Annotated in this window: 94 protein-coding genes, 1 pseudogene and 1 riboswitch; of the genes and pseudogenes, 57 read left to right on the plus strand and 38 right to left on the minus strand. The window is 67.4% G+C overall.

Annotation, left to right across the window (positions count from 1 at the left end):
- On the plus strand, positions 1 to 398 hold a 398-nt coding region (locus AC6A67_RS12805), incomplete at its 5' end, for a hypothetical protein (RefSeq protein ID WP_498036939.1).
- Between the two features lie 143 nt (positions 399 to 541).
- Entirely contained in the window at positions 542 to 1090 is a 549-nt protein-coding gene (locus AC6A67_RS12810) for a L,D-transpeptidase (RefSeq protein WP_498036940.1), read from the plus strand.
- A 164-nt stretch (positions 1091 to 1254) separates the two neighbouring features.
- Here the strand turns inward: AC6A67_RS12810 and AC6A67_RS12815 are convergent, their stop codons facing one another.
- Positions 1255 to 2592, minus strand: coding sequence for a dihydroorotase (locus tag AC6A67_RS12815; protein ID WP_498036941.1), 1338 nt, complete (start codon positions 2590 to 2592; stop codon positions 1255 to 1257).
- A 461-nt stretch (positions 2593 to 3053) separates the two neighbouring features.
- On the opposite strand from AC6A67_RS12815, the gene ygfZ reads away from it, so the two are divergent.
- The 3 genes from ygfZ (at position 3054) to AC6A67_RS12830 (ending at position 5836) form a co-directional block, all read left to right on the plus strand.
- The gene (gene ygfZ, locus AC6A67_RS12820; protein ID WP_498036942.1) at positions 3054 to 3935 is read left to right on the plus strand and encodes a CAF17-like 4Fe-4S cluster assembly/insertion protein YgfZ; all 882 of its coding nucleotides are present in this window, start codon (positions 3054 to 3056) and stop codon (positions 3933 to 3935) included.
- 164 nt (positions 3936 to 4099) lie between these two features.
- Positions 4100 to 4876, plus strand: coding sequence for a DNA-3-methyladenine glycosylase I (locus AC6A67_RS12825; RefSeq protein WP_498036943.1), 777 nt, complete (start codon positions 4100 to 4102; stop codon positions 4874 to 4876).
- 393 nt (positions 4877 to 5269) lie between these two features.
- Positions 5270 to 5836, plus strand: coding sequence for an HD domain-containing protein (locus AC6A67_RS12830; protein WP_498037074.1), 567 nt, complete (start codon positions 5270 to 5272; stop codon positions 5834 to 5836).
- A gap of 75 nt (positions 5837 to 5911) precedes the next feature.
- On the opposite strand, the gene AC6A67_RS12835 is transcribed toward AC6A67_RS12830, so the two are convergent.
- On the minus strand, positions 5912 to 6334 hold the full coding sequence (locus AC6A67_RS12835; protein ID WP_498036944.1) for a hypothetical protein: 423 nt from the start codon (positions 6332 to 6334) through the stop codon (positions 5912 to 5914).
- Between the two features lie 67 nt (positions 6335 to 6401).
- Between AC6A67_RS12835 and AC6A67_RS12840 the strand changes: the two genes are divergently transcribed.
- The 10 genes from AC6A67_RS12840 (at position 6402) to AC6A67_RS12885 (ending at position 22205) form a co-directional block, all read left to right on the plus strand.
- Positions 6402 to 9338 (plus strand): DUF2339 domain-containing protein, encoded by a 2937-nt coding sequence (locus tag AC6A67_RS12840; RefSeq protein WP_498036945.1) that lies wholly within the window; start codon positions 6402 to 6404, stop codon positions 9336 to 9338.
- Positions 9339 to 9398: 60 nt separating this feature from the next.
- The gene (locus AC6A67_RS12845) at positions 9399 to 9659 is read left to right on the plus strand and encodes an exodeoxyribonuclease VII small subunit (protein ID WP_498036946.1); all 261 of its coding nucleotides are present in this window, start codon (positions 9399 to 9401) and stop codon (positions 9657 to 9659) included.
- A gap of 324 nt (positions 9660 to 9983) precedes the next feature.
- Positions 9984 to 11897, plus strand: coding sequence for a 1-deoxy-D-xylulose-5-phosphate synthase (dxs, locus tag AC6A67_RS12850; RefSeq protein ID WP_498036947.1), 1914 nt, complete (start codon positions 9984 to 9986; stop codon positions 11895 to 11897).
- A 4-nt stretch (positions 11898 to 11901) separates the two neighbouring features.
- Positions 11902 to 12633, plus strand: coding sequence for a TlyA family RNA methyltransferase (locus AC6A67_RS12855; protein ID WP_498036948.1), 732 nt, complete (start codon positions 11902 to 11904; stop codon positions 12631 to 12633).
- 196 nt (positions 12634 to 12829) lie between these two features.
- Positions 12830 to 14089, plus strand: a complete 1260-nt coding sequence (locus AC6A67_RS12860) for a class I SAM-dependent RNA methyltransferase (protein ID WP_498036949.1) — start codon at positions 12830 to 12832, stop codon at positions 14087 to 14089.
- On the plus strand, positions 14086 to 15528 hold the full coding sequence (locus tag AC6A67_RS12865) for an FAD-binding oxidoreductase (protein WP_498036950.1): 1443 nt from the start codon (positions 14086 to 14088) through the stop codon (positions 15526 to 15528). Before AC6A67_RS12860 ends, AC6A67_RS12865 begins: the two co-directional genes overlap by 4 nt.
- Positions 15529 to 16087: 559 nt before the next feature.
- The gene (locus tag AC6A67_RS12870) at positions 16088 to 16537 is read left to right on the plus strand and encodes an ElaB/YgaM/YqjD family protein (protein WP_498036951.1); all 450 of its coding nucleotides are present in this window, start codon (positions 16088 to 16090) and stop codon (positions 16535 to 16537) included.
- Positions 16537 to 17076 (plus strand): hypothetical protein, encoded by a 540-nt coding sequence (locus AC6A67_RS12875; RefSeq protein WP_498036952.1) that lies wholly within the window; start codon positions 16537 to 16539, stop codon positions 17074 to 17076. The genes AC6A67_RS12870 and AC6A67_RS12875 overlap by 1 nt, the downstream gene beginning before the upstream one ends.
- A gap of 429 nt (positions 17077 to 17505) precedes the next feature.
- A complete protein-coding gene (ppdK, locus tag AC6A67_RS12880; RefSeq protein WP_498036953.1) occupies positions 17506 to 20172 on the plus strand; it encodes a pyruvate, phosphate dikinase in 2667 nt (888 codons plus the stop codon).
- Positions 20173 to 20918: 746 nt separating this feature from the next.
- Positions 20919 to 22205, plus strand: a complete 1287-nt coding sequence (locus AC6A67_RS12885) for a cell wall hydrolase (protein WP_498036954.1) — start codon at positions 20919 to 20921, stop codon at positions 22203 to 22205.
- A gap of 455 nt (positions 22206 to 22660) precedes the next feature.
- Here AC6A67_RS12885 and AC6A67_RS12890 read toward each other — a convergent pair whose 3' ends face one another.
- The gene (locus AC6A67_RS12890) at positions 22661 to 23110 is read right to left on the minus strand and encodes a Ros/MucR family transcriptional regulator (protein WP_498036955.1); all 450 of its coding nucleotides are present in this window, start codon (positions 23108 to 23110) and stop codon (positions 22661 to 22663) included.
- 985 nt (positions 23111 to 24095) lie between these two features.
- Between AC6A67_RS12890 and acuI the strand changes: the two genes are divergently transcribed.
- Positions 24096 to 25100, plus strand: a complete 1005-nt coding sequence (gene acuI / locus AC6A67_RS12895; protein ID WP_498036956.1) for an acrylyl-CoA reductase (NADPH) — start codon at positions 24096 to 24098, stop codon at positions 25098 to 25100.
- 46 nt (positions 25101 to 25146) lie between these two features.
- Here acuI and AC6A67_RS12900 read toward each other — a convergent pair whose 3' ends face one another.
- On the minus strand, positions 25147 to 26145 hold the full coding sequence (locus AC6A67_RS12900) for a LysR family transcriptional regulator (protein ID WP_498036957.1): 999 nt from the start codon (positions 26143 to 26145) through the stop codon (positions 25147 to 25149).
- A gap of 229 nt (positions 26146 to 26374) precedes the next feature.
- Between AC6A67_RS12900 and wrbA the strand changes: the two genes are divergently transcribed.
- A complete protein-coding gene (gene wrbA / locus AC6A67_RS12905; RefSeq protein ID WP_498036958.1) occupies positions 26375 to 26974 on the plus strand; it encodes an NAD(P)H:quinone oxidoreductase in 600 nt (199 codons plus the stop codon).
- A gap of 550 nt (positions 26975 to 27524) precedes the next feature.
- On the opposite strand, the gene AC6A67_RS12910 is transcribed toward wrbA, so the two are convergent.
- Positions 27525 to 28541: a polyprenyl synthetase family protein gene (locus AC6A67_RS12910; RefSeq protein ID WP_498036959.1), complete on the minus strand. Its 1017-nt coding sequence runs from the start codon at positions 28539 to 28541 to the stop codon at positions 27525 to 27527.
- 390 nt (positions 28542 to 28931) lie between these two features.
- Here AC6A67_RS12910 and AC6A67_RS12915 point away from each other — a divergent pair, with 390 nt between their 5' ends.
- From AC6A67_RS12915 to glyS, 4 genes are all read left to right on the plus strand, one after another.
- Positions 28932 to 29162, plus strand: a complete 231-nt coding sequence (locus AC6A67_RS12915; RefSeq protein WP_498036960.1) for a putative signal transducing protein — start codon at positions 28932 to 28934, stop codon at positions 29160 to 29162.
- Positions 29159 to 30064: a tRNA1(Val) (adenine(37)-N6)-methyltransferase gene (locus tag AC6A67_RS12920; protein WP_498036961.1), complete on the plus strand. Its 906-nt coding sequence runs from the start codon at positions 29159 to 29161 to the stop codon at positions 30062 to 30064. Before AC6A67_RS12915 ends, AC6A67_RS12920 begins: the two co-directional genes overlap by 4 nt.
- A 192-nt stretch (positions 30065 to 30256) precedes the next feature.
- Positions 30257 to 31183: a glycine--tRNA ligase subunit alpha gene (locus tag AC6A67_RS12925; RefSeq protein ID WP_498036962.1), complete on the plus strand. Its 927-nt coding sequence runs from the start codon at positions 30257 to 30259 to the stop codon at positions 31181 to 31183.
- 94 nt (positions 31184 to 31277) lie between these two features.
- A complete protein-coding gene (gene glyS / locus AC6A67_RS12930; RefSeq protein WP_498036963.1) occupies positions 31278 to 33470 on the plus strand; it encodes a glycine--tRNA ligase subunit beta in 2193 nt (730 codons plus the stop codon).
- Positions 33471 to 33789: 319 nt separating this feature from the next.
- Here glyS and AC6A67_RS12935 read toward each other — a convergent pair whose 3' ends face one another.
- The 3 genes from AC6A67_RS12935 to AC6A67_RS12945 form a co-directional block, all read right to left on the minus strand.
- Positions 33790 to 34311 carry an AAA family ATPase gene (locus AC6A67_RS12935; RefSeq protein ID WP_498036964.1) on the minus strand — a complete coding sequence of 174 codons (522 nt, stop codon included), beginning with the start codon at positions 34309 to 34311 and terminating at the stop codon, positions 33790 to 33792.
- Positions 34312 to 34775: 464 nt separating this feature from the next.
- Positions 34776 to 35765: a magnesium/cobalt transporter CorA gene (gene corA / locus AC6A67_RS12940; protein ID WP_498036965.1), complete on the minus strand. Its 990-nt coding sequence runs from the start codon at positions 35763 to 35765 to the stop codon at positions 34776 to 34778.
- A gap of 487 nt (positions 35766 to 36252) precedes the next feature.
- Positions 36253 to 38049 carry an acyl-CoA dehydrogenase family protein gene (locus tag AC6A67_RS12945; RefSeq protein WP_498036966.1) on the minus strand — a complete coding sequence of 599 codons (1797 nt, stop codon included), beginning with the start codon at positions 38047 to 38049 and terminating at the stop codon, positions 36253 to 36255.
- Positions 38050 to 38659: 610 nt separating this feature from the next.
- Between AC6A67_RS12945 and AC6A67_RS12950 the strand changes: the two genes are divergently transcribed.
- The gene (locus AC6A67_RS12950) at positions 38660 to 39634 is read left to right on the plus strand and encodes an L-threonylcarbamoyladenylate synthase (RefSeq protein WP_498037075.1); all 975 of its coding nucleotides are present in this window, start codon (positions 38660 to 38662) and stop codon (positions 39632 to 39634) included.
- A 477-nt stretch (positions 39635 to 40111) separates the two neighbouring features.
- On the opposite strand, the gene AC6A67_RS12955 is transcribed toward AC6A67_RS12950, so the two are convergent.
- From AC6A67_RS12955 to AC6A67_RS12965, 3 genes are all read right to left on the minus strand, one after another.
- A complete protein-coding gene (locus tag AC6A67_RS12955; RefSeq protein WP_498036967.1) occupies positions 40112 to 40987 on the minus strand; it encodes a 4-(cytidine 5'-diphospho)-2-C-methyl-D-erythritol kinase in 876 nt (291 codons plus the stop codon).
- Positions 40988 to 41078: 91 nt separating this feature from the next.
- Positions 41079 to 43241 carry a tetratricopeptide repeat protein gene (locus AC6A67_RS12960; protein WP_498036968.1) on the minus strand — a complete coding sequence of 721 codons (2163 nt, stop codon included), beginning with the start codon at positions 43239 to 43241 and terminating at the stop codon, positions 41079 to 41081.
- 580 nt (positions 43242 to 43821) lie between these two features.
- On the minus strand, positions 43822 to 45498 hold the full coding sequence (locus tag AC6A67_RS12965; protein ID WP_498036969.1) for an electron transfer flavoprotein-ubiquinone oxidoreductase: 1677 nt from the start codon (positions 45496 to 45498) through the stop codon (positions 43822 to 43824).
- Positions 45499 to 46280: 782 nt separating this feature from the next.
- Between AC6A67_RS12965 and AC6A67_RS12970 the strand changes: the two genes are divergently transcribed.
- Positions 46281 to 47345 (plus strand): uracil-DNA glycosylase, encoded by a 1065-nt coding sequence (locus AC6A67_RS12970; protein ID WP_498036970.1) that lies wholly within the window; start codon positions 46281 to 46283, stop codon positions 47343 to 47345.
- A 155-nt stretch (positions 47346 to 47500) separates the two neighbouring features.
- Here the strand turns inward: AC6A67_RS12970 and ypfJ are convergent, their stop codons facing one another.
- Positions 47501 to 48391, minus strand: coding sequence for a KPN_02809 family neutral zinc metallopeptidase (gene ypfJ / locus AC6A67_RS12975; protein ID WP_498036971.1), 891 nt, complete (start codon positions 48389 to 48391; stop codon positions 47501 to 47503).
- A 424-nt stretch (positions 48392 to 48815) separates the two neighbouring features.
- On the opposite strand from ypfJ, the pseudogene AC6A67_RS12980 reads away from it, so the two are divergent.
- The 3 genes and pseudogenes from AC6A67_RS12980 to AC6A67_RS12990 all read left to right on the plus strand — a co-directional run.
- Positions 48816 to 49964, plus strand: a pseudogene (locus AC6A67_RS12980) (PA0069 family radical SAM protein); the annotation flags it as partial.
- A gap of 421 nt (positions 49965 to 50385) precedes the next feature.
- Positions 50386 to 51114, plus strand: coding sequence for a ribonuclease HII (rnhB, locus tag AC6A67_RS12985; RefSeq protein WP_498036972.1), 729 nt, complete (start codon positions 50386 to 50388; stop codon positions 51112 to 51114).
- Positions 51115 to 51314: 200 nt separating this feature from the next.
- Positions 51315 to 52541: a site-specific DNA-methyltransferase gene (locus AC6A67_RS12990; protein ID WP_498036973.1), complete on the plus strand. Its 1227-nt coding sequence runs from the start codon at positions 51315 to 51317 to the stop codon at positions 52539 to 52541.
- A gap of 151 nt (positions 52542 to 52692) precedes the next feature.
- Here the strand turns inward: AC6A67_RS12990 and mutY are convergent, their stop codons facing one another.
- A complete protein-coding gene (gene mutY / locus AC6A67_RS12995) occupies positions 52693 to 53793 on the minus strand; it encodes an A/G-specific adenine glycosylase (RefSeq protein WP_498037076.1) in 1101 nt (366 codons plus the stop codon).
- A 695-nt stretch (positions 53794 to 54488) separates the two neighbouring features.
- On the opposite strand from mutY, the gene AC6A67_RS13000 reads away from it, so the two are divergent.
- The 9 genes from AC6A67_RS13000 to AC6A67_RS13040 all read left to right on the plus strand — a co-directional run bounded on the left by AC6A67_RS13000 (position 54489) and on the right by AC6A67_RS13040 (position 62830).
- Entirely contained in the window at positions 54489 to 54995 is a 507-nt protein-coding gene (locus AC6A67_RS13000; protein ID WP_498036974.1) for a DUF721 domain-containing protein, read from the plus strand.
- A 366-nt stretch (positions 54996 to 55361) separates the two neighbouring features.
- The gene (locus AC6A67_RS13005; RefSeq protein WP_498036975.1) at positions 55362 to 56003 is read left to right on the plus strand and encodes a DsbA family protein; all 642 of its coding nucleotides are present in this window, start codon (positions 55362 to 55364) and stop codon (positions 56001 to 56003) included.
- 573 nt (positions 56004 to 56576) lie between these two features.
- Complete coding sequence (locus AC6A67_RS13010; RefSeq protein WP_498036976.1) at positions 56577 to 56888, plus strand: AtpZ/AtpI family protein; 312 nt, start codon at positions 56577 to 56579, stop codon at positions 56886 to 56888.
- 144 nt (positions 56889 to 57032) lie between these two features.
- Positions 57033 to 57782 carry a F0F1 ATP synthase subunit A gene (locus tag AC6A67_RS13015; RefSeq protein ID WP_498036977.1) on the plus strand — a complete coding sequence of 250 codons (750 nt, stop codon included), beginning with the start codon at positions 57033 to 57035 and terminating at the stop codon, positions 57780 to 57782.
- Positions 57783 to 57818: 36 nt separating this feature from the next.
- Positions 57819 to 58046 (plus strand): F0F1 ATP synthase subunit C, encoded by a 228-nt coding sequence (locus tag AC6A67_RS13020; RefSeq protein ID WP_132002207.1) that lies wholly within the window; start codon positions 57819 to 57821, stop codon positions 58044 to 58046.
- Between the two features lie 269 nt (positions 58047 to 58315).
- Positions 58316 to 58831, plus strand: a complete 516-nt coding sequence (locus AC6A67_RS13025) for a F0F1 ATP synthase subunit B family protein (protein WP_498036978.1) — start codon at positions 58316 to 58318, stop codon at positions 58829 to 58831.
- A 121-nt stretch (positions 58832 to 58952) separates the two neighbouring features.
- Positions 58953 to 59441 (plus strand): F0F1 ATP synthase subunit B family protein, encoded by a 489-nt coding sequence (locus tag AC6A67_RS13030; protein ID WP_498036979.1) that lies wholly within the window; start codon positions 58953 to 58955, stop codon positions 59439 to 59441.
- Positions 59442 to 59898: 457 nt separating this feature from the next.
- Entirely contained in the window at positions 59899 to 60615 is a 717-nt protein-coding gene (locus AC6A67_RS13035) for a hypothetical protein (RefSeq protein WP_498036980.1), read from the plus strand.
- Between the two features lie 1423 nt (positions 60616 to 62038).
- The gene (locus AC6A67_RS13040; RefSeq protein WP_498036981.1) at positions 62039 to 62830 is read left to right on the plus strand and encodes a hypothetical protein; all 792 of its coding nucleotides are present in this window, start codon (positions 62039 to 62041) and stop codon (positions 62828 to 62830) included.
- 69 nt (positions 62831 to 62899) lie between these two features.
- Here the strand turns inward: AC6A67_RS13040 and AC6A67_RS13045 are convergent, their stop codons facing one another.
- The 7 genes from AC6A67_RS13045 to AC6A67_RS13075 all read right to left on the minus strand — a co-directional run bounded on the left by AC6A67_RS13045 (position 62900) and on the right by AC6A67_RS13075 (position 71235).
- Positions 62900 to 64471, minus strand: a complete 1572-nt coding sequence (locus AC6A67_RS13045) for a class I adenylate-forming enzyme family protein (protein ID WP_498036982.1) — start codon at positions 64469 to 64471, stop codon at positions 62900 to 62902.
- A gap of 133 nt (positions 64472 to 64604) precedes the next feature.
- Positions 64605 to 66179: an aminomethyl-transferring glycine dehydrogenase subunit GcvPB gene (gene gcvPB, locus AC6A67_RS13050; protein ID WP_498036983.1), complete on the minus strand. Its 1575-nt coding sequence runs from the start codon at positions 66177 to 66179 to the stop codon at positions 64605 to 64607.
- Complete coding sequence (gene gcvPA, locus AC6A67_RS13055) at positions 66173 to 67522, minus strand: aminomethyl-transferring glycine dehydrogenase subunit GcvPA (protein WP_498037077.1); 1350 nt, start codon at positions 67520 to 67522, stop codon at positions 66173 to 66175. The genes gcvPB and gcvPA overlap by 7 nt, the downstream gene beginning before the upstream one ends.
- A 131-nt stretch (positions 67523 to 67653) precedes the next feature.
- Positions 67654 to 68031 (minus strand): glycine cleavage system protein GcvH, encoded by a 378-nt coding sequence (gcvH, locus tag AC6A67_RS13060; RefSeq protein ID WP_498036984.1) that lies wholly within the window; start codon positions 68029 to 68031, stop codon positions 67654 to 67656.
- A gap of 175 nt (positions 68032 to 68206) precedes the next feature.
- Positions 68207 to 69370 carry a glycine cleavage system aminomethyltransferase GcvT gene (gene gcvT, locus AC6A67_RS13065; protein WP_498036985.1) on the minus strand — a complete coding sequence of 388 codons (1164 nt, stop codon included), beginning with the start codon at positions 69368 to 69370 and terminating at the stop codon, positions 68207 to 68209.
- Positions 69371 to 69580: 210 nt separating this feature from the next.
- A riboswitch (glycine riboswitch) is annotated at positions 69581 to 69694 on the minus strand.
- A 279-nt stretch (positions 69695 to 69973) separates the two neighbouring features.
- Entirely contained in the window at positions 69974 to 70612 is a 639-nt protein-coding gene (locus AC6A67_RS13070; protein ID WP_498036986.1) for a hypothetical protein, read from the minus strand.
- 29 nt (positions 70613 to 70641) lie between these two features.
- Positions 70642 to 71235, minus strand: a complete 594-nt coding sequence (locus AC6A67_RS13075) for an invasion associated locus B family protein (RefSeq protein ID WP_498036987.1) — start codon at positions 71233 to 71235, stop codon at positions 70642 to 70644.
- A gap of 424 nt (positions 71236 to 71659) precedes the next feature.
- Between AC6A67_RS13075 and coxB the strand changes: the two genes are divergently transcribed.
- The 11 genes from coxB to AC6A67_RS13130 all read left to right on the plus strand — a co-directional run bounded on the left by coxB (position 71660) and on the right by AC6A67_RS13130 (position 84879).
- Positions 71660 to 72442 (plus strand): cytochrome c oxidase subunit II, encoded by a 783-nt coding sequence (coxB, locus tag AC6A67_RS13080; RefSeq protein ID WP_498036988.1) that lies wholly within the window; start codon positions 71660 to 71662, stop codon positions 72440 to 72442.
- A gap of 117 nt (positions 72443 to 72559) precedes the next feature.
- Positions 72560 to 74179 (plus strand): cytochrome c oxidase subunit I, encoded by a 1620-nt coding sequence (ctaD, locus tag AC6A67_RS13085; RefSeq protein WP_498036989.1) that lies wholly within the window; start codon positions 72560 to 72562, stop codon positions 74177 to 74179.
- Positions 74180 to 74826: 647 nt separating this feature from the next.
- Positions 74827 to 75816, plus strand: a complete 990-nt coding sequence (locus AC6A67_RS13090) for a heme o synthase (protein ID WP_498036990.1) — start codon at positions 74827 to 74829, stop codon at positions 75814 to 75816.
- 1 nt (position 75817) lies between these two features.
- Positions 75818 to 76018: a cytochrome c oxidase system small membrane protein gene (locus AC6A67_RS13095; RefSeq protein WP_498036991.1), complete on the plus strand. Its 201-nt coding sequence runs from the start codon at positions 75818 to 75820 to the stop codon at positions 76016 to 76018.
- Positions 76019 to 76030: 12 nt separating this feature from the next.
- Positions 76031 to 76687, plus strand: a complete 657-nt coding sequence (locus AC6A67_RS13100; RefSeq protein ID WP_498036992.1) for a cytochrome c oxidase assembly protein — start codon at positions 76031 to 76033, stop codon at positions 76685 to 76687.
- Positions 76688 to 76728: 41 nt separating this feature from the next.
- Positions 76729 to 77589, plus strand: a complete 861-nt coding sequence (locus tag AC6A67_RS13105) for a cytochrome c oxidase subunit 3 (protein ID WP_498036993.1) — start codon at positions 76729 to 76731, stop codon at positions 77587 to 77589.
- A gap of 181 nt (positions 77590 to 77770) precedes the next feature.
- Positions 77771 to 78193 carry a DUF983 domain-containing protein gene (locus AC6A67_RS13110; protein ID WP_498036994.1) on the plus strand — a complete coding sequence of 141 codons (423 nt, stop codon included), beginning with the start codon at positions 77771 to 77773 and terminating at the stop codon, positions 78191 to 78193.
- Positions 78190 to 79044 (plus strand): SURF1 family protein, encoded by an 855-nt coding sequence (locus AC6A67_RS13115; protein ID WP_498036995.1) that lies wholly within the window; start codon positions 78190 to 78192, stop codon positions 79042 to 79044. The genes AC6A67_RS13110 and AC6A67_RS13115 overlap by 4 nt, the downstream gene beginning before the upstream one ends.
- A gap of 157 nt (positions 79045 to 79201) precedes the next feature.
- On the plus strand, positions 79202 to 80602 hold the full coding sequence (thrC, locus tag AC6A67_RS13120; RefSeq protein ID WP_498036996.1) for a threonine synthase: 1401 nt from the start codon (positions 79202 to 79204) through the stop codon (positions 80600 to 80602).
- Positions 80603 to 80947: 345 nt separating this feature from the next.
- Positions 80948 to 81520, plus strand: a complete 573-nt coding sequence (locus AC6A67_RS13125) for a GNAT family N-acetyltransferase (RefSeq protein WP_498037078.1) — start codon at positions 80948 to 80950, stop codon at positions 81518 to 81520.
- Between the two features lie 464 nt (positions 81521 to 81984).
- Positions 81985 to 84879: an EAL domain-containing protein gene (locus tag AC6A67_RS13130; RefSeq protein WP_498036997.1), complete on the plus strand. Its 2895-nt coding sequence runs from the start codon at positions 81985 to 81987 to the stop codon at positions 84877 to 84879.
- Between the two features lie 338 nt (positions 84880 to 85217).
- On the opposite strand, the gene AC6A67_RS13135 is transcribed toward AC6A67_RS13130, so the two are convergent.
- Positions 85218 to 85826, minus strand: coding sequence for a YqgE/AlgH family protein (locus AC6A67_RS13135; RefSeq protein ID WP_498036998.1), 609 nt, complete (start codon positions 85824 to 85826; stop codon positions 85218 to 85220).
- A 217-nt stretch (positions 85827 to 86043) separates the two neighbouring features.
- On the opposite strand from AC6A67_RS13135, the gene AC6A67_RS13140 reads away from it, so the two are divergent.
- Positions 86044 to 86529 carry a peroxiredoxin gene (locus AC6A67_RS13140; RefSeq protein ID WP_498036999.1) on the plus strand — a complete coding sequence of 162 codons (486 nt, stop codon included), beginning with the start codon at positions 86044 to 86046 and terminating at the stop codon, positions 86527 to 86529.
- Between the two features lie 236 nt (positions 86530 to 86765).
- Here the strand turns inward: AC6A67_RS13140 and rnhA are convergent, their stop codons facing one another.
- The 3 genes from rnhA to ispH are packed head-to-tail and all read right to left on the minus strand — an operon-like array spanning position 86766 to position 89163.
- Complete coding sequence (gene rnhA / locus AC6A67_RS13145) at positions 86766 to 87212, minus strand: ribonuclease HI (protein ID WP_498037000.1); 447 nt, start codon at positions 87210 to 87212, stop codon at positions 86766 to 86768.
- Positions 87209 to 88174: a homoserine kinase gene (locus AC6A67_RS13150; protein ID WP_498037001.1), complete on the minus strand. Its 966-nt coding sequence runs from the start codon at positions 88172 to 88174 to the stop codon at positions 87209 to 87211. The genes rnhA and AC6A67_RS13150 overlap by 4 nt, the downstream gene beginning before the upstream one ends.
- Before the next feature lie 2 nt (positions 88175 to 88176).
- A complete protein-coding gene (ispH, locus tag AC6A67_RS13155) occupies positions 88177 to 89163 on the minus strand; it encodes a 4-hydroxy-3-methylbut-2-enyl diphosphate reductase (protein WP_498037002.1) in 987 nt (328 codons plus the stop codon).
- A 396-nt stretch (positions 89164 to 89559) separates the two neighbouring features.
- Here ispH and AC6A67_RS13160 point away from each other — a divergent pair, with 396 nt between their 5' ends.
- Positions 89560 to 91458, plus strand: coding sequence for a monovalent cation:proton antiporter-2 (CPA2) family protein (locus AC6A67_RS13160; protein ID WP_498037003.1), 1899 nt, complete (start codon positions 89560 to 89562; stop codon positions 91456 to 91458).
- Positions 91459 to 91705: 247 nt separating this feature from the next.
- On the opposite strand, the gene purD is transcribed toward AC6A67_RS13160, so the two are convergent.
- Together purD and AC6A67_RS13170 are read right to left on the minus strand one after the other, a co-directional pair.
- Positions 91706 to 93025: a phosphoribosylamine--glycine ligase gene (purD, locus tag AC6A67_RS13165; RefSeq protein WP_498037004.1), complete on the minus strand. Its 1320-nt coding sequence runs from the start codon at positions 93023 to 93025 to the stop codon at positions 91706 to 91708.
- 176 nt (positions 93026 to 93201) lie between these two features.
- On the minus strand, positions 93202 to 93948 hold the full coding sequence (locus AC6A67_RS13170) for a DsbA family protein (protein ID WP_498037006.1): 747 nt from the start codon (positions 93946 to 93948) through the stop codon (positions 93202 to 93204).
- Positions 93949 to 94240: 292 nt separating this feature from the next.
- Between AC6A67_RS13170 and AC6A67_RS13175 the strand changes: the two genes are divergently transcribed.
- Complete coding sequence (locus tag AC6A67_RS13175; RefSeq protein ID WP_498037007.1) at positions 94241 to 94576, plus strand: VOC family protein; 336 nt, start codon at positions 94241 to 94243, stop codon at positions 94574 to 94576.
- A 33-nt stretch (positions 94577 to 94609) separates the two neighbouring features.
- On the opposite strand, the gene AC6A67_RS13180 is transcribed toward AC6A67_RS13175, so the two are convergent.
- Positions 94610 to 95740, minus strand: coding sequence for a M20/M25/M40 family metallo-hydrolase (locus tag AC6A67_RS13180; protein WP_498037008.1), 1131 nt, complete (start codon positions 95738 to 95740; stop codon positions 94610 to 94612).
- Positions 95741 to 95983: 243 nt separating this feature from the next.
- On the opposite strand from AC6A67_RS13180, the gene AC6A67_RS13185 reads away from it, so the two are divergent.
- Together AC6A67_RS13185 and AC6A67_RS13190 are read left to right on the plus strand one after the other, a co-directional pair.
- Positions 95984 to 96523 carry a TRAP transporter small permease subunit gene (locus tag AC6A67_RS13185; protein ID WP_498037009.1) on the plus strand — a complete coding sequence of 180 codons (540 nt, stop codon included), beginning with the start codon at positions 95984 to 95986 and terminating at the stop codon, positions 96521 to 96523.
- A 110-nt stretch (positions 96524 to 96633) separates the two neighbouring features.
- Complete coding sequence (locus AC6A67_RS13190) at positions 96634 to 98100, plus strand: TRAP transporter large permease (protein ID WP_498037010.1); 1467 nt, start codon at positions 96634 to 96636, stop codon at positions 98098 to 98100.
- A gap of 51 nt (positions 98101 to 98151) precedes the next feature.
- Here AC6A67_RS13190 and AC6A67_RS13195 read toward each other — a convergent pair whose 3' ends face one another.
- Positions 98152 to 98355, minus strand: coding sequence for a SlyX family protein (locus tag AC6A67_RS13195; RefSeq protein ID WP_498037011.1), 204 nt, complete (start codon positions 98353 to 98355; stop codon positions 98152 to 98154).
- A 218-nt stretch (positions 98356 to 98573) separates the two neighbouring features.
- On the opposite strand from AC6A67_RS13195, the gene AC6A67_RS13200 reads away from it, so the two are divergent.
- Positions 98574 to 99185 (plus strand): methylated-DNA--[protein]-cysteine S-methyltransferase, encoded by a 612-nt coding sequence (locus AC6A67_RS13200; protein ID WP_498037012.1) that lies wholly within the window; start codon positions 98574 to 98576, stop codon positions 99183 to 99185.
- 137 nt (positions 99186 to 99322) lie between these two features.
- Here the strand turns inward: AC6A67_RS13200 and serA are convergent, their stop codons facing one another.
- Complete coding sequence (serA, locus tag AC6A67_RS13205) at positions 99323 to 100561, minus strand: phosphoglycerate dehydrogenase (protein ID WP_498037013.1); 1239 nt, start codon at positions 100559 to 100561, stop codon at positions 99323 to 99325.
- Between the two features lie 380 nt (positions 100562 to 100941).
- On the opposite strand from serA, the gene xseA reads away from it, so the two are divergent.
- Positions 100942 to 102495 carry an exodeoxyribonuclease VII large subunit gene (xseA, locus tag AC6A67_RS13210; protein WP_498037014.1) on the plus strand — a complete coding sequence of 518 codons (1554 nt, stop codon included), beginning with the start codon at positions 100942 to 100944 and terminating at the stop codon, positions 102493 to 102495.
- A gap of 48 nt (positions 102496 to 102543) precedes the next feature.
- Entirely contained in the window at positions 102544 to 102759 is a 216-nt protein-coding gene (locus tag AC6A67_RS13215) for a DUF2093 domain-containing protein (protein ID WP_498037015.1), read from the plus strand.
- Positions 102760 to 103334: 575 nt separating this feature from the next.
- On the opposite strand, the gene lpxK is transcribed toward AC6A67_RS13215, so the two are convergent.
- The 7 genes from lpxK to AC6A67_RS13250 form a co-directional block, all read right to left on the minus strand.
- The gene (lpxK, locus tag AC6A67_RS13220) at positions 103335 to 104357 is read right to left on the minus strand and encodes a tetraacyldisaccharide 4'-kinase (RefSeq protein ID WP_498037016.1); all 1023 of its coding nucleotides are present in this window, start codon (positions 104355 to 104357) and stop codon (positions 103335 to 103337) included.
- A gap of 22 nt (positions 104358 to 104379) precedes the next feature.
- The gene (locus AC6A67_RS13225) at positions 104380 to 105669 is read right to left on the minus strand and encodes a 3-deoxy-D-manno-octulosonic acid transferase (RefSeq protein ID WP_498037017.1); all 1290 of its coding nucleotides are present in this window, start codon (positions 105667 to 105669) and stop codon (positions 104380 to 104382) included.
- Positions 105666 to 106439 (minus strand): lysophospholipid acyltransferase family protein, encoded by a 774-nt coding sequence (locus AC6A67_RS13230; protein WP_498037079.1) that lies wholly within the window; start codon positions 106437 to 106439, stop codon positions 105666 to 105668. Before AC6A67_RS13230 ends, AC6A67_RS13225 begins: the two co-directional genes overlap by 4 nt.
- Before the next feature lie 347 nt (positions 106440 to 106786).
- Positions 106787 to 107029: a DUF4170 domain-containing protein gene (locus AC6A67_RS13235; RefSeq protein WP_498037018.1), complete on the minus strand. Its 243-nt coding sequence runs from the start codon at positions 107027 to 107029 to the stop codon at positions 106787 to 106789.
- Positions 107030 to 107230: 201 nt separating this feature from the next.
- Positions 107231 to 108025 carry an inositol monophosphatase family protein gene (locus AC6A67_RS13240; protein WP_498037019.1) on the minus strand — a complete coding sequence of 265 codons (795 nt, stop codon included), beginning with the start codon at positions 108023 to 108025 and terminating at the stop codon, positions 107231 to 107233.
- Between the two features lie 312 nt (positions 108026 to 108337).
- On the minus strand, positions 108338 to 109279 hold the full coding sequence (gene ubiA, locus AC6A67_RS13245; RefSeq protein ID WP_498037020.1) for a 4-hydroxybenzoate octaprenyltransferase: 942 nt from the start codon (positions 109277 to 109279) through the stop codon (positions 108338 to 108340).
- A 256-nt stretch (positions 109280 to 109535) separates the two neighbouring features.
- The gene (locus AC6A67_RS13250; protein ID WP_498037021.1) at positions 109536 to 110027 is read right to left on the minus strand and encodes a hypothetical protein; all 492 of its coding nucleotides are present in this window, start codon (positions 110025 to 110027) and stop codon (positions 109536 to 109538) included.
- Positions 110028 to 110503: 476 nt separating this feature from the next.
- Between AC6A67_RS13250 and AC6A67_RS13255 the strand changes: the two genes are divergently transcribed.
- From AC6A67_RS13255 to AC6A67_RS13265, 3 genes are all read left to right on the plus strand, one after another.
- Positions 110504 to 111289 (plus strand): 16S rRNA (uracil(1498)-N(3))-methyltransferase, encoded by a 786-nt coding sequence (locus AC6A67_RS13255; protein ID WP_498037022.1) that lies wholly within the window; start codon positions 110504 to 110506, stop codon positions 111287 to 111289.
- A gap of 407 nt (positions 111290 to 111696) precedes the next feature.
- The gene (locus AC6A67_RS13260; protein ID WP_498037023.1) at positions 111697 to 113061 is read left to right on the plus strand and encodes a glutamate--cysteine ligase; all 1365 of its coding nucleotides are present in this window, start codon (positions 111697 to 111699) and stop codon (positions 113059 to 113061) included.
- Positions 113062 to 113402: 341 nt separating this feature from the next.
- A complete protein-coding gene (locus tag AC6A67_RS13265) occupies positions 113403 to 113624 on the plus strand; it encodes a hypothetical protein (RefSeq protein WP_498037024.1) in 222 nt (73 codons plus the stop codon).
- A 125-nt stretch (positions 113625 to 113749) separates the two neighbouring features.
- Here AC6A67_RS13265 and AC6A67_RS13270 read toward each other — a convergent pair whose 3' ends face one another.
- Both AC6A67_RS13270 and AC6A67_RS13275 read right to left on the minus strand, forming a co-directional pair.
- The gene (locus AC6A67_RS13270) at positions 113750 to 114202 is read right to left on the minus strand and encodes a hypothetical protein (RefSeq protein ID WP_498037025.1); all 453 of its coding nucleotides are present in this window, start codon (positions 114200 to 114202) and stop codon (positions 113750 to 113752) included.
- 306 nt (positions 114203 to 114508) lie between these two features.
- Positions 114509 to 115309, minus strand: a complete 801-nt coding sequence (locus AC6A67_RS13275) for a tyrosine-protein phosphatase (protein WP_498037026.1) — start codon at positions 115307 to 115309, stop codon at positions 114509 to 114511.
- Positions 115310 to 115343: the final 34 nt, after the last annotated feature.

Genomic DNA, 115343 nt, shown 5'->3' on the forward strand with positions numbered 1-115343 from the left:
GGCGCCGACGAAAACGCGTGGATGCCCGCGACGAGCGCGGGCATGACGGCTTGGTGGCGGGAGTGGCGACGCCTTGGCCATGCTGTCGTCTTGACCGCGCGATCCAACTTGGCGCCGCTGCGTCCTGGCCCACGCCCGCCGCCACCCTCCAGCCGTCATGGTCGGGCTTGACCCGACCATCCACGACTTGCGGCGCGCAACCATGGCGCCGACGAAAACGCGTGGATGCCCGCGACGAGCGCGGGGATGACGATTTGGACGAGCGCGGGCACGACGGCTGGGACGCGCGAGCATGTAACGGCGTCAACAATCGCGAGCGTAACCGCAGCGGCCCATTTGCATGGTGGAACACCGGCCACACCTGCCCAAAAAACACCCAGACGCTCGCGTTTGCGTGATCCGGCCCTGATTGTGCCGACGCGGCGGCTTCGTTAACGCTGCGCCAGCAACAATTCACAGGGATTCGCGGCGCATTCGCCCGCGACAGCGCGAGGCGGCGATGCGGTTTCTCCCGATGGCGGCGGTTGCCGCAGCGTCAATCATGCTCCTTTCGGGCTGCTACACCACAACGCCTGACCCGCAGGTGTCGGAGCGGGACGCTGAATGGCTCGCCCAGGTCCCCAAGGCCGAGGAAGACCCGATCTTCGCCCGCTATCTGATGTCGAAAAATGACACGGGCGAAGAGCCAGGCACGATCGTCGTCGACACCAAAGCGCGGCAACTCTACTTCGTGCTGCCCGATAACAGGGTGATGCGCTACGGCGTGGCCGTCGGCAATGAAGCCTTTGGCTGGACCGGGACCGCAGTGGTGCAGCGCAAGGCCGAGTGGCCGGACTGGAACCCGCCCGCCGACATGAAGGCCCGCTGGCCGCATGTGAAATTCACCAAGGGCGGCCCCGGCAATCCGCTCGGAGCCCGCGCCCTGTATCTGTATCAGGACGGCAAGGATACGCTGTATCGCATCCATGGCACCAATGAGCCTGAGAAGATCGGCCGCGCCGAATCCTCAGGCTGCATCCGCATGCGCAACATCGATGCCATCGACCTGTACAACCGGGTGCAAAATGGCGCCAAGGTGATCGTCAAGTAACAGGCGAGCCCGGCTGGCGGCGTGATCCGACACGCTCGCCCGCCTTATCGCGAGCCACACGCCCCCGCGCCCTGTCCCCTCGCGCGTCATGCCCGTGCTTGTCACGGGCATCCACGTCGTCAACACTCGGTCATCACCTGCGCGCCCACAGGCGCGCCGCAGCCTCAGCCGCGCTGCAACGCCTGCGAGAAGCGCACCGCCTCGCCCTGGGATGGGGCGGTGAGTTCGCCGTCCCACATCACCACATGGCCGCGCACCACCGTGCCGACAGGCCAGCCGGTGACCGAGACGCCGTCATAGGGCGTCCAGCCGCAGCGCGAGGCGATCCATTCATTGCGGATGGTTTCGCTGCGCTTCATGTCGACGATGGTGAAATCGGCGTCATAGCCCACGGCGATGCGGCCCTTGCTGGCGATGCCGAACAGCCGGGCCGGGCCTGCGCTGGTCATGTCGACAAAGCGCGCGAGGCTGAGGCGGCCGGCGTTGACGTGGTTGAGCATGGTCGGCACCAGCGTCTGCACGCCAGTCATGCCAGAAGGCGAATTCGGATAGGGCTTGGCCTTCTCTTCCAGCGTGTGCGGCGCGTGGTCGGAGCCGAGCACATCGGCGACGCCCTGGGTCACGCCCTCCCAGATGCCGTCGCGGTGGGCGGCGTCGCGCACCGGCGGGTTCATCTGCACCAGCGTGCCAAGCTTCTCATATGCCTCGGGGCCAGCCAGGGTGAGGTGATGTGGCGTCACCTCGCAGGAGGCGACATCCTTGTGCTGCGCGAGGAAGCGCATTTCATCGGCGGTGGAGATGTGCAGCACGTGGATGGCGGCGCCCTCCTTGCGGGCGATGCGCACCAGCCGCTCGGTGCAGCGCATGGCCACCTCCGCCGAACGCCACACCGGATGGCTCGACGGATCGCCCTCAACCCGCAGATCCTTGCGCTCGCGCAGCATCATCTCGTCTTCCGAGTGGAAAGCGGCCCTGCGGCGGGTCTGGCGCAGGATCTGGGCGACGCCCTCATCATCCTCAACCAGCAGATCGCCGGTGGATGAGCCCATAAACACCTTGATGCCAGCCGCGCCTGGCAGGCGCTCCAGCTCGGGAATGTCTTTGGCGTTGCCATGGGTGCCGCCGACCCAGAAGGCGAAATCGCAATGCATGCGATGGTGGCCGCGCTTCACCTTGTCGGCGAGGGTCTCAGCCGTGGTGGTCAGCGGATTGGTGTTCGGCATTTCGAACACGCCAGTGACGCCGCCCATCACCGCAGCGCGCGAGCCGCTCTCCAGATCTTCCTTGTGATCGAGGCCTGGCTCGCGGAAGTGCACCTGGGTGTCGATGACGCCAGGCAGAATGGTCAGGCCGCGACAATCGATGACCCGGCCCGCCCTGGCATGATCCACCGCGCCGATATGCACGATGACGCCATCGCGCACCGCCACATCGCGAATGCCCTCGCCATCCTGATTGACGACATTGCCGCCAGCGAGAACGAGATCATAAGTGTCGGCCATCAGCGTGCTTTCCTGTTGCGGCCCGTCGCATGCGATCCGGCGACGGTTGGGAAACTGGCCCTCTTTTGCGCCGGTCACGCCGCCGGATCAAGCGGCGCCGACGGAGCCACATGGGCGCCGAACAGCGCTGGGCGAGGGCTGCGCAGGTCAAGGGCGGCGTACCCCCCATATGGGGCGCGGCGCGCCGGGAGCGAAACCGCGCGTGTTGCTTTGCCCCAGATATGTCAGCCGCTGATGCCCCTTGCCCGCAAGTACCCCGGCGCGCCGCCATCTGGCGCCGGGCCTGCCGCCCTTTCGGCGCCGCCTGCGACAACTTGGAAGCCAGGGCAAGGCGGACTATGTCTTGGGCCGCGCTGGCGCACCGCCTGGCGTGATCCGGCCAGCGCCCCTGGTCGCCCATGGGTTGCCCCCAAAACCTGTGGCGATTGGCCTGAGCCAGACAAAACACTGCAGGAGCCCCCATGCCTACAGCCCATCTCGTCGATCGCGGCGTCATCTCGGTGAGCGGCGCCGATGCGCAATCTCTGCTGCAAGGCCTGATCACCTGTGACGTGGAGGCGCTTGCGCCAGGCGCCGCTTCTGCCGGCGCACTGCTGACGCCGCAGGGCAAGATCCTGTTCGATTTCCAGATTGTGCGCGCCCCGGACGCGGAAGACGCTGGCTTTCTGCTCGATGTCGCCGCCGCCAGCGCCGCAGACTTCGCGAGGCGGCTGAATTTCTACAAGCTGCGCGCCAAGGTCAGCATCAGCAATCGCAGCGATGAGCTCGCGGTATTGGCCAGCTGGGGCGCCGACGCCGCCCCGCTCCCAGGCGTGGTCTGGACCGATCCTCGCCTCGCCGCGCTGGGCCAGCGCGCCGTCGCGCCTGTGGCCGATCTGGCGCGAATTGGGGACAGCGGCGCGCCAGCGGCCACGGCCGAGGACTACCGCGCCCACCGCATCAGCCTGGGCGTGCCGGAAGGCTCGGCGGACTTCGCCTATGGCGAGGTGTTTCCGCACGAGGCGGATCTAGACCAGATCGGCGGCGTCGCCTTCGCCAAGGGCTGCTATGTCGGCCAGGAGGTGGTGTCGCGCATGCACCATCGCGGCACGGCCCGCACCCGCATGGTGATGGCGCGCCTCGCCGACGGCGCCAGCGCCGCCCAGAACGACGACATTATGGCCGGCGACCGGCGCATTGGCGATCTGCGCGCTGTCAGCGGCAGTGAAGCCATCGCCATGGTGCGCATCGATAAGCTCGCCGACGCATGGGCGGCAGGCGCGCCGCTGACCGTCAATGGCGCCGCCGTCACCCTGGACAAACAGCCCTGGGCCAGCTTCGCCATCGGCGCAACCGAGGCGTGAAGCCGACGTCTGACGCTGCCATCGCGCAGGAGTGGCAGCGTCACATGATAACCTGGCGACGGCAGCGGGGCGCCAGGCGGCAATTCGCGCTTGCATTCGTTCGCTATATGTTCTTCACTTCAAGCCAGAGGGGCGCGAGCCGGACACACGGGGGGAGCTGATCCATGGCCAATGCAACGCAGGGCGCCAGAGCCAAAGCGACGGCCAAACCCCGCAACGCCAGATCGACCGCGCCCGATCCTGCGTCCAAAGCGGCGCAGACTGCCCCGGCGCCGCCGGACGCGGCGGCTCAGCCTGCGCCCGCGCCGCTGCCTGCGGCGAGCCTCATCGATCATGCCGACGGCCGGACACGATGCTGGTGGCCGGGCGTTGATCCGGTCTATGTCGCCTATCACGATGACGAATGGGGCGTGCCGGAGTTCGACGATCGGGCGCTGTTCGAAAAGCTGATCCTCGATGGCTTTCAGGCCGGCCTGTCGTGGATCACCATTTTGCGCAAACGCGACAATTTCCGCCGCGCCTTCGCCGATTTCGAGCCCGAACGCATCGCCGCTTTCGGTGAGGATGATGTGGCGCGGCTGATGGCCGACGCGGGCATCGTGCGCAATCGCGCCAAGATCGAGGGCACGATCGCCGGGGCCCGCGCCTATCTCGACATCCAGCAGCGCCAGGGCTTCGCCCGCTATCTGTGGGATTTCGTCGACGGCGCCCCGGTGCAAAACACCCTGCGTAGTCGCGCCGAGGCGCCGGTGGACAGCGACGCCTCAAAGCGCATGTCGAAGGATCTGAAGGGGCGCGGCTTCAAGTTCTGCGGTCCGACCATCACCTATGCCTTCATGCAGGCGGTCGGCATGGTCAATGACCATCTGGTCGACTGTTTTCGCCACGCCGAATGCGCCGCCTGCGCCCGCCCGGCGGGCTTTTCCTGCACGTCGCCGTGAGGCCGGCGCGCAGCAACAGCGTTTTCTGGGCGTCCTGTGGGCGTCGCCTATGGCGTAACAGGACATGGGCCAGCCAGCGCCACATGAGACAGTGAACCGCGACCCGTGACAGCCAGACCCACATCCGCAATCAACGCCGGCGCCGCGCACGAGGCGGAGATCGTTAGCCCGCAGGACGCGCCCAATCCCGTTTTGCGGCGCAAGGTGGGCGCGAGCGCGCGCGGCGACACAACAGGCGGCGATCTGGCGCCCGCTGGCGTGGGAGCAGATGGCGGGGCGCACCGCGATGATGCGCCTGCGCCTAACCCTGCGCCGAACCCTGCGCCTCTTGCGGCGCGCCCCAGAACGCCCCGTCGCAAGGGCGCTGCGCCTGGGCCGCGCGCCTGGCAGCGCATGTTGTCGGGGCGGCGGCTTGATCTGCTCGACCCTTCGCCGCTCGACATCGAGATCGCTGACATCGCTCACGGCCTCGCCCGGGTGGCGCGCTGGAATGGCCAGACGAGGGGCGCGGCGATTTTCTCGGTGGCCCAGCACAGCGTGCTGGTTGAGGCCATCGCCGCCGATCTGCACCCGCATCTGTCCCGCAAGGGGCGGCTCGCGGTGCTGCTGCACGATGCTCCCGAATATGTGATCGGCGACATGATCTCGCCGTTCAAGGCGGTGCTCGGCGGTGACTACAGCCGCGTCGAGGCGCGCTTGCAGGAGGCGGTCCATCTGCGTTTTGGCCTCAGCGCCCGCACCGCGCCGCTGATCCATCGCATCACCAAACAGGCCGACCGGCAATCGGCGTGGCTGGAGGCGGTGGCGCTCGCCGGCTTCAGCCCTGAGGAAGCCACGGAGATTTTTGGCAAGCCGGCCACGCTGGGCTTTCGCACTGATGACTGGCTGACGCCATGGTCGGCGGATGAGGCGAGCCGTCGCTTCCTCGCGCGCTTCGACGCACTTTTTGGCCCAGGCTGAGGCCGCCAACGCGCCTGCGCCACACCGATATTACCCAAGGTAATCAGCACATTGCGCCACCGGCCAGATTCTGATTCAGAGGATGAACAAACGGCGCCAAGCGCCCGGCGGTTTGGCGCCGCGCGTGCCCTGGCGGCCTTGTGCAAACACCGCAGTATCATAGCGGATCGGCGAACGATCGACGCCGGGACAGTCGTCAAAGATCAACCGGAGTATGGCCACGCTCTGGTTAACGCCTGGTGAATCCGTCGGGGTGGGGCCGTCCAGCCCGCTGGCCTGCGGCCTGCCCCAAAGCGGCGCACGCCAGCCTGCCTTGAGCTTCCCGGATGCCAATTGGCTCCCCATATAAGCAAGCTGCATCGGCGCGCGTCGTCTCGCCTCCCTCAAGGCTTCACCATTGCCGTGTCTGGCGCCATCAGCGACCAGGCGGAACGACGGCGCGCTTTGCGAGCCGAAAAATATCACCGATAACCAGCCGGCGAAGCAGCTGGCATGCATGAGGCCGGCTTGGGGCCGACATGATGCCGACGTGGGGCGGCGCTGGCCGCATCGGGAGGGGGCGCAGGTGGACAGCGAACTGACGGCTTTCATTCTGCTGGCGCTCTCTTTCCCTTTGATGGCCTTGCTGGCGCTGATCCTCGTCATCAGGCAGCGCAGTCGCATTCACCTGCTCGAAGGCCGCGTGGCCCGCCTCGACGCCAGCCATCGCGCCGTGCTTGAGCGCCTCAACGCCCTCGCAGACCGCCCGACAACGCCAGCGCCGGCGCCAGCCGCCGCGGCGACCGGGCTTGCAGTTGACGCCGTCAAGGCGACGGCAGGCCCAACGCCCGCCGCCGCGCCATTCGAAAACGTCGCTTCTGGCGATGCTGCGCCTGCTGTTGCAAGCTCCCCTGCTATGTCTCCCGCAAGCGCCGGCGACCTGGCCCAGCCGCCGCTGGTCGCAGGCGCGCCGACAGGGCCGGAACAACCGACCACCCCGCCCGCAAAAGCCACCGACGCCCAGCCTGGCCGCGACAGCGCGGCGAAAGCCGCTGCGAAGCAGAAAAAATCGGGTGGCGGCGATGGGCGCAGCTTCGAGGAGAAGCTCGGCGCACGTTGGAGCGTCTGGGTCGGCGCGCTGGCGCTGGCGATCGGCGGGCTGATGCTGGTGCGCTTCAGCATCGAGCAGGGCTATTTCGGCCCGGCGGCGCGGGTCAGCATGGGCGCCTTGCTCGGCCTTGGGCTGATTGGCGCCGGCGAATGGATGCGGCGGCGGGATCGCGCCGCAGGCCGCGCCTTGCCCGCAGATGATCGGCCCTTCGCCACCCCTGGCGCCTCCGCCGCCCTCACCGCCGCCGGGGCCGCCTGCGTGTTTGGCGCCACCTACGCCGCTTATGCGCTATATGGCTTCATCGGCCCGGCGGCGGCCTTTGTTATTCTCGGCCTCGTGGCGGTGCTGACCATGTTCAGCGCCGCGTTGCAGGGTCCGGCGCTGGCCGCGCTTGGCCTGCCGGCGGCGCTGGCGGCGCCCCTGCTGGTGGCCAGCGAGCAGCCGCAGCTGTGGCCACTGGTGCTCTATCTCGCCGTGACGGTGAGCGCAGCTTACGCCCTCGCCCGCCTGCGTCGCTGGCGCTGGCTGGCGGTGGCCGCCGCCGTCGGCGCGTGGTTGTGGGGGCTGGCGTTGATGTCGGCGGGCTATGACACGCCGCTGGCCGCTAGCGCTCACGCGGTGATCCAGCTCGCCCTCGCCGCCGCAGCCCTCGCCATCCAGCCTTACCTCGGCGCACCAGACCGGGAGGCCCGCACCGACTGGCTGGCCCTGCTGGCGCTGATCGGCTTTGCGGCGCTCGGCCTCGGCTGTCTTGACCTGCATCTAAGCGTCGCCGGCCGGGTGCTGATCGGCGCCGCGCTGATCGCCGTGCTGCTAGGCAGCTCCCTTGCCGCAGCGGCAGTGGCCGGCGCCAGCCTCGTCGCCGGCGCGGTGACCGCCGGCGCGTTGTGGAACTGGCCGGTGCTGCGCCTCGCCCGCGCCGAAACCTCGGCGCTCGCGCCAGGCGGCGTCGGGGCCGCGCCCATGCCGGAAAATCTGACGCTGTATTTGGCGTTTGCGGTTGTCGCCGCCGGTGCGGTAAGCGCCCTCGCCTTGCGCCGCCTTGTCCAGGGGCGCGATCTGCCGCTGCCAGCCGCAGCAACCTATGCCGCCGCCGCAGCGCTGACGCCGCTGGGCGCGCTGGCGGTCGTGTGGATGAAGATCGCGCATTTCGCCATCAGCATTCCGTTTGCGCTGGTCGCCGCGCTGCTCGCCGGCCTGGGCGTGGCGCTGGTCAGCCGGCTGCGCAGCGGCCCCGAGGCTGAGGCGCCGCAGCGCAAACTCGCCGCCGGCGCCATCGCCAGCGCCGCCGTGGCGGCGATCGCGCTCGGCCTGACCTTTGCCCTCGACAAGGGCATGCTCACCGTCGCCTTCGCGCTGATGGCTCCTGCGGTGGCGTGGATCGCCCTGCGCATGGAGTTGCCAGCCCTGCGCTATGCAGTGGGCGGCATTGGCGTGCTGCTGCTCGGGCGGATCATCGCCAATCCGGCTATCGCCGCCGAGGGGGCGATTGGCGCTATTCCCGTGTTCAACTGGCTGCTGTGGGGCTATGGCGTGCCGGCGCTGGCCTTCGCCGCCGCCGCCTGGTTGCTGGCGAGGCAAGGCCGCGACCGCATCACGGCCTTGTGCGAGAGCCTGGCGATCATCTTCGCCGTACTGCTGACGGTGTTCGAGATCCGCCACGCGCTCAACCATGGCGACCCCTTCGCCATCCGCTCTGGCCATCTGGAATCCGGGCTCATCGCCGTCAGCGGCCTGCTGTTCTCCATGGCGCTGTCGCGCCTCAACCTGCGCCGCGCCGATCCGGTCTATCGCATCGGCGCGCTGGTATTGGCGCTCGGCTCGTTCGCGGTGATCGTTTTCGGCCTGATCCTCGGCAATAATCCGCTGATCACCGGCGAGCCGATTAGCGGCGGCGTGCTGTTCAACTCGCTGCTGCCAGCCTATCTGGCCCCGGCGCTGATCGCAGGCCTTCTGGCCATGGGCAATCGCTCCATCTGGCCGCGCTGGCGCACCCTCGCCACCGCAGTTCTGGCGCTGGCCCTGTTCAGCTTGTGGGTGGTGATGCAGATCCGGCGCTATTTCGAGGGGCCGGTGATCGCCATGGATCTCGGCGCCAGCGACGCCGAATGGCTGAGCTACACGGTAGCCTCACTGGTGATTGGCGTGGTGCTGCTGGCCTGGGGGCTGCTGCAGCGCCGCCAGATCATCCGCCAGGCCTCGGCCTTCTTTATTATCGTCGCGGTGCTGAAGGCGTTTCTGTCGGACATGGCTGACCTCGACGGCGTCTGGCGGGCGCTATCGTTCATCGGCCTTGGCCTCGTGCTGATCGGCGTCGCCCGCGCCTATCAATTGTTGCTGTTCCCGCCTGGGGCCCGCCCTGGCGCGCCGCCAGCTGGCGATGACGGGGATGGCGCGAGCGGCGCCGCTTGAGCCTTGCGGCTCTGCGGGCGATAACAGCCGCTGACCCGCACAGGCCACAAGGATCACGCCATGACCGCCACCGCACCCGATGCGTCCGCAGACCTGAGCGCTTTGCCGTTTGAGGCCGCCATGGCGGAGCTGGAGGCGATCGTGCGCCGGCTGGAGGAAGGCCGGGTCGAGCTGGAAGAATCGATCGCGATTTTTGAGCGCGGCGAGGCGCTGAAGCGTCATTGCGAGGCGCTGCTGCGCGCCGCCGAAGCGCGGATCGAAAAAATCGCCCTCGGCGCCGATGGCCGTCCTGCCGGCGTCACGCCGCTTGACCCCGAATGAGCTGAACCCGACGCGGCGACCCAGCAGCCATACGGCGGCGCCCGCCGCCATGCCGCGTCGCTCACGCCTGCCCCGGCTGATCCCGCTTTTGCCAGCTCTCGCCCGCTTTTGCCCTGCCCCGCCTCGTCATAACGCCAACGACGGCGCCAATGGCGCGGCGACAGGCGACGCCCCGATCGGCTGGGCGGCAAGGCTGAATCTTTGACCTTGCGGCCATGAAGGCTTATGTGCGGATGGCCGGAACGCGCGCCCTTGCATGGCGCGCGCCGACCAGCGCGCCGCTCGCCCCGCCCCGGGCCCGCGCCCCAATGTGAAGGTAGTCCCTTGGCCGTCGAGACCCCGCTCCTCGATAAAGTTCGCATCCCTGCTGATCTGCGAACCCTTCCTGAAAGCGACCTACCCCGGGTCGCCGAAGAGTTGCGCGCCGAAACCATCGACGCGGTGTCGGTGACTGGCGGCCATCTCGGCGCCGGCCTTGGCGTGGTAGAACTGACCGTCGCACTGCATCACGTGTTCAACACGCCGCATGACCGGATCATCTGGGACGTCGGCCACCAGGCTTATCCGCACAAGATTTTGACCGGTCGCCGCGACCGCATCCGCACCCTGCGCCAGGGCGGCGGCCTGTCGGGCTTCACGCGGCGCGCCGAGAGCGAATACGACCCCTTCGGCGCCGCCCATTCGTCCACCTCGATTTCCGCCGGTCTCGGCATGGCGGTGGCCAGCCAGCTCAAGGGCGAGCCGCGCAATGTCATCTGCGTCATCGGCGACGGCGCCATGTCGGCGGGCATGGCCTATGAGGCGATGAACAACGCCGGGGCGCGCGGCGAACGGCTGATCGTCATTCTCAACGACAATGACATGTCAATCGCCCCGCCCGTGGGCGCCATGTCAGCCTATCTGGCGCGGCTGGTGTCTGGCGGGACCTATCGCTCCTTGCGCGAGATGGGCAAACAGATCGCCAGCAAGCTGCCGGATTTCGTCTACCGGAACGCCCAGCGCGCCGAGGAATACGCCCGCGGCATGCTGACCGGCGGCACGATGTTTGAGGAGCTCGGCTTCTATTACGTCGGTCCGGTCGACGGCCATAATCTCGAGCACCTGCTGCCGGTGCTGAAGAATGTGCGCGACGGCGACCATGGCCCGGTGCTGCTGCACGTCGTCACCCAGAAGGGCAAGGGCTACGCCCCGGCCGAAGCCGCCGCCGACAAATATCACGGCGTCGTCACCTTCGACGTGGTGACCGGGGCGCAGTCCAAGCCCAAGGCCAATGCCCCGGCCTATACCCGGGTGTTCGCCGATGCGCTGATCCAGCAGGCCCGCGCCGATGACAAGGTGGTGGCCGTCACCGCCGCCATGCCGTCGGGCACCGGCCTCGATCTGTTCGGCAAGGAATTTCCGACCCGCACCTTTGACGTCGGCATCGCCGAGCAGCATGCGGTGACCTTCGCCGCAGGCATGGCCACCGAGGGCTACAAGCCGTTTTGCGCGATTTACTCCACCTTCCTGCAGCGCGGCTACGACCAGGTGGTGCATGACGTGGCGTTGCAGAACCTGCCGGTGCGCTTCGCGCTCGACCGGGCGGGCCTCGTCGGCGCCGATGGCCCGACCCACGCCGGCGCCTTCGACCTCGCTTATCTCGGCTGCCTGCCGAATATGGTGATCATGGCCGCCGCCGATGAGGCGGAGCTGGTGCACATGGTCGCCACCGCCGCAGCCTATGACGCTGGCCCCATCGCCTTCCGCTATCCGCGTGGCGAAGGCGTCGGCGTCGACATGCCGGAGCGCGGCGAGGTGTTGCCGATCGGCAAGGGCCGGCTGATCCGCGAGGGCGACCGCATCGCCATCCTGTCGCTCGGCACCCGCCTCGCCGAGAGCCTCAAGGCGGCCGAAGAGCTGGAGGCGCGCGGCCTGTCGACCACCGTCGCCGACGCCCGCTTCGCCAAGCCGATTGACCTGGAGCTGATCCGCCAGCTGGCCCGCAGCCATGAGGTGCTGGTCACGGTCGAGGAAGGCTCGGTCGGCGGCTTCGGCTCCTGGGTGCTGCAGGCGCTGAGTGATGAGGGCCTGCTCGATGGCGGCCTCAAGGTGCGCGCCCTCACCCTGCCCGACGCCTATCAGGAGCATGACAAGCCCGAGCGCATGTATGCCGAGGCGGGTCTCGACGCCGCCGGCATCGTGGCCAAGGTGATGGCGGCGTTGGGCCAGGCCGACGGCGCCGCGCGCAAGGCCGGCTGATCCCGTGAGCCGCGACCGCGCCGATCGCGCGCTGCTGGCGCGCGGCCTGTTCGAGAGCCGCACCAAGGCCCAGGAGGCGATCGCCGCAGGGCTGGTCAGCGTCAATGGCCGGGTGATCGGCAAGGCCTCGGAGCAGATCGGCCCCGACGATGAGGTGTCGGCTGCGGCGCCCTATCCGTGGGTGTCGCGCGGCGGCGTCAAGCTGGAGCGGGCGCTCGCGCATTTCGGCTTTGATCCTGAAGGCAAGATTTGCCTCGACCTTGGCGCCTCCACCGGCGGCTTCACCGACGTGCTGCTGGCGCGCGGCGCGGCCCAGGTGCTGGCGGTGGATGTCGGCCATGCCCAGCTGCATCCGCGTATCGCCGCAGATCAGCGCGTCACCTCGCTGGAGGGGCTCGACGCCCGCGCCGTTACGGCGGAGCGTCTCGGCGCCAGGGCGGAGCTGGTGGTGATGGACCTCAGCTTCATCTCGTTGCGACTGGTGCTGCCAGGCGTGCCGGCGCTACTGGCGCCTGGGGCCGGGCTTGCGGCGCTGATCAAGCCTCAGTTTGAGGTGGGCCGCGCTTTTGTCGACAAGGGCCTGGTGCGCGACGCCGACGCCCGCCAGCGCGCCTGCGCGGCGATCGTCACGCAATTGGGCGAGCTTGGCTTCGATTGCCTTGGGGTGATCGACTCGCCGATCGCCGGCGGCGACGGCAATCAGGAGTTTCTCGTCGGCGCCATCTGGCGCGGCTGACGCAGGGCGCGCGGGCGCAGGCGCCTCGCCAGGTCGTCACCTCGCCACCTCGCCCGCGCTTGCTGACGCCGCGACATTTCGGCCAGACTGACTTCCGCGTGCGGGGTTTATTTTCGCCGCCACAGGGCGCAAAAGCGCTGCTTCACGCCGCCGCCGGCCGCTGGCGTGCGCACCTATTTCCTGGGAAGGGCCTTTCGTGGCGCAGCAACTGACAATCGACCATCTGGGCGCCAAGGGCGACGGAGTGGCGCGGACGCCCAATGGACCCGTGTTCATCGACCGCGCCCTGCCCGGCGAACTGGTCGAGGCCGAGGTCACCGGCGATCGCGGCCAGTTGCTTGAGGTGCTGCAGCCGTCGCCGCAACGCAAGGCACAGGACTGCGTCTGGTTCGACCGCTGCGGCGGCTGCGTCGCCCGCCATATGGCGCCTGATCTCTACACCGAGTGGAAGATGGCGACGGTGCGCGGCGCCCTGCATCGCGGCGGGGTCGACGTGGCGCTCAACCCGATGATCGATGCGCGCGGCTCTGGCCGCCGGCGCATCACCCTGCATGGCCGCACCGGGCCTGGCAAACCCGCCGTGGGCTTCATGGCGCCGCGCAGCCACGAACTGATCGCCATCGACCGTTGCCTTGAGCTGGACCCCGGCCTTGCGCGGGCGCCGGAGATGGCGCTGGCCATCACCCGTCTGCTCGCCAGCTTCGGCAAGCCGCTGGATATCCAGCTCACCGCCACCCAGGCGGGCGTCGACGTCGACATCCGCGGCCTTGGCCAGAAGAACCTCGGCAAGCAGGCTGGCCCAACCCGGCTGCGGCTGGTGGAGCTGGCCGAGCGGCTTGATCTGGCCCGCCTGTCGCTGCACGGCGACATTCTGGTCGAGCGCCGCCCGCCGCATGTGCCAATGGGCAAGGCGCTGGTCGCCCAGGCGCCCGGCGGCTTCCTGCAGGCCACGGCGGCTGGCGAGCAGGCGCTGGCCGACATCATGCTGGCGGCGATCGGCAAGGTGAAGCGGGTCGTCGACTGCTTTTCCGGCTGCGGACCATTCGCCCTGCGCCTCGCCGAGCGGGCCGAAGTGCACGCCATCGAGCTGGAGGAGGCGGCGCTCAGCGCCCTCGACCGCGCCTTCCGCATGACCCCCGGGCTGAAGCGCGTCACCACCGAGAAGCGCGACCTGTTTCGCCGGCCGCTGTTCCCGCAGGAGATCGACAAATTCGACGCGCTGGTGCTCGATCCGCCGCGCGCCGGCGCCGAGGCGCTGGCCCGGCAGATCGCCGCCGCGAAGATCGGCAAGGTGGTGTATATCTCCTGCGATCCGGTGAGTTTTGCGCGCGACGCCGCGATCCTGCTGGCCGGCGGTTTCAGTCTCGCCAGCGTCACCCCGGTCGACCAGTTCCGCTATTCCGCCCACACGGAAGTCATTGGCGTGTTTGAACGCGCATCAAAGGCCAGACGATGAGCAAGCCCGTCGCACTCTCCACCCCTGTTGTCCGCGCCCCGGTCGACCTCAGCGGCTTCGCCGCCATCGTCGGCGCGCGCCACGTCGTCACTGCGCCGTCGGACATGGAGCCGTTCCTGCGCGAGGCGCGCGACCTCTATCAGGGCGTGGCCCGGGCCATCGTCAGGCCGGCCAGCACCGATGAGGTGGTCGCCGTGGTCCGCCATGCGCGGGAACTGGGCCTCGCCATCGTGCCGCAGGGCGGCAACACCGGCCTCGTCGGCGGCCAGATCCCGGGGGCGGATATCGACGCCATCGTGCTGTCGCTGACCCGCATGGACGCCGTGCGCGAGATTGACCCGCTCACCGACACCATGACGGTGGAGGCGGGCATGACCCTGCTCCGGGTGCAGGAACTGGCCGAGCAGGCTGACCGGCTGTTCCCGCTGTCGCTGGCCTCCGAAGGCTCCTGCACCATCGGCGGCAATATCGCCGCCAACGCCGGCGGCACGGCGGTGCTGGCCTATGGCAACACCCGCGACCTGGTGATGGGGCTGGAAGTGGTGCTGGCCGATGGCCGCGTCTGGCGTGGCCTCAACAAATTGCGCAAGGACAACACCGGCTACGACCTCAAGGATCTGTTCGTCGGCTCGGAAGGCACCCTGGGCATCGTCACCGCAGCGGTGCTGAAACTGTTCCCACGGCCGCGCAGCCGCGCCACCGCCTTCTGCGCGGTGGCCAATCCGCAGGCGGCGCTGGATCTGCTGCTGCTGGCCAAGGCCCAGGCTGGCTCATCCCTCACTACCTTCGAGCTGGTGCCGCGCATCGGCGTGGAGTTCGTGGTCCGCCACATTCCCGGCGCCCGCGATCCGCTGTCCGACGCCTCGCCCTGGTATGTGCTGCTGGAATTGTCCTCGCCCGCAGAAAGTGGCCTCGACGACATTATGGAGGCCGTGCTCGGCCAGGCGATTGAGGATGGCGTGGTGGCCGACGCCGCCATCGCCGCCTCGCTCGACCAGCGCCACGGCTTCTGGACCCTGCGCGAGGCCCTGTCCGAGGTGCAGAAGCACGAAGGCGGCTCGATCAAGCATGACGTCTCGGTGCCAGTGGCGCTGATCCCGCAATTCCTTGACGAGGCCATCGCCTGCGTGACGGAGATGGTCCCTGGCTGCCGACCGGTGCCGTTCGGTCACATGGGCGACGGCAACATTCACTTTAACGTCAACCAGCCCGTCGACATGGACAAGGCCGCGTTCCTCGACCAGTGGGACGCCATGAACGCACAGGTGCACGCCATCGTCGCCCGCCTCGACGGCTCGATTTCGGCTGAACATGGCGTGGGCCGCCTGAAGCGCGATCTGCTGCCAGGCGTCAAGGATCCCGTGGCGCTCGATCTGATGCGGGCGCTGAAGCAGGCGATCGATCCCGACGGCGCGCTCAACCCCGGCGCGATGCTCTAAGCCGCAGGCGGTTGGCTCTAGGCCGCAGGCGGCTAGCTCTAAGCCGTAGCCGGTTGGCCACTTTCATGTGCGCGGGGCGCAATTGCGTTTCCGACGACAAAGGCCGCCGGCTCCCGGCGGCCTTTGTCGTTGTGGCCCGCCGTCCCATCACCACCCCATCGGTCGCCTGCGGAACCAATTGCGGCGCGCTTACGTTTTGCAAACAGTCCGGCGACGTGTGCTGCGCGGTTGGCGTCGTGGCGTGACGACGTACGCCAGGGCTGCCGGAGCTTAACCACGGCGGACGATGGCGGTTGATCGCGACCGACGCCCGGCGCAAGCTTGATGAGCCGCCCTCGCCGCGCTGGCATGGCGGCGCCGCGGCGTTTGGCAGGGCGTCGGATAGATTGTTTTTGGCAGGGCGTCTTACCGTTGGCCGATGGGCGCTGGCGGTTTATCGGGCGCCCGGCTCACCACCCGGACCCGCGCGCCCCGCGCACTGCGCCGCACGGGTCCCTCACAGGCGTCACGCATTGGCGTCGCAAGACGCGGATGCGCGCAGCTGCAGGAGCGCACAGGCATGGCACAGAACGACGATGCGACGTCCCCGACCCAACGTATTGGCGACATTGCCTCTGCGACCGCCAAGGACGCGGCAAAAGAAGTGAAGGCAGGCGCCGAGGAAGCCCGCGCCGCCGCCAGCGAGGCCGGCGACGCCATTTCCGATGATCTGCGCCAGCTGCGCGAGGATATCGCCCGCCTCACCGAGTCCATCGCCGCCATCGCCGGCAATCGCGGCGCCGCCGCCGCGTCGGTTGTCGGCGACGGCGTTCGCGCCGTACGCGACACTGTCTACGGCACCGCCGCTGACGCCTGCGCCGCCGGCGCTGAGGTCGCCGGTTCGGCCCGCCAGCACGCCGCCTCCTTCGCCACCGATGTCGAGGATACGGTGCGGCGCAATCCGCTCGGCGCCGTGCTCACGGCGCTCGGCATTGGCGTTGTCATCGGTATGATGAGCCGGAGCCGCTGATGTTCAGCGCGCTGATGGCGGCGGCCAACGCGCGCATCGCTGAAACCAGGCAGAGCCTTACCCGCCTGGTGATTGGCGTCGTCCTGGCGGTGGCGGCGCTGATCCTGCTGCTGTCGGCGCTGCTGAGCGCGCTGTTTCTGGTGGTGACCTTCCACTACGGACCGATCGCCGGTCATCTGTCGGTGGCGGGCGCCGCGCTATTGGTGGCCATCGTCGCCCTGCTCTACGCCTTCCGCAAACCGCGCCCGACGCCCGCAGCCACGGTGCAGGGCCTGACGGCGGCGGCGGCGAGCGACGCCCAGAGCCTGCGCACGGCGGCGGTCAGCGCCGCCACGGGCGCTGGCGTGCAGGTTGCGGGCGCTGCGGCAGGCCAGGCGTTCGAGGCGGCCCGCGCGGCCGGCGAGCGAATCAGGTCAATCGGCGCCAGCATCGCTGAAGAGGTCACGGGTGAGCGCAAGCAGCCAGTAGCCCGCAAGACCATGATCAACGCCACTTTGGCGGCGGTCATCGTCGGCGTATTGCTGGGGCGCCGCATGTAAAGCGCCGCGCCGACGCTGCTGCGCCGGCGCAGCTTTTTCGTGTGACGACAACCTGTCGCTGTAGTTCCGCAATGTTTTGCAGAAATAGTTGCGACAGCATGTGAAAAAATTCTGCGGCAGGAGCACGGCGCCCCCGGCGACGTCGTGCCCACACCGGCGACCTGGGCGCCGGGACGGCGGCGGCGCCACACGCGCCAGCCGCGCGTTCCGGCGACAAATCCCCGCGCCCAGGCGCTCCAGATGCGCCACACATAGCCTTTATCCAGTGCATTTCACCGAAATTCCGCTGAAATAAGCCGAAAAAGCCCCGAATTTACAGCGAGCGCATGGAAAATGCGGCGCGAGATCGGATTCTCGCATTGCCTTTTCGAATTCTATCCGTAAACCCTGCCCAAACCTGGCATGCTAACCAAGAGAGTGGCGCCAACCATGACTAAGTGGGTCTACTCCTTCGGCGACGGACGCGCTGAAGGCGAAGCGGGAATGAAGAACCTTCTGGGCGGCAAGGGCGCGAACCTTGCCGAGATGGCCAATCTTGGCCTCCCGGTTCCGCCCGGATTTACCGTGACCACCGAGGTCTGCACCTGGTACTACGCCAATGGCAAGTCGTACCCGGCGGATCTGGAAGCGCAGGTTAACGCCGCGCTGGCGCAGGTTGGAGCCATCACCGGCAAGAGCTTTGGCGACCGCGACAACCCGCTTTTGGTGTCGGTGCGCTCCGGCGCCCGCGCCTCGATGCCGGGCATGATGGACACGGTGCTCAACCTCGGCCTCAACGATGACACGGTTGAGACAGTGGCCCGCCTTTCCGGCGACGAGCGCTTCGCCTGGGACAGCTACCGCCGCTTCATCACCATGTATTCCAACGTGGTGCTGAATGTGGACCATCACCATTTCGAGGACGCCCTCGACCAGGTGAAGAACCGCCAGGGCTATGGCCTCGACACCGACCTGACCGCCGCCGACTGGCGCGGCCTCGTCGACGTCTACAAGGGCATCGTTCAGGCCGAACTCGGCCGGCCGTTCCCGCAGGACGCCCATGAGCAGCTGTGGGGCGCCATTGGCGCCGTGTTCGGCTCGTGGATGAACGCCCGCGCCAACAAATATCGTGAGCTGCACGGCATTCCGGCCTCGTGGGGCACTGCCGTCAACGTGCAGGCCATGGTGTTCGGCAATCGCGGCGCCACCTCGGCCACCGGCGTCGCCTTCACCCGCAATCCGTCCACCGGCGAACGCGCGCTGTATGGCGAATATCTGATCAACGCCCAGGGCGAGGACGTGGTGGCCGGCATTCGCACGCCGCAGGACATCACCGAGGCCGCCCGCATCGCCGCCGGCTCCGACAAGCCTTCGCTCGAGAAGGAGATGCCGGAGGTCTACGCCGAGCTCGTCCGCATCTACGGTCTGCTTGAGAAGCACTACCGCGACATGCAGGACATGGAGTTCACGGTTGAGGAGGGCAAGCTGTGGATGCTGCAGACCCGCAATGGCAAGCGCACGGCGCGCGCCGCGCTGCGCATCGCCGTTGACCTCGCCAATGAAGGCCTGCTGACCCAGAAAGAGGCCGTGCTGCGCGTCGAGCCCCAGGCGCTCGACCAGCTGCTGCACCCGACCCTCGATCCCAAGGCGCCGCGCAACGTCATCGCCAATGGCCTGCCGGCCTCGCCCGGCGCCGCCTGTGGCGAGATCGTCTTTACCTCCGATGAGGCGGAAGAGGCGCGCAAGGCGGCCCGCAAGGTCATTCTGGTGCGCGTCGAGACCAGCCCGGAAGACATTCACGGCATGCACGCCGCCGAGGGCATCCTGACCACCCGTGGCGGCATGACCTCGCACGCCGCCGTGGTGGCGCGCGGCATGGGCAAGCCCTGCGTCTCGGGCGCTGGCACGATCCGCGTCGATTACAAGGCCCAGACCATGACGGTCGGCGGCCAGACCCTGAAGAAGGGCGACGTCATAACCCTCGACGGCGGCACCGGTGAGGTGTTCGCTGGCGCCGTGCCGACCATCGAGCCGGAGCTGTCGGGTGAATTCGCCACGCTGATGGGCTGGGCCGACGCCGGTCGCCGCCTCAAGGTGCGCGCCAATGCCGACACCCCCAAGGACGCCCGCACGGCGCTGACCTTTGGGGCCGAGGGCATCGGCCTGTGCCGTACCGAGCACATGTTCTTCGACGCCTCGCGCATCATGACCATGCGCGAGATGATCCTGGCCGAGGACGAGGAGGGCCGGCGCAACGCCCTCGCCCGCCTGTTGCCGATGCAGCGTTCGGATTTCGCCGAGCTGTTCACGCTGATGGCCGGCCTGCCGGTGACCATCCGCCTGCTCGACCCGCCGCTGCATGAGTTCCTGCCGCACACCGAGGCCGACATCGAAGAGGTGGCCAGGGCCATTGGCGCGACGCCGGAGCGGGTGCGCCGCCGCGCCCAGGAGCTGCACGAGTTCAACCCGATGCTCGGTTTCCGTGGCGTGCGCCTTGCCGTCGCCTATCCGGAGATCGCCGAGATGCAGGCGCGCGCCATATTCGAGGCCGCTGTCGAGGCGTCGAAGGCGACGGGCCAGACGGTGATCCCGGAGGTCATGGTGCCGCTGGTGATGACCCGGCCGGAGCTCGATCTGGTCAAGGCCCGCATCGACGCCATGGCCGCCGCCGTGCAGCAGGAAACTGGGGCGCAGTTCACCTATCAGGTCGGCACGATGATCGAGCTGCCGCGCGCGGCGCTGCGGGCTGGTGAGATTGCGGAATCGGCGGAGTTCTTCTCCTTCGGCACCAACGACCTCACCCAGACGACGCTGGGCATCAGCCGCGACGACGCCGCGACCTTCCTGGGCAATTACACCCAGAATGGCCTGCTGCCAGCCGACCCCTTCGTCACCATCGACCAGGATGGCGTCGGCGAGCTGGTGCGCATCGGTGTGGAACGTGGTCGCGCCGCCCGTCCCGGCATCAAGGTCGGCATCTGCGGCGAACACGGCGGCGACCCGGCATCAGTGACCTTCTGCGAGGACACGGGCCTGGATTACGTCTCCTGCTCGCCCTATCGCGTGCCAATCGCCCGCCTCGCCGCCGCCCAGGCAGCGATCCGCAAGGCCAGCTAAGCCGTGGGCGGGCCTGTCACAGGTCCGTCGAAAGCTGCATCTGGAGCGGCCCGCCAGATCGCGACGACAGTCGCATCGGCGGGCCGCTTCGCTTCAGGGCGCCGCCACCGTGCTATGGGCCGCGCCGATACGGGCCGCGCCGCCCCACCAACAGCAACCGTCATGGTCGGGCTTGACCCGACCATCCACGTCTTCCCCCCATGCACGCCTCCGCCCCGACTGCCAACGCCGTCGCCGGAACGGCCGCCGCACAGACGTGGATGCCCGTGACAAGCACGGGCATGACGGCGGGGTGGCGGGGTGGCGGGCGTGAAAACGCCCTTGGCGCGCGTTGTCGTCCTGACCGCGCGATGCAACTTGGCGTCGCTGCGTCCTGGCCCACGCCCGCCGCCAACTCCAGCCGTCATGGTCGAGCTTGACCCGACCATCCACGTCTTCCCCCATGCACGCCCCGCCCCGGCTGCCCGCGCCGCCCCCTGAATGGCCGCCGCACAGACGTGGATGCCCGTGACGGGCACGGGCATGACGGCGGGGTGGCGGCCGTTGGCGCAGCGCGCTGAAGCAGCGCCCAGCCCAAAGTGACGCATATGCCGCTGGCGCTTTACGTTTTCTCAACCCTGTTCAGCGATTCTCTTATGGATATCGGAAACCGTTTCGCCACAGCGTCTTGCGCGATGGCGACAGCGGCTTCCGCCTTGAAGTGACGGTCTTCGCCCATGCGTTTGCGACGGAACAGAATGAAATGGATGTGCGCGACGACCGCCCCCTGGGCGCTCGGCGTGAGCATGCTGGTGTCGTTCACCGCCACGGCCGGGCAGGACCTGAGCGTAGGCGTCTCGGTGGCGCCGGGGCTGGCTGCCTCGGCCATGCTCGATATCGGCGAGCTGGTGCCCCAGGCCCCAGGGCTGGCGTCTGCCGCCCTCGGCCTCGATCCGGACGCGCGCAGCCTCACCGCGCTGGGGCGTGGTCTGGCGCAAGGATTAGCCGCGCCAGCTGGCGCGGTCGGCGACGCCCCACGGGCCGAACTGAAGCGCCAGGCCGGCCACGGCGGGGCGCCACGTTTCCCCGAGGTGGCGCGCGATCGCAAGGGCGCGCCCGAGGTTAACCTCCGCGCTTCGCTGAGCCGCACTGGCCGCGACGTCGCCATGACCCGCGCGGCGCGGCAGAGCGGCAAATTGCTGTTCAGCCGCGATGACCGGTTGTTGCCGGGCACCATTCTGATGGAAGGCAGCATCGAGACGCCGGAACTGTCCGAGGTTATGCGGTTTGAGTCGGTCGATGACGATATGGGCGCCACCACCGCGCAAAGCTCGGAGGCTTCGCCCGAGAGTGTCCGCGCCGACGCCACTGGCATTGCAGAAGCGGCGACGTCCGGGGCCGCTGGCCCGCTCTATGGCAGCGCCCGGCGCGCCGCACGGCTGTGGCGCCGCCCCAGCGACGCCAGGGACGGCGGCACGCCCGCCGCGCCCCGCGCCATGGCGCTGGCCTCGGCCACGCCGGCGCCGCCAGAAGCGACCCCCATGGAGATCGCCGCCGCTCCGGTGATCGAGGGCAGCGACATGACCGTGGTGGCGCGCATCAACCCTGGCCGGCCCAATTACGCCAGCCTGATCGCGCCCAACCAGCTGGAGCGGGAACAGCGTTGCCTTGCCGAAGCGGTGTATTTCGAGGCGCGCAGCGAGCCGCCGGCAGGTCAGGCGGCCGTCGCCCAGGTGGTGCTCAACCGGGTGAAGAGCGGGCTCTATCCCACGTCGATCTGTGGCGTGGTCTATCAGAACCGCCACCGCCATCTCGCCTGCCAGTTCACCTTTGCCTGCGAAGGCAAGAAGCTGGCGACCAATGAGACAGCGGCGTGGAACCAGGCGGTCAAGATCGCCCGCGCGGTCTATACCGGCCAGACTTACCTGGCGGACGTAGGCGGCGCCACGCATTATCACGCCAATTATGTGCGGCCGCGCTGGGCCCGCAAGCTCAAGAAAAACGACGTCATCGGCCGCCACATCTTCTACCAGCTGCGACCTGGCCAGACCTGACGCTGGACCCGGTCTCACGGCACGCCGGGGAAGCGCCATGCAGGCCTGTGAGGCAGCCAAGGCCAGATCGGTGCGTGATGAAGACGCGGCAGGGTCAGGCGGCGGCGCCGGACGCCAGCTCTCCATCCGGCGTCCGCCGCTTTGCCCGCTTCGCGTTCTTCGCCTGCCTTGGCCAGCTGGCGTTCCTTGCACCTGGCACGCGCCACATCGTTTCGTTGCGCTGCCTGGCTGCTGGCTGATCGTCAGCAACGTCAGGCAGAACGTGGTTTGCCACACAGGCGCCAGCAAGACAGGCCCCAGTTGGGCTCGCCCCAAAAGGACGTGCTTCAATTGGACTTGCCCCAAATGGACTTGCCTCAAATGGACTTGCCTCAAATGGACTTGCCCCAAATAGACTTGCGGCAGGTGAACTGGCGGCAGAAGGACTGGCGCCGAAGAGGCCAGGCCTCGCCAGGTCAGGCGCCAGTCTTGCGCCGCCCTGCGGCGGCGGCCGGTCGCTCACCTTCCGGCTGGAAAATGTCGTTATAGCCATAGGGGCCACGCGTGCGTGGCGAAGCGTAGTTTGGTGCGATCATCGGATAGGTTGGCGGCAAGTTCCATTTGGCCCGGTATTCAGAGGGCGTGATGCCGAAAGCCGCGCTGAGATGACGTTTCAGGAACTTGAACCTTTTGCCATCCTCCAGACAAACGATGTATTCGGGCGTCACTGAGCGCTTGATGGGCACGGCGGGCTTGAGCTTGTTGGCCGGTTCGGACGCAGCGCCGCTAAGCCGCGTAAGGGAATTGTGCACAGAGTTGATCACCTCGGAAAGCTGATCACTGTCTATCTGGTTGTTTTGTACATATGCCGACACAATACTTGTGGTCATGGTAATAATGTTGTCGTCCACGGGATCTTCTGACACGACTGTTCTCCTCTGGATCGTCGCTCAAGATCGTCAACCTTGGTCAGCCCGTCGGCGCCGCAACCTGTCGCAACAACGGCAATCGCAGTTTTGCGACGCCAGAGGCGTTGCTGCAGAACATCGGAGCGGTTCCTGCGCGTGACGCGCCCGGGAGTCGTCGCGCCTGCAAAGGGTCGCGCGCAGATGGTCGCGCGCAGATGGTCGCGCGCAGGTGGTCGTACGTCGCCAATCACCTGTCGCCACAACGTCGCCGGTCGCCTGCCGGCGGCTTCAGACATCGCATAATGGCGTCGATCGGCGCGTAATCCTGATGTAGCCCATCCGGACACTGTATAGACCGCGCGTCATGCCGACGGTCGCACAGCCAGCGTCATAAGGCGCACCTCCTTCACCTTTCAAAGCATACACACATCCCATCAACCACTCAACAACAAAATAAACATCGCGCAACCCCGACAGATGCACGATGAATACTTTGATTGTCCTTCAGGGAATAACAATGCGCCCCGTGTAGGGCCCGTCATTTTTGAGCGAAGACGTCGCACACACCGTTCATCGCCGCCCGGCCGTGCGGCGACGGGCGCTTGTGGCGCATGGCGCTTTGCGCCACAACGTCGTGCGCATGGCGCTGTGCGCCACATCGTCGTGCGTATGGCGCTGTGCGCCACAATGTCGTGCTTATGGCCGTCGCCCCACGTAATGCCGCCAGCCGGGCCGGCCGCGAGCCAATGCTCCGGCGCTCCCTGCCTCCGGCATGCGTCATCGCAGGACCCGCGTCAGTTGCGCTATGGTCGCAGCACGGCCAGGCGAGATCTGATACGGGCGCGGCGAGCGACGGGCCAGCTTGAGACGGGCAGGCGTGACACGGGCTGAGGGGACTGGCGCGGCGCTGGCAGCGCCAGGCCAGGGCAAGATTGGCCTGGGCAGATTGGCCAGGGCAGATTTGGGGCACGCGCCCCCAACGTTACAGACTGGAGGAAACACCATGGCGACAGACAGTTTTCGCGCGCTGGTTGCGCGCAAATCGGGTGATGCAGACGCAAAAGGCCACACCGTCGCCGTCGAGACGGTGGACGACAGCATCCTCGCCGATGGCGACGTAACGGTTCGGGTCACCCATTCCACGGTCAATTTCAAGGATGGCCTCGCCGTCACTGGCCGCTCGCCCATCCTGCGCAATTTTCCGATGATCCCGGGCATCGACTTCGCAGGCGTGGTTGAGGCGTCGGACAATCCGGCGTTCCCGGTTGGCGCCTCGGTCGTCCTCAATGGCTGGGGCGTTGGAGAAGGCCATCCCGGCGGCTACGCCGAGCGCGCTCGCGTCAAATCCGAGTGGCTGGTCGCCTTGCCAGTAGGCCTCACCGCCGCTCAGGCCATGGCCATTGGCACGGCGGGCTACACCGCCATGCTCTGCCGCATGGCGCTCGATCGCTACGGCCTGACGCCAGATCGCGGCCCGGTGCTGGTCACGGGCGCCGCTGGCGGCGTCGGCTCGGTGGCGGTGGCGCTGATGGCGGCGGCGGGCTGGGAGGTCATCGCCTCGACCGGCCGCCCGGAAGAGGCTGGCTACCTGCAGGCCCTCGGCGCGACCACCATCATGAACCGCAGCGAACTGTCTGAGCCTGGCCGGCCGCTCGGCAAGGAACGCTGGGCGGCGGTGATCGATTCCGTCGGCTCGCACACGCTGGTCAACGCCCTCGCCGGCACGAAATATCGCGGCGCCGTGGCTGCCTGTGGCCTCGCCCAGGGTATTGATCTGCCAGGCTCGGTGGCGCCGTTCATCTTGCGCGGCGTGGCGCTGCTCGGGATTGATAGCGTGATGTGCCCGACGCCAGACCGGCAGGAAGCCTGGAGCCGGCTAGCCCGCGAGCTCGACCTGCGCAAGCTCGGCAACATGACCAGCCACATCCGGCTCGAAGACGTGCCCGACGCCGCTCGCGACATCCTCGCCGGCAAGGTGCGCGGTCGCCTCGTGGTCGATATCGGCTGAGCCTTGACGCCGTGAGCCGGGACGGACGCAGGTCGCGCCCCGGCTCTCAGGCCTCAGACTCAGGGGCGACGTAAGGCTCGTCGCCCTCGATCAGCGCCCGCCGCCGGGCCAACTCGCCGCCGACGAAATCCATAAAGGCGCGGACGCGCGGCGCATTCCGCAGATCCTGATGGGTCAGCAGCCACATGGCGCTCGACATGTCATTGTGCGGCGGCGACAGCCGCACGAGATCGGGGCGCAAATCGGCGTTCATGCAGGGCAGCGGCCCCACCCCCAGGCCCATGGCGATGGCGTCGAGCAGCGAGCGCACCGTGTTGACCCGGTAGCCCACGTGATCATGCCCCCCGGCCTGGTCGCGCACGAAGCGCGCGGCGCGGATCTCGCTGAGCTCGCCGCCGAGACCGACCCAGCTCGCCTTGGCGCACACTTCCGGCAGATGCTCGCCAGTCGCGTTAGGGAAATCCTCCCGCCGGCCATAGACCGCCCAGGCGATCTTGCCGATGCGCCGCCCCACCAGGGTTTCGGCAGGCTTTTCGGTGGCGCGCAGGGCGATGTCGGCGTCACGACGCGACAGGTTAAGGCTGGCGTTGTCGACCACCATGTCGAGGCGGATCAGCGGATATTGCGCGCGGAAACGGCCAATAATGTCGATCATCAGCGTCGACATCAGGCCGTCATTGGTGGTGACGCGCAATTCGCCTGACGGCGCCAGATCCTTGCCCTCGACCTTGCGCAGAAAGCCGGTGGCGGCGTCTTCCATGGCGTCAGCCACCGCGACCATTTCCTCGCCCGCCGCCGTCAGCACATAACCGCCGCGCCGGCGCTCGAACAGCGTGCAGTCCAGCGTGCGCTCCAATTGGGCAAGTCGCCGGAACACGGTGGAATTATTGACGCCAAGGGCTGCGGCCGCGCCGGCCAGCCCTTGGGCGGCGGCGATGGCGCGCACCAGCCGGAAATCGTCGAGCGGCACCGCGTGATTGCTGAGGCGGGCGCGGGCGGAAGCGGCTTCGGCGCCGCGGGTGGTGTCCGTGGCTGCCTCGCTCACCCGGCCCTCCTGCGTTTGGTGATGTCCATGTGCGGATGATGGCGCCGGCTTGCAAATTTGCAAGAAAACGATTGCGTGCAGCCCTATGGCGCAAACACCGGATCTGTCCCACCTTCTGCCCAGACCGGCGCCGCCCTGTGCGCCGCGCCGCAGCGTCGCTCGCGCCAGCTGAGCCGCGCGCCCGGCGTCACCCTGCCCGCCGCTGCGCGGCCTGGCCAAGGAGAGAGCAATGACCAAGGTACTGGTGCTGTATTATTCCACCTACGGCCATATCGAGAAAATGGCTGAGGCCGTCGCGGAAGGCGCGCGCAGCACAGGCGCCGAGGTGGTCGTCAAGCGCGTCCCCGAGACCGTGCCGGAAGAGGTCGCCCGCAACGCCCATTTCAAGCTGGACCAGGCGGCGCCGGTGGCGAGCGTCGATGAGCTGCCCGAATATGACGCCATCATCTTCGGCGCGCCGACGCGGTTTGGCGTGTTCGCCTCGCAGATGCGCGCCTTCCTAGACCAAACCGGCGGGCTGTGGGCCCAGGGCAAACTGGTGGGCAAGGTCGGCAGCGCCTTCACCTCCAGCGCCACCCAGCATGGCGGCCAGGAATCGACGCTGCTGACCTTCCATCCCACCTTGTTGCACCATGGCATGGTGGTGGTCGGCCTGCCCTATTCCTTCGCCGGCCAGATGGGCCTCGACGAGATCAAGGGCGGCTCCCCTTATGGCGCCAGCACCATCGCCGACGGCGACGGCAGCCGCCAGCCCTCCGAAGCCGACCTCGCCGGCGCCCGCTACCAGGGCGCACATGTAGCGAAAATCGCCGCCAAGCTCGCCAGCTGATTGCGGCCATTGGCCCAGGAGCGGGGGCTGGCCAGCTCTCCGAAACGTCATGCCCGTGCTCGTCACGGGCATCTACGCGTTGTCTGACAGAGCAACTGCCCGGCGGCGCAAGACGTGGATGGTCGGGTCAAGCCCGACCATGACGGCGGGGAGTGGATGGGGGAATGCACTGGCGAGCGCGGGGGGCTCACATCACGCGACGGGCGACATTCAGGCCGGGCTGCGACGACGCCTGGAGCTGCCGAAAATTGCCGCGAATACCCGATCATTGACCAGATCCCGCGACCGGTCCGGCGCTCCCGTGCGCCACTTCCGAGCCGTCATGCCCGTGCTCGTCACGGGCATCCACGCGTTGTCTGACAGCGCAACCACCCAGCGGCGAAAGACGTGGATGGTCGGGTCAAGCCCGACCATGACGGGGTGGGGCGTGTCGGCGGAGGCGCATCTGCACGCGGCCGCATCGGCCGGCGTCATCTGGCGGCGACATCAGGCGTGCCACAACGGCCAGCCACATCGGCCGGCGCCCGGTGACGGAGCGGCGAAGGGCGGCTCAGTGGGCCCGCGAGATGCAGAAATCCACCGTGTCGAGCAGCGCCGTCTTCAGCGGGCTGGCCGGGTAGCGGTCGAGCGCGGCCTTGGCCTGGGCGCCATAATATTCGGCGCGGGCGATGGTGTCGGCCAGGGCGCCGTTGCCCTGCATCATGGCGATGGCTTCGGCCAGCGAGGCGTCGTCGGTCTGACCCTCTTCGAGAACCCGGCGCCAGAAGTCGCGACCGGCAGCGTCGGCGCGTTGCAGCGACAGCACCACGGGCAGCGTCAGCTTGCCCTCGCGGAAGTCGTCACCGACATTCTTGCCGAGGCTGTCGGCGGCGCCGCCGTAATCCAGCGCGTCGTCGATCAGCTGGAAGGCGACGCCGAGGTTCATGCCATAGGCGCTGCAGGCGGCGCGATCGGCGGCGTTGTCGCCGGCGATAATCGGCCCGACCTCGCAGGCGGCGGCGAACAGCGTCGCCGTTTTGGCGCGGATCACCGCCAGATAATCGTCTTCGCTGGTGTCAACCGAGCGGGCGGCGGAGAGCTGCATCACCTCGCCCTCGGCGATGACGGCGGCGGCGGTCGACAGCACGTCCAGCGCCTGCAAAGAGCCGACCTCAACCATCATGCGGAAGGCCTGGCCGAGCAGGAAGTCGCCGACCAGCACGCTGGCCTCATTGCCCCACACCTTGCGCGCGGCGGGCTTGCCCCGACGCATGTCGCTCTCATCGACGACGTCGTCGTGCAGCAAGGTCGCGGTGTGCATAAATTCGACGGAGGCGGCGAGCTTGATATGGCCATCGCCGCGATAGGCGCACAGACCGGCGGCCGCGAGGGTCAGCATCGGGCGCAGGCGCTTGCCGCCTGAGGAAATCAGGTGGTTGGCGACCTCGGGGATCATCAGAACCTCAGACCCCGTGCGCGACAGGATCATCTGGTTCACGCGCTCCATGTCGGCTGCGACAAGCCCGACGAGGCCATCGATGCTGGCCTGGCTGGTCCTGTTTTTCTCCAGTGCGACGGCGATACCCAAAATGATCTCCTTCCGGCCCACGCCCCCCAAGGTAGCGCACCAGGTCAGCGCACCAGGTCAGCGCATCAAGGCAGCGCATCAGCGAGCCGCTCCAGGACTGACGCGGCATGCGCGCCGCCCCGGCGTGAACGCATCGCTTGCCCGGCGACTTGTCCAATGTTTCCGGCAGATTTGCAAATGAAACTGAACGGTGGGCGCTACGTCAGGGGGCGGCCTGTTGCCCCTGCGAAACGCGCGATGTTTGCCTGCGCTATATCTGGGTAAACAGTCTGCTTGGCGCGCGCATACACACGGGCCACGCGCGCCTGCGTCAACACATTGCGCTCACAACCATGAAAAAGCTGGCCGACGCTGGTTCTGCTAGCCCGGCGCATGCACTAGGCTTGACGCATGGAAGAATTGCTACGCACCAATGATGTCGTCGCTCTGGGTCTGATGTGCAGCCTGCTGGACCAGGCGGGCCTGCTCCACATGGTCGCAGACCACCTTGTCAGCGTGCTCGAAGGCTCCATCGGCGCCATCCCCCGGCGGCTGATGGTGGCCGGCGATTCTGTGGACGAAGCCCGCGCATTACTGCGCGACGCAGGTCTTGGCGACTATCTGCCGGATGGCGACCCGTGAGCGCCGCGCCTGAGCTAATGGCCCCAACGGCGCCCGGCGAACCTCTTACGGACGCCATCAGCAGCGATGGTTTCTTCGGCGGCAAATTGCAGCTGGCGCAATTCCGTCGCGGCCACCACCGCAGCGGCACCGATGGCGTCATCGCCGCCATGCTGGCGGCCCCGATCGCTTTGGCCCTCGCGGAGCGGCTGGGCCGGCCCGTGGCGGCGCTAGATATGGGCGCGGGCGCCGGGCTGATCGGCCTTGGCCTCGCCGCCGTCGCGCCAGCCGTCCGCGTCACCCTGGCCGAGCGTGATCCGCAACTGGCGGCGCTGTGCGCGGCCAATATCGCCAGCAATGACCTTGCGGCGCGGGCGCGGGCGCTTGAGGTGGACGTGCTCGCCAAGCCGGGCGAGGTCGCCGCCCGGGGCCTGACGCCGGAGAGCCAGGACCTGGTGATCACCAATCCGCCGTGGTTCGCTTCTCACACGGTGCGCGCCTCGCCTGGCGCCGGACGCCGCGCCGCCCATGTGTTCGCGGCGCGGCAAGAGAATGCAGCAGCGGATGGCGGTGCTGGCCCTGCGAGGCAGGACGCTCACGAAGAGCCGCCGCTGCAGACCTGGCTGCGCTGCGCCTGCCGGCTGCTGCGTCCGGGCGGCGTACTGGTAGCGATCCACCGCGCCGAGGCCCTGCCCGAGCTGTTGCAGGGGGTGACCCGCCGCTGCGGCGATATCCGCGTCGCGCCGGTGGCGGCCCGGGCCGGCGCGCCCGCCATACGGGTGGTGCTGCAGGCGACGCGCGGCCGGCGCGGCCCGCTGGCGCTCGACGCGCCGCTGACGCTGCATCAGAGCGACGGCTCGTTCACTGTGGCGAGCAAGGCGCTGCATGACGGCGCGCCGCTGGCGTGGGGCGCCTGGGCCTGAACCGCCTGACCGCCACGCCAGCGCGCCGGGCTCGCCTCGGCGCAGCGTCAGGGAACTGGGCCAGCGCCTTCGGCCAGCAGCTTTTGCCCCGTGGTTTCTTGACTTGCGCGGCTGGCGCAATCAGGGTGCCGCGCGGCGTTGGCGCGCCAGATCCGGCTTCCCAGCCGCCCGTTTCAGCAGAAGATTGCGATCATGTCCGGCAACGATCAGCTTAGCCCGAAAAATTCCTTCCAGGGCCTCATCCTGACGCTCCACGATTTCTGGGCGAAGCAGGGCTGCGTCATTCTTCAGCCCTATGACATGGAAGTCGGCGCAGGCACCTTCCACCCTGCCACGACGCTGCGCGCCCTGGGGCCGAAGCCGTGGAAGGCTGCTTACGTGCAGCCGTCGCGGCGGCCCACCGACGGTCGCTATGGCGAGAACCCCAACCGGCTGCAGCATTATTATCAGTATCAGGTGATCCTGAAGCCCAATCCGCCGAATCTGCAGGAGCTCTATCTGGCCTCCCTCGACGCCATCGGCGTTGATCTGGCGCTGCACGACGTGCGCTTCGTCGAGGACGACTGGGAGAGCCCGACCCTCGGCGCCTGGGGCCTCGGCTGGGAATGCTGGTGCGACGGCATGGAAGTGTCGCAGTTCACCTATTTCCAGCAGGTGGCCGGCGTGGAGTGCTCGCCTGTGGCGGGCGAGCTGACCTACGGTCTTGAGCGCCTCGCCATGTATGTGCAGGGCGTCGAGCGGGTTTATGACCTGAATTTCAATGGCGGCCAGGGCGACGACAAGGTCACCTATGGCGACGTGTTCCTGCAGGCCGAGCAGGAATTCTCGGCCTTCAACTTTGAATATGCCGACACCGAAATCCTGTTCCGCCACTTCGCGGACGCGGAGAACGAGTGCAAGCGCCTGCTCGAAGCTGGCGAACGCGCCGATGGCCGCCATGGCCTCGCCATGCCAGCCTATGACCAGTGCATCAAGGCCAGCCACGCCTTCAATTTGCTGGATGCGCGCGGCGTGATCTCGGTGACCGAGCGCCAGAGCTACATCCTGCGGGTGCGCGAACTGGCCAAGGCCTGCGGCGCCGCCTGGCTGCGCACCGAGGGCGGCGGCGCAGCAGCCTGACCCGTCCCTGACGGCCTTGCGCCCGTCACCTTTTGCGCGCGGCTCAAGGCCTCGCCCGTGAAATTTCAGGCCCGGTGGGCCGATGGAACATCCGATGCCCGACCTTCTGCTCGAACTGTTCAGTGAAGAAATTCCCGCCCGCATGCAGCGCAAGGCGGCGCAGGATTTGCAGGCGCTGGTCACCAATGCGCTGGTGGAGCGCGGCCTGCTCTATGAGGGCGCCCGCGCCTGGGCGACGCCCCGCCGCCTCACCCTGCACATCGCTGGCCTGCCAGCGGTCGGCAAGGACGTGCGCGAAGAGCGCAAGGGCCCGCGCGTCGGCTCGCCTGAGGGCGCCATCCAGGGCTTCCTGAAGAGCGCCGGCCTCGCCTCGATTGATCAGGCGCAGATCGTCTCTGACCCGAAGAAGGGCGAGTTCTACGTCGCGGTCATCGACAAGCCCGGCCAGCAGACGCTGGACGTGCTGGCCGAGGTGTTGCCGCGCATCATCCAGAATTTCCCCTGGCCGAAATCCATGCGCTGGGGCGCTGCGTCCGCCCAGCCTGGCGCCATGCGCTGGGTGCGCCCGCTGCATTCCATCGTCGCCACTTTTGGCCCGGAGACGGAAGAGCCGCAGATCGTGCCGTTCAGCGTCGGCGGCGTCACCGCCGGCAATGTCACGCGTGGCCATCGCTTCCTGGCGAAGGACGCGGGCTACCCTGGCGACATCGCGGTGAAGCGCTTCGACGATTACGTCTCGGTACTGGAGAAGGCGAAGGTTGTGCTCGACGCCGACCGCCGCAAGGACATCATCCTCACCGAGGCGCGCAATCTGGCCTTCGCCCAGGGGCTTGAGCTGGTCGAGGACGAAGGCCTGCTGGAAGAGGTCGCCGGCCTGGTCGAGTGGCCGGTGGTGCTGATGGGCGCGTTCGACGAGGCCTTCCTGGCGATCCCGCCGGAAGTGATCCGCGCCACCATCCGCGCCAACCAGAAATGCTTCGTGCTGAAGAAGGCCGACGGCACGCTGGCCAACCGCTTCATCCTGGTGTCGAACATTGTCGCCCGCGACAATGGCGCGGCGATCATCGCCGGCAATGAGCGCGTGGTGCGCGCCCGCCTGTCCGACGCCCGCCATTTCTGGGACACCGACCAGCGTCCCATGCCCGACTATCGCGACCGCGAGGACACGAAGCATCTGAAGCCGCTGGAGCAGCGCCTGCAGAAGCTGATCGACTCGCGCTCGGTGTTCCACGAGAAGCTGGGAACCCAGGGGGCGCGCGTCGACCGGCTGGTGGAGCTGACCGGCAAGATCGCGCTGGCCATCGGCGCCGACGGGGCGCTGGCCACCCGCGCCGCCCGCCTCGCCAAGGCCGACCTCACCACCGAAATGGTCGGCGAGTTCCCGGAGCTGCAGGGCCTGATGGGGCGCTATTATGCGACCGCCCAGGGCGAGGACGCCCAGGTGGCTGCGGCGATCGAGGAGCACTACAAGCCGCTCGGCCCCTCCGACCGCACGCCCACCGCGCCGGTGTCCATCGCCGTGGCGCTGGCCGAGAAGATCGACACGCTGGCCGGTTTCTGGGCCATTGACGAGAAGCCGACTGGCTCAAAGGACCCCTACGCGCTGCGCCGGGCCGCCCTTGGCGTCATCCGCCTCGTGCTGGACAATAATTTGCGCCTGCCGCTGGTCGACATTTGCTATGAGGCCGAGCCCGAAGGGGCAAAGCGCGCCGCGCCGCGCATGCCGGAGGCCTTCGGCGACCGGGTGGTGTCGTCCGACGCCGTGCTGCTGCTGGAATTCTTCCACGACCGCCTCAAGGTGTTCCTGCGCGATCAGGGCTACAGCCATGATCTGATCGACGCCGTGTTGTCGCTGGGCGAGCAGGATGACCTGCTGCTGGTGGTGCGCCGGGTCGCGGCGCTGAAGCAGTTCCTCGACAGCGCCGATGGCAAGAGCCTGCTGGCCGGCGTCAAGCGCGCCGCCAACATCCTGCGCATTGAGGAGAAGAAGGACGGCGCCAGCTACGACGCCGCCGCCGACGCCACGCTGCTGCAGGCGGATGAGGAAAAGGCGCTGTTTGCGGCGCTGGCCACGGCGCGCGAGGCGGCCGAGGTTGCGGTGAAGCGCGAGGACTACCAGGGCGCCATGACGGCGCTGGCGGCTTTGCGCGGCCCGGTGGACGCCTTCTTCGACAAGGTCACCGTCAACGCCGACGACGCCGCCCTGCGCGGCAACCGCCTGCGCCTGCTCGCCGGCATCCGCGAAGCCACCCGCGCCATCGCCGACTTCTCGCGCATCGAGGGGTGAGGCGCGCGGCGCCAGAAGAGCTGCGACGCAATCAGGCCCGGCTGGCGTACAGCCGGGCTTTTCCACGTTCCATTCCGAAACTGGTTCGCGCGCTTCACTGGCTAATGGCGACGTCTGCTGCGCCAGAACTTGCCTGTGGCAGGAGGCTGCAGCCCTCGATCCGATTATGGCCCACGGCGCGGGGATTTCGCTTGATCAGCGCGCGAGGCGCTGGGTCGCCACATGCCGTTGGTCTGTGATCGGCTCAGGGCCCCCATTGCGCCGCGCCATCGTTGGGATCGCGCTGCCGGGGGTCTAGCCCTTCCCGCAATTCCGGCGATCAGAGGTGTGCCCGGACAAATGCCACACGTTCTGTAACGGACGTCCTGGGCAACCAGACCAGTTCATAGCCCAGCGCAGGCCACGTCCTCGCCATGGCGGCGCAGGTGGCTTCCGCTTCCGCAGCGCCCTGTTGCCGCTCAGCGTCATTGACGTAGATCTCAGGCCAGAACGGCGCGATGAAGACCTTGCGATGATACCGGAACCGCAGCGCCGCGGCGCGGCAACGATCTGCGACGTCACTGTCCGACAGCCCGCACAGCTCCAGATAGCCCAGCACGTCGCCAATTCCGCGATCGAAGAACACGGGATCAGCCGCTTCCAACGTCGCCGTGTATGACGCGAGCGCATGATCGAGCATGGCGCCTGCAAAGGCGGCCGGATTTCGCCAGGGCAGTGCGTCGCCGCCGCTGGACTTTTGCTGCAGGATAACCGCGCGCCCGGCTTCAGGCACGGTGGCATGACCACAACTGGCGAGCGCGGCGATGAGCGTGGTTTTCCCCGAACCGGGCCCGCCAGTCACAACGATGCGTTGCGGCCCGCCGCCGCGCCCGCCAGGGTCAGTGTTGGTCGCGCCGCCTGACTGGATCATCTGCCACTCCTTTATTCAGGAACCTGCCCTGCCCCTCAATGTCCCGAACAACCCTGGCTTGCGACGCAGCCACGGTGACGACGGCGTAAAGCGATTGCATGCGGACCGGCGAGACGGCGGTGACGGAAGACGTGGATGGTCGGGTCAATCCCGACCATGACGGGGAGAAATGGTCACGCCTGTGCAACGACGCCCCTCGCCTCCCCCCCAACCGCCTCTCGCCGTCATGCCCGCGCTTGTCGCGGGCATCCACGCGTTGCGACGCTGGCAGGGTGGCGACGGCGCAAGGCGATGGGCTGCGAAGCGCCAGGGCGAAGGCGGCGGAAGACGTGGATGGTCGGGTCAAGCCCGACCATGACGGGGGAGAGGGGGGATCTGCGGCGCAAGCGTCGCGCTTACAGCCACTTCTTCCAGCGGAAGAAGAAGTACGGCGCGATGGCGGCGAAGATCATGCCCATGATCGCCAGCGGGTAGCCGAAGCGCCAGTCCAGCTCCGGCATCAGCTTGAAGTTCATGCCATAGATCGAGGCGATCAGGGTCGGCGGCATGAACACCACCGCCATCACCGAGAACAGCTTGATGATATTGTTCTGCTCGATATTGACGAGGCCGAGGGTGGCGTCGAGCAGGAACTGGATCTTGCCGCTCTGGAAGGTGGCGTGCTCCTCCAGCGATTGGAGGTCGCGCAGGTTGGAGCGCACCTGGTCGCGCATCTCCTTCGACACCTTGGCGGCGCGATAGGCGACCGACAGATACAGCATCACCCGTTCAATCGACAGCAGGCTCTCGCGGATCTTCGACAACAGGTCGCCGTGGTGGCCGAGCATCTGCAGGATGTCGTGGAACTCGGCGTTGCGCTTGCCCGGATCGGGCTTGGGCTCGAACACGGTGCGCGACAGCGCGTTGATCTCTTCGCCGATGGTCTGCAGCACTTCCGCCGTGCGGTCGATGATCACGTCGATCAGCCCGGCCATGATGTCTTCGGCGGCGAGCCGCGCCCCGCCAGGGCGGCCGGCACGATGGGCGAACATGACGAAGGCCTTGGGCTCGTCATAGCGCACGGTGATCAGCACATTACGGGCCAGAATGAAGCTGACCGAGGTGAGCTGCGCGTCCTGCGCCACGTTGAACAGCAGGCGCATGGTCATGTAGCGCGCGCCGTTCTCATTATAGAGCAGCTCGGACGGCTCGATGTAATCGGTGTCCTCACGCGTCGGCACGCTTACGCCGAAATGGGCGTCGACCAGCTTCTCCTCGGCGCGGGTCGGCTCGAACAGGTCGATCCACACGGCGTCAGGCGGAAACATCTCGCCAGGCGACAGCATGACCCGCTCAAGGAAGGTCTCGCCCTGGGTGGTGAGCGCTGGCCGGTGCACGATGATCATTGTGAGGTCTCCCGCCAGGCAGCAATGCCGCCCTGATCATGTCACTGGCGTGACGACGTGAACGTGAGACGCCATCTGGCGCCGGCGCCGCTGACCTCCATGGCCGCACATCCGGCCCGCGTCAGCAAGGCGGAGGCGGCGGCGCATCTGGAGCAGGTCTGGAGCGAGTATGCGACCGTAAGAGAGCATGGGTCTGGGCGCATCCGAACGATGCCCGCGCCGGCCGCCGCGCGCGACGCATCGCCAGGCGCAAGGCGTGGAAGCTGCTCCAGACAGGCCCTGGCTCTAACTGCTTTTGGTTCCTGGCGCAACCGCCACAGGCGGCTATGGCGGACCGCGCCCCGCGCTTGCGCCAATCCGCTCTGGAGTGTGGCTCTGATGCACGCAGCCGCAGCCGACGCTGGCGCGTTGACGCAACGGCTAGCAGCCAAAACGCCGCCGCCCTTGCAGGCGACGGCGCGTCATCATGTGTCTTGAAGGAGAGCGATCAGACGCCGAGCGCCGCCCGTGCGTCCAGCACCGCCTCGCCGCCGCCGAGCACGACGGCTTCGAGCGCCTGTGCTTCTGGCGCGATATTGCTGGCGAAGAAGCGGGCGATGGCGATGCGGCCGCCATGGGCGGGGTTGCTGTCGCCCTGCTCGATCGCGCGGGCGGCGGCCAGCGCGATATTGACCAGCGCATCGAGGCCTTCGGCGATGCCGAACAGCCTCAGATAGGGCACGGCCACCGCCAGCGCCGCGTCGGCGTTATTGCCAGCCTGGGCCTTGAGCACGAAGGACGTGGCGCGATCGAGCGATTCGGCCGCGTCGCGCAGCCGGGCGGCGGCGGCGCCGAGGCCGGCGAGATTGGCGTTGGTCGCCTTCGTCGCGGTCTGGCGCATGGCGGCGATGGCCGCCTCCACCACCTTGCCGCCCTGCAGCGGCAGCTTGCGGGTGACGAGGTCGATGGCCTGGATGCCGTTAGTGCCCTCATAGATCGGCGCGATGCGCGAATCGCGCAGATGCTGGGCGGCGCCGGTCTCCTCGATGAAGCCCATGCCGCCATGGATCTGCACGCCGATCGACGCCGCCTCGACGCCCATATCGGTCGACCAGGCCTTGGCGACAGGGGTTAGCAGCGAGGCGTGCGCCGCGCCCTGGGCGCGCTCCTCGGCGGTGGCGCCAAGATGGGCGCGGTCGAGGGCGGCGGCGGTGCGGTAGCAGATGGCGCGCGAGGCGGCGGCCAGCGCCTTCATGGTCAGCAGTTTGCGCTGGATATTGGGGTGGTCGATGATGGCGCTCATCTCACCGGCGGGGGCGCCCGTAGCGCGGCCCTGGCGGCGCTCCTGGGCGTAGGCCAGCGCCTGCTGATAGGCGCGGTCGGCCATGGCGACGCCCTGCAGCCCCACGGCGAGGCGGGCGGCGTTCATCATGGTGAACATGCAATTGAGGCCGCGATTTTCCTCGCCGATCAGCCAGCCGGTGGCGCCGCCCTCATCGCCATAGACCATGACGCAGGTCGGCGAGCCATGAATGCCCATCTTGTGTTCGATGCTGGCGCAGCGCACGTCATTGCGCTTGCCGGGGCTGCCGTCAGCGTTCGGAATGAACTTCGGCACCAGGAACAGCGAGATGCCGCGCGTGCCCGCCGGGGCGTCCGGCAGGCGGGCGAGAACGAGATGGACGATATTGTCCGTCATGTCGTGCTCGCCATAGGTGATGAAGATCTTCTGGCCGGTGATGCTGTACGTGCCGTCGCCATTGGGCGTGGCCTTGCTGCGCAGCGCGGCGAGATCCGAGCCAGCCTGCGGCTCGGTGAGGTTCATGGTGCCGGTCCAGGCGCCGGACACCAGCTTCTCCAGATAAGTCTGCTGCAGCTCGTCAGAGCCATGGGCGATCAGCGCCTCGACAGCGCCGGCGCTGAGCAGCGGCGCCAGCGCGAAGGCCATGTTCGAGGCGTTCCACATCTCGGCGCAGGCCGCCTGGACGACGGCGGGCAGGCCCTGCCCACCCCACGCTTCCGGAGCCGGCAGCGCGTTCCAGCCCGCGGCGGCCCAATCGGTATAGGCTTCCTTCCAGCCCGGCGCGGTCGTGACCTCGCCATTGCTGAAGCGGGCGCCGATCTGGTCGCCGACCCGGTTTAGCGGCGCGAGGCGCTCGCCGGCATAGCGACCGGCTTCCTCAAGCACCGCCTGCACCAGATCGAGCGACAGATCGCCGTAGACGCCATCGGCGACCGCCTGGTCGAAGCCGGCGGCCGAGCGGATGGTTTCCACCATATCATTGACGGGGGCGACGTAAGTCATGGCGCGGTCTCCGCAAAGCTGTGATCCGGCCATGCGGCCGGCGCCCGTGAGAGCCCCTGTGTGGCCAGGCCCCTGTTGAGGCGGCGCCGGCGCTTCGTTCGCTCTCCACGGCAATCTGCAAGCTGGACGGACAGCGGCCAGCCCCGGCGCCGCGCACGGCGGCACGCGGGCGCGGCGTGCGCCGTCCACCCATGTGGATGACGTCTGTTTACGGGCTGTTCACGGGTGACGCCAGCACAAGATCACCGGTTGCAAGGATGATTTTCGACATCTTTTCAGGAAATTGTTGCATTCGCGCCGGATAGTTTCGGTTGACGTAAGGTCAGAGAGATCCGGAACCCGGACATCGTCGGCGTGGCGCCCACCCAGATCGGCGACGATACACCAGGCGCTGCCGACCAGAAGCGCGGTTGCTTGTGCAACCATGCGCGTAAACTCGGGGGCGGCGGCTGGCGACTGGCCTGTGTGGGCGGACATGGCGCCGCGACGATCCGGCGCCGTTGAGCAGGTGCATTTCGCCCCGATCCTGCATTATGACTGGCGCGACCGCCGGCGCCCAACCGCCTGCGCCCCGACCCGCCAGACCGACGCCTGGCCACACTGGATCACGATGAGCTCAACCTTACGCCTCACGGCAGACGCCGCCGATCTGGACGCCGCCGCAGCCCTGCTGCGCGCGGGCGGCCTCGTCGCCTTCCCGACCGAGACGGTTTATGGGCTTGGCGGCGACGCGCTGGACGGCGCGGCGGTGGCTGGCATCTACGCCGCCAAGGGCCGGCCATCGTTCAATCCGCTGATCGCCCATGTGCCGGACCTTGCCAGCGCCCGGCGCTATGGCGTGTTTGACGCGCTGGCGCTGCGGCTGGCCGAAGCGTTCTGGCCAGGGCCGCTGACCCTGGTGGTTCCGGCCCAGCCAGGCTCGCCGGTCAGCGAACTGGCCACCGCCGGACTCGACACCATCGCCCTGCGCGTGCCGGCTTCTGCGGTGGCGCGGGATCTGCTGACGCGGGTCGGCCGCCCGGTGGTGGCGCCCTCGGCCAACCGCTCCGGCCATGTCAGCCCGACCCGCGCCGCCCATGTGCTGGCCGATCTCGATGGCCGCATCGCTGCGGTGATCGATGGCGGCGACGCCATGGTCGGCGTGGAATCGACGGTGGTCGCCGTGGTCGATGGCGTGGCCACCCTGCTGCGGCCTGGCGGGGTGACGCGCGCGGAGCTGGAGCAGGTGCTTGCGGCGCCGCTCGCCGACAACGCCGCCGCCGATCCCAACAGGCCGGCCTCCCCCGGCATGCTGGCCTCGCATTATGCGCCCAACGCCCGTGTGCGCCTCGACGTCACCGCGCTGCGCGAGGGCGAAGCGCTGCTCGCCTTCGGCGCGCGGCTGCCCGCGGGCGCAGCAGGGGCGCGGCGCACGGTCAATCTGAGCGAAACGGGCGACCTCACCGAAGCAGCCGCGCGGCTGTTCGGCGCCCTGCGCAGCCTCGACGCCGCCGATATCGCCGCCATCGCAGTGGCCCCGATCCCCAACACCGGCCTCGGCGAAGCCATCAACGACCGCCTCCGCCGCGCCGCCGCACCCCGCTGACCGCTCGTGCCCCGTCGTCGCCGGACGTGCGCAATGGTCAACGGCTTTGAATCTGACGGTCCCGCCGAAGGATAACGCATGGATGCCCGCGACAAGCGCGGGCATGACGGGCGGGGGTCCGCGCAGCGCGCCAGAAGCCACACCCCCAACCACCCCCTCCACACGTCATGGTCAGGTTTGACCCGACCATCCACGTCTTGCCACGCCTCATGGAGGCGCCGACGCATAACGCGTGGATGCCCGCGACGAGCGCGGGCATGACGGGCAAGGTATCTGGGCAGCGCGCCAGAACCCTCGCCCCAACCCACCCCCTCCACACGTCATGGTCGGGCTTGACCCGACCATCCACGTCTTGCCCCGCCTCACGGATGCCTGACGCATAACGCGTGGATGCCCGCGACGAGCGCGGGCATGACGGGTGGGTCGGGAAGGAGTGGGTCGCAGGCGATGGGAGCGCATGCTGATGCGCCGGTCGGATCAGCTCAGCGTCGTCGCCCGCACCCAATAGTGGGGATGCGCGGTCTGAAGCCGGGTGGCGGCGGCGGTCGCCTGGCGTGCGTCTTCGAACAGGCCGAAGGTGGTGGCGCCGGAGCCGGACATGCGGGCGAGCCAGCAGCCAGGTTGGGCGCGGAGTGCGTCGAGGATGGCGCCGATCGCCGGGCATAATTGCATGGCGGCGGGCTCAAGATCGTTGCCGTCCGCGACAAGGAACCGCCGCAGGGCGTCGTAGTCGGCGATGGTCGGGGTCAGATCGATGGCGTGCGACAGCGCGGCCGGGTCGAGCGCGGGCGCTGCGAGGGCGCGAAACACGGCGGGCGTCGGCACGGCGAGGCGCGGATTGACCAGCACGGTGGCCAGCGGCGGCAGCTCCAGCGGCGGTCCAACCACATCGCCGAGGCCCGCCATGATGCGGGCGCTGGGGGTGAGGCAGACGCGGACATCGGCCCCGGTGGCGACCGCCGCGTCAACCAGGCGCGGGTCATCGCAAGCAAGGCCGTTGCGCTGCGCCAGCAGGCGCAGCGCGGCGGCGGCGTCGGACGAGCCGCCGCCAATGCCCGCCGCGACCGGCAGACGTTTGGTCAGGAAAAATGCCCCGGCGCGCAGGTCAGGAAGCCGCGCCAGCAACTGGCGGGCGGCGCGCAACACCAGATTGTCGTCATCAGGCCCGGCAGCTTCGGCGGTGTCGCCGTCGACCGACAGCGACAGGTCGTCGCCATCGACCAGCGCCAGCTGATCCGCCTCCCCCGCAAACGCCGTGAGGCTATAGAGCTGATGATAGCCATCGGGCCGCCGCCCCAGCACGCGCAGGGTCAGATTGATCTTGGCCGGGGCCTCAGTGGTCAGTGCAGGCATCAGCCGCTCCGGCGACGTGGGCCATGGGCGATGTTCATGTCAGTATTTCCCGCCAACCAGCCGAAGACGGCTGACCGGAACCGGCGCTGGCTCAGTTGGAGGTCGCGCCGGAGCCAGGCGTCGCTGCGCCGGACTTTTCGCTCCCCGTGGCGTCGCCATCGGCCTTGGCGGCGCCTGATGTCGCCGCATCGGAGGCGTCCTTGGCAGCTTTGGCCGCGTCCGATGCGCCCGTCTCTGATTTGCCGGCGGCCGCATCGCCTGGCGTCACGCCGGTCGTCGCCGGCATTCCGCCGCCCGTGGTTTCGGCGGGCCTGTCGTCTGGCGCCGCCCCACGATCATCTGGCTTTAGCCTGGGCTGCGCCGGAGCGTCATCCTTGTCAGGCTGCAGCGTCGGAGCTGGCGATGGCGCAGGCGGCGCGTCAGGCTTCGCCGGCGCCGTGACGCCTGGCTCTGACTTGCCTGGCTCTGACTTGCCTGGTTCTGGCTTGCCGGGCTCGCCTTTGCCTGGCTCCCCCTTGCCCTCATCAGACTTGCCGCCATCAGACTTGCCCGCTTCAGATTTGTCATCCTGCGGCATGCCATTGGCGATCTTGGCCAGAATCTTCGGCAGGTCGTCGGGCTCGGGCTCAAGGTCGCGGGCGTGGTTCCACTGGAACTTCGCCTCCAGCTTGCGGCCGGTCTTCCAATAGGCGTCGCCGAGGTGATCGTTGATGGTTGGGTCGGATGGCTTCAGCGCGATCGCCCGCTCCAGCTCGCGCACCGCGTCGTCATAGCGTCCGAGCCGGTAATAGGCCCAGCCAAGGCTGTCGACGATGTAGCCGTCGCGCGGCCGCAGCGCCACGGCCTTGTGCAGCATGTCGAAGGCTTCCTTGAGGTTCATGTGCTGGTCGACCCAGGAATAACCCAGATAGTTCAGCACCACCGCCCGCTCGCGGCCATCGCCCTCGGGGGCCAGCTCCAGCGCCTGCTTCAGGTCGGCCTCGGCCTTGGGCCATTGCTTGGCCCGCTCCCAGCACATGCCGCGGAAATAATACAGCGACCAGAAGCGCGTCTCCGGCTTGCCGCTGGCCTTGATGGCTTTGGTATAAGCGTCAGCGGCCTTCAGCCATTCCTTGCGGCCACGATACAGCGCGCCAAGCGCCGCCGCCGCGTCGACATCGTCGGGGCGAGCCTCAACCAGCTTCTGCAGCTGCTTCTCGGCCTCGTCCTTGCGCTCCAGCGCCTCCAGCCCCATGCCGATCTGGATGTCGGCCATGGCGCGCATCGGCGAATCCGCCGGGATCTGGCGATAGACCGCCAGCGCGTCCTCATGCTTGCGCAGCCGGTCGTAGATGTCGGCCAAAGTGACCAGCGCCATCTCGTTTTTCGGCTCGAGATACAGCGACAGCTGCAGATAGATCATGGCGGCGAGTTCATCGCCCTGCTGGTTGCCCGCTGCGCCTAGGCCATAGAGCACCTCGGCCGCGCCCTGGCGGGCGTCGGCGGCGAAGGGCGGCAGCGTCTTGCCCGCTTTGAGCTGCTCCAGCGCCGCCATGGCGATCGGCTGGCGCGGCGCCGCCTTGAGGAAGGCCTCATAGGCCGCCGTGGCGGCGTCCCGGTCGCCCGCTTGGGAGAGATAGCGGCCATAGGCGTCGACCACCCGCAAGGTGGTGCGCTCCATGGCGTAAGTGGCGCTGAGGCGCTGGTCCGCTTCCTTGCGGAACCGCGTTCCGCCGCTCGCCGCGATCAGGCCGCCATGATATTCGCGGAACAGGTTGAAGGCGTTGACGCCCTTCAGCCGGTCGACCGTGGCCAGCGCCTTTTTGACATCGCCAGAGCCGGCCCAGGCCCAGGCGGAGAGCAGCGTGGCGGTGACATCGGTCGCGGCGCCGCCGCTGCGCTGGAACTGGGTGCGCGCCTGGGCGTAGCGGCCCTCGCGGAAATCGCGCACGCCAATGGCCAGGCGCGCCAACGAATTACGCTGGTCGCGGGCCAGAATCTTCTGCGCCGTGGCGAAGGCATCCTTCATCTCGCCGCTGGCGAGAAAGGCGATGAACGCCCGCTCCTGCAGGTCGCGATTGCGTGGATCAGCCCGCAGCGCCTCGCCGAAGAACCGGGCGGCGGCGCTGGCGTCACGCGAGGCCCCAGCCACCACCGCGGCGAGGTAATTGCCTTCAAGGCTCGCCGCCACTGACGGCTCGTCCGACGCATCCTGGCCAACATCCTGCACCGCCAGCGCCGGCGTCGCCGCCGCAAGGCCGACGACAAGCGCCATCACACCCGCAGAACGGAGGAATCCCGAAGGTCGCCCAAACAGTCGTATCACTGGCTTCTCGCTGATTGTGTCGCCGTCGCGCCCGACGGCGCCAGCCCTACCCCACCCGCGTTCCCACAAGCCAACGTCTTGTCGCACAAGGCGAAAGCGCGCCAGCGCCGGAACACACAGGCGCCTGCCGGGGCGATTCACCCCGCCGGACCCGCGCAAACTAGGCGTGAACAATGGCCGTTTTAGGCGGCCCCCGCAAGCAATCGCGCTTGTCCACCGCCTGTCCCCGGCACGTCTTGCGACTTGCGTCGGCTTTGACGTGGCTTGCAAGTTACTTGTCATACCAGAACCCGTGCGGCGCCTGAGCATTTCAGGATGCGCATGCGTCAGCATGCACGCATCATGGTATCGATCAATCGCCAGCCAGGCGTCCGCGACGTGCTGGCGTCTGGCAAGCGATTTGTCCCAACGGCCAGATCCTGATTACCGGCGCCGTCCAGCGCCCTGCGCACTTCCTGGCTTCAAGGCTGGCGCCAAAAGCAAAACGGCGGGCCCAGGGCCCGCCGTCTCACGCACAACAGTCGTGCGATCACATGTTCGGATAGTTGGGGCCGCCGCCGCCTTCTGGCGTCGTCCAGTTGATATTCTGGGCCGGGTCCTTGATGTCGCAGGTCTTGCAGTGCACGCAGTTCTGCGCGTTGATCACGAAGCGCGGATTGGTCTTCGCCGCATCGTCGTCATACATCACTTCATAGACGCCGGCCGGGCAGTACAGACGCGCCGGCTCGCCATATTTCGGCAGGTTCTCCTTCACCGGGATCGACGGATCCTTCAGCTTCAGGTGTACCGGCTGGTCTTCCTCATGGTTGGTGTTCGACAGGAACACCGAGGACAGCTTGTCGAAGGAGATGACGCCATCTGGCTTGGGATAGGTCAGCTGCTTGACCTGGTCGATCGGCTTCAGCGTGGCGTAATCCGGCTTGCCGTGCTTCAGCGTGCCGAAGAACGAGAAGCCGAACAGCTCATTGGTCCACATGTCGAGGCCGCCGAGCACCACGCCGATGCGCGTGCCGAAGCGCGACCACAGCGGCTTGACGTTGCGCACCTTCTTCAGGTCGCGACCCACGTCGGACGAGCGCCAGGCCTGCTCATACTCGATCAGCTCATCATGCTCGCGGCCAGCGGCCAGCGCGGCGGCGAGCTTTTCAGCCGCCAGCATGCCCGACAGCATGGCGTTGTGCGAACCCTTGATGCGCGGCACGTTGACGAAGCCCGCCGCGCAGCCGATCAGCGCGCCGCCGGGGAAGCACAGCTTCGGCACCGACTGCCAGCCGCCTTCGGTGATGGCGCGGGCGCCATAGCTCAGGCGCTTGCCGCCCTCCAGCGTCTCGCGGATGAACGGATGCTGCTTCATCCGCTGGAACTCATCGAACGGCGACAGCGTCGGGTTCTGGTAGTTCAGGTGCACCACGAAGCCGATGGCCACGAGGTTGTCCTCGAAGTGGTACAGGAACGAGCCGCCGCCAGTGGTGTTGTCGAGCGGCCAGCCGAACGAGTGTTGCACCAGGCCCGGCTTGTGCTTGGCCGGATCGATCTGCCACAGCTCTTTCAGGCCGATGCCATATTTGTCGTAGTCCGACTTGGCGCGCAGATCGAACTTTTTGGCGATTTCCTTGGTCAGGCTGCCACGCGCGCCTTCGGCGAACAGGGTGTATTTGCCGCGCAGCTCCATGCCGCGGGTGTAGTCGCCCTTATGCTCGCCATCGCGCGCCACGCCCATGTCGCCGGTGGCGACGCCGATCAGCGCGCCCTTGTCGTTGTAGAGCACTTCGGCGGCCGGGAAGCCCGGGTAGATCTCGACGCCGAGCGCTTCGGCCTGGGTCGCCAGATAGCGCGAGACATTGCCGAGCGAGCCGATGAAATTGCCGTGGTTATTCATCAACTTCGGCATGCCGAAGTTCGGGAGGCGAATGCCGCCTGCCGGACCAAGGTAATAGAAGCGGTCGTCGGTGACTTCGGTCTTCAGCGGGCGCTCTGGGTCCTCGCGCCATTCCGGCAGCAGCCGGTCGAGGCCAATCGGATCGATCACCGCGCCCGACAGGATATGGGCGCCGACTTCCGAACCCTTTTCCACCAGCACGACGGAAATGTCCGTTCCGGCCTCGTTTGCGAGCTGCTTCAGGCGAATGGCTGCCGAGAGGCCAGCGGGGCCACCGCCGACAATCACGACATCATAGTCCATACCTTCGCGTTCAGGCAGTTCCATTCCCCTGGCTCCTCCGGATCGTCGTCCCTGGCGTGTTGCGGGCTCAGGCCTGGGCCGCCGCGCGACACGTGTCGCTGTTACCATCAGAACTGGCGCCGCGGCGACGACCTGGCCATTGGCCCGGCGCGCCGCATATCGCCTGCTCACTCTTTCAACGCATGCCGATCCACAATGGACCTGGCCGTGCTGTAAACTTTTGTCGCCGCACCGCGCCGCATCCGCTGCCGGCAATGACCAATGTGGCCTTGCGCCGCCGCAAGACCCAGGCTTCGCCACCGCCTGCCATGCGCGACAGTCACCCGCAAGCCGCGCCAAGCAAGGCAGGGACCAAATCGGCCGCGACCACAGGCGACGCCAGGGCGGGCGTGTGGGCGTCCTGCGGGCCGTCGCCCTGGAACAGACGTGAACCGTCCCCTGGCGGAGACTCACATCGGACGCGGCCCCGCCCGACCGGCTGGCGCACGACGGGATGGGGCTACCCATGCGGCGACCGCGTCACACAGCCTGCGGACAGCCACGGCAAGCGACCATATATTGTTCACTTTTGAACCATTCGAGGCAGTCTCACAAGAACTGATGTGGATCAATGTCACGCAGCGTCGTGGAGCTGCGTCAATTCAGCCGACCCTTATGCGCCGCCCCTGCGGCCTGAAGCGCCCGCCCTTTGCCGCCGGGCGAGGCTGTGCTGGCGAGCCGTATTCAGCTGGCCTTGGAGCGGGCCTTGCTGCTGGCTTTTTCGCCTGGCCCTCGCCTGTAACGCCAGCCTCGCGTAAGCTTGCGCAATGACCGCCGACCAGACGGGCGCTGACGCCGCCTGCCCGCCGACCTTTGACCTTTATGAGCTGGAAGCGCTGCTGGCGTTCCAGATGGAATCGGGCGCGGACTGGGTGCTCGACGAGACCCCGCACGACCGCTTCGCTGAGGCGCAGCAGCCCGCGCCGCGCTTCACGCCAGCCTGGGCGGCAGGCGCCGCCGCACGGCGTGGCGCCGACAGCACGGGGGCTGCGCGTGGCGCCGACGACGGCGCCGTGGCCCGTTCTGGCTCACATGCGCTTGCCTCCGGCGACGGTCCGCGGCGCGATGATGACGACGGCCGCTTCGCGCCAGCGCCGGGCGCGCCCGCGAGCCCCCAGACGGCGCGCCGTGCGGCGGGCGACCCGCCTGCCGCTGCAGCTAACCGCGCCGCCGCAGGCGGCATGGCGGGCCAGGCAGCTGATCTGGCCAGCGCGGCCGAAGAGATCGCGATGCAGGCCGGCGCCCTTGCCCGGGCCGCCAACAGCCTCGATGAATTACAGGCGGCGATGCAGCAGTTTGACGGCTGCGCCCTGAAGCGCACGGCGCGGCAATTGGTGTTCGCCGACGGCGCGCCCGACGCCCGCATCATGCTGGTCGGCGAGGCGCCAGGCGCTGAGGAAGACCGTATCGGCAAGCCCTTTGTCGGCCGTTCCGGACAATTGCTCGATCGCATGCTGGCGGCGATTGGCCTTGATCGCAGCAGTGTGTTCATCGCCAACACCGTGCCATGGCGTCCACCGGGCAATCGCACGCCGACGCCGCAGGAATCCGCCATCTGCCGGCCATTCATTGAACGGCAGATCGAACTGGTGAACCCGGATGTGCTGGTCTGCCTTGGCGGCCCCGCCGCCCAGGCGCTGCTCGGCGTGCGCGAGGGCGTGCTGCGTATCCGTGGCCGCTGGCAGCATTACACGGTGGGCGAGCGGCAAATCCAGGCCATGGCGACATTGCACCCGGCCTATCTCCTGCGTTCGCCGCTGCAAAAGCGCCTCGCGTGGCGCGACTTTCGCGCCATCAAGGCTGCGCTCGACGCCGTCGCGCCTGACCGCTAACCACCGCAACCACCTCAACCACGCCCTTAATACCCGCGTCCGTCATGCCCGCGCCCGTCGCGGGCATCCACGCGTTGCAAGACCAAGGTCCAAGCGCATCCGACGCCCTTACAGCGTCGAGGCCAGAGTCGAGTCACGTCGCTCACGCCCGCCCGTTACAGCTGAACGTCGCGACCAAAAGTGTTGCAGGCGTTGACCTGGCCGGTCTTTAGCCCGGTCATGAACCAGCGCACACGCTGGGCCGAGGTGCCATGGGTGAAGCTGTCCGGAATCACATAGCCCTGAGACTGCTTTTGCAGGCGGTCGTCGCCGATGGCTGACGCAGCGTTCATCGCCTGCTCGACGTCGCCTTCCTCAATGGTGTTGAAGCGCTGGTTGCTATGATTGGCCCAGACGCCGGCGAGGCAGTCAGACATCAGCTCCACCCGCACGGACATGGCGTTGCCTTCGGCCCGCGACATGCCGCGCTTGGCGCCCTCGACCTTGTCGAGCAGGCCGAGCAGGTTCTGAATGTGATGGCCGACCTCGTGGGCCAGTACATAGGCATAGGCGAATTCGCCATTGACCTTGAAGCGCTGGCGCATCTCCTGGAAAAACGACAGGTCGATGTAGATGGTGCGATCGAGCGGGCAATAGAACGGCCCCATGGCCGATTGCGCTGAACCACAGCCGGAACGGGTGGCGCCGGAGAACAGCACCATGCGCGGCTCCTGGTAGCGCACATTGACCTGCTTCGGCAGCTCGACCTTCCACACATCCTCAGTATTGCCGAGCACCGCCGCGGCGAAGCGCCCGGTCTGGTCCTGCGGCGGGCCTGCGGCGCGCCCCGGCTGGCTCGGGGCCTGCTGCTCATATTGCTGGCCACCGGAGAGAATCTCAGCCCCCGAGATCAGCAGGCGCGGATCGATGCCAAGCGCCCAGCCAACAATGCCCAGAACCACGATCGTGCCGAGCCCCAGCCCACCGCGGCCGCCGGGAATCATGCCCCCGCCCTGACCGCGCCGGTCATCCACATTGCTCGACGTCCGGAAATCATCCCACCGCATTGGCGTCCCCTGGCAGCGTAACGCTGCAAACTCTCAGCGTAGTCCGCATTGTTTATGTGAATTCGTTGGAATGTGAATTCCCGTGATCGCGATCGGTTCCACCAGCGGCGACGCATCGCCCCGCGCGTGGGTCGAACCGGGCCCCTGGGTGAAGCTGGGCCTTGGCCGCGTTTGCCTGGGGCGGCGCCTCCGCCGGATTGGCCTCGGGGGCATCGCCCCTGATGCTTTGGCGCCGCAGCCCATAACCCAGCCAGAACGCAGCAGGCGCCGCATCATCTCGCCCCCGCCCATCGCCGAAATCGCACTGATTCTGTGGGGCAACTTGCATTTGTTCCCTTTTTGTTCTTGTATGAATTATGCCCGGTGCGCCATAGATTCGGCGGGCCATTCCAGTCATCACACGGGGCGACCGCGGAGGCAGACCATGGGACGCGCAAAGCCATTGCAGCATGTCGATGGGACCACCGTAACGGCCGGCGACGCGCCGTGGCGGGCCCAGCAGCAGGTGGCGGCGGAGCGGCGGCGTGGGCGCGGCGTCGTCATTAATCCTGGCGGACGGTTCGAACGTTACACGCGGGAGGATGTGGACGACGGCTGGAACTCGCTCGAAGAGCTGCCGCCGTTCCGCACCGAAGTGACGGTGGAGAAGCCGCGCAGCATCATCACGCGCAACACCTCGCCCGACATCTCCTTTGACCGCTCGATCAATCCCTATCGCGGCTGCGAGCACGGCTGCGTTTATTGTTTCGCTCGGCCAAGCCACGCCTATATGGGCCTGTCGCCTGGGCTGGATTTTGAGACGAAGCTGTTCGCCAAGCCCGACGCTCCGCAATTGCTGGAGAAGGAGCTGTCGGCGAAGAACTATGTGCCGCGCGTCATCGCCATGGGCACCAACACCGACCCCTATCAGCCGGTGGAAAAGCGTTATGGCATTACCCGCAGCGTGCTGGAGGTGCTGGAGCGCTTCAACCATCCGGTCGGCATTGTCACCAAATCCGCCATGGTGACGCGCGACATCGACATTCTGGCGCGGATGGCCAGGAAGAATTTGGTCAAGGTCGCGCTGTCGGTCACCACGCTTGATGCGGCGCTGGCCCGGTCGATGGAGCCGCGCGCCGCCACGCCCACCCGCCGGCTGCAGGCCATACGCCAGCTGGTCGACGCCGGCATTCCGACCTCGGTGATGGTGGCCCCGATCATTCCGGCGGTGAATGACGATGAGATCGAGCGGATTCTCGAAGCCGCGCACGCCCATGGCGCACGGGAAGCGGGCTATGTGATGCTACGCCTGCCGCATGAGGTGCGCGACGCCATGTGGAGCTGGCTGGAGACCAACTGGCCGGACAAGGCTCGCCGCGCCCGGTCGCTGATGCGCCAGTCACGTGGCGGCAAGGATTATGACGCCAGCTGGGGCGAGCGGATGATCGGCTCGGGGCCCTATGCCTGGATGATTGGCCGCAGGTTCCAGATCGCCAGCGCCCGCATCGGCTTTAACAAACTGCGGCTCAAGCTGGATGTCGGGCAGTTTCGCGCGCCGGACGCTGCGGAAGCGCAGGGGCAATTGTCCCTGTTCGGCGGCGAGACGGCGCTGCCGCCAGCGCGCAAGGAGACGTCGCGCCCCCTGCCGCCGCGCGCCGCCCAGGAATACCGCGCTGCTCAGGCGCCCCTCGCCGCCCAGCCACCCCGCAGGCGCGATCTGACGGGGCTGGCGTTTATCGACAATGGCGCCGCCAGCGCCTGAGGCGCGAGGTGGGGCGTGGCTTACGTAAGACGCTGCTGATGCCGAAGCAGCTGGCGTGTGGCGACGTCAGGGCGTGCTGCGCCACAGCCTCTCGGCATCGGTTGTAAGGACAGGAGCGCGGCCTTGGCGCGAGAAGCGCCTCAGAAGCGAGGCGTGATGGGAGAGGATGTCGGCGCATAAATCCGCCGCGCCAACCCGTCCTCGCGCGGGGCTCCGGCTTGATCAGCGGCAGCGCCAGGTCCACCAAGGGGCCATGGCGCGCAAACCCAAATCTGATTCCCCGATTGTCCTCACCCAGGCTTCCCTGCTGGAGCTGACGCCGCAGGGGCCCGATTTCAGCCGTGAGCACCGGCTCCGCGGTCGCGGCGTCTGGCCGGTGGCTGGGGTTGATGAGGTGGGGCGGGGTCCGCTCGCCGGACCGGTGGTGGCGGCGGCGGTGATCCTCAACGCGGACGACGTTCCCGAGGGGCTGAACGACAGCAAGAAGCTGGGCAAGGCGGCGCGCGAGCGCCTGTTTGCGGCGATCATGGACCGCGCCCTGCAGGTTAGCGTCGCCAGCGTGTCCGCTGCGGACATCGACGCCAGCGATATTCGCAAGGCGTCGCTCACCGCCATGCGCCGGGCGATCCTCGCCCTGCCCCAGTTGCCCGCACATGTTTTTGTCGATGGCCGCGACCGGCCAGACATCCCCTGCCCGTCAGAAGCGGTGATTGGCGGCGACGCGCTGGTCGCCTCCATCGCCGCCGCATCGATCGTCGCCAAGATGACCCGGGACCGGATGATGCACCGGCTTGATGAGCTCTGCCCCGGCTATGGCTTCGGCAAGCACATGGGCTATGGCAGCGCCGCCCACCGCGCCGCCATCGCCGCGCTGGGCGCGACGCCCTGGCACCGGCTGAGCTTTTCGCCCCTGAAGACCATGCCGGACTGCGCCGCAGCCCTGGCCCAGCGGCGGGCCCGTCAAGTCGCCAGCGACGCCTGAGATCTGCGCCCCTTGATGAGGCCGGCCCCGTCCATCGGGCCCATGCGCATTATGGTTACGCCCAGGTTAAGCCGCCGGGATGTGGCGGGAGACTTCACGGGCCCTGTGCCGGATCGGGACAGCCGCCCCAATGCGTGAACCCCGCCTTTACCCCGTCTGTTCACCATGCCGGCTGTGAGTTGCGTAACCGGCAGGGCGATATGGAAGTTTCACGAGCCAGGATCGTTGGCGTCAATCCCCGGATCAAGGTAGTGCGTACCGGGCTGACAGCGTCAGCCGCCCTGCCGGGCTCACATCAGGGCCGCGCGCCGCAAGGCGGAGCCGCGAGCGCCTGCCCGACAGGCGCAGATCTGGCGCTCGACAGCATCCTTGTCGGCGATTGCATTGCGCAATTGCAGCGGCTGCCGTCGCAGAGCGTCGACCTGGTGTTCGCCGACCCGCCATACAATTTGCAGCTGGAAGGCGCCCTGACCCGGCCTGACCACAGCCATGTCGACGCTGTCGACGATGACTGGGACAAATTCGACAGCTTCGCCGCCTATGACGCCTTCACCCGCGCCTGGCTGAGCGAATGCCGCCGCGTGCTGAAGCCGGAAGGCGCCCTGTGGGTCATCGGCTCCTATCATAATGTGTTCCGCGTCGGCGCGATCCTGCAGGATCTCGGCTACTGGATTCTCAACGACATCGTCTGGCGCAAGGCCAATCCGATGCCGAACTTCAGGGGGCGCCGCTTCACCAACGCCCATGAGACGCTGATCTGGGCCACGCCCGGACGCGGCAGCCGCTACACCTTCCATTATGAGGCGCTGAAGGGCGGCAATGACGACCTGCAGATGCGCTCCGACTGGTTCATTCCCTTGTGCACGGGCGATGAACGGCTGAAGGACGAGCAGGGTCGCAAGCTGCATCCGACGCAAAAGCCCGAGGCGCTGCTGGCGCGGGTGTTGCTGTCGTCGTCGAACCCCGGCGATGTGGTGCTCGACCCGTTCCTCGGCTCTGGCACCAGCGCCGCCGTGGCCAAAAAGCTGGGCCGCCGTTTCATCGGCATCGAGCGCGATCCTGCCTACGCTGCTGCGGCGCAGAAGCGCGTCGACGCCGTCACCCCGGTTGACCCGCAGGCCTTCGCCACCGCCCCGGCGCGGCGCTCGGAGCCGCGCGTCGCCTTCCTGTCGCTGATCGAGGCGGGGCTAATCACCCCCGGCGAGATGCTGGAGGACGAGAAGCGGCGCCACCAGGCGCTGGTGCGGGCCGACGGCACGCTGCAGCTCGGCCCGGCGGTCGGCTCCATTCACAAGGTCGGCGCCCTGTCCCAGGGCCTGCCGTCGTGCAATGGCTGGACTTACTGGATGATCGAACGCGACGGCAAACGCATCCACATCGACGCCCTGCGCGGCGCCTACCGCCAGAGCCAGGCCGTGGCGGCCTGAGCGATACATCTCGTATGAGGATGCGACGATGCAGGCGCATCCGCATCGAAAAATAAGCAGGCGCCGCACGAGCCTGCTCAGCCCCCGATGCGTCAAGCTCATCGGGCTCTGACGTCACCCGACAGTTTCTGGAAGCACCTTCGGGGCGGGCTCAGGCCTGCCCCATTTTTTTGGCGCGGGGGCGCGCCGTGCGGTCGAGATAGTCCAGCCCGTGCGCCACGGCCTTGCGCATCACATTGGGCAAGGCGCTGTCGGCCAGGCTGTGTCTCGGCTGCCAGCGCGCGCCATCGGGCGCCGGCGTCTGCTGCGGCGCCACGGCGACGAAGATCAGCAACTCCAGCCGGAAATGGGTGAAGACATGGCGCACCACCCCAGGCGCGGCCCGCCAGTCGAGCGCCAGCGGCGCCTCCGCCAGCAACACGCTAGGCTCCGGCAGCAGCTCCGCCTCATGCCAGCGGCTGCCTGGCGGCTCGTCCATGCCGCCCAGGAGACCCTGGGGCGGCCGGGTGCGCAGCAGCACCGCGCCATCGGTCCGCGCTAGCACGAAGGCGGCGCCGAAACGCTGCGGCGTCGCTTTCTTCGCCGCCTTGCGCGGAAACTGCTCCATGTCGCCATGGGCGCTGGCGGCGCACCCCGCCTGCCACGGACACAGCAGACATGAGGGGTTGCGCGGCGTGCAGATGGTGGCGCCAAGATCCATGATGGCCTGGGCGAAATCCCCCGGACGCTGCGCCGGAACCAGCGCCTGGGCCAGCGCGCGGATCAGCGGCTTGGCGGCGGGCATCGGCTCGGCGATGCGGAAATAACGCGACAGCACCCGCTCGACATTGCCATCCACCGCCGCCGCCGGCAGGTCGAAGGCGATGGCTCCGATGGCCGCCGCCGTATAGGGGCCGACGCCAGGCAGCGCCTGCAACCCTTCCAGCGTATCCGGGAAGGCGCCGCCAAGCTCCCCGGCGACCAATTTGGCGCAGGCATGCAGATTACGGGCGCGCGAGTAATAGCCGAGCCCCGCCCAGGCCTGCATCACCGCTTCAGACGGCGCCTGCGCCAGCGCCGTCACCGTGGGAAAACGCTGCAGGAAGCGGATGTAATAAGGCTGAACCGCCGCGACCGTGGTCTGCTGCAGCATGATCTCCGACAGCCACACCCGGTAAGGATCGCTGGGATGCTGCGGCAAGGCGCGCCAGGGCAGCACGCGCCGGTTGCGGTCGTACCATGCGAGCAGCGCCTGCGGCGCAGGCTGGCCCATGCCGGCATAGGTTTGCAGCGCCGCGTCGGAGACGTCGCGCGCCTTGGCGCCTGCGGGTTTGATGGCTTTGGCGACCTTGCCCGCCCGCCGCTTTCCAAGGGTGGCCGTGGAAGGATCTGCGGTCGTGGTCGCCGGCTCGCCCAAGACGTTCTGGCGTGTCGCAACGGCACGCGGCGCGCGGCTTGGTTTGTCTGCGTGCGGCGTCGCCTGCCCCCTGCCGCCAGGCGTCGCTTTGCTACGGCGACCGCCGCCGCGCGCCGAGAACACTCGCGCGGAGCGGCCCCGCGGCGCTCCGGCGGGCGCGTCTGCGCCTGCGGCCACGGCTTCCGCCATGGCGGCCCTCGCGGCCACGACCGGCTGGTCAACCTTTGCTGTGCTGGCGGCGTCTGACGTCTCGGACGCACTCACCGCGCCGGGTGGCTGCGAATCGCCGGTTGAAGGTGTCAAATTATCCACGGTCCCATTGCGCGCTGGCGCCTGACGCGCCTGCGGCGTTGTAACCCGATGCGTGACGTGGCGCGAGCCAGCGCGCCTCAAGCCCCTGACTGCGGCGCAGATAGGCAAGCGCCGCCACTTCACCTATGACGCGACAGGGACTGCTCGCCAGCTGATTCGCGGCGATCGGCGCAACCGGCGCCAGTCGCCGTTCCGCGCGCAGCTCCTCCGCATTGCGTGGCCAAGCAGGGCGCCGGCACATGAGCCAACCAAGACAACCTTCCCGCCGCTTTCGTCCGCAGCCGCTCGCCGAGCTTCTCGACAAATGCATCGACAAGGCGTTGGCCGCGCAGGGCTTCGCTGCTGGCGACATTCTGCTGGCATGGGACGATATCGTCGGCGCCCGCCTCGCCCGTTTTGCCCGCCCCTTGCGGATTTCCTGGCCGCGCCAGTCGAAATTCGGCGAGCAGAACGTGCCCGCCACGCTGGAGGTGCGAGCCAGCAGCGCCTTCGCCATTGAGCTGCAGCACATGACGCCGGTGATCATTGAGCGCATCAACGCCCATTTCGGCTGGCGCTGCATTGGCAGGATCGTCATTCGCCAAGGGCCGGTGCCACAGCCGAAGCTGGCTGAGCCGCCGCCGCCGCCCGACCCGCAGGCGCAAGCCAGGGCAAGCGCCGCAGCCGCCGGCATCGCCGATGAGCGGCTGCGCGACGCGCTGACGCGCTTTGGCGCGGCGGTGATCAGCAACAGCCCGAAATCCTGAGGCTTTCGCCGTAACTTGGGCAGGCTTTCGCCATTTCTGAAGCCTTGCCCCCTCGACTGAACCTGACGCCGCCAACGCTTGAGTGTGGCGACGCGATGGTTGATCAAGGCGCCTTATAGGGCGCATCTGTTGCCGCTATGATGGGTCCGGCGTCAGGCGACCTGGGCTGCGCGGCGTCGGCAATACGACCCGCGCCAGCACAAACCGCGTCGCCCACCCCGCCTGCGCGGATTTGCGCCCTCAGGCAACCATGGCTTCGCCGCGATTCCGCCGGAAGCATCGGCTGGTATCGCGCCAGATAAAGCAGACGGGCGGCGCAGGGCGCGGCCATTCACACGGCGCCGGGCGACCGGCCAGGAGAATTGCATGATCACGAGACGTCGCGTTCTGGAAACCATGGCGCTTGGCGGGGCCCTCGTCGCTGCGGCCAGCATGGGCATCACCCCGGGCCTCGCCCAGACCGTCAGCGCCCAGGACCTCGGCGAGGCCGGCCCGCTCGGCGACGTCACCCTGGGCGACAAGGCGGCGAAGGTGCATGTGATCGAATATGCCTCGCTGACCTGCTCGCACTGCGCCGAGTTCCACGACAAGACCTTCCCGGAATTCAAGAAGCGCTACATCGACACCGGCAAGGTGCGCTTCACCTTGCGCGAGTTCCCGCTCGATCCGCTGGCCGCCGCCGGCTTCATGCTGGCCCGCTGTGAGGGCAACGACAAATATTATCCGGTCACCGATCTGCTGTTCTCCCGCCAGAAGGACTGGGTGTTCTCGCAGAAGCCGCTGGATGGGCTGATCGACCTGCTCAAGCAGGCCGGCTTCACCAAGGAGAAGGTCGAGACCTGCCTCAAGGACCAGAAGCTGCTCGAAGCGGTGAACGCGGTGCGCGATCGCGGCGCCAAGCTCGGCGTCAATTCGACCCCGTCATTCTTTATCAATGGCAAATTGCAGCGCGGCGCCCTGTCGCTTGAGGATCTGGACAAGGCGATCAAGCCGCTGCTTGGCGAGTAAGCCGCCGAGGCGTGATTGATTCCCGGCCGGCCCGCGAGGGCCAGCTTTTTTATGCTTGCAGCAACTCACCGAACGCAGCGGTCCCAGGCAGCGCTGACGACTACAGCCGCGTGCCAGCCGTGAGGCCGCCTGCGGCCAGGGAGCAGCACGTTGGTAACCAGATTTTAACCTGAGCAAGACCAGTCGGCGCAGAGAATCGGCGCGATGCAAGGCCGTCTGCATGCACGGGCCAAAGCCCTTACCGGCATTAGCGCGTCGCATCTGGGCGCAGCATCGCCCAGGCGCTGACGCAAAAGAGTCGCAGGCAGATCCAGGGCATGACGGCGGCAATGCGCCCCAAAACACAAAAACCAGCTTGTTTTACAAAGCCTTAACCAAATAACCCTCGCCTTGACACCACAAAGTGCAAAAATTATGGTGCCGCCGGCTTATGGGGAAATCTGGACTCAGGCCTTGCGGACAGTGAGCGGCTTCTCCATGAGCAACGGCGACACACAGGACACAGCGACCGGCGGCGCGCCCCACAATGGGCGCAGCGGCACTGGGCAGCCTGACACGGAGCTTGCGCAGCGCATGCAGCGCCTGAGCTCCAAACTCGACGCGGTGCATGCGGCGGAGGCCAAAAAGGTCGAAGCCGAGGCGGCGCGACGGGCGCCAGGCGGACCTTCGGCGCTGGGCCGGGCGTTCCGGCTGTCAGCGGAGTTTATCGCTGGCGTCGGCGCAGGTGGGCTCATCGGCTGGTCAATCGACCATGTCGCCGGCTCGTCCCCCTGGGGCATGATCGTTTTTCTGATGCTGGGCTTTCTCACCGGCATCTACAATGTTATGCGCGCAACCGGCCAGTTGACGCCGCAGTCGGAACATAGCGACCGCGGCGCGAAATAAATCGGCTTGCGTCAACCGTACGGTCTGGCGAAAGGGGTCCAATTGGGCTAACCAGCGCTGATCGATTGATAATATGAACGGACCGTTCGCCACATCCGGCGTTTCGGGGCGTTGCGAGGCGACAGGAAAGGGACCTGACGGGCCATGGCTGATCCGATCCATCAGTTCCAGATCAAAAACATCGTGACGCTTGGCACCGCCGGCGGTCATGAAATCTCGGTGACGAACTCCGCGATCTATATGTGGGTCGCCGTCGCCCTGATTTCTATTCTGATGATCGGCGGCATTGCCCGCGCGGCGGTTGTGCCTGGTCGTCTGCAGTCTCTGGTTGAGACCTTGTACGAATTTGTGGCGACGACGGTGCGCAACAGCGCCGGCACCGAGGGCATGAAGTTCCTGCCGTTTGTGTTCTCGCTGTTCATGTTCGTGCTGACGCTGAACCTCATGGGCATGATGCCCTACTCGTTCACCGTCACCAGCCACCTGATCGTGACCTTCGCGCTTGCCGCCATGGTCATCTCGGTTGTCATTCTCTACGGTTTCTATCGTCACGGCCTTGGCTTCCTGCGCCTGTTCGTGCCGTCGGGCGTACCGGGCTGGCTGCTGCCGCTGCTGGTCGCCGTTGAAATCGTCTCCTTCGTGTCGCGTCCGATCAGCCTGTCTGTGCGTCTGTTCGCCAACATGCTCGCCGGCCATATCGCCATGAAGATCTTCGCCGGCTTTATCGCTTCGCTGCTCGCAGCTGGCGCCTGGGCCGTGCTGTCGCCGCTGCCGCTGGCGCTGTCGGTCGCCCTGACCGCTCTCGAGTTCCTTGTCGCGGTGCTGCAGGCCTATGTGTTTGCCACCCTGACAACGATCTACCTCAACGATGCGCTCCATCCGGGCCATCATTGATCACTGCTTCCAACTTTATCGACCAGGAGTTTTCAAATGGATCCCGTTGCAGCTAAGTACATCGGCGCTGGTCTCGCTTGCTTCGGCATGGCGGGCGCTGCTCTCGCCCTCGGCAACCTGTTCGGCCAGTTCCTCTCGGGCGCCCTGCGCAACCCGTCGGCTGCCGCTGGCCAGCAGGGCACCCTGCTCCTCGGCTTCGCCCTGACTGAAGCTCTGGGCATCTTCTCGCTGCTGATCGCGCTGCTGCTGCTGTTCGCTGTCTGATACAGCGTCGGATGGCGGGCGCCCTGGCGTCCGTCAGCCGGGCCAGTCTACCTGGCGCGTTGGAGCCATGTCGTCGTCCGGACCTTGTGGTGCGGACGGCTACGGCGCCAAACGTTGATATGCGTTTGACTGGCCGGAGATTCCTCATGGAGCCTCTGGCCCACGCATCAAGAGACGACGGCGCAGCCCCCGTGGCACGCCTGACCCAAGTTTCGATCCCGCCTGTGCGGGGCAGTGAACCAGCCGGTTCAGCCTGAGGATTAGGTCGCATGGCTAGCCCTACCCACACCGCCTCGACGGCATTCCCGCCCTTCGAGAGCACGACTTTCGCGTCGCAGCTCCTGTGGGTGACGCTGTCTTTCGCCGTCCTCTATTTTGTGATGTCGAAAATCGCCCTGCCGCGCATCGCCAAGGTGATTGAAGACCGTCACGCCCGAATTTCCGCCGATCTGGCCGAAGCGCAAAAGTTGCGCGCCGAGTCGGAAGAGGCAGTCGCTACCTATGAGAAGGCCCTTGCAGACGCCCGCGCCAACGCCCAGGCGATCGCGCAGACGGCTCGCGACCAGATGGCCGCTGAGTTCGACGGCCGCCGCAAGGCTCTGGAAGCTGACCTGAACCAGAAAATCCACGCCGCTGAGGCGACGATCCGCGCCAATGCTGACGCCGCCATGGCCAATGTCCGTGACATTGCCGCCGACGCCGCCGCCACCATTGTTGAGCGTCTCACCGGCGCTGCTCCGGCCCGCGCCGAAGTCGAGGCCGCCCTCGACCGCGCCGCGGCCTGACCAATCCTGCAGGCGCGCCATGCGCCTGTCGCCAGTTTTCCGGGCGGAGAACTGAAACCCTATTCTGGGCGCCTGCCGCACACGGCCATCCGGAGCGCAGCGCTACTCAGGAGTGAGATCCATGTTGTATACGCCCGATTTCTGGGTCACCGTATCCCTCGTCCTCTTCCTTGCCCTGGTATGGTGGAAGGGCGGCTTCGCCACCCTCGGCGGCATGCTGGACAAGCGCGGCGCGCGCATCGCCACCGAGCTTGAGGAAGCCCGCCGCCTGTCGGCCGAAGCCCGCGCCCTGCGCGACGAATATGTCGCCAAGCGTCTGGCCGCCGAGAAGGAAGCAGAAGAAATCGTCGCCTCCGCCCGCGAGGAAGCCGCCCGCGTCGCTCAGGAAGCCCAGAAGAAGCTCGAAGAGTTCGTCGCTGGCCGCACCGCCGCCGCCGAGGCCAAGATCGCCCAGGCCGAGGCTCAGGCCACCGCCGAAGTCCGCAGCGCCGCCGCCGACGCCGGCCTGCGCGCCGCGGAGGTCATCCTGCGCGATCGCACCCAGGGCGACGCCGCCGACGCGCTGGTGCGCACCGGCGTCAGCCAGATCCGGACCGCGTTCGCGCACTGATCCAGGCCACGCGCCCACATGCTCAAGCCGCTCCTCACGGGGCGGCTTTTTTGTTGCGTGGGCCCCTGACCGCGGGACTGAAGTGGCCTCGCAGGTTCAACGCCCGCAGGCAGTTGCGCGGTTGTTCGCAGTGACGGTCATGTCTTGTGCGAACGTCCCTGGATCGGCACAGACTCTCTGACTTCACACGGGAGCCTGTTCTGCTCGATCGCCTGAGCTGCATCGCAGAGCCCATCTGGTTTGACACAGGGATGGGACGGCGGATCGCACTGGAGGCGCGACGTCACGCTGGGCGTAGAGTTGGCGATCCCCTCCCCTGCTGGGGCAAGGCGGCGGTGGCGCTGAATGAGGAGCTTAGGCCGATGATTGACCAGACTGGCGCCGTGCTGGGGTGGACATTGGCTGTTCGGCTCAACGCCGTTCCAGCGCCATATGCCGCCTGTCGTGGACTGCGGAAGTGGCGACATGGGACATCGCCCGGTTCCGCGCGGTTGCGCCGGAGCGCCAGCACGTGATCGCCGCCACCGCAGGCAGCAGCCGGATTTGCGCCGCGGCCTTCGATGGCCCGCTGGCGCCCGGGCTGCAACCCATTGGCCGCTACCGCACTGCCGAACGCATGTTAACCCGCCGTCTTGGCCGGCTCATTGGCAAGCCCGGCCAGTCAAACGCTCCCGTCGGACGGCTGCTCAATGAGCACGCCAATGCCTGCGCCCACGTCGTGCTTGACCAGACCGACATGGCGTCAGCGCGCCATGCGACGGCGATCGATGCTCGTGCAATCGTCGAGGCGTTTCCGGGGGCCTTTCTCGGTATGCTGCTGGCTGATCCTGCGGCGCTGGCGGTGAAACGCAGCAATCGCTCGGATATCTATTTCCAGCATCTGGCCGCCGCCGGCGTGTTCCAGCAATTGCTGCAGCATTGCCTGCCTGGCCGCCATATGGCCCACGACCCGGCGGCGATCCGCAATCATGACGACCGCGCCGCTCTGGTTTGCGCCATGACGGCGCTGTGCGTGGCCGCCGGCGATTTTGTCACTGTCGGCGACGAGGATGGCTGGATCATCCTGCCGCCACGCCGCTTTATCCAGCCCGCACAATGGCGGCTGTTGGAACAGAATGCGCTGGAAGAAACGGCAGGCGCCCTGCGCGTCTATTGCGTCGCCAACTTCGTTTAGGCTGTACGCGCGGCGATCACCCGGACGTCGTCTGTCCAATGGCAGAAACGCCCCGCAGTACACGGCTTGCGACGGGCGCAGCGAGACGGCAGTGGCGGCGCGTGACGCGCCGACGCCCCTGGCCATGATCCGGCGGCGTGGCCATGGTGATCGCGGCAAGGCGCTTACGTCGCGAGGCGCAGTCGGGACAGCCCGAAATCGGGGTGAGCGCTGTCGCAGGGAGGCGTCCTGTCAGACAGTCGACATGGTGTGAAGCCCGCGTGGCGAAGAAAACGGCTGACGGATGGACGAGTAGATGACGACGCCCGGCCCATGCGCCGCGTCCGCCAAAACCAGGCTTGCGGTGGGTCATCCTCACCCGGCGCCCGCCTTCGCGTGAGGGGGCGGTACGGCGTCGCCGATCGCTGAGCCTTGTCGGATGCCATTTAGGCCCGGAACAAGGGCAAGAGAGGCGTTCTCCTGCAGATCGCCGCCCCTGCGCCCGACGCGTCATACCAGGATGCGAAGATGCTGATGCATCCGCATCCTGCAATGCTCAGGCGCCGCTCGGGCTTAGCCAGAACCCGATGGGTCACGCCCATCGGATTCTGGTATCACACCCGACAAGACGTAAGCCCAACTACCTATGCGCCGCGCACATAGGTGCACAGCGTAAATGGGACAGCGAAGCTGTCATAATTCTATTGCGCTGATCCGGAGGAACGCGTATACGGAATGTGCAGCAGCGATGCTGCAGCCCTCCTTGGGCGTTTCCTCCCTAGACTTTATGGCCGCGTCTCTGACGTGGCCTTTTTTTTGGCCTGTCGCCAGATCCCGTGAAACAGGCTGTCGCGTCACCGCCTCGCCAGTCCGGTCGACCTGTCACAGTTCCGTGCGTCTACCCCCATCAGGGAACCAAACCGGATACTGCAACGTACTCTATTCATACGACCAGGTTTGGCGCGGCGCAACATGTTATTTTTGGCGCCAGATGAACCGTGGCAATTTTTTCCATTTGCCGCCACCTGGACGAAATTTGCCAATCTTTATCGCATGCCCGCCTGTGCATAACAATCGAACGCTTGCTAGATCGCCATCAAACTGTCGCGATCCTTAAACGCCACGACGCGACCAGCGAGTCGCAGCGACATGCGGATATCTGAGCCGCCAGGCTGTTCCGACGGCGTGATGCGCCCGCCCGGCGCACTCCCCCGCCAGTGGCGACGCTCGCGCAGATGTCTGCGGTCGCTCTGTCAGCCAGGCCAGACACGCTACGGCCGCAGAGCTGGGCAATTCTCGCAATGCAGCTATGATGGCGCGCGGTCGGCCACCCGCGCCTCCAGGCGTCGACGCCGCCATTGACCGATCACCGCAGGCCAGGGGAACCCGTGGCATGAGACAGATCCAGCCCCGCACAGGACTTCGCGCCCGAGGCGCCGCCCGCATGCCGCGGAGCGCTCTGCTGGCGATCGCCACGCTGGCGCTGGCGACGCAGGTGACTGGCGGCGCCGCCCATGCAGCCGCGGGCGCGGCGAGCCCGCAAGCAACTCCCATCGACGTCAGCCAGCCACGATTGGCCGGGGACCCGCGCACGGCCAAGGCCGTCCAGCCGATGATGCAGCCGGCCGATCCTGCTGGCGCCCTGGCGGGCAAGGGCGCGTCGTCCAATTCGGTGGCGCGTGAAGCTGCGGCGAACCCGGGCGCCACGCGCGAGGATGCCGCGCGTGACGCCGGTCGGCGGCCGTTGCGCTTCGCCAGCCTTGCCGCCAGTCGCGCCGCTGTCGCCCAGCCGAAACTCGCCAGCGCGCCTGATCCGGTGAAGGCCTTCGGGCTCGAGCAGATGCCAGAGCTGTTCAAACCACGGCTTGTGGCAACGCCGGAGCTGCCGCGCGCCTTCGCTCAAGGCGGGGCGCGGAATTTCCCCGACCGCCCCTATATTCCGGATCTGTTTGGCGCCGAGAAATGCCCGGAGCGCGGCCCCGGCTTTTATCGCATCAAGGGGTCATCGTCGTGCATTCACGTCGGCGGTCGGGTCGGCGCTGGCGTGCAGATCAGCAGCCGCGGCGGCTCCGGCGCCTTCACCTATGGCCGCATCCAGGCTGACATCGTCACGCCCTCGGAGATCGGCGATCTGACGCTGACCATGGCGGTGCAGGGCGCCATGGCGAGCAATAATGTCGGACCGATCTATATGGGCCCCCGCCCCCGCCTTGGCGCGCCGATCGGCCCGCCCTGACATAAGCCGCGCGCCAGCGCGCCTCGCCCCCTGGCGGCGCAGGCGCCCGCGCCGCCGCGTGGAATGGAATCAGGCGACCTTGACGCCGGCAGCGTCCCAGCCGTCGCGCAATTCGCGTTTGAGAATCTTGCCGATGGCGCTGCGCGGCAGGCTGTCGACCACCAGCACGGCGGCGAGGCGCTGCACCTTGCCCAGCCGCTCATTGGCCCAGGCCCGCACCTCCTCGCCGCTGAGTTGGCGGCCCGGGGCCAGCGCCACGAAGGCCACCGGCGTTTCGCCCCACGCGTCTGACGGCACGCCGACCACGGCGACGTCATTGATGTCGGGATTACTGAGCAGCAGCGCCTCAATGTCACTGGGATAGACGTTAAAGCCGCCAGTGATGATCATATCCTTCTTGCGGTCCATCAATTGCAGGAAGCCGTCCTCATCAAAGCGGCCGACGTCGCCGGTCTTGATGAAGCGGCGACCGTCCGGATGGATCCACACCGTCTCCTGGGTCTTGCCTGGCTGGTTGTGATAGCCATTCATCGTCGCGGCGGGCGAATGGCCGACGATCTCGCCGATCTCGCCAGGACCGACCTCATTGCCGTCCTCATCGAGCAGCAACACGGTGTGGCCCTCATTGGGCCGGCCGACGGTGTGCAATTTGTCCGGGAACAGATGCGCGGCGAGCGAACAGCCGCCGCCGCCCTCGGTCATGCCGTAATATTCGATCAGCCCGCCGGGCCAGCGTTTCAGCACATCGGCCTTGAGTTCGGCGTGGAACGGCGCGCTGGTGCAGAACTTCATCACGAAGGACGACAGATCGAAACTGTCGAACTCCGGCAGCGCCATGATGCGCTTGTATTGCACCGGCACCAGCATGGCGTGGGTGGCGCGATGCTGCTGCGCCAGCTCAAGGAAGCCGCGCGCGTCGAATTTCTCCATCAGCACCACCTCACCGCCCAGCGTCAGCGTCGGCAGGAAGCTGACGAGGGTGGTGTTGGAATAGAGCGGCGTCGACACCACGGTCACGGCGTCCGGCCCATAGCCGAAATTGGCGCCGCGCTGCACATGCGCCCAGCGCATCCGGTGCGATTGTACGATGCCCTTGGGCAGGCCCGTGGTGCCGGAGGAATAGATGATATTGAACGGCGCATCCGCAGGGATCGTCACCGGCTGCGGGGTTGCGCCCGGCGCCATCAGCCAGTCGCTCCATGGCCGGCCCTTCGCTCTGTCGTCGAGCGCCACCAGTTCGCCGTCGAACCAGTCAAATGGGCCAAGGGAATCGGTGATGGCGCTGTCGACATAGAACAGCCGCGCGCCGGAATCGGCCACCATGCCCTGCAACTGCTCGCGGGTGGAGGATGGGGCCAGCGGCGTCACCACCACACCGGCGCGGAGCGCGCCGAGAAAGGTCACCGCATAAGGGATCGACGACAGGGCGCAGATGGCGATGACGTCGCCCTGGCCAAGACCATCACGCTGCAGGCTGGCCGCCACGCGGTCGACCTCGGCGTTAAAGGCGGCGTAGGTCAGGCTCTGGTCGCGGTGCGTCACCGCGCGGGCCTCTGGCCGTTCGGCGGCGTGCGCCTGCACCAGCCCGGCGATCAGGCCGAAGTCGCGTTCCAGCAGTTCGGTCGCCCGCAAGCCCGTCATGCGTCTCACTCCCTGTGATTCTTGTTGGTCATTATAAGGTCGCGCCCCTTTTGGCGGGGCGCGACCGGACACGCCGGCGGCCGTATTGGCGGCCGACGTGGCGTCACCCGAATTTATCCGGGCGCGGGCCGGCTCAGGCAACCGCTTTCGGCGGCGTCCAGCGCAGGACAGGCTGGCGCGCGGCGCGGGTCTCGTCGAGGCGACGCACCGGCGTATGCCAGGGCGCGCCGGTGAACCGCGTGATGTCGCCGCGTTTCACCGCCATGGCCAGATCGCGCATGGTGGCGATGAACAGATCCAGCGTCGCTTTCGATTCCGATTCGGTCGGCTCGATCAGAAACGCGCCATGCACCACCAGCGGGAAATACACCGTCATCGGGTGGAAGCCCTCGTCGATCAGCGCCTTGGCCACGTCGAGAGTGGTCACGCCGCTGTCCTTCAGCCAGGCGTCGTCGAACAGCGCCTCATGCATGCAAGGCCGGTCGCCGAACGGCGCCGACATCAGGTCGGCCAGCGCCACGCGCAGGTAATTGGCGTTGAGCACCGCGTCTTCCGAGGCCTGGCGCAAGCCCTCGCCGCCATGCGACAGCATGAACGACAACGCCCGCACATACATGCCCATCTGGCCATGGAAGGCGGTCATGCGACCAAAGGCCTGGGCCGCCTCACCGGCGCCTGCTGTCTCGACCAGCGTCAGCGCGCCATCGGCGGCCTTGCGCACGAAGGGCACTGGCGCAAACGGGGCAAGCCGCTCAGACAGAACCACTGGCCCTGCGCCAGGGCCGCCGCCGCCATGCGGCGTCGAGAAGGTCTTGTGCAGATTAATATGCATGGCGTCGATGCCGAGATCGCCAGGCCGCACCTTGCCGACGATGGCGTTGAAATTGGCGCCGTCGCAATAGAAATAGCCGCCCGCCGCATGCAGCGCCGCAGCGATCTCAACGATCTGCGGCTCAAACAGCCCGCAGGTGTTGGGATTGGTCAGCATGATGGCGGCGACCTCCGGCCCGAGCAGGCCGGTGACGTCGTCGACATGCACAGTGCCATCGGCGCGGGCCGGCACGGCGCGCACGGTGAAGCCGAGCAGCGCGGCGGTGGCCGGGTTGGTGCCATGCGCCGATTCCGGCGCCAGCACCACGGTGCGGCTGTCCGCCTCGCCCTTCGCCGCGATCGCCGCCTTGATCGCCATCAGGCCGAGCAATTCGCCATGGGCGCCAGCCTTGGGCGACAGCGCCACCGCCGGCATATTGGTCAGCGTCATCAGCCAGTGGGCCAGCTCCTGCATCACCCCCAGCGCCCCCTGCACGGTGGAGACAGGCTGGAGTGGATGCACGTCAGCGAAGCCTGCGAGGCGCGCCATTTTCTCATTGAGGCGCGGGTTGTGCTTCATGGTGCACGACCCGAGCGGAAACATGCCGGTGTCGATGCCGTAATTCTTCTGCGACAGGCGCACATAATGCCGCATGGTCTCCGGCTCGCTGAGCGCCGGCAGCGCTACCGGTTCCGTCGCCTCCATGCCGCCGAGGCGGAGGCTGAACGGGGCCGGCTCATCCAGATCGACGCCGCAGCGTTCATAGGAGCCGATTTCAAACAGCAGCGGCTCGAGTTGCTGCAACGCCTGCGCACCGGTGAAGGTGTCGCGCTTTGGCGCATCCACTGCGTCGATTGCGTCCACGGCCGCTGTGGCGCGTCCCTGACGGTTCAGCATGACAGCGCCTCCTGCAATGCGCGGGCAAATTCGTCGCGGTCGGCCGCGGTGTTGACCTCGGTGCTGGCCACCAGCAGCAGATCATCGCGCCCCGCATCGGGCGCAAGTCGTGCGAAAGGCACGCCGCCGAGCACGCCGCGCGCGGCGAGTTGCTCGACCACGGCGGCGGCGTTACGCCCGGCCAGTTCGACGGTGAATTCGTTGAAGAATCTGCGGTTCAGCACGCGGACGCCAGGGATGGCGGCCAGCTGGTCGGCCAGCGCCACGGCGTTGGCGTGATTAATCAGCGCCAGCTTGCGCAGTCCATGGCCGCCAAGCAGCGTCATGTGAATGGTGAAGGCCAGCGCGCACAGGCCGGAATTGGTGCAGATGTTTGAGGTGGCCTTGTCACGGCGGATATGCTGCTCACGCGCCGACATGGTCAGCACGAAGCCGCGCTTGCCGTCGGCGTCGACGGTTTCGCCGCACAGCCGCCCCGGCATCTGCCGCACATATTTGGCCCGCGTCGCGAACAGCCCGACATAGGGACCGCCAAAGTTAAGCGCGTTGCCGATGGATTGGCCCTCGGCCACGACGATATCGGCGCCCTGGGCGCCTGGCGATGTCAAAAGGCCGAATGACACTGCCTCCGTCACCACGGCGATCAGCAGCGCCCCAGCCGCATGCGCCGCCTCGGCGATCGGGCGCAGATCGCGGATATTGCCGAATACGTCAGGGCTCTGGACCACGACGCAGGAGGTATCGCCGTCGATCTGGCTAATGAGGTCTTCGTCCGCCGCCACATCGGCGGGCAGCGCCACATTGTCGCCGCCGGCGAGGCCCGCGACGGTGCGCGCCACCGCGGCGTAATGCGGATGCAGCCCGCCCGAGAGCACCGCCCGCCGCCGGCGGGTGATGCGATGGGCCATCAGCACCGCCTCGCCGCAGCTGGTCGAGCCGTCATACATCGAGGCGTTGGCCACCTCCATGCCGGTCAGCTGCGCCACCTGGGTCTGGAACTCGAACAGATATTGCAGCGTTCCCTGGGCGATTTCCGGCTGATAGGGCGTGTAGCTGGTCAGGAATTCCGAGCGCTGGATCAAATGGTCGACGCTGGCCGGCACATGGTGGCGATAGGCCCCGGCGCCGACGAAGAAGGGAACCGTGCCGGCGGCGACGTTCTGCGCCGCCAGCCGCCCGAGGGTCCGCTCCACCTCCAGCTCGGATTTACGGCGCGGCAAATCAGGCGCCTGCGGTTGCAGACATCCCTCCGGCACATCAACGAACAGATCATCGACAGAAGCGACGCCAATACGCGCCAGCATGTTCTCCCGATCCGCATGGGAAAGCGGCAGATATCGCATCATCAGTCCTTTCCGGCCCTGACACGGACCGCAATGGCGTCAACCACATGGCGACAGGCAAACAGCGCGGCTGGCGGCGGGGTGGGCCGGCAAGGCGCGGCCGCCGACGTCGCCTCCTCGCGGCTCCCGTCTCAGCCCAGGCCGGCGACGAAGGCGTCGTAGGCGGCGGCGTCCATCAGCTCGGCCAGTTCGGCGGGGTTGGCGATCTTCAGCTTCAGAAACCAGCCGCGACCGTTCGGGTCTTCATTGACCACCGCAGGTTCGCCCTCGATGTCGCCATTGACGGCCACGACCTCGCCACTGACCGGCGCATAGATCTCGCTCGCCGCCTTGACGCTCTCGACCACCGCCGCCTCATCGCCTTTGGCGAGGGCGCGACCTGGCGCTGGCAGCTCGACAAACACGATGTCGCCCAATTGTTGCTGGGCGTAATCGGTAATGCCCACGACGCCGACATCACCCTCCACCCGGATATACTCGTGATCCCTGGTATAACGCGTCTCGCTCATCGGTTTCTCTCCAATATTATTGACAGGGTCCGGCGTGAATGACGCTACGGACAAGGTCTCACGTGCTGATAAAACGTGTCGATAGGCGCACAAGGGCCGCAAATCGTCCGTAACGATGCTCCTCCGGGCCAGCGCGATGCGCCCGCGCCGGCGCGCAGGCGGCGACCCGCCAGGGTCAGCGGCGATAACGGTGCGGCGTGAACGGCATGGCGCTGACCGCCGCCGGGGTCATGCGCCCGCGCAAGGCGATCTGCACCGGCGTGCCCAGCCGGGCGAAGTCGGCGGCGACATAGCCCATGGCCACCGGCCCGCCGACGCTGGGGCCAAAGCCACCCGACGTAACCTCGCCGATCAGCTCGCCCGCCAGATCATAAATCTCTGCGCCCTCGCGCACCGGCGCCCGGCCCTCCGGCAACAGGCCGACGCGCTTGCGCATGACGCCGTCGCTGATCTCGCTGGTGATGCGGATGGCGCCGGGGAAACGCAGGTCTTCACGACGCCGTTTGGCGATCGCCCAGGTCAGGGCCGCCTCGACCGGCGAGGTCTCCTGATTGAGGTCATGGCCGTAGAGGCACAGCCCGGCTTCAAGCCGCAGGCTGTCGCGGGCGCCGAGGCCAATCGGCGCGACCTCCGGCTCCTGCAGCAGGCGATCCCACAGGGCGCCGGCCTGCTCATTGCTCACCGAAATCTCGAAACCATCCTCACCGGTGTAACCGGAGCGGCTGATGCGCACGGCGATGCCGGCGATGTCCAGCATGGCCGCGCCCATAAAGGGCAGCGAGACGGCGGCAGGCGCCAGCCGCGCCATCACCGTCGCCGCCTCCGGCCCCTGCAGGGCCAGCAGCGCCCGGTCCTCGACCTCAAGCCGCACGCCATCGGGCAAATGCGCGGCGATGTGGCGCCAGTCGGCGTCCTTGCAGGCGGCGTTGACCACCAGAAACAGTCGCCCGTCCAGCGCCGGATCGGCCGGACGCGACGCCATCAGGTCATCGAGGACGCCGCCCTGCTCGTTGAGCAACAAGGTGTAGCGCTGCTGGCCGGGCGCGAGGCCAGCGATGTCGCCAGGAACCAGCGCTTCAAAAGCATGCGCCGTTTCGGCATGGCTGGGGCCGACCAGCCAGCCCTGGCCCATGTGCGACACGTCGAACAGGCCGGCGCTGGCGCGGGTGTGCTGGTGCTCGGCGATGATGCCTGTGGGATATTGCACCGGCATGGCGTAGCCGGCGAAGGGCGTCATGCGCGCGCCGAGCGCCAGATGGCGCACATAAAGCGGCGTTTGCAGCGGCGCGGCAACGACAGAGGGATCGGCTGCGGGGGGAGTTATTGGCGGCTGGCTCATCTCGGGCTCCTCAAGCGACAACAGGGCGCGGCTTCGCCATTGCGAAACCATGCGCCCCCTCTGTCCTTGAACCTGAGAGATTTCCCCGCCGCGACGCGCCGTCAGGCGGAGCCATCGCGGCTGGCGTTCATCATCCCGCCGCAGCGCGCAGATGAACCCAGGGTTACGCCCGTCGGTGGGATGACATTGCCATCCGCTTTCCAGAGCGCCAGTTCCCACGCGGTCCTTTTGCCTGAGCGTTTCCGGGGCGGTTGCGCCTTCGGCGTCGGGCGGAGACGGGCGCGACAGGCGCCTGTCCCTTCCGATCTCTCCCGCGGGGATTATCGGCTGGCGTGACTGTGCGGTGGCGCTGGCGCCCTGTCAATGCGCCGGATGGGGGCGCAGGCGGTCTGGCCCCGCTGGCGCCAGGGCCGGGGTGAAACTGGCGCCTTGGGGGACTGCAAGCGCGAGGTGGGCTGCGGCGGGCGACGGTGTGCGCGCTGGCGCCCTGGAAGGCCGGCCCGACACAAAAATGCCGCCCACATCCATGGATGCGAGCGGCTCATTGTTGCGCAAGACGACGGGCTGAAACCTGCAGGCCTCACGGCCCTGGCCGTGGCGGCCTCAGCGATTGCGACTGCGCGATTTTTTCGCCGGGGCGCCGCCGAAGCCAACCTCGATCAACAGATCGTGGGTGTCCTCTGGCAGCGACATGCCGCTTTCGATCAGCGTGGCGATGCCATTGCCCTCGCCAGCCGGCACATTCACCGTCACCTGGCGGGTGATCCGCGACAGCACCTGGCCGCCCCGTTTGATCTGGATGGTGAGCGGCGAGGAGAAATTGCCCGGCCGGCCAGCGGGTCCAAGCACCGCGCGCACGTCTATGCCGACATTGACCACCGCGCCGCCGCTTGGGTTCGGCGCGCATTCCCGCGCCAGATTGGCGATGGTCAGCTGATAGCTGAGGCCAGCGCCCTCGCCGCGACGCACGAATGAACTGTTTTCCAGCACGTCGACGCGCGGGCAGACGATTTCCTCGCCACTATCATCGACATAGACGCCTTCACGCAGGCCTGATTCTGTCTGCTTGGCGAACGGATTAACGCCGAGCAGATCCCGCACCAGATCGGCGCGCGCCGGCGTCGCGCCAAGACCGATCGCCATGGCGACGCCAGCAACCAGCGACAGGGCCAAAGGCCGACGCAGCAACGCGCCAGCGGCGCCTGCCGTCGCGACAGATTGCACGCCTGCGCGCATGTTCAAGCCCCTGAACCCCATATGCGTTTCACCCCTCATTTCAGGGCCGCCAGACCCTTTTCCAGACCTTCGAGGCTGACCGGCACGCCGATGCCCTCTTCCGGGGTCTGGAACACAACGAATGTGGCGATCTTGCCCGCCTTGAGGCGATTGACAAGATTGTCGTCCATCACCACTTCGGCGACGCAGCCAGACGGCAGGCAGCGCACGAAGCCGGCGCGGCCGACATCGTTTTGGTCGATTTTCAGGCCAAGGCCAGCTGGCAACAGCACGCCGAGCGGCGCCAGCACGCGCAGCAGCCGGCCCTTGCCGTCGGCGGTGTTGAGGATGATCACCAGCAGCGAGACATTGGGGCGGTCGGCGGCGGCGACGTTCTGCACCAGCGCGCACTGATCATTGGCCGCGCCCGCTGGCTTCTCACACCGCAATTGCCAGTCATTGAACGTCTGCTTCACCGCCCCCTGGGCGCTGGCGCCTTGCACGCCCGCCAGGGACAGCCCGAGCAGGGCCGGCGCCGCGAACAGGCCAAACGCCGCCTTGCGCACGCGTGCGCCCCAGGACAAGCCGCCGCCTGTGCGACGCTCCCCTGCGGATCGGGCTTCATTCCGGACGACGGAGACATCGGTCATTCTCAACCTCTGAGGTACGCCGGTCACGGCGACGACCACCTGCTTTGCCGCGCAATTCCTCGCGATCAGGCGGGTTACGCCGTTTGGGCCATGTGGTTAACCGGCTGTCAAGAAAAAGGCGACGCGACGGGCCTTCCAGGAGGCTTCAGGTGACGCGCGTCCAGTCCGGAACTATTCTTGTGCACAAATGCCGCATCGTGGCGACGGGGCTCAAAGTTGCGTGCTCCGCCACATTGTGGTCTTTCACAGGCAACGTGGCAGGCTTGTGGCGCGCCCTTTAGCGCGGGCTGTTCTGCCCAGGGCCGCGTCACCAGAAGATTTGCCTAGCGAGTACGGGAGCTCCGATTCTCTGATGCTAATGAAAACGTTGCCCCTCAGGCTTGTGGCGGCAAGCGGCGTTCTGGCCGCCGCGACAGGCAATGTAATGGCTGGCACGGGTCAGCCCTCCCCGTGGCAGATGACGCTGCAGACCCCGGTCACGGCCATCGCCCACGCGATGCATGATTTCCACAATCTGCTGCTGTGGATCATCACCGCCATCACCATCCTGGTGCTGGTGCTGATCCTGTGGGCCGTGTGGCGCTTCTCGGAGAAGCGCAATCCGACCCCGTCGAAGACCACCCACAACACCATGATCGAGGTCATCTGGACCCTGGTTCCGGTGCTGATTCTCGTGGTCATCGCCGTGCCGTCGTTCCGCCTGCTCAAGGACCAGCTGACGCTGCCCAAGGCTGACATCGTCATCAAGGCGACCGGCCATCAGTGGTACTGGTCCTACGAATATCCGAAGGACCACGGCGGCTTCTCCTTCGACAGCAACCTCGCCCAGAACAAGGAGCCGCGCCTCCTTGCCGTGGACAATGAGGTGGTGCTGCCGGTCAACAAGACCGTCCGCGTCCAGGTCACGGCCTCTGACGTGATCCACGCCTTCGCCATGCCATCCTTCGGCCTGAAGATCGACGCCATCCCTGGCCGCCTGAACGAAACCTGGTTCAAGGCTGAGAAGGAAGGCATCTTCTATGGTCAGTGCTCGCTGATCTGCGGCCAGAACCACGCTTACATGCCGATCGCGATCCGCATCGTCAGCGAGGAGGCCTACGCCAAGTGGCTGGAAGAGGCGAAGAAGAAGTTCGCCGCGACCAGCGACGGCCAGCGCTACGCCGCCAACGACAACAGCCTGCCGGCGGCGAACGCCGCGGTCCGCTGATCCTTCACCTGCCGGGAAGCGCCTCCAGCGCTTCTTAGCGGCGCCGTTATTTACCTGCCGCGCAGGGCCCGCGTTCGCAACGCCGCCCTGCAGGTGAACAGAATCGGGAGCTGAGTTATGGCTTCATCCACCACAGCGGGCCACGACGCCCACGCAGACCATCCGACGGGTCTGCGGCGCTGGCTGTTTTCGACCAATCACAAAGACATCGGCACGATGTATCTGTTCTCGGCCCTGTTCGCAGGTCTGGTGGGCGGCTTCCTGTCGATCCTGATGCGCATGGAGCTGCAGGAGCCTGGCCTGCAGTTCTTCACCAATGGCCAGCTGTTCAACGTGGTCGTGACCGGTCACGGTCTGATCATGGTGTTCTTCGTTGTCATGCCCGCCCTGATCGGCGGCTTCGGCAACTGGTTCGTGCCGCTGATGATCGGCGCGCCCGACATGGCCTTCCCGCGCCTCAACAACATCTCGCTGTGGCTGACGGTCACCGCCCTGCTGCTGCTGGTAGTGTCGCTGTTCACCGGCGGCGCGCCTGGCTCCACCGGCTTCGGCGGCGGCTGGACGGCTTATCCGCCGCTGTCGACCACAGGTCACCCGGGCCCGTCGATGGATTTCGCGATTCTGGCCCTGCACGCCGCTGGCGCCTCGTCGATCCTCGGCGCGATCAACTTCATCACCACCATTCTGAACATGCGCGCGCCGGGCATGACCCTGCACAAGATGCCGCTGTTCGCCTGGGGCATGCTGGTCACCGCGTTCCTGCTGCTGATCTCGCTGCCGGTTCTGGCTGGCGCCATCACCATGCTGCTGACCGACCGTAACTTCGGCACGACGTTCTTCGATCCTGCCGGCGGCGGCGACCCGGTCCTGTACCAGCACCTGTTCTGGTTCTTCGGTCACCCCGAAGTGTACATCATGATCCTGCCGGCCTTCGGCATCATCAGCCACATCATCTCGACGTTCTCGCGCAAGCCGATCTTCGGTTACCTGGGCATGGCCTACGCCATGGTCGCGATCGGCGCCGTCGGCTTCATCGTGTGGGCCCACCACATGTACACCGTCGGTCTGTCGCTCGACACGCAGCGCTACTTCGTGTTCGCCACGATGGTCATCGCCGTGCCGACGGGCATCAAGATCTTCTCGTGGATCGCCACCATGTGGGGCGGCTCCATCCGCATGACCGCGCCGATGCTGTGGGCTGTGGGCTTCGTGTTCCTGTTCACGGTTGGCGGCGTCACCGGCGTCGTGCTGGCCAACGCCGGCATCGACCGTGAGCTGCACAACACCTATTACGTGATCGCCCACTTCCACTACGTGCTGTCGCTGGGCGCCGTGTTCGGCATCTTCGCCGGCTGGTACTACTGGTTCCCGAAGATGTTCGGCTATGTCGTGCCGGACTGGATCGGCAAGCTGCACTTCTGGACCGCCTTCATCGGCGCCAATGTGCTGTTCTTCCCGATGCACTTCCTCGGCCTCGCCGGCATGCCGCGCCACTATGTGGACTATCCGGACGCCTACGCTGGCTGGCACCGCGTCGCCTCTTACGGCTCGTACATCTTCGCCTTCAGCCTGCTGATCTTCTTCTATGGCGTGTATGTCGCATGGCGCCGTAAGGAGAAGGCCGCGAATGATCCGTGGGGCATGGGTTCGCCCACGCTGGAATGGACGCTGTCGTCGCCGCCTCCGTTCCACCAGTTCGAGAAGCTGCCGCGTATCACCGGCTCTTCCGACCACTGATCCGGGCTCACGCCCAGACAAGACCGCCGGCCCTCGTGGCCGGCGGTTTTCGTTTAGGGGTGTGGGGGGTGTGGGTTTCGGGCGGCTGGGCGACCTGGGAAATGCGTGCATTGGGGCGCGCAGGGGGAACTGGTCAGGCGCGTGGCGCGCCCGCATGAAGACGTGGATGGTCGGGTCAAGCCCGACCATGACGGTGAGAGGGGGGACCGTGGCGGCAAGTCGATTGTCGGACGGCCGCGTGACGCCGACAGGGAACGCACAGGGCCTCGCGCGTGTTGGCGAACCCGGAGCGTCGCGGGCCAATCATGGCGCCATGGGCGCAACTTCAGCTGTGGGGCGGACGGCGCCCCCAATGGCGCGCGCCGAGACGTGAAGGGCTGCGACATTGCAGGCCGGACAATGCGCCACAGCCCCTGCCCGGCCCGTGCTATTGAGTTTATGATGCAAGCGGCTAGAAGAACCTGCGGCAGTTCTGAATCGTTTCAGACTGTCACGGCTTGTGGCGCCATCCAGCATGCGCCCGGGTCGCCATGACGCAGGGCGCGCGGCGCCGGCGCCATGCCCCTTGCCCCAAAGTGGTCGCCGCATGGCGCCCGATGCAGACCAAGGACCCGGCCCACCGGGCCCCAGGTGAAAGACCAGGTCAGATGACGATGTACAGCGACCACCTGCCCGGATCTTCCGACAGCCGCCCCGGCGTCGAGGATGCCAGCGTCTACGCCGGCTCGGTGCGGGACTATCTTGAGCTGTTCAAGCCGCGCGTGATGTTCCTGGTGATCTTCACGGCGCTGGTCGGCATGGTCATCGCCAAGGGCCACATCCACCCGCTGATCGCCGCCGTGTCGCTCGGCCTGATCGCCGTGGGCGCCGGCGCCTCAGGCGCACTCAACATGTGGTGGGACGAGGACATTGACGCGCGCATGACGCGCACGGCGAAGCGTCCGATCCCGGCGGGCCAGGTGCAGGCCAGCGAGGCGCTGTCCCTTGGCCTTGCGCTGTCGGTCGCCTCGGTCGTGTTTCTCGGGCTGATCGCCAACTGGTTCGCGGCAGGGTTCCTCGCCTTCACCATCTTTTTCTACGCCGTGATCTATTCGATGTGGCTGAAGCGCTGGACCGCGCAGAACATCGTTATCGGCGGCGCCGCCGGGGCGTTTCCGCCCATGGTGGCCGAGGCCGCCGTCACCGGCTCGGTGAGCTGGGACAGCTTCATCCTGTTTCTGATCATCTTCATGTGGACGCCGCCGCATTTCTGGGCGCTGGCCCTGAGCAAGGCCAGTGAATATGAGAAGGCCGGCGTGCCGATGATGCCGAATGTCGCCGGCGCCGACAGCACCCGCACCCAGATCCTGGTCTACACGCTGCTGCTGGCCCCGATTGGCGTCGCGCCCTTCTTCATGGGCCTTGGCGGTTACATTTACGCCGCCATGTCGGTGATTGGCGGCCTGGCGATGATCGTACTGGCCGTGCAGGTGTATCGCCGCCGCCATGGCGAGGCCGCCGCAAAGGCAGAGCATGCCCTGTTCGGCTTCTCCATCCTGTATCTGTTCCTGCTGTTCGCGACGCTGCTCGCCGAACACGCCTTTGGCCTCGGCTTTGGCTTTGACGCCGGCCCGCGGCTCCTCGCGATGGTGATCTGAGATGAGCCGCCACAAACACAAGCCCGTCACGCCCTCAGGGACCAATGACAAGATGCAATATGTCGAGCTGACGCCGCAGCAGCGCCGTAACCGCAATATTCGCAATATCGCGCTTGGCGTTGCGCTCGCGGCCTTCGTCGGCATCATTTACGCCGTCACCGTCGCCAAGCTGGGCGTCAACATCCTGAAGCGTCCAATCTGAGCGGGGAGCAGCATGACCGTCGACGACAGCCAGCGCCAGCCGGAAGCCCGTGACGCCGCAAAGGATGCGGCCGTTGCGACGCCCGTTGCGGCGCGTCCGCGCAAATCCGGGGCCGGCATCGCCTTCGCCTGCGTGGCGGTGGTCGGGCTGATGGTCGGCGCGTCCTTCGCTGCCGTGCCGCTGTACCGGCTGTTTTGCCAGACGACTGGCTTTGGCGGCACGCCGCTGATCGGCGATCAGGCCTCGTCGACGGTGGTCGATCACGCAATCGACGTGCGCTTCGACGCCAATGTGGCGCCTGGCGTCACCTGGACGTTCAAGCCCGACCAGCCCAGCGTCAATGTGAAGCTGGGCGAGACCAAAACGGTTTTCTATACAATCACCAATTCGGGCGACAAACCCGCCACCGGCGTGGCCACCTTTAACGTGCAGCCGGATCTGGCGGGCCAGTTCTTCGTCAAGATCCAGTGTTTCTGCTTCGAGGAGCAGACGCTGCAGCCTGGCGAGACAATCCACGCCCCGGTGGTTTTTTATGTGGACCCCGACCTGCTAAAGCAGCCGGAAACGAAAGACCTGTCGAGCATCACCTTGTCGTACACGGTTTTTCGGTCAAAGAATGGCAGCCCTGTGGCTGCAGCCGCGCCCGGCGCGGACAAGAACAACCTGTGACGTTATAAGCGACTCACGCCCCGAGGCAGGAGACTGGATCAATGGCCGACGCGCACGCGAAGCCCGAGCACGACTATCACCTTCTGGAACCAAGCCCGTGGCCGCTTGTTGCTTCCATTTCAGTCTTCGTGGCGGCCGTTGGCCTCGTCATGACCATGAAGGCGATGGAATGGGGCGGCATGAAGGTCGGTCCGTACCTGCTTGGCGCTGGCATCATCGGCATTCTCTACGTCATGATCTCGTGGTGGGCTGACGTCATTCGCGAGGCCGAGCACGACGGCCACCACACCCGCGTGGTGCAGATCCATCACCGCTACGGCATGCTGCTGTTCATCGCCTCCGAAGTGATGTTCTTCGTGGCGTGGTTCTGGGCCTATTTCGACGCGGCGCTGTTCCCGGGCGAACTGATCCAGTACACCCGCACCGAGTTCACTGGCGCGCAGTGGCCGCCGAAGGGCATCGAGACGCTTGATCCGTGGCACCTGCCGCTGCTCAACACGCTGATCCTGCTGACCTCGGGCACCACTTTGACCTGGGCGCACCACGCCATGCTGGAAGACGACCGCACCGGCGTGAAGCAGGGTCTGTGGCTGACGATCGCGCTCGGCATCGTGTTCAGCCTTGTCCAGGCCTATGAATACTCCCATGTGCAGTTCAACCTGACGGGCAACATCTACGGCTCGACCTTCGTGATGGCCACAGGCTTCCACGGCTTCCACGTGCTGATCGGCACGATCTTCCTCGCCGTGGTGCTGCTGCGCGTCTATCGTAACCATTTCCGTCCAAACCATCACCTCGGCTTCGAATTCGCCGCCTGGTACTGGCACTTCGTTGACGTGGTCTGGCTGTTCCTGTTCGTCGCCATCTATGTGTGGGGCTCGAACATCCGCTACTTCCACTGAGCGTGGTCACGCCGGCGGCCCGGCCGACCGGTTGACGACCAGAGTTCTTGCAGGGCGGCCATCGGGTCGCCCTGTTTTTTTGTATGGGTGGCGGCGCCAACATGCGCGCCAGCTGCAACTGGCGGGCCGCCCGCCGACGCGCCGACAGCATCGCGCTGGCGGTCACGACACAGGATCAGCCATGTCCGATCACGCCTCGCAACAGCAGCAGCAGCCTGCCAGCCCCGCGCCCTCCGCGCAGGACTACTGGCCGCCGCTGTCGCCCGCCTCGACCGGGCTCGCCTGTCGCTGCCCGCGCTGCGGTGAGGGCAAACTGTTCGATGGCTTTCTGACCCTGAAGCCGCGCTGTGAGGCCTGCGGGCTGGATTACGCCTTCGCCGATTCCGCCGATGGCCCGGCCGTGTTCATCATGCTGATCTGTGGCTTCGCCATTGTCGGCTTTGCGCTGTGGCTGGAGCTGACCTTTGAGCCGACCCTGTGGCTGCATCTGGTCACCACGCTTCCCCTGGGCCTGCTCCTGTGCCTTGCGCCATTACGCCCGCTCAAGGGGCTGATGATCGCGCTGCAATACGCCCACAAGGCGGAGGAAGGCAGGCTGTCGTGACGCGCTCCACTTTCTCCACTTCTTCCCCCTCTCCTGCCCCCTCCCCTGCCCCCTCCCCTTCCGCGACGCCGGAGGCAGGATCAGCCGGCGACGCGCGCCGCCAAGGCGTCGCCGGCCTCGTGCTGCTGACCATTTGCAGCCTCATCGCCCTCGCCGTGCTGCTGTCGCTTGGCAAATGGCAGCTCGACCGCCTGCACTGGAAGGAGGCGCTGGTCGAACGCATCGCCGCCCGCGTCGACGGACCTGCGCAAGCCTTGCCGCCGCCCGCCTCCTGGCCAAGCTTCGACGCCGCAAGCGAGGAATATCGCCGCGTGGCGCTGTCGGGGCGCTATGATTTCGCCCGCCAGGTGCTGGTGCACGCCAACGCGCCGAAGGAGCATGGCGTGGTTCGCGCCGGCTATGTCGCCATTACGCCGATGACCCTTGCCGACGGCTCGATTGTGCTGGTCAATCGCGGCTTCGTGCCGATGGAGATGCGCGGCGCGCTGGCCGCCGTCGACGCCCGCACGCCGCCGGAGGCGTCGATCACCGGCCTGTTGCGCGCCAGCCAGAAGCACGACGCCTTTGTGCCGGCCAATGACCCGGCGAAGGACGAATGGTTCACCCGCGATATCGCGGAGATCGCCGCCGCGCGGGGATTGTCCCGGGTGGCGCCGTTCATTGTTGATGCCGACGCCGTCGGCAAGTACACGGAAGGTCCACGCGGCGGGCTGACCGTGGTCAGCTTCCCCAACCGGCATCTGGAATACGCCGTCACCTGGTTTGGCCTCGCCCTCACCCTGCTCGGCGTCTATGTCGCCTTTTTCTGGCGCTGGCTGGCCAGCCGGCGCAAGGCTGGCGCGCACGCCTGAGCGGCGCGGCGTCGCTGGCTGTCGCATAACGGGCTGGTCCCGCGCCAGAGGGCGCGCGGTCGGCGCCGCCGGGGTCAGCGTTGCTGGGGTCAGCTGGTCTGCGGACAGCCCCGGCCTGGCGCCACGTCTGAAAGTGTCTGTTCCATCGGAGGGAACATTGCTGCACGTATCGACCCGGGGCGAAGCGCCCGCCATCGGCTTCACCGAAGCGCTGCTCGCTGGCCTCGCCCGCGACGGCGGCCTGTATGTGCCGCAGTCCTGGCCGCAGCTCTCGCGCCCCGACATTGCCGCGCTGGCCGGCCAGAGCTACGCCCAGGCGGCGCGGCGCGTGCTGGGGACGCTGATTGACGGCGAGATTCCAGCCGATGCGCTCGGCGCCATGATCGACGGCGCCTACGCCAGCTTCCGCCACCCGGCGGTGTGCCCGCTGACCCAGATCGCCGACAATATCTTCGTGCTGGAGCTGTTCCACGGCCCGACGCTGGCGTTCAAGGACGTCGCCATGCAATTGCTCGGGCGGCTGATGGACCACGCGCTGCGCGCCCGCGGCCAGCGCGCCGTCATCGTCGGCGCCACCTCCGGCGACACCGGCTCCGCCGCCATCGAGGCGTTCAGCGGCCTCGACCAGGTCGATGTGTTCATTTTGTATCCGCATGGCCGCGTCTCCGAGGTGCAGCGCCGCCAGATGACCGGCGTCGACGCCCCCAATGTCCACGCCATCGCGGTGGAAGGCACCTTTGACGATTGCCAGGCGATCGTGAAGGGCCTGTTCAACGACCATCGCTTCCGCGACGAGATGGGCCTGTCGGGCGTCAATTCGATCAATTGGGCCCGCATCGCGGCGCAGACGGTGTATTATTTCACCTCCGCCGTGGCGCTGGGCGCGCCGCACCGCCCGGTGGCGTTTTCGGTGCCGACGGGCAATTTCGGCGACATTCTGGCCGGCGATATCGCCCGGCGCATGGGCCTGCCGATCGCCAATCTGGCCATCGCCACCAACGCCAATGACATCCTCACCCGCACCCTGCATAGCGGGCGCTATGAGAAGCGCGGCGTCAGCGCCACCTCGTCGCCGTCGATGGACATTGAGATTTCGTCGAATTTCGAGCGGCTGCTGTTCGAATCCTGCGGTCGCGACGCCGCCCATATTCGTGGCCTGATGGCCTCGCTGGGCCAGGCAGGGGCGTTCGATATCGAGCCGGTGGCCCTGTCGGCCATTCGCGCCGGCTTCAGCGCCCACACCGCCAATGAGGACGCCACCCGCGCCGAGATCGCCCGTGTGTATCGCGAGTGCGGCTACATCATCGACCCGCACACGGCGGTGGCGGTCAGCGGCGCCCGCGCCGAAATCGCCCAGGATCCGGCGACGCCGGTGATCGCCCTGGCAACCGCCCATCCGGCGAAATTCCCTGATGCGGTCGAAGCGGCCACGGGCGTGCGCCCGGCGCTGCCGCCGCACCTGGCCGACCTGCTGGAGCGCAAGGAGCGCTTCACGGTGATGGACAATGACCAGGGACAGATCGCCGCCTTCATCCGCAGCCACGCCCGCAAGGGCTGATCCGCCTCAGCAACACCCTCTGGCCTGATCGACGGGCCGGCGCGTGACAGCGCCGGCCCGTTTTGCATGCGGCCACGGCCTGCCGGCGGCGCAAATGCAGCAGCAGCGGCAGCAGCGGCAGGAGCGGCTGGAGGCCGGGCGCACGCCAGATGGCGCCAGTCGCCTGGCGCGAGCGATTGACCGCGTCGGCAATGTGCGGCGTAGTGACACGACGTCCGAAGCATTGGCGACCGCCAGTTGCGGCGGACTGCGCCTGCCTGGCGCCCGTGGACGGGATGCTGGCGGTTGTCTGGCGGGCCTTGACGCCCGGTCAGGGGAGTGAGGGTGGTGTCGCTGTTCCGTTTCATGCCGCGGCCGGCCGAGCCAGCGCCCATTGAGGGCGCGCAGGTGTATCTGCGGCCGATGCGCATGGAGGATTTTGAGGAATGGGCCGCCCTGCGCCTCGCCAGCGAGGCTTTTCTGGCACCATGGGAGCCCCTGCGCAGCGGCGATGAATATGATCGCCACAACTGGCGACGCCGGGTGATGGCCAACCGCAATGACGCTCGCAGTGACGCGGCCTATGGCTATCTGATTTTCGAACGCGACCGCCACCGCATGGTCGGCGGCCTGACGCTGGGGCTGGTGCGGCGGGGCGTCGCCCAGAGCGCCGCCCTTGGCTACTGGATGGGCGCGGCCTGGGCCGGCCGTGGTTTGATGACTGACGCCGTCGGCGCCGTCTGCCGCCACGCTTTCAGCGAATTGCGCCTGCACCGCGTGGAGGCCGCCTGCCTGCCGCGCAACGCCGCTTCCCGCCGGGTGCTGGAGCGCAATGGCTTCCAGCTCGAGGGGCTGGCGCGGCAATTTCTGTGCATCGCCGGCAATTGGGAGGACCACGTCACCTACGCCCGGCTGGCCAGCGACGCTGGCGACGTTTGAGGTGGGAGCGCGGTGGGCGCACGATCGACAACCGCGCGGCATGGCCGGCGGATAGAGCGGGAACGACCACCGCCTGGCGCCGGACGCACAAGGCCCCCGGTCAGGTCGATGCCGAGGCCGCGCGGCGACCGGACGCAGTGACCGCTGGCGTCGGGGCGTCGCCAGGCAGCAGCAGGAATCGGCAGCTATGGGCAGCCGTGGCTGGGTGTTTTCCTGCCTGCAATTGTCGCCGGCAACATAATCGCGCCACGTTCGGGGCGTGGAAAGGCGGGAGGGCAATGGGCGGCGTTTCGTTGCGCGACGCCAGCGGAGGCCAGAGCGCGTCGATGGCTTCCGGCGCATGGATTCACCAATCCGCTCCAATACCCCCGACAGGCGGTTGCCCTGCCGCCGTGTCGCCGTTACCACTTCGCCACCAGCAGCCCGTCGCGCCCCCATGGCCGGCGCCCTTAGCAGAGTTCGATTTGCCAGCGACGCCAGCAATTCTCTCCCGCATCGGCGCCCTTGTTCTGGGGCTGATTCTCCTGTGTCTGACCAGCCCCGGGGCATGGGCGGTCGAGGCCGTGCGGGTGACGCCGGAGCGTCCGGCGCTGGATCTGACGCGGATCATCGAGCGTTATCGCTCCCAGGGCGACGTCATCCAGATTTCGACCGCGCCAGGGCCTGACGGCATCGTCCGCCGCATCGCCGTGAAGGCCCGCGAGTCCGGCTCGCGGCCGGACTGGATCGTGTTCGCGCTAACCAATCCGGGCGATGAGCAGATCGACCGCCTGCTGGTCGCCCCGCATTACAAGCTGGCTGGCTCGGGCGTGGTCTGGCCCGACCTTGGCAGCGCCCGCATCGCCGCCATCACCGCCAGCCAGGGCATGAAGCCGGAGCGCGAGGAAAGCCCGGACGCCGACGTGTTCTCGATCACGCTCGACCCCGGCAGCACCGTGACCTTCATCGCCGAGCTGACCTCGGACAAGCTGCCCCAGGTCCTGCTGATGGACCCGGAGACCTATAAGGCCAAGACCAATGGCCTCACCCTGTACAAGGGCATCATCCTCGGCATTTGCGGCCTGCTGGCGCTGTTCCTGACCATCGTCTTCGTGGTGAAGGGCGCGGTGATCTTCCCCGCCGCCGCGGCCCTGGCGTGGGCGGTGCTGGCCTGGGCCTGTATTGATTTCGGTTTCATACAGCGGCTGTTCCCCTTCACCGTCGGCGCCGACGCCATCTATCGGGCGGGCGCGGAGACGGTGCTGGCGGCGACGCTTCTGGTGTTCCTGTTCGCTTATCTCAATCTCAACCGCTGGCACGTGCGCTACAGCCATGTCACCGCCATCTGGCTGGTGTTCCTCGGCGCGCTGGTTGGCCTCGCGGTGATTGACCCTCCGGTGGCCTCGGGCGTGGCGCGGATTTCCATCGCCGCCATCGCCGCCATCGGCTTCGTGCTGGTGCTCAACCTCGCCATGCACGGCTATGACCGCGCCGTCATGTTGATCCCTACCTGGACGCTGCTGCTGGCCTGGGTGGGCGCCGCCGGCATGACCGTCACCGGCTATATCAACAAGGATTTGGCCCCGGCGGTGCTGATCGGCGGCCTCGTGCTGGTGGTGATGCTGATTGGCTTCACCGTGTTGCAGCACGCCTTCGCCGGCGGGGCCATCGCCCAGGGCCTGGTCAGCGACACCGAACGCCGGGCGCTGGCGCTCGCAGGCTCCGGCGACGTGGTGTTCGACTGGGACGTGCAGACCGACCGCATCAGCGTCAGCCCGGAGCTGGAGCAGCAGCTCGGCCTGAAGCGCGATGCGCTCAACGGCGGCGCCGCCGACTGGTTGGCGCTGATGCATCCGCTCGATCGTGACCATTATCGCGTGACGCTCGATTCCATTCTTGAGCAGCGCCGTGGCCGCATCAATCTGGATTTCCGCCTGCGCTCGGCGCGTGGCCACTATGTCTGGCAGCGGCTGAAGGCCCGCCCGGTGGTCGGCAGCGACGGCGAGGTCATCCGCATCGTCGGCACGCTCGCCGACATCTCCGAGGCCAAGAACGCCGAAGAGCGGCTGTTGCAGGATTCGATCCACGACCGGCTCACCGGCCTGCCCAATCGCCAGCTGCTGGTTGATCGCCTGAACCAAGCCATCCTGCTCGCCCGCCGCGATGAGGCGGTGCGCCCGACCGTGGTGGTCATCGACATCGACCGCTTCCGCACCATCAATGAGGAGGCTGGCCCTGCCGCTGGCGACGCCGTGCTGCAGATGGTGGCCCGCCGCCTCGCCCGGCTGCTCAAGCCGCAGGATACGCTGGCCCGACTGGGCGGCGACGAATTCGCCGTGGTGCTGTTCTCGGAGCCGGAGCTCACCGCCATCCGCGCCTTCACCGAGCAGGTGCGCGCCGTGCTCGGCACCCCTGCCCCGCTGGGCGAGCTGGAGGCCTATCTCACCGGCTCCATCGGCATTGCGCTTTACGACCCCTCGGTGCGCTCCGGCGCCGATGAGATGCTGGCCAATGCCGAAATCGCCGCCGCCTGGGCCAAGCGCCAGGGCGGCGACCAGGTCGAAGCCTTCCGGCCGATGATGCGCAATGAGCGCAGCGAGCCGCTGGCGCTGGGCGCTGATCTGCGCGGCGCGCTGGAGCGCGGCGAGATCAAGCTGTTCTTCCATCCCATCGTCCGCCTCGAAGATCGCACCGTCTCGGGCTTTGAGACCATCCTGCGCTGGGATCACCCGCGCCAGGGCCGCCTCGCCTATGAGGATTTCCGCGAGATCGCCTCGGCTAACGGGCTGTTGGGCGACCTGTTCCTCTTCGCCGTGGAGCGCGGGGCGCGCGAGCTGGCGGCGTGGCAGGACGCGCTGGACGTCGACCCGCCGATGTTCGCGACCGTGGCGCTGACCGGCGTGCATGTGCTGCGCGCCGACCTGCTCACCCAGCTCCGCGCCATCATCGAGCGCTCGGGCGTCAAGCCTGGCACGCTGCAGATCGAGGTGACCGAGCGGCATTTGCAGGAAGATCCGGAGTTCATGCTGCGGACCTTGCCGCGCCTGCGCGCCGCCGGCGTCGGCCTGTGCCTGTCGCGCTTCGGCTCCAGCCAGTCGCCGCTCACCAGCCTGCAGCACGCCGATATCGATCTGGTGAAGGTTGATTCGTCGCTGGTGCGCGCCCGCAGCATGCCCGCCCGCCTCGCCATCCTGCGCTCTATCGCGGCGCTGGCCCATGATCTTGGCGCCGACATCTGCGCCGAGGGCGCCGAGGACGAATCGGATTCGGTCGAGCTCGCGCAATTGGGCTTTGACTTCGCCCAGGGCAGCGTCTTCGGCGACCCCATGAGCGCCTACGACGCCCGCCGCCTCGTCGGCTCCACCCAGGAAGCCGCCTGATCGGTCGTTGGGTGGAGCGCCGCCCGCAGCAGGGCCGTGCCGCCCTCCCCCAACCGTCATGCCAATGACCTTCACCCCACTGTCATGCCCGTGCTCGTCACGGGCATCCACGCGTTTTCTGGCGGGGACGCATATGCTCGACGTGAAACCGCTTTCGCGAGCGCTGGGGCAACGTCACGCGCCAGGACGTGGATGCCCGTGACGAGCACGGGCATGACGGCGGAGGGGCGGTGAAGGTGGAGGGCCTTGCCTGAGGTGGGGATCGCGCTGCGCAGGCGCTGCGCTTTGCCCCTCTCTCAAGCCCTTCGCCAGCCGTGTTCCGCGACCCTTGGGGGGCGTCAGGCGTGGCCGGCGTCGCCGGAGAGGCGGGCGGGGTCGACGCCGATGAGCTGCAGGGCGCGCTCATAGGTGTGCTCGCCGCCGCCGAAGATCAGCGACGGGTCGGCCGGGCAGTTGAGCCAGCCATTGGCCTGGATCTCGTCCTCAAGCTGGCCGGCGGCCCAGCCGGCGTAGCCAAGCGCCACGAGGGCGTTGCCAGGGCCGTCGCCGCGGGCGATGGCGCGCAGAATATCCACCGTCGCCGTTAGCGAGATGTCGTCGTCGATCGGCAGCGTGGAATTGTCGATGGCGTAGTCGGAGGTGTGCAGCACGAAGCCCCGCCCGGCGTCGACGGGGCCGCCGCGCACCACCTTCACCCGATCAGACGCCGACGGCAGGCGGATGCTGGCGTCGTCAATGATGTCGAGCTGCAGCAGCAGATCGGCGAGGCTGAGATCGCGCGCCGGCTTGTTGATGATGATGCCCATGGCCCCTTCCTCCGAGTGGGCGCACAGATAGATCACCGAGCGGGCGAACCGTTCATCCTCCATCGACGGCATGGCGACAAGCATCTGGCCATCGAGCCAGACATCAGACGCAGCGGAGGATGAGATGAATGATTTAGCCATGCTGTCATTGTAGAGGGCCCGCGGGCTTTCGCCTACTGGGGAATGAAGGCCAGGCGCCGCATGTTTGGTCGCCCGTACAGCTTTGGCCTGGCCACCGCCCCCTCACCTCCTCGCCCCTCGCAATCGCTCATCCCGCCAGGGCGGCGGGTGACATTGCGCCGGGGCCAGCCTATGCATAGGCGCATAACGCGCAACGACCATACGCACGGGAGACACCATGACGATTAAAGTCGGCGACCGCCTGCCCCAGGCCACATTCCGCGTCATGACGGCGGAAGGCCCCGCCGCACGTTCTACGGACGACCTGTTCGCGGGCCGCCGGGTTGTGCTGTTCGCAGTGCCGGGCGCGTTTACCCCGACCTGCCACCGCAACCATCTGCCCGGCTTCGTCTCCGACGCCGACGCCATTTTGGGCAAGGGCGTCGACGCCATTTATGTCACCGCCGTCAACGATGTGTTCGTTATGGACGCCTGGCTGAAGGCCAGCGGCGCCGAGGGCAAGATCACCGGCCTGTCGGATGGCAACGCTGATTTCGCCAGCGCCATCGGCCTGACCATGGATGGCTCCGGCTTCGGCCTCGGCACCCGCTCGCAGCGTTACTCCATGGTGGTGCGCGACGGCGTGGTCGAGCAGCTCAATGTCGAGGAAGTCTCCGGCAAGGCCGACGTCTCGACCGCCGCTCATCTGCTCGAGACCCTCTGACAGAAGCGCGCGAAAGCGGGCGCTTCCGCGACCTGCCTGGCTCAGGCGCCGCCAGGGCGCGCCAGACGATAATGGGCCGGAATTTCCGGCCCATTTTGCATTGTGCGATTGAATCTGGGCCAGGTCTGGCGCTCATACCATGTTGCGACGATGCTGACGCATCCCCATCCTGACATGCTCAGGCGCCGCGCGGGCTTAACCGGAACCCGATGGGTCATGCTCATCGGGTTCTGCTATCAGACCCCGACCTTGAACGGCGCCATGCCGCGCCGCGCCAGTTCGTCGACGCGCTCATTCTCGGCGTGACCGGCGTGGCCCTTGACCCAATGCCAGGCCACATCATGGCGCTGGCGGGCCTCGTCGAGGCGACGCCACAAATCCTCGTTCTTCACCGGCTTGTTGTCGGCGGTTTTCCAGCCGCGCGCCTTCCAGTTGCGCATCCAGGCGCTGACGCCGTTTTTTACATATTGGCTGTCCGTCCACAGATCGATGGCGCAGGGACGGTTCAGCGTCTCCAGCGCGATGATCGCCGCCATCAGCTCCATGCGATTATTGGTGGTGTGGGCCTCGCCGCCGAACAGTTCTTTCTCGACGCCACGGAAGTTCAGCAGCACGCCCCAGCCGCCTGGGCCGGGATTGCCGCTGCAGGCGCCGTCGGTAAAAATCGTCACCCGCTCGCTCACGCGCTCCACCCATAGTCAGCGGCGCTCTGGGCGCTACGGTGGAACGCCAGTTTGCGGTCGTATTCCAGCGGATCTTTCGGCTTCACCAGCGCCCCCTCGGGCACGTTGAGCCAGTCGACGAGGCGGGTCAGCAAAAAGCGCAGCGCGGCGCCCTGGCACAAGAGCGGCAGCGCCGCCACTTCCGCCGCCTCAAGCCGGCGAACGCCCTGATAGCCGGCGAGCAGCGCCTGACCCTTGGTGAGATTGAACGCGCCGTCGCTCTCAAAACACCAGGCGTTGAGGCAGATGGCGACGTCATAGGCCAGCGCGTCATTGCAGGCGAAATAGAAATCAATCAGGCCTGACAGCTTCGGGCCGATGAAGAACACATTGTCGGTGAACAGATCGGCGTGGATGACGCCCGCTGGCAGACCTGTCGGCCAGCCCTGCTCCACCGCGCCAAGCGCCGCGCTGATGCGCGCGCCGAGGCCCGGCGACACCGTGTCGGCCCGCTCCTGCGCCGCAGCAAACAGCGGCCGCCAGCCGCTGACGCTGAGGGCGTTGGCCCGCGTCAGGCCAAAGCCTTTGCCCGCCTCATGCAGGGCGGCGAGCGCCGCGCCCAGTTCGCGACAATGGCCGACGCCTGGACGACGCACCGAGACGCCGTCGAGGAAGGTGACGATGCAGGCGGGGCGGCCCGCCAGATGGCCCAGCGATTTGCCCTGGCGATTGCGCACCGGCAGCGGGCAATTGATGCCGCGCGCCGCCAGATGCTCCATCAGCCCGACGAAAAACGGCAGATCGTCGGGGTTCACCCGCTTCTCATACAGCGTGAGGATGAAGGAGCCGGCTTCGGTGCGCAGCAGGAAGTTGGAGTTTTCAACGCCCTCGGCGATGCCCTTCAGCGACAGCACCGCGCCGATGTCATAGCCGCTGATGAACGCCGCCAGTTCGTCGTCGGCAATCTCGGTGTAAACGGCCACGATTACTCCGTGGGTTCGGCGCGCAATTCGCGCGGCAGCGGGAAAAACACGCTCTCATCGGCGGTGGAGACGCTCTCCACATGCACGTCATAACGCGCGGCGAAGGCGTCGATGATCTCTTCCACCAGCACCTCGGGGGCCGACGCGCCGGCGGTGACGCCGAGGCTGGCGATATCGCCAAACAGGCTCCAGTCGATGTCCTCGGCCCGCAGGATCAGCCGCGACACCCGGCACCCTGCCCGCTCGGCCACTTCGCGCAGCCGCTGCGAGTTGGAGGAATTGGGCGAGCCGACGACGATCATCGCCTCCACCTGTGGCGCCACGCGCTTCACCGCTTCCTGGCGGTTGGTGGTGGCGTAGCAGATGTCTTCCTTGTGCGGCCCGACGATATGCGGGAAGCGCTGCTTCAGCGCCTCCACCACCTGCTGGGTGTCGTCGACCGACAGCGTGGTCTGGGTGACATAGGCCAGATGGTCGGACAGCGCCGGATCAAGCCGCGCCACATCCTCCACCGTCTCGATCAGCGTAATGGCGCCCTCGGGCAATTGCCCCATGGTGCCGATCACCTCCGGATGGCCGGCGTGACCGATCAGCACGATATGGCGGCCACGGCGACGGTGCACCTCGGCCTCGCGATGCACCTTGGTGACCAGCGGACAGGTGGCGTCGATGGCGAAGAAATTGCGGCTGGCCGCCTCGTCGGGCACCGACCGCGGCACGCCATGCGCTGAAAAGATCACCGGAGCGGTGGTGTCAGGGATTTCCGACAGCTCGTCGACGAACACCGCGCCCTTGCGGCGCAGGCTCTCAACCACATACTTGTTGTGGACAATTTCGTGGCGGACATAGACCGGCGGCCCATAGACGGCGAGCGCCTTCTCGACAGCGTCGATGGCCCGGACCACGCCGGCGCAAAAGCCGCGCGGCGCGCAGATCAGCACGTCGAGCCTCGGTTTGGTCGCCGCAAGTTCAGGGGTCACGCCCGTCATAGGTCCCAATTCCTGAAAACGTCTGGCGGCGCCTCATGGCGGCGCCGGAAGCGCCACGCCCGTGGCGCATCCAGAAGCGGACGCCACGGCTGACATGACGCCGCGCCTGTTCTTGCACATACCGGACAGGACCGGAACCCAAAGCCATGGCGCACGGCCTGAAACCGGGGGCCAAAGGCGGTCCCACACGGCGTGGATGTGACCCTCGCGCCCCAGCCTGTCAAGCAGCCAGGCCGAGGGCGGCCCCAGGAGGGCGTAAAGCGGGCGTAAAGGGGGCGTAAAGGCTGCGCCCGCCTTGCGCGTCGCATCGACCGCGCGCATGGCCTATGGTGGACCTGCCGCCCCGAGCAGCCCATAAAGCCCCTCGCGCCCAGAGCACAGCACCGGCACGGACCCATGACAGACGCTGCGAGCCACACCAGTTTCATCGAGCCCATCCTCGTGTTCTGCGGCGCCGCCGCCGTCGCCGTGCCCTTGTTCAAGCGTATCGGCCTTGGGGCTATCATCGGCTATCTGGTCGCTGGCCTGGTGATTGGCCCGTGGGGCCTGCAGCTGGTGTCAGAGCCGGAGGCCATTCGCGGCATCGCCGAATTTGGCGTGGTGCTGCTGCTGTTCATCATCGGGCTGGAGCTGAAAATCACCAGCCTGTGGTCGATGCGGCGCGATATCTTCGGGCTCGGGGCGGTGCAATTGCTGCTGTGCGGCGCGGCGCTGGCGGCAGGCGCCTGGCTCTGCGGCTATGGCCCCAAGGAATCCATTGTCGCCGGCATGGCGCTGGGCCTGTCGGCCACGGCGATCGCCCTTGGCATTCTGGGGGAGCGCGGCGAGACCCGTTCGCCCTATGGCCAGCGCACCTTCGCCGTATTGCTGTTCCAGGATCTGTCGCTGGTGCCGATCCTGGCGATCGTGCCGCTGATGGCCAATGTGGTGTCGGCGGAGCCGCAATCGCTGGCCAGCCAGCTCAGTTCAGCCGGCATGGCGATCGGCGCCATTCTCGCCATTGTGGTGGCGGGCCGCTATCTGCTCAATCCGGTGTTCAGCATCCTCGCCGCCAGCGGCGCGCGCGAAGTGATGACGGCGGCGGCGCTTTTGGTGGCGCTGGGCGCGGCGGTGCTGATGGAGCGCGTCGGCCTGTCCATGGCCATGGGCGCGTTTCTCGCCGGCGTGCTGCTGGCGGAATCGAATTTCCGCCACCAGCTGGAAGCTGATATCGAGCCGTTCCGCGGGCTGTTGCTCGGCCTGTTCTTCATGAGCGTCGGCATGTCGATCAATCTCGGCCTGGTGGCCGAGAACGCGCTGCCGCTGGTGCTGGCCGCCGTGGCCATGGTGGCGGTGAAAATCGCCATCGTCACCGGCCTGGTCCGGGTCACTGGCTCGTCCTGGACCGACGCCCTGCGTGTCGGCGCCCTGCTGGCCACCGCCGGTGAATTCGCCTTCGTGCTGTTTCCCACCGCCCAGGGCCTGGGTCTGCTCACCGCCGACCACGCCCAGATGCTGATTTCGCTGGCGGCGCTGTCGATGATGCTGGCGCCGATCGCCGCCAAGCTGATCGACGCCGTGCTGCAACGCCGAAGGTCGAGCGACGACGCCGATGATGCTTTGGCCGCTGAAGGCGGCGGCGAAGGCTGCCAGGGCGGCGTTATCGTCATAGGCTTTGGCCGCTTCGGCCAGGTGGTCAACCAGGTGCTGCTCGCCGGCCAGGCGGATGTGACGGTGATCGACCACAATGTCGAACACATCCGCCAGGCCAGCCGCTTCGGCTTCAAGGTGTTTTATGGCGACGGCGCCCGCCTCGACGTGCTGCACGCCGCCGGCGCTGACCGCGCCGCCGTCATCTGCATCTGCGTCGATCATGCCGAGACAGCGACGCTGATCGCCGAGCTGGTGCACCATGAATTCCCGCAGGCGCGCACCATCGTCCGCGCCATCGACCGCCAGCACGCCATCGCCCTGATGAAACTGCCGGTGGACTACCAGATCCGCGACACCTTCCGCTCGGCGCTGACCCTCGGCCGGGTGACGCTGGAAACCCTGGGCATGCCCGCCGCTGAGGCCAACGCCCTGCAGGACGATGTGCGCAAGCGCGACATCGCCCGGCTGGTGCTGCAGAGCGAGGAAGGCGGCCTGCTCAGTGGCGCCGAACTGCTGCACGGCTCCTCGATCAAGCCCGAGCCGCTGTCGCAGCCGCGCCAGCGCTCCAAAGCGCTGAACGCCGAGACCCGTGGCCTGCTTGATCCGCTCGACATTGACGGCGGCGATGACGCACGCGGCGGCCGCCACGCGCTGCGACTGTAACACCGGCGCCCGCGCGGCGATCGATCCTTCAAGGCCGCAGATGCGTGAGCATCGGCGCGAACCGGTGGAACGCGGGCTGATCGCGCCTGTCGGCACCGCCATGAAACGCGCGCGAAACAGCCTGAGCGAGATGGGCCAAGCAGCGCGGCTAGAGTGGCGCGGCTAGAGTGGCGCCGCCATGATGCGCGGCCATGAAAAAGGCCGCCCTGACGGCGGCCTTTGGCAGTGATCATCGTGGGCGTGCGGCTCAGGCCGCGCCGCCCTTGTCCGCCTCGCGCGCTTCGCGGGCGACCGCCCGATAGCCGATGTCGCGGCGGCAAAACCCTTCCGGCCAGGAGATCTGGTCGACCGCCGCATAGGCCTTCTGCTGGGCCTCGGTGACCGTGGCGCCACGCGCCGTCACCGCCAGCACGCGGCCGCCATTGGCGGTGAGCGCGCCGTCGACCAGTTTGGTGCCGGCGTGGAACACCATGACGCCGTCGCCAGCCACCGCATCGACGCCGGAGATCACCGAGCCCGGCTTGACCGCGCCCGGATAGCCGTCGGCGGCCATCACCACCGTCAACGCCGCATCATCTGACCAGGCCAGCTGCTCCTGCGGCAGGGCGTCGAGCCGCCCGTCAATCGCCGCCAGCATCACCTCGACGAGATCGCCCTGGAAGCGCAGCATCAGCACCTGGCACTCCGGATCACCGAAGCGGGCGTTGTATTCGATCAGCTTGGGGCCTTCGGTGGTCAGGATCACCCCCGCATAGAGCACGCCGACATAGGGCATGCCGCGCGCCGCCATGCCGGCGACGGTCGGGGCGATGATGCGATCCATGATCTGCTGGCTCACCTCGGCGGTCACCACCGGCGCCGGCGAATAGGCGCCCATGCCGCCGGTATTGGGGCCGCGATCGCCGTCAAACACGCGCTTGTGGTCCTGGGCGTCGCCAAAGGCGATGAAACCCTTGCCGTCGGTGATGGCGAACACGCTCGCCTCCTCACCGCTCATGAATTCCTCGACCACCACTTCGGCGCCCGCCTCACCGAGGCCGCCGCCGAACATCATGGTCAGCGCTTCTTCGGCCTGCGGCAGGGTTTCGGCGACGACGACGCCCTTGCCGGCGGCGAGGCCGTCAGCCTTGATGACGATCGGCGCGCCCTGGCGGCGCACATAGGCGCGGGCGGCGTCGAGATTGTCAAAGCGGGCGAACGCGGCGGTGGGAATGTTGAATTCGGCGCACAGCTCCTTGGTGAAGCCCTTGGAGCCTTCGAGCTGCGCCGCCGCCTTGCGCGGGCCAAAGGCCCTGACGCCAGCGGCGCTGAGATCGTCGACCAGCCCGGCGACCAGCGGCGCCTCGGGGCCAACCACCACGAGGCCAATCTGCCGCTGCTGGCAGAACTGCAGCACCGCCGCGTGATCGCTGACGTCGAGGCCGACGTTTTCGCCAATCGCGGCGGTTCCAGGATTGCCAGGCGCAATGTACAGCCGCTCGCACGAGGGCGACACGGCCAGTTTCCACGCCAGCGCATGTTCACGGCCGCCAGAGCCGATCAGCAGGATATTGAGGGGCATAGTCATGGCCCCGGCTTATAGAGCAAATCTACTGCAGCTGGATAGCGTCACAGGCGCCGAATGGCCATATTTTCACGCGCCGCCGCTGTGGTAGCAGCATCTGGAGCCCCAAGGCGGGTGGCCTTACCATTGGTCAGGCTCACCTCAGGCGCGCGGCCTGCCGGGGTTAAACCACGCCCGCCTCAGTCCTTGCACACCGGCTCGTCGCAGGCGCGCATGGCGGCGACCATGTCGCCGAGCGCTTTCTTGCCAGGATAACCCTGCACGCCGACGCCGCCGACGATGTAAGACGGCGTCGCCGACATGCCGAGCGACCGGGCCAGCTTGAGCTGCGCCTCCAGCGCCCGCCCGGTGTCGGCGTCGGCAGCGAGGCGTTCGACATCGGTGAGGCTTGCGCCCCGCTTCTTGCCCTCGGCCGTCTCGCTGCCTCGCCCATCCATCACCACCCGCGCCGCCGCAAGCGCCGCCGCCCCATCGGCCCGGCGCTTGCGGGAGAACATGGCGCGATAAAAATCATAGGTGATCTGCGGCCCCATCAGCCGGGTCAGGGCCAGCTCGACCTTCGCCGCCTCAACCGATTGCGGCGACAGGATCGGGTTGTTCATGAAGCCGATGCGAACGTCATCCGCATCCTGCAGCAGCTGGTGCAAATCCTGGGCGGCGGCGTGGCACCACGGACAATTATAATCGAACACCTCGACCAGGCTGACCGCCGGCTGCGTCGCCCCGACCCAGAACACGCCAGGCAGGCGGTCGATCTCGGTGGTCAGCTCGACCGGCAGGCGCATATTGGGCAGCATCGCACCGTCGCCATCCTTGAGGTCATGCCACTGGTTCGGGGCCTGGGCCTGGGCCTGGCCGCCGACGCCCAGCGTGAGGGCGACGCCCCAGGCGCCCAGCAGCGCCATGCGGCGGTTTACGACAGTCATCGTGATTCCATCTGTTGTGACGCCCTGCGCGCCAGCGGTCTGACCATTGCGCGCGCGCTCATACCAGAACCCGATGAGCATGACCCATCGGGTTCTGGCCAAGCCCGTGCGGCGCCTGCGCATTTCAGGATGCGGATGCGTCAGCATCTTCGCATCCTGGTATAAAGACTGGCGCCCGCCAATCAGCCTCCCCTGTCTGACAGCCATAATGCGGCGACGGCGTGACACTGGACGTCGCCATGCGCCATCATGGTTGACGACATCCTTACGTCACCCCCTGCGGGAGCCCGCCATGATCACGCCGCTCGCCATCGATTACGTTGAATTCACCGCGCCAGACCCCGCCGCCACCACGGCGTTTTTCGCCAGAGCCTTCGGCTGGGGGCACGTCGATTATGGGCCGGATTATCGCGCCCTCGCCGAGGCGGGCCTCGACGGCGGCGTCGCCAGAGGTCCCCAGGCGGCGCCGCTGGTGATTCTGAAGGCAGCGGACCTGGAGGCGGCGCGCGCCCAGGTCACGGCGGCTGGCGGCGAGATCACCCAGGATATCTTCAGCTTCCCCGGCGGCCGCCGGTTTCAGTTCCGCGAGCCCGGCGGCACGGAAATGGCGGTGTGGTCGCAGACGTGAGGCGCGTGCGGCTGGTGGCGGCGCGGCGACAGCTCAGTCGAGCGTCGCCAGCAGCCCGGCGAACAGCCGGCCGCGGCTGGCCAGCGAACTGACCAGGATATGCTCATTGAGCGTGTGCGCCCCCGCCCCAAGGGCGCCGAGGCCATCGAGGGTGGCGATGCCCATGGCCCCGGTGAAATTGCCATCGGAGCCGCCGCCCTGGCTGGCGTGCGGCAGATCGAAACCCAGCTCATCAGCGATGGCGCGGGCGCGCTCATAGAGCGCCAGGGTGCCGGCGTCCGGCTCCCACACCGGGCGGGTGACGCCGCGCGTCACGCTGAACTGCACCCCGTCATGCTCGCCAGTCAGCGCCAGCATGGCGGCGACGCCAGCGTCGAGATCCTGCTGCCGCCGCGCCATGCTCAGCGCCTGGCCCGTGCACACCGACGGCACGCAATTCACCCATTCGCCGCCATTGATAATGCCGACGCTGAAGGTGCAGCTGGAGGTGGTCATCGCCTCTATGGCGAGAATTTGCCGGGCCATTTCGCGAATCGCCGAGCGGCCCGCCGACAATTGCGCCCCGGCGTGGCTGGGACGCCCCTCGGCGCGCAGGTTGAAGCGGGCGATAGCGTAGCGGCCAGTAACCACGCCATTGTCGGTGAGCGATGGCTCCGGCACCAGCACGTAACGGTTGCGCGCCGCCTCCTGCTCGATGAGGTCACGGGTTGAGGGGGTGCCGACTTCCTCATCCGGCGTGAACAGCACGGTGATGGGCAGCGGCGTCTGCACGCCGGCCCGCGCCAGCTGGCGGATGGCCTCGAGCGCCAGATAATTTCCGCTCTTCATGTCCATGATGCCGGGGCCGAAGCATTTGTCGCCCTCACGGCGGATCGGCAGCCGCGCCAGCGTGCCCACGGGATGCACCGTATCGAGATGTCCGGCGATGAGGATGCCGGGCTTGCCAAAATCCGGATGCGGCAGGCGGGCGCGCACGCAGCCGGCGAAGCCCATGCGACCCGGGATACGCTCGACGCTCGCCCCCATGGCGGCGAGATCGATGCTGGCGAGGTCGAGCATGGCGCTGACCGCGCCTGCGTCATGGGTGGGGCTCTCGCACTCAACCCAGGGGATCAGCCCCCGCAGCATGGCCTCGGCGTCAAACGGCAATCCGGCGACATTCATCGGCGTCTCTCCCTGTGAGCACTTCCCCAATTGGGCGTTTGCCTGAAAAGGCCCCTGCCAGGCGGGCCTTCGCCCTTATGCGCCAGGCGCCACGATGGCCTCTGCCGCCCCATGGCGAAAGCATTGCCAGCCATGCCCAGCGTATTCGTGATCGCATACGCCGCCAAGGCAAAGCCCGTTTGACGATAGTCTTAGTTACGGCCGAAACGGAATCCGCTACTCCACGACGGGGTGGAGGACGCCATGCAGGGCCTGTTGGGTTTCAGCGCAATCATTGACCGGCTGAGCCGCTGGACCGGCTATATCGCCAGCTGGCTGGTGCTGATCACCGTGCTGATCAGCGCCGGCAACGCCAGCGTGCGTTATCTGTTCCACTACAGTTCCAACGGCTTGCTGGAGATTCAGTGGTATTTCTTTGGCGCCATGGTGCTACTGGGCGCCTCATGGACGCTGGCCTGCAATGAGCACGTCCGCGTCGACGTAATCTATGGCACGGTGTCGGAGCGCGCCCGGCTGTGGATCGACCTGATCGGCATCACGGCCTTCCTGTTGCCGGTCACCGCCTTCCTCACGGTTATTTGCTGGCGCTATTTCCTGGTCTCGTGGCTGGCGCAGGATTACTCGCTGAATGCGGGCGGCCTCGTGTTGTGGCCGGCCAAACTGTTGTTGCCGGTTGGCTTCTTCCTGCTTGGCCTGCAGGGCATTTCAGAACTCATCAAACGCGTCGCGGCCCTGCGCGGCGATCTCATCCTCGACAGCAAATACGAGAAGCCGCTGCAGTAGTGACGGCGCGGGGCCCCACCCGGAGGCGCCTGGCGGACCGCGCCCTGGGCAGCCTCTGCGGCGCCCTGATCAAAAGCGACGCGAAAAGCGCGTTCCGGGAGGCCTGATCCATGTTCGAGTTCGGCATTTTTCCGCCGCTCATGTTCTTCGGCATGGTTTCATTCATGCTGTTCGGCTTTCCGGTGGCGTTCTCATTGTCCGCTGTCGGCCTCGCCTTCGGCATCCTCGGCATCTGGACCGGCCATTTCAACGCCGACTTCCTCAGCGCGCTGCCCCTGCGGTTCTTTGGCATCATCTCCAACGATCTGCTGCTGGCCATCCCCTTCTTCACCTTCATGGGCGCCATTCTGGAGCGCTGCGGTCTGGCGGAGGATTTGCTGGAAGGCACCGGCAAGCTGTTCGGCGCCATTCCCGGCGGCCTCGCTTATGCGGTGATCGTCGTCGGCGCCATCCTCGGCGCCATCACCGGCACAGTCGCCGCTTCAGTGATCGCCATGGGCGTGATTTCGCTGCCGGTGATGATGCGCTATGGCTATGACATGCGCCTCGCCACCGGCGTCATCGCCGCCTCGGGCACCATCACCCAATTGATCCCGCCGTCGCTGGTGTTGGTGATCCTCGCCGATCAGCTCGGCAAATCGGTGGGCGACATGTATCTAGGGGCCATCGGCCCTTCGATGCTGCAGGTGTTGATTTTTATACTCTACGTGGTCGCCCTGTCGTTCATCCGGCCCGGCGCCATGCCGCCGCTGCCGCCGGAGGCGCGCGGCGAGCTCAACTGGAAGCTGGTGACCCGCGTGCTGTGGGGCATGATCCCCTCGGTGGTGCTGATCTTTCTCGTGCTGGGCACCATCTTCATGGGCCTCGCAACCCCCACGGAGGCCGGCGCCATGGGCGCGGTCGGCGCGCTGGTGCTGGCGGCCATGCACCGGCGGCTGACGTGGAAGCTGTGCTGGGAGGGCATGGAGAACACCATGCGCCTCACCGCCATGGTGGTGTTCATCCTGATCGGCTCGACCTGCTTCACCCTGGTGTTTCAGGGCATGGACGGCGGCCGCTGGATCGAGCATCTGCTCAGCCATCTGCCAGGCGGGCAGATCGGCTTCCTGATCTTCGTCAATATTTTTATCTTTATCCTGTCGTTCTTCCTCGACTTCTTCGAGATCGCCTTCATCGTCATTCCGCTGCTCGCCCCGGTGGCGGCCAAGCTCGACATCAACCTGATCTGGTTCGGCGTGCTGATCTGCGTCAACATGCAGACCAGCTTCATGCATCCGCCGTTCGGCTTCGCCTTGTTCTACCTGCGCGGCATCGCCCCGCGCGAAGTGAAGAGCTCGGACATTTACTGGGGCGCCCTGCCTTGGGTGGTGATGCAGCTGATTCTGGTGGCGATCGTGATTTTCTGGCCGGCGTCCGTGACCTATTGGCTCGAGGATGTGAAGAAGATCGACGACAAGGCGGTCGAGGAGCAGTTCCGCAATCTGGGCGGCGGCTCAGGCGCCCCAGGGGCGCCGCCGGCGCCAGGCGGCCTCGGCGGCTTTGGCGGCCCGCCGGAGGTTGGCGCGCCGAAATTCTGAACCCTGGCGGCGCCGCGCCACATCAGCTGCCGGCAAAGATCCAGCCCGCCATCAGTAATGCGGCGGTCGGGTGATCGGCGTCTCCGGCGTCACCTGTTCCTCCAGCGACAACAGCCGCCGGTGCAGCGCGTCGATCTTTTTGCCCATCTGGTCGATGGCGCTCCATTGCCCCGCCAGCACCGAGGACAAATCCTCGATGATCTTCTCCTGCTCGGCGAAACGGATTTCAAGTTCAGTCAGGCGCGCATCACTCACGACGGCGGCTCCTTGTGCAGACCGGATAAGCCCCAGGCTTTACCCCGGAAAACGGCGGCGCTCCACCTCCAACCACGGCCCGGCCACTCTCCGCCGCGGCAGCAAGGGGATCAGAAGGTTAGGCTCGGGGAACTTGACGCCCGGCGCGCGCCTTGCCCCCGGCTGGCCGGCTTTGGCCTGGACTGCCATAGTAAGCGGTGAGCCGAAGGAGCTGCGCCATGCCCACACCCGATCTCGCCGCCGCGGCGCCGCCACAGCGCCTGATGCTGGCGCGTTTTGTGACGCCCACTGGCGTGGCTCTGCTGGTCTGCGATGAAACCGGCGCCCTGCGCGCCCTCGACTGGGAAGGGTATGAGGAGCGGATGCAGCGGCTGCTGCGCCGGCATTATGGCGCGCTGCAGCCTGTCGAGGCCGCCGCCCCCGCCGCCATCACCGCCGCGCTCGACGCCTATTTTGCGGGCGAGGTCGGCGCCATCGACCAGATCCGCGTCGCCAGCAATGGCACGCCGTTCCAGCGTCTGGTCTGGGCCGGCCTGCGCCAGATCCCGGCAGGCCAGACCCTGAGCTACGCCCAGCTTGGGTCCAAGATCGGCGTCTCGCCCAAAACCATCCGCGCCGTCGGCCAGGCCAATGGCGCCAATCCCATCGGCCTCGTCGTGCCCTGTCACCGGGTGATCGCAGCCGATGGCGGGCTTGGCGGCTACGCCGCCGGCCTCGCCCGCAAACGCTGGCTGCTGACCCATGAAGGCGCGCCTTTGCGCGCCGACGCAAAAGGGGGAGCGGCCATGGCGGCGCTCCCCCTGTTCGGCCGGCTGTCGCCAGGCATCTGATGCGCCGCCGGGCAGGCCCGGCGGGAAAGCGTCTCTTCCATGGGCGAATTCTGATCCGCCGGGCAAGCCCGGCGGGAAAGCGCCTCATGCCTTGGGCGAATTCTGATCCGCCGGGCAGGCCCGGCGGGAAAGCGCCGTTAGTACAGCAGGCGGGCGCGGATGGTGCCGTCGATGGCGCGCAGGTCGGCCAGCGCCGCGAGGCCCTGCTCCTGGCTGCCTTCGGCGTCGAGCACCACATAGCCAATATCGCCAGAGGTCTGCAGATATTGCGCGCTGACGTTCAGGGCATGGCGCGAGAACGCTTCATTGATGCGCAGCATTACGCCCGGCACATTGCGGTGCACGTGGATGAAGCGGGTGCCATGGGCGGTGGTCGGCAGCTGCACCTGGGGGAAATTCACCGCGCCGAAGGTCGAGCCAACGTCTGAATATTCCACCAGCTTGCGCGCAACTTCAGCGCCGATGCGCTCCTGGGCCTCCTGGGTCGAGCCGCCGATATGCGGCGTCAGGATGACGTTCGGCAGGCCCTGCAGCGGCGAGACGAAACTCTCCTTGTTGGAGCCTGGCTCGGACGGGAACACGTCGATGGCGGCGCCGGCCAGGTGGTTGTCGCGCAGCGCGGCGGCGAGCGCATCAATGTCCACCACCTTGCCGCGGGCGTTATTGATCAGATAGGCGCCTGGCTTCATGGCGCGCAGCTCCGCCGCGCCGATCATGTTGCGGGTCGCCGGCGTATCCGGCACGTGCAGCGAGACGACGTCGCTCTGGCCGAGCAGCTCCTGCAGCGTCTCCACCGGCTCGGTGTTGCCATAGCGCAGGCGATCGGTCTGATCGTAATAGATCACCCGCATGCCAAGCGCCTCGCCCAGCTGCGACAGCTGGCTGCCGATATTGCCATAGCCGACGATGCCGAGCGTCTTGCCGCGCACCTCAAAGCTGCCAGTCGCCGATTTATCCCACTGGCCGGCATGGGCGCCGTTGGACCGTTCGGGAATGCGGCGCATCATCATGATGATTTCGCCGATGGTCAGCTCAGCCACCGAGCGGGTGTTGGAGAACGGCGCGTTGAACACCGGGATGCCGCGCGCCGCAGCGGCGGGCAGATTGACCTGATTGGTGCCGACCGAGAAGCAGCCGATGGCCAGCAGCCGGTCAGCCGCGCCAATCACCTCGGCGGTGAGCTGGGTCCGCGAGCGCACGCCGACGAGGCGCACGCCCTGAAGCGCCTTGCGCAGGTCTTCGCCATCCAGCGCCGTGGTCAGGCGCTCAAGATTGGTGTAGCCCGCGGCGCGCATCAGATCGACCGCAGTATCGCTGATCCCCTCCAGCAACAGGACGCGAATCTTGTCTTTGGAGAGGGACAGTTGTCGTGACATCGGATTGTCTCTTGTCTGTGACGGGACAGGGCTGGCGGGCGAACCGTCAGGCGGCGCTACGGCTGTTTCGCCTTCGCCTGTGGCGGCGTCATGGCCGCTGGCGCAAGGCGGGCGCAACCCGCGTCTGGCGCCACGCCCCCGGCTCAAGGTCGGCGATCGCGGCTGACGCGCCTGCTCAATAGCACCTCACCGCTGCAAATGCCTGTAATTTTGCCTTGCGCCGCAAATTTGTCATCGCCAGATCGATCCCGCGCGTCGAAAGCCGCCGGGCGCGCGCTGGCGCGGCGGCCCACAGCGGCGGCGCATGCCCCGATGCGGATAGCGCCGGGGACAGGGATCCGTCACTGGCGATCCGCCCGCGCGCGCCTTAGAATGGCCCCATGGCCCCACCTCGTCCGCCCCGCTCGCGTCCATCGCCTTCCAGCAGCCTGTTCGACGCCGATCTGGCGCGTGCTGGCGGACCGCCTTCTGACGCTGTCGATGGCGATAGCCCGCGCTCCAACGCCCATGAATGGACGGTGTCGAGCCTGTCAGGCGCCATGAAGCGCACGCTGGAGGATCAGTTCGGCCATGTCCGGCTGCGCGGCGAGATCAGCGGCTATCGCGGGCCGCATGCCTCCGGCCATTGCTATTTCGCCCTCAAAGACGACGGCGCCCGCATGGACGCCGTCATCTGGAAGGGCGTGTTCGGCCGGCTGCGGGTGCGACCGGAAGAAGGCATGGAGGTGATCGCCACCGGGCGCATCACCACCTTCCCGGGCCAGTCGAAATATCAGATCGTCGTCGAGCATCTGGAGCCGGCGGGCGTCGGCGCGCTGATGGCGCTGCTGGAGGAGCGCCGCCAGCGCCTCGCCGCCGAGGGGCTGTTTGACGAGGCGCGCAAGCAGCTGTTGCCGTTCCTGCCGCAGGTCATCGGCGTCATCACCTCGCCCACCGGGGCGGTGATCCGCGACATCCTGCACCGGCTCGAAGAGCGATTCCCGCGCCGGGTGCTCGTCTGGCCGGTGCGCGTGCAGGGCGAGACCAGCGCCGCCGAAGTGGCCGCCGCCATCGCCGGTTTCAACGCTTTGCCCGAGGGGCCGGCGGATGCGCCGCTTCCGCGCCCGGACGTGCTGGTGGTGGCGCGCGGCGGCGGCTCGCTTGAAGACCTGTGGAGCTTCAATGATGAGGCGGTGGTGCGGGCGGCGGCGGCCAGCATGATCCCGCTGGTCTCCGCCGTCGGCCACGAAACCGACTGGACGCTGATCGACCACGCGGCGGATTTGCGCGCCCCAACGCCGACCGCCGCCGCCGAAAAGATCGTGCCGGTCCGCATGGAACTGCTGACCCAACTCGGTGATCTGTCGCGGCGGCAAACCGGGGCCATGGCCCGGCTGTCGCGCCAGCGCGGCGATGCGTTGCGTGCCCTCGCCCGCGCCCTGCCGCGCGGCCAGGCGACGCTGGAGGGGCCACGGCAGCGGCTTGATCTGGCCGCCTCACGCCTGCGGGCCGCCGAGGCGCGCCAGCTCGACAGCGCCGCCCGCCAGCTGGCGCGCGCCGCCGCCAGCCTCGCCCGCCATTCGCCCTGGGCTGAATTGCGCGCCCGCCGCGCCCGCTTTGACGCTTACGCCGGGCGGCTCGAAGGCGCCTGGGCCGCCACGCTGCGCGCGCGCCGCCAGCGACTGGAAGCGCTGGACCAGATGCTGCGCAGCCTCAGTTACAAGGGCGTGCTGGCCCGTGGCTTTGCGCTGGTGCGCACCAGCGACGGCGCGCCGGTGCGCTCTGTCAGCGCCGCGCCGCCCGGCGCCATGCTCGAGCTGCAATTCATCGATGGCGCCGTCAACGCCGTCACCGTCGACAGCGAGGCCCCGCCTGCCCCTTCGGGGCCCGCACGCAAGCGCCAGGCCAAACGCCCCACACGCCGGGACGATGACACGCCGATGCTCGACCTGTAATAGTGCGCGCCAGTAATCGATCGCCCCGCCATGGGGCCGGAGCAGAACATGAACAGCCTGAGCGGCGGCCAGACCGAGGCCAAACTTCACTATGAATCCGGCGACTACCGGGTCATTCGCCCCGGAGATTTCGTGCGTTGCGCCATCACCGGCGCCCCCATCCCGCTCGACGACCTGAAGTACTGGAGCGCCGAGCGCCAGGAGGCCTATCTGTCCCCGGCTGAAGTGCTGAAGGCGCATAAGTACCAGCTCGGGGGCGCGTAAGCCCGACAGGGGCTTGCACGGCGGCCGGGAAGCCCAGCCGTGACGCCCTGAGCCCACGCCGCTGGCGGCGCCGGCGGCAGCCCCATAACCCAGCGCAACGCCCGCTCATCCCCCAACGTCATGCCCGTGCTTGTCACGGGCATCCACGCGTTATGCGGCGTCAAGTCGTGGATGCCCGTGTCAAGCACGGGCATGACGCGTTGGTAGGTGGCGCAGATGGGAAAGGACGGAAGGTGGCGCGGCTGACGCGCGCTGGCATGACGCCCGGGCGGCCAGGGACCATTACCCGGCCAGCCAGGACGCCCTGACGCCCGCGCTACCGGGTGCATGGTGAGCAGCCCCACAACCCTGCGCAATCCCAGCCCAGCATGACGGTCGTTTCCCCCGTCATGCCCGTGCTCGTCACGGGCATCCACGCGTTATGCGGCGTCAAGTCGTGGATGCCCGTGACGAGCACGGGCATGACGCGTTGATGTGGTGGTGGGGCGGGCAAGGGCGAAGGGTGGAGCGGCTGGCGCGTGCGGCGGCAGGCGTCTACCGTCTACCGTCTGGCGTTAGTCGCCTGGCGCCAGTCGCTACCGCGTCAATTCAGGCGCCAGCACCGCGTCCAGCGCCGCCAGATCAGCGAAGCGCAGCGTCACCGGCACGATGGTGATGTGATCCAGCAGCGCCGCCAGCGACGGATCGCCCGCCATGCGCGCGGCGTCTTTGGCGGTGGTGACCAGCCGCAGGCCCTCGCGCCGGGCCCGATCGAGCAAGGGCGTCACATCGGCGACAGTGAACGGGTGGTGGTCGCCAAAGGCGGCGAGGTCGACGACTTCCGCGCCCAGATCCGCCAGGGTGGCGGCGAATTTTGCCGGCCGGCCAATGCCCGCCATCGCCAGCATGCGCTGGCCACGCAGGCTGGCGGCGACCGCGGCGTCCGGGGCGAGCCCAGCGCGCAACACAGGCTTGCCCAGCCGCAGCGCTTCAGCCGCCAGCGCGTCGCCCGCTGCGCCCGCGCCAATCACCACCAGCGCATCGACATGCGGCCATTGCGCCGAAAGCTGTGCCCGCAGCGGTCCCGCCGGCAGCACATGGCCATTGCCGACGCCAACCGCACCGTCGACCACGGCTAAGCTCACATCTTTTCGCAGCAAAGGATTTTGCAGGCCGTCGTCCAGCACCACAACGCTGGCGCCCGCCGCTAGCGCCGCTGCGGCGCCGTCGCGGCGATCACGCGCCACGAAGGTCGGGGCCTGGGCGGCCAGCAACATCGGCTCATCGCCCGCCTCCAGGGCGGTGTGTTGGGAGAGATCAACGCAGGTTGCGCCAGCCATGCGCGACAGCTGGCCGCCATAGCCACGGCTGACGAAGGCGGGGCGCTGGCCGAGCGCCGTCAGCCGCTGCGCCACCGCCAGCGCCGTCGGCGTCTTGCCAGCGCCGCCAGCGACGAAATTGCCTATGCAGATGACAGGCAGCCCCGCCGCCACCCCAGGCTGGCGCATGCGCCTTGCGGTGACCGCGCCGTAAAGCGCGGCGACAGGCGCGAGCAGCGCCATGGCGACGCGGGCGCCTGGCGTAGGCCTTGTGCTCCACCAGAAATCAGGCGCTCGCATGCAGGCCCCCGCGCCGCGCGGATCAGATCCGCTCCAGCTCCATCTGCAGAATGTAAGGTTCGATGGCCTGCAGCGTCCGTTCCAGCGCGCCGCCATATTGCTCGACCACATGCGCCGCCGCCCGCGTCATGTCGCGGCAGCGCGCCGGATCGCCGAGCAGCTCGGCCACCGCTTCGGCGAGGCCCTCGGCGTCACTGACCGGCACGGCGCCGCCCGCGCCGTCGAAGGCGGCGTAGACGTCGTTGAAATTGTGCACATGCGGCCCGTGCAGGATCGGCGTGCGCAGCTTGGCCGGCTCGATCGGATTGTGGCCGCCGTGATTGAGCAGCGAGCCGCCGATAAACGCCGCCTGGGCAAGGCGGAAATACAGGCCAAGCTCGCCAATAACGTCGACGACATAGATCTCGGTGGCGGAGCCTGGGGCATAGCCCTCGGAGCGGCGCATCACCTCCAGCCCCTCGGCCTCGGCGGTGGCCACCACCTCCTCGGCCCGGTGCGGGTGTCGCGGAGCGATGAAGGTCAAGAGGTCAGGCCAGCGCTCCTTCAGCGTCATATGCACGTAGCAGGCGATCTCGTCCTCGACGCCATGGGTGCTGGCGGCCAGCCACACCGGGCGGCCGCTGACCTGACCCTGCATCAGGGCGAGGGTCTGGGTGTCGGCGGGCGGGGCGGGCGCATCGAATTTGAGATTGCCGGCGATGGTGACGCGCGGCGCGCCGAGCCGCGCCAGCCGCTCGGCGTCGGCGGGGGTCTGTGTCAGCGCCACATCAATGCAGCCCAGCAGCGCCCGGGCGGTCTTCGGCGCCCGCTGCCAGCGACGGAATGACCGCTCCGACATGCGGCCATTGACGAGAATCAGCGGCACGCCGCGCTGCTCCAGCGCCAGGATCATGTTCGGCCACAGCTCGGATTCGGCCACCAGCGCCAGGTCCGGCTGCCAGTGATCGAGAAAGCGCCGGATGTAGCGCGGCGTGTCGACTGGCGCATATTGGTGGAACGCTCCCGGCGGCAGCCGCTCGGCCAGCACGCCAGCCGAAGTCACCGTGCCGGAGGTGACCAGCACGGTGAAGCCGCGCTGGGTCAGGCGCTCGATGATCGGCAGGATCGAGATGGTCTCGCCGACTGAGGCGCCATGCAGCCAGGCAAGGCGGCCAGCCGGGCGTGGCTGCGACGGCACGCCGCGACGCTCGGCGATCCGCGCCCCATCCTCCTTGCCGCGCTTGCGCCGGGCGGCCAGCAGCAGCGGCGCAAACGGCTCCGCAAGGGACATGCCGGCCCGGTACAGGCGCAGGGTTAAAGGCATATCGCTCATGCTGGCGGTTCTCCTGAACCTTGTGAACGCGGCGATGGGCCGGCGGGTTCGGCGGCCGCAGGGCGCAGGCCCGGATCCCTGGACCGCACCAGGCCGTAGGCGCGGGCGTGCGCGTCGTCGAGCCCCTGTTGCACCTTGCGGCGCGCCTGCTCCAGCGCAGCCTCGTCGGCGTCGGCTGGCACATACACCGGCTCGCCGATAACGATGGCGCCGCGCCCGAATGGCAGGCCGATGGAGGCGTGGTCCCAGCTGCGAAAATCGATGCGGCGGCTGCTCACCACCGCAACCGGACAGATCGGCCGGCCAGACATGCGCGCCAAAGCGACGACGCCAGGGCCGCAGACCCGCGACACTTTCGGCACGTCTGCGGTCATCACCACCATCTCGCCGTCGGCCAGCGCCCGGCTCATGCCGATCAGCGCGCGAACACCGCCCTTGTCGCGGATCTGGCTGGCCTTGCGCGCCCCGGAGCCGCGGATGGCCCGCACGCCAAGATGGCGCAGGGCGATGGCGTTAAACTCACCATCGCCCGAACGCGACACCAAAGCAGCGGCGCGATCCTGCGGGCGTTTGGCGAATGTGACCATGAAATGCTGACCGTGCCACATGGCGGCGATCACCGGCATCTGCGGGCCAATGCGGTCATAGATATCCGGCGGGTCCATCTGGAACCGGGTCGTGGCCTGGACCAGATCCAGATAGCGGGCGAGCAGAAACCCGAGGGTCTCCTGTACCGCCCGCGACCGGCCCATGCGCTTGATCAGCCCCATCTGCTCCAGACCATTTGTCGACACCGGCGCCGCAACGGCAGCGACGCACACGCAAGCCTCCCGGACAGGAAGGCCCTCAAATCACTGACAATGGCATGAAAAGCAAGGACTTTGGGAAAATTCAGGCGCGGATGGGCCAGGGTTAACCCTCTGCGACCTGCGCCGTGGACAAGCTTGTGGGCGGCGCCTGTCACGCACGCGCGGGGCTTGCCAAGGGCGCGACCAGCCAGGATGAGGCGCGCACACGCGGACTGGCCAGCACAGAGAGGTCGGCACAAATTGGCCGGCGCAGAGAGGCCGGCGCGCGGCCAGACGCCTGGCCGCGCCGCCATGGCCCCAGCGCCGGATCAGGCCTTGGGGCAGTTCTCGGGATCGATCAGCCGGTGCAGGTGAACGATGAAATAGCGCATCAGCGCGTTGTCGACCGTACCCTGGGCCTTGGCCTTCCACGCTGCGTGGGCGGCGGCGTAATTGGGGTACATGCCGACGATGTCGAGCTTGGTCAGGTCGCGAAACTCGACGTGATCGAGATCGACGAGTTCGCCGCCAAACACGAGGTGGAGAAGCTGGTTGGACGATGCGTTTGCCATGGTTGCCTCAGTAAAACACTGTCAGTCGCGCAGCCGTGCGATGTCACACGCGCCCTCGCCGCCTTGCGCGGCCGACGCGGCGCATGGGCCGCGTCCCTCCCGGGCCAGCTGGCCAGTCGCCTGTGCGCGCGAACGCCGCGCCTACAGGCGACAAGCCCCATCTCCGGGACGGTATGGCGTCATCCCCCCGCCTGGCGCAGATCAGGTCCAGCCGCTACGCCGCATCAGCTCCTGCACGCCTTCCAGCACTTCCGGATGCAGCAGTTGGCCCGCCGACACAAGCGTTTCGTGTTGCGGATCAGGCAAATTATAGGTGGGACGGAAACCGTCCAGTCCGGTCAGCACCGCGCCTGCCTCTTCTATGAGCAGATCGGCGGCGGCGATGTCCCAATCGCGGGCATGCGACGACACCAGCGCCACATCGATCTGGTTCGCCGCCACCCGGGCGAGGCGCAGCGCCAGCGACGGCAATCGCGGCACCTTGGTCAGATCGCCGGTATATTCCTCCAGCCGGTCAACCATCGGCCCAGGGCCTGCGGTGCGCGCCCCGACCGGGCTCTCCTTGCGCGTGGCGAAAATCGGCGCGCCGTTAAGCTCGGCCCCGGCCCCGCGCACGGCGCTGTAATGTTCGCCAATCGCCGGACCATAGACCACGCCGATCAGCGGCCGCCCGCCCTGCACCAGAGCGATGGAGATGGTCCAGTTGCTGTCGCCGCCGCAATAGGCGCGGGTGCCGTCGATCGGGTCGACCACCCAGCAGATGTCATGGTCGAGCCGGCTTCGATCGTCGCGGGTCTCTTCCGACAGCCAGCCAGCTGCGGGCAGCGCCCGGGTCAGGGTGTCGCGCAGAAAGGCGTCCACCGCCTCATCGGCGTCTGACACCGGCGAATTCCCCGCCTTGTAGCGCACATTGGCGCTGGTTTTCTTGCCTGGAATAAAGCTTTCCATGGCGATGCGGCCGCCCTCTTCCGCTGCGGCGCGCAGGATGTCACGCAAGGCGAAAGCGTCAGCCTGGGAGCCGGGGAGACCGGAGAATCGTGCAGAGGATGAAATGGCGCGGGCTCCTGCAAACTGGTCGGCGCGTGGCGGGCCCGGCGCGCGTGGCGTCGCGGGCGAATAACAGCGGCAGCGGCTTCAGGGGCATTGCGGCCGCCACAGGCAGCCGCCGGCGCCCGGCGTTCATCTGCTGCCCCATAGTGATACGATCACGACGCGTCACCAACAAGGCGGATCAGCGCATGCCGCGCGCCTTGCGCGGCCCCTGGCGCCATGTGGCTAGGCGGCGACCGGCCCCGCCAGCGTCACCGCTCAGAGGAAACGCATCAGCGCGTCGGCGCACAGGCCGGCGAACAGCACAAGGCCAGCGTCGCGATTGGAGCGGAACAGGCGCAGCGCCCGCTCTGGCTGGCGTGGATCGACGCCCGCGGTCTGCCAGGCCAGATGCGCGGCGAAACCGGCGAGGCCAACCCACGCCAGGAGACCTGCGCCGACGCCATACAGCGCCGCCCCGGCGAGGATCACCACCGCCCCATACAGCAGCCCAACCGCCAGCTGCACGTGGGCGCCGAATAGCTGCGCCGACGATTTGATGCCGGCCATCTCATCGTCTTCAAGGTCCTGGATGGCGTAGATTGTGTCATAGCCGACGGTCCAGATCACCGCCGCCGCATAGAGCGCCAGCGGCGGCCACGCCAGGGCCCCGAACGCCGCCGCCCAGCCCATCAGCGCGCCCCATGAAAAAGCCAGCCCCAGCACCAGCTGCGGCATATGGGTGAAGCGCTTCATGAAGGGATAGATCGCCACCACCAGCAGCGAGCTGATCGCCAGCCACACGGAAAAGCTGTTGAAACACAGCAGCACGGCGAGGCCGATCAGGCATTGCACGGCGAGGGAGGCCAGCGCCTGGCGCACGCTGATCTGGCCGGAGGGCAATGGCCGCATGCGGGTGCGGGCGACGCGGGCGTCGAGTTTGCGGTCGGCGATGTCGTTCCAGGTCGAGCCTGCGCCACGCATGGCCACCGAGCCGACGAAGAACAGCGCCAGATGCCAGAGGTCAGGCCACGGCTTGCCAGCGGCGATGGCGGCCAGCGCCGCCGACCACCAGCACGGCAGCAGCAGCAGCCACCAGCCGATCGGCCGGTCGATGCGGGCCATTTTGAGAAACGGCCGCATCGACGCCGGGGCGCGGCGGTCGACCCAATTGCCCTTGTCGGCGTCGGGAAGTCGCGTGGCGTCAGCGGCGTCGTTCATGACCAGATCCATCCAGCTGCGAGCTGGCCCGGCGCCAGCCCTCCCCCGCAGATAGCCCGGCGGACGCTCCAGGCTCAAGGCGCGCGCGGCGCGCATCTGATTGTGGCGGCGGCGGCGCAGGCAAGAATCGCGCGCGGGCAAGATTGGCGCGCCGGCAAGAGTGGCGCGCAGGTAAAAAAACAGCGGCGCGATGGCCTCGCGCCGCTTGATCAGGAGATACGTCTCAGGTCGCGGCCAGCCGCGGACCCGCCAGCGTTCAGAGCGCGCCAGAGGGGATGCTGCGCTGGCCGGTGAGGCCGGGGCCGCCGAGCAGGCCGCCGCCACCGCCGCCCTGGGCGGCCTGGGCGCGGGCGCGCTTCTCCATCTCATTCATCTGCGCGGCGACCTTACAGGCCTGGCCGCGGAAGCTGTTAGCCTTGGCGTGGTCCTGCTTGAGGCCGTCGATGAAATTGTCGGGAACCTGGCACCACGCCTTGTTGGATTCCAGCCATTTGACGGTTTCATTGCCATTGGCGACCAGCTTGCCGAAGGCGCTGCAGGCGGCGCGGGCGTCCATCTTCTTGCCGCCCTTGCTCAGCTTCTGAATGCCGTCGACCGCCGCCTTGCGCGCCAGCAGCAAGGTCTGCATCTTTTCGCAACCGGGAGGCGCGTTCTGGGCCAGAGCCGGACCGGAGGTCAGAAGGCTGATGCCGGCAAGGCCCGAGGCGAGCGAGACGACAAGCGACAAGCGCCGAACTGGCAGTTTCATTATGTTCCCCGTTTCCTGTCCCGCAGCCTGGGTGGGCGACGAAACCAACGATCCTGATAGTCGTCCGCACACGCCAGCAGGCGCCGCCACGGCCGTCGCCTCTTCCCTGGCCGGAACTGTGCTGTCCACGCGCCACTGCCAGAAAAAGCCCAAGCCGACGTTGGACTCTCCCATAAAAATGTGGCTCTCGTGGGACACCCCCCGGAAACCACACTGGTAGCGTCTTTTACCGTGCCTGATCAATATGGTTTATACCGGCGAGCCGGTCGTTGTGCCGCCTCAGCCCTGAGGCGTGCGCCGCGCGCCCGTTGGAGTAAGCCTGAGCCTGAGCGGTGGCGATCGCCTGAGGCGCAGGCGGCAGGGCCGGTCAGGCGGCGGCCAGCGGGCTGCGGCCATGTCCTCCTGGGGTGTTTGGTCCCAACCGCGCCAGTGTTGTACCCCCGGGCCGCCTCGGCCCAGACATCAAAGGGATAGCTGTGAGCGAAGCCGCCGTTTCAGCCGCCCGCGCCCGTGACCGGCGCGCGCCGCGCCTGTTCGTCACCCAGCCCCTGCAACGCGAGGGCGCCCCCGTGGCCGAGCTGACGCTCGACAAGGCGCAATCACATTATCTCGCCCATGTGCTGCGCCTTGGCGTCGGCGCCAGCGTTTTGCTGTTCAACGGCGTCGATGGCGAGTGGCGGGCCCGAATCGTCGCCGCCGGCCGGCATGCGGTGACCCTGGCCGCCGAAGCCCAGACGCGGCCGCAGACCACGGGCATCGACCTGCAATATCTGTTTGCGCCGCTCAAACACGCCCGCCTCGATTACATGGTGCAAAAAGCGGTGGAGATGGGCGTCAGCCGCCTCGTGCCGGTGATCACCGAGCGCACCGAGGCCCGCCGGGTCAATCTCGACCGCATGCAGGCCAACGCCATCGAGGCGGCCGAGCAATGCGAGATGCTGGCGATCCCCGAGATCACCGCCGAAGAGCGCCTCGCCGTGGCGCTTGAGCGGCTGGAGCGGGAACGGGTGCTGATTTTCTGCGATGAGGACGCCGCCCAGGCCAATCCGCTGGCCGCCCTCGCTGCAGCGCCCGCTGGCGCGCCGCTGGCCGTGCTGATCGGCCCGGAGGGCGGCTTCAGCGACCAGGAACGGGCGCTGGCCAATCGCCACGCCTCGGTGATCCGCCTGTCGCTGGGTCCGCGCATCATGCGGGCGGACACCGCCGCTGTAGCGGCGCTGGCGGTGGTGCAGGCGCAATTGGGCGACTGGCGCGCCAGCTGAAAGCGGTGGACCTGAGGCAGGGCCCATCGCAGTGAACGCCGGCCAAATCTGGCTTTCCCTGCGCCCTTGGGCCATCCACCAGCGCCGATCGCGCGCCAATCGCGTCATAGCGCACGGCGGGCAGATGCCTGCGGCGCACGCGCCCGGTCGCAGGCGACCATCGCGCCGATTGAGGGCGCGCCCGTCGCGCTCTCCACAAGAGTGATTGCAGGACCAATTCCTGGCCCTTATGAACATGCAGGCGGTCCGCGACGCAGCATGCGTACGGGCCGCTGTCGCGACCGGGGCGCCGGTTGCGAGGCCACGCCTGACGCCGCCGGGCATCAGTTTGCGCTTAACGATCGACGCCGCACCGGCGTCGCCGCCGCGCAACTGGCCCGCACGGCCCGATTTGCGGAAAGACTCTCATGGCGCGCGACGTCTCCGATTCCACGCCCATCTCCTCCCGTGACGAGTTGGTCGGCTGGCTGGAAAGCGGACAGCGCCCGGCGGAGCAATGGCGGCTCGGCACCGAGCACGAGAAAATCCCGTTCTACGCTAAAGGTCACAGCCCCGTCCCTTATGCGGGCGAGGCTGGCATAAGGGCGCTGCTGGAGGGCCTCGCCGCCCGCACTGGCTGGGAGCCGATCCTCGAGGATGGCCACCCGATCGGCCTGTACAATGACCAGGGCGGCGCCATTTCGCTGGAGCCCGGCGGCCAGTTCGAATTATCCGGCGCGCCGCTGGCCACCCTGCATGAGACCGCCGCCGAACTCGACGCCCATCTCGCTGACGTCAAGGCGGTGGCCGCGCCGCTCGGCATAAGCTTCCTGACGCTGGGCATGAGCCCGCTGTGGACCCGGGCCGAAACCCCGGTGATGCCCAAGCAGCGCTACGACATCATGCGCCGCTACATGCCGAAGGTCGGTTCGCTCGGCCTCGACATGATGTTCCGCACCTCCACCGTGCAGGTGAACCTCGACTTCAGCTCCGAGGCCGACATGGTGAAGAAACTACGCGTGTCGCTGGCGTTGCAGCCGGTGGCGACGGCGCTGTTCGCCAATTCGCCCTTCACCGAAGGCAAGCCGAACGGCCTGCAGTCGATGCGCTCGCATATCTGGAGCGACACCGACGCCGACCGCACCGGCATGCTGGCCTTCGCCTTCGAAGATGGCATGGGTTTTCAGCGTTACGTCGATTATGCGCTTGATGTGCCGATGTATTTCGTCAAGCGCGGCGACACTTATATCGATGTGGCCGGCGCCTCGTTCCGCGATTTCCTCGATGGCCGGCTGGCGGCGCTGCCTGGCGAATCCGCCTCGCTGGCCGACTGGACCAACCATCTGTCGACTATCTTCCCAGAAGTGCGGCTGAAGCGGTTCCTGGAGATGCGCGGCGCCGACGTGGGCGATCGCGACATGATCGTGGCGCTGTCGGCGTTCTGGACCGGCCTGCTCTATGACGCCTCGGCGCTCGACGCGGCCTGGGAGCTGGTCCGGGGCTGGACGGCGGCGCAGCGCCAGCAATTGCGCGATGAGGTTCCGCGCCTCGGCCTTAAGACGCCGATCGCTGGCCGCGACATGCGCGCGCTCGCCGCTGAGGTGCTGGCGTTGTCAGCGCAGGGCCTCGCCCCCCGGGCTCACCAGGGCGTGGCGGGCGATGAGCGCATCTATCTGGCGCCGCTGCAGCAGATCATCGCAGAGGGCCGCAACAACGCCGAGCGCCTGCTGGCCAGCTATCACGGCGACTGGCGCGGCTCGGTGCTGCCTGCCTTCAGCCAATGCGTATTCTGAACCTCTTGGGCGAGAGGCGCGCCGGCGCTGCCGTGGACGTGGCGACGCGTCCCCGGCCATCAGCTGCGGCGCTGGCTGGCGGTGGTCGGCGTAAAGCCGCGCCGGTAACGCTTTCCCCTCGGGTTGGTTGATTCTACTGACGGCCTTTCGATGACATTGAGGTCAACGCCTCGCCTTGCGTCCGGCCTGGCCACAAAATCCCTTCATTCCGCCGCGCGATTTGCTCTAGCATGCAAGAGCGCCCCGTCACGCACGGGCGCGGGTCCGGGCGCGACGCCCGTTTGGGGCCGGCGGGGCTGACTTTTGTGAAGCGTCGGCACAGCCCGGCGCAGGAGACCCATATGCAGAACAAGCCTCAGGAAGGTCGCTTCCTCGAAAATCTCGGTGTGGTCGAGACCATCGAAAGCGACAATGTCGTGCGCTGGGACGGCGAGCGGCTGTATATGGAGTGCGACATCTACCACAACGGCCAGCTGGTGCATTCGCGCTACCGCAAGACCATCAGCAAGCCGGTGGCGCAGCATTTGTTGAGCCTGCTGCAGGACGTCATCCGCACCAATTGAGGTGAAAGCCGCGCTGCGGCACAGGCGCCAGCGCCCGCCGCCGCGCGCCCCCCGGGGCAAGGCCGCCGCTGCCTGCCAGGCCTCAACGACCTGGATCGCAGGATCGCGGCGAGTTCGTTTGCGCCTTACGGCAATTGATAGCCGGCCTCGGCGCACATGCGCTTCACCGCCTGCAGAGCCTCGTCATCGGTCGCCACCAGCGCCAGCTCGCCCGAGCGGATTTCCTTGCGCGCCGTGCGCACCGCCGCGAGGAACGGCTGGAAGCCAAGATATTGCCCATCAGCGTTCTTGGCGTTGAGGTAGCCGCAATATTGCCCCCTGCCCTTGCCGAAGGTCTGCATGTTGAGCGGCAGCCAGCGCCACTGCACGTTCGGCGGGTCATTGAGGCCCGGCGACAGCGCCGTCGCCAGCGCGGCTTTTTCTGATGCCAGCAGCTCGCGGGTCGGGGTTTCCGAGACAACGGTGTCGTCGACCACGAACACATCGGTGGCGTCCTGCATGAAGGCCATGGCGGCGATGCCGGCGACGAACAGCGCCGTCGCGGCGCCCATCAAAATCTTCTTGTTGTTGAGCGCCATGAAGCTGTTCCGCAGATTAGAAGGCAGACGACGTGAGGACCTGAAGCCCTGCCTCGCAGGGCCACGCGACAGGAGGTGATCCCGCCAGTGCCGCGGCCATCAGCCGTAGCCTTCGGCAAGCATCAGGGCCTGGGGAAGGTCCGGTCCAGACCTTCCTGCTCTAGTAGCTGGGGCCACGCCGCGCAAGCGCCACGGCCGCGCCAGAGTCTCAGCGCCGTCAGAGCCTGGGCCTTGCCCAACGACGCGCGAGACGCATCAGCCGTCGCCCGGCGCGCGCGCCGTTGCGACGGGCTGACGGAACCTGGTTCAGACCGCGAAGCGCCCAACGATGGCGTCGCGATCGGCCGTGCTGACGCCGAGGTGGCGCAGATAGCCGTCGACCGAGCCATATTCGTCATTGAGCGAGTTCAGCGCGATTTCCAGGTGGTGACCGGCGACGCCGAGGAAGGCGTGCACCGCCTCATCTGGCACCGGGCGGCCGAGCGCTTCTGACAGGGTCTGCTGCACCTGCTGGCGCCGCGCTTCGGTCATCGTCAGCTCATTGGTCAGCAGATAATCCGCCACCACATCATCCTGATGCACGCCGAGAATGGTGTGAATGAGCGCCACCAGCAGACCCGTGCGGTCCTTGCCTGCCGCGCAATGCACCAGCACGCCGCCATCGAGTTGCGGCAACGCCTTCAGCGCCCGCGCAAACAGGTCCTGATGCCGCTCTTCATGCAGCGCCTTGCTGTAATAGCCCTGCAGATAGGTCTCGATCGACGCCGGCGTCACATCGGTGCGGCGCAGGAAGGTGAGATGCGGCGTTTCGCTCTCGTCGCCCAGATCATTGTCGATCACCGCGCCGGCCCAATTGGGCGGGCGACGCGACGGCTGGTTGTTGCGCTCGGTCGGCCGGCGCAGATCGACGACCAGGCCCAGATTGAGCGCCGCCATGCGCTGCAGATCGGCGTCGGTGGCGAGATGCTGGTGCGCCGCCCGAAACAGCCGGCCGGTGACGACGCGACCGCCGTTCAGCGTGGCGTAGCCGCCAAAATCCCGGAAATTGGTGATCGCATCATAGGGATGCACCCGGTTCCAGGCCTGCGCCTGATCGCCCTCAGCCATGCTGTCCTCTCGTTTCCTGCATTGCGACCCGGTT

This window comes from Camelimonas sp. FR25, assembly GCF_059740505.1.

Bases quoted from the DNA above. Each gene is read 5' to 3' on its own strand.
- AC6A67_RS13015 (WP_498036977.1), top strand. From the start codon at position 57,033: ATGGCTGATCCGATCCATCAGTTCCAGATCAAAAACATCGTGACGCTT.
- AC6A67_RS13265 (WP_498037024.1), top strand. From the start codon at position 113,403: ATGCAGAACAAGCCTCAGGAAGGTCGCTTCCTCGAAAATCTCGGTGTG.
- AC6A67_RS12815 (WP_498036941.1), bottom strand. From the start codon at position 2,592: ATGGCCGACACTTATGATCTCGTTCTCGCTGGCGGCAATGTCGTCAAT.
- AC6A67_RS13250 (WP_498037021.1), bottom strand. From the start codon at position 110,027: ATGAAACTGCCAGTTCGGCGCTTGTCGCTTGTCGTCTCGCTCGCCTCG.
- AC6A67_RS12955 (WP_498036967.1), bottom strand. From the start codon at position 40,987: ATGCCTGCACTGACCACTGAGGCCCCGGCCAAGATCAATCTGACCCTG.
- glyS (WP_498036963.1), top strand. From the start codon at position 31,278: ATGCCCGACCTTCTGCTCGAACTGTTCAGTGAAGAAATTCCCGCCCGC.
- AC6A67_RS12835 (WP_498036944.1), bottom strand. From the start codon at position 6,334: ATGCATGCCAGCTGCTTCGCCGGCTGGTTATCGGTGATATTTTTCGGC.
- AC6A67_RS12870 (WP_498036951.1), top strand. From the start codon at position 16,088: ATGGCACAGAACGACGATGCGACGTCCCCGACCCAACGTATTGGCGAC.
- AC6A67_RS13190 (WP_498037010.1), top strand. From the start codon at position 96,634: ATGTTCGAGTTCGGCATTTTTCCGCCGCTCATGTTCTTCGGCATGGTT.
- AC6A67_RS13090 (WP_498036990.1), top strand. From the start codon at position 74,827: ATGACGATGTACAGCGACCACCTGCCCGGATCTTCCGACAGCCGCCCC.
- ispH (WP_498037002.1), bottom strand. From the start codon at position 89,163: ATGACGGGCGTGACCCCTGAACTTGCGGCGACCAAACCGAGGCTCGAC.
- AC6A67_RS13275 (WP_498037026.1), bottom strand. From the start codon at position 115,309: ATGGCTGAGGGCGATCAGGCGCAGGCCTGGAACCGGGTGCATCCCTAT.
- AC6A67_RS13005 (WP_498036975.1), top strand. From the start codon at position 55,362: ATGATCACGAGACGTCGCGTTCTGGAAACCATGGCGCTTGGCGGGGCC.
- AC6A67_RS13135 (WP_498036998.1), bottom strand. From the start codon at position 85,826: ATGGCTAAATCATTCATCTCATCCTCCGCTGCGTCTGATGTCTGGCTC.
- AC6A67_RS13010 (WP_498036976.1), top strand. From the start codon at position 56,577: ATGCAGCGCCTGAGCTCCAAACTCGACGCGGTGCATGCGGCGGAGGCC.
- AC6A67_RS12810 (WP_498036940.1), top strand. From the start codon at position 542: ATGCTCCTTTCGGGCTGCTACACCACAACGCCTGACCCGCAGGTGTCG.
- AC6A67_RS12825 (WP_498036943.1), top strand. From the start codon at position 4,100: ATGGCCAATGCAACGCAGGGCGCCAGAGCCAAAGCGACGGCCAAACCC.
- AC6A67_RS13075 (WP_498036987.1), bottom strand. From the start codon at position 71,235: ATGACCGATGTCTCCGTCGTCCGGAATGAAGCCCGATCCGCAGGGGAG.
- serA (WP_498037013.1), bottom strand. From the start codon at position 100,561: ATGTCACGACAACTGTCCCTCTCCAAAGACAAGATTCGCGTCCTGTTG.
- ppdK (WP_498036953.1), top strand. From the start codon at position 17,506: ATGACTAAGTGGGTCTACTCCTTCGGCGACGGACGCGCTGAAGGCGAA.
- AC6A67_RS13000 (WP_498036974.1), top strand. From the start codon at position 54,489: ATGAGCCAACCAAGACAACCTTCCCGCCGCTTTCGTCCGCAGCCGCTC.
- acuI (WP_498036956.1), top strand. From the start codon at position 24,096: ATGGCGACAGACAGTTTTCGCGCGCTGGTTGCGCGCAAATCGGGTGAT.
- AC6A67_RS13180 (WP_498037008.1), bottom strand. From the start codon at position 95,740: ATGAATGTCGCCGGATTGCCGTTTGACGCCGAGGCCATGCTGCGGGGG.
- AC6A67_RS13200 (WP_498037012.1), top strand. From the start codon at position 98,574: ATGCCCACACCCGATCTCGCCGCCGCGGCGCCGCCACAGCGCCTGATG.
- AC6A67_RS13025 (WP_498036978.1), top strand. From the start codon at position 58,316: ATGGCTAGCCCTACCCACACCGCCTCGACGGCATTCCCGCCCTTCGAG.
- ypfJ (WP_498036971.1), bottom strand. From the start codon at position 48,391: ATGCGGTGGGATGATTTCCGGACGTCGAGCAATGTGGATGACCGGCGC.
- AC6A67_RS13160 (WP_498037003.1), top strand. From the start codon at position 89,560: ATGACAGACGCTGCGAGCCACACCAGTTTCATCGAGCCCATCCTCGTG.
- AC6A67_RS13110 (WP_498036994.1), top strand. From the start codon at position 77,771: ATGTCCGATCACGCCTCGCAACAGCAGCAGCAGCCTGCCAGCCCCGCG.
- gcvPB (WP_498036983.1), bottom strand. From the start codon at position 66,179: ATGCTGAACCGTCAGGGACGCGCCACAGCGGCCGTGGACGCAATCGAC.
- AC6A67_RS12885 (WP_498036954.1), top strand. From the start codon at position 20,919: ATGTGCGCGACGACCGCCCCCTGGGCGCTCGGCGTGAGCATGCTGGTG.
- AC6A67_RS12965 (WP_498036969.1), bottom strand. From the start codon at position 45,498: ATGGAACTGCCTGAACGCGAAGGTATGGACTATGATGTCGTGATTGTC.
- gcvPA (WP_498037077.1), bottom strand. From the start codon at position 67,522: ATGCGATATCTGCCGCTTTCCCATGCGGATCGGGAGAACATGCTGGCG.
- AC6A67_RS12990 (WP_498036973.1), top strand. From the start codon at position 51,315: ATGGAAGTTTCACGAGCCAGGATCGTTGGCGTCAATCCCCGGATCAAG.
- purD (WP_498037004.1), bottom strand. From the start codon at position 93,025: ATGACTATGCCCCTCAATATCCTGCTGATCGGCTCTGGCGGCCGTGAA.
- rnhB (WP_498036972.1), top strand. From the start codon at position 50,386: ATGGCGCGCAAACCCAAATCTGATTCCCCGATTGTCCTCACCCAGGCT.
- AC6A67_RS12925 (WP_498036962.1), top strand. From the start codon at position 30,257: ATGTCCGGCAACGATCAGCTTAGCCCGAAAAATTCCTTCCAGGGCCTC.
- AC6A67_RS12845 (WP_498036946.1), top strand. From the start codon at position 9,399: ATGACCGCCACCGCACCCGATGCGTCCGCAGACCTGAGCGCTTTGCCG.
- AC6A67_RS12865 (WP_498036950.1), top strand. From the start codon at position 14,086: ATGAGCAAGCCCGTCGCACTCTCCACCCCTGTTGTCCGCGCCCCGGTC.
- AC6A67_RS12950 (WP_498037075.1), top strand. From the start codon at position 38,660: ATGAGCTCAACCTTACGCCTCACGGCAGACGCCGCCGATCTGGACGCC.
- AC6A67_RS12970 (WP_498036970.1), top strand. From the start codon at position 46,281: ATGACCGCCGACCAGACGGGCGCTGACGCCGCCTGCCCGCCGACCTTT.
- AC6A67_RS13260 (WP_498037023.1), top strand. From the start codon at position 111,697: ATGGCGCGCGACGTCTCCGATTCCACGCCCATCTCCTCCCGTGACGAG.
- AC6A67_RS13030 (WP_498036979.1), top strand. From the start codon at position 58,953: ATGTTGTATACGCCCGATTTCTGGGTCACCGTATCCCTCGTCCTCTTC.
- ubiA (WP_498037020.1), bottom strand. From the start codon at position 109,279: ATGAACGACGCCGCTGACGCCACGCGACTTCCCGACGCCGACAAGGGC.
- gcvH (WP_498036984.1), bottom strand. From the start codon at position 68,031: ATGAGCGAGACGCGTTATACCAGGGATCACGAGTATATCCGGGTGGAG.
- AC6A67_RS13170 (WP_498037006.1), bottom strand. From the start codon at position 93,948: ATGACTGTCGTAAACCGCCGCATGGCGCTGCTGGGCGCCTGGGGCGTC.
- AC6A67_RS13185 (WP_498037009.1), top strand. From the start codon at position 95,984: ATGCAGGGCCTGTTGGGTTTCAGCGCAATCATTGACCGGCTGAGCCGC.
- AC6A67_RS13175 (WP_498037007.1), top strand. From the start codon at position 94,241: ATGATCACGCCGCTCGCCATCGATTACGTTGAATTCACCGCGCCAGAC.
- AC6A67_RS12960 (WP_498036968.1), bottom strand. From the start codon at position 43,241: ATGGCGCTTGTCGTCGGCCTTGCGGCGGCGACGCCGGCGCTGGCGGTG.
- AC6A67_RS13225 (WP_498037017.1), bottom strand. From the start codon at position 105,669: ATGAGCGATATGCCTTTAACCCTGCGCCTGTACCGGGCCGGCATGTCC.
- AC6A67_RS13020 (WP_132002207.1), top strand. From the start codon at position 57,819: ATGGATCCCGTTGCAGCTAAGTACATCGGCGCTGGTCTCGCTTGCTTC.
- AC6A67_RS13100 (WP_498036992.1), top strand. From the start codon at position 76,031: ATGACCGTCGACGACAGCCAGCGCCAGCCGGAAGCCCGTGACGCCGCA.
- gcvT (WP_498036985.1), bottom strand. From the start codon at position 69,370: ATGAGCCAGCCGCCAATAACTCCCCCCGCAGCCGATCCCTCTGTCGTT.
- AC6A67_RS13235 (WP_498037018.1), bottom strand. From the start codon at position 107,029: ATGGCAAACGCATCGTCCAACCAGCTTCTCCACCTCGTGTTTGGCGGC.
- AC6A67_RS12915 (WP_498036960.1), top strand. From the start codon at position 28,932: ATGGAAGAATTGCTACGCACCAATGATGTCGTCGCTCTGGGTCTGATG.
- AC6A67_RS12875 (WP_498036952.1), top strand. From the start codon at position 16,537: ATGTTCAGCGCGCTGATGGCGGCGGCCAACGCGCGCATCGCTGAAACC.
- AC6A67_RS13095 (WP_498036991.1), top strand. From the start codon at position 75,818: ATGAGCCGCCACAAACACAAGCCCGTCACGCCCTCAGGGACCAATGAC.
- ygfZ (WP_498036942.1), top strand. From the start codon at position 3,054: ATGCCTACAGCCCATCTCGTCGATCGCGGCGTCATCTCGGTGAGCGGC.
- AC6A67_RS13215 (WP_498037015.1), top strand. From the start codon at position 102,544: ATGAACAGCCTGAGCGGCGGCCAGACCGAGGCCAAACTTCACTATGAA.
- AC6A67_RS13105 (WP_498036993.1), top strand. From the start codon at position 76,729: ATGGCCGACGCGCACGCGAAGCCCGAGCACGACTATCACCTTCTGGAA.
- AC6A67_RS13045 (WP_498036982.1), bottom strand. From the start codon at position 64,471: ATGACGGGCTTGCGGGCGACCGAACTGCTGGAACGCGACTTCGGCCTG.
- corA (WP_498036965.1), bottom strand. From the start codon at position 35,765: ATGATCATCGTGCACCGGCCAGCGCTCACCACCCAGGGCGAGACCTTC.
- AC6A67_RS12830 (WP_498037074.1), top strand. From the start codon at position 5,270: ATGTTGTCGGGGCGGCGGCTTGATCTGCTCGACCCTTCGCCGCTCGAC.
- AC6A67_RS13125 (WP_498037078.1), top strand. From the start codon at position 80,948: ATGCCGCGGCCGGCCGAGCCAGCGCCCATTGAGGGCGCGCAGGTGTAT.
- lpxK (WP_498037016.1), bottom strand. From the start codon at position 104,357: ATGCGAGCGCCTGATTTCTGGTGGAGCACAAGGCCTACGCCAGGCGCC.
- mutY (WP_498037076.1), bottom strand. From the start codon at position 53,793: ATGGGCCAGCCTGCGCCGCAGGCGCTGCTCGCATGGTACGACCGCAAC.
- AC6A67_RS13140 (WP_498036999.1), top strand. From the start codon at position 86,044: ATGACGATTAAAGTCGGCGACCGCCTGCCCCAGGCCACATTCCGCGTC.
- wrbA (WP_498036958.1), top strand. From the start codon at position 26,375: ATGACCAAGGTACTGGTGCTGTATTATTCCACCTACGGCCATATCGAG.
- AC6A67_RS13040 (WP_498036981.1), top strand. From the start codon at position 62,039: ATGCCGCGGAGCGCTCTGCTGGCGATCGCCACGCTGGCGCTGGCGACG.
- xseA (WP_498037014.1), top strand. From the start codon at position 100,942: ATGGCCCCACCTCGTCCGCCCCGCTCGCGTCCATCGCCTTCCAGCAGC.
- AC6A67_RS12945 (WP_498036966.1), bottom strand. From the start codon at position 38,049: ATGACTTACGTCGCCCCCGTCAATGATATGGTGGAAACCATCCGCTCG.
- AC6A67_RS13230 (WP_498037079.1), bottom strand. From the start codon at position 106,439: ATGGGGCTGATCAAGCGCATGGGCCGGTCGCGGGCGGTACAGGAGACC.
- coxB (WP_498036988.1), top strand. From the start codon at position 71,660: ATGGCTGGCACGGGTCAGCCCTCCCCGTGGCAGATGACGCTGCAGACC.
- ctaD (WP_498036989.1), top strand. From the start codon at position 72,560: ATGGCTTCATCCACCACAGCGGGCCACGACGCCCACGCAGACCATCCG.
- AC6A67_RS13270 (WP_498037025.1), bottom strand. From the start codon at position 114,202: ATGGCGCTCAACAACAAGAAGATTTTGATGGGCGCCGCGACGGCGCTG.